97 protein-coding genes, 1 tRNA gene and 7 pseudogenes (2 of these 105 only partly in view) are annotated in these 114308 nt (G+C 61.4%); 44 read left to right on the top strand and 61 right to left on the bottom strand.

Translation table 11 applies throughout. The features are described 5' to 3' along the window. From glgX to AC3WLP_RS02055, 7 genes are all read right to left on the bottom strand, one after another. A protein-coding gene (gene glgX, locus AC3WLP_RS02085) for a glycogen debranching protein GlgX (RefSeq protein ID WP_088512498.1) crosses the window boundary here: on the bottom strand, window positions 1–1221 show its 5' portion. 933 nt of this gene lie to the left of the window's left edge; only the first 1221 of its 2154 coding nucleotides appear in the window; the start codon lies at window positions 1219–1221; the stop codon falls past the left edge of the window. A gap of 134 nt (window positions 1222–1355) precedes the next feature. Next, the gene (locus AC3WLP_RS02080; protein ID WP_012051796.1) at window positions 1356–1622 is read right to left on the bottom strand and encodes a DUF2934 domain-containing protein; all 267 of its coding nucleotides are present in this window, start codon (window positions 1620–1622) and stop codon (window positions 1356–1358) included. 14 nt (window positions 1623–1636) lie between these two features. Beyond that, on the bottom strand, window positions 1637–4411 hold the full coding sequence (locus AC3WLP_RS02075; RefSeq protein ID WP_088512497.1) for a malto-oligosyltrehalose synthase: 2775 nt from the start codon (window positions 4409–4411) through the stop codon (window positions 1637–1639). Beyond that, window positions 4408–6477 (bottom strand): 4-alpha-glucanotransferase, encoded by a 2070-nt coding sequence (gene malQ, locus AC3WLP_RS02070; protein WP_088512496.1) that lies wholly within the window; start codon window positions 6475–6477, stop codon window positions 4408–4410. The genes AC3WLP_RS02075 and malQ overlap by 4 nt, the downstream gene beginning before the upstream one ends. Next, complete coding sequence (treZ, locus tag AC3WLP_RS02065; RefSeq protein WP_088512495.1) at window positions 6474–8216, bottom strand: malto-oligosyltrehalose trehalohydrolase; 1743 nt, start codon at window positions 8214–8216, stop codon at window positions 6474–6476. The genes malQ and treZ overlap by 4 nt, the downstream gene beginning before the upstream one ends. A 14-nt stretch (window positions 8217–8230) precedes the next feature. Then, a complete protein-coding gene (gene glgA / locus AC3WLP_RS02060) occupies window positions 8231–9790 on the bottom strand; it encodes a glycogen synthase GlgA (protein ID WP_088512494.1) in 1560 nt (519 codons plus the stop codon). Window positions 9791–10438: 648 nt separating this feature from the next. Then, window positions 10439–10606 (bottom strand): DUF6026 family protein, encoded by a 168-nt coding sequence (locus AC3WLP_RS02055; RefSeq protein ID WP_014755950.1) that lies wholly within the window; start codon window positions 10604–10606, stop codon window positions 10439–10441. 178 nt (window positions 10607–10784) lie between these two features. On the opposite strand from AC3WLP_RS02055, the gene gnd reads away from it, so the two are divergent. The 5 genes from gnd to AC3WLP_RS02030 all read left to right on the top strand — a co-directional run bounded on the left by gnd (window position 10785) and on the right by AC3WLP_RS02030 (window position 16249). Next, on the top strand, window positions 10785–11792 hold the full coding sequence (gene gnd, locus AC3WLP_RS02050; protein WP_305887920.1) for a phosphogluconate dehydrogenase (NAD(+)-dependent, decarboxylating): 1008 nt from the start codon (window positions 10785–10787) through the stop codon (window positions 11790–11792). After that, window positions 11789–13294, top strand: coding sequence for a glucose-6-phosphate dehydrogenase (gene zwf, locus AC3WLP_RS02045; protein WP_012051802.1), 1506 nt, complete (start codon window positions 11789–11791; stop codon window positions 13292–13294). The genes gnd and zwf overlap by 4 nt, the downstream gene beginning before the upstream one ends. Before the next feature lie 115 nt (window positions 13295–13409). Then, on the top strand, window positions 13410–15206 hold the full coding sequence (locus AC3WLP_RS02040; protein WP_088512492.1) for a glycoside hydrolase family 15 protein: 1797 nt from the start codon (window positions 13410–13412) through the stop codon (window positions 15204–15206). 66 nt (window positions 15207–15272) lie between these two features. Beyond that, entirely contained in the window at window positions 15273–15629 is a 357-nt protein-coding gene (locus tag AC3WLP_RS02035; protein ID WP_003251273.1) for a VOC family protein, read from the top strand. Further along, complete coding sequence (locus AC3WLP_RS02030) at window positions 15629–16249, top strand: TetR/AcrR family transcriptional regulator (RefSeq protein WP_026031824.1); 621 nt, start codon at window positions 15629–15631, stop codon at window positions 16247–16249. The genes AC3WLP_RS02035 and AC3WLP_RS02030 overlap by 1 nt, the downstream gene beginning before the upstream one ends. A gap of 180 nt (window positions 16250–16429) precedes the next feature. Here AC3WLP_RS02030 and preA read toward each other — a convergent pair whose 3' ends face one another. The 3 genes from preA to hydA all read right to left on the bottom strand — a co-directional run bounded on the left by preA (window position 16430) and on the right by hydA (window position 20693). Beyond that, window positions 16430–17704, bottom strand: coding sequence for an NAD-dependent dihydropyrimidine dehydrogenase subunit PreA (gene preA, locus AC3WLP_RS02025; RefSeq protein ID WP_088512490.1), 1275 nt, complete (start codon window positions 17702–17704; stop codon window positions 16430–16432). Next, window positions 17705–19072 (bottom strand): NAD(P)-dependent oxidoreductase, encoded by a 1368-nt coding sequence (locus AC3WLP_RS02020; protein ID WP_014755954.1) that lies wholly within the window; start codon window positions 19070–19072, stop codon window positions 17705–17707. A gap of 181 nt (window positions 19073–19253) precedes the next feature. Beyond that, window positions 19254–20693 carry a dihydropyrimidinase gene (gene hydA / locus AC3WLP_RS02015; RefSeq protein ID WP_017148215.1) on the bottom strand — a complete coding sequence of 480 codons (1440 nt, stop codon included), beginning with the start codon at window positions 20691–20693 and terminating at the stop codon, window positions 19254–19256. A 343-nt stretch (window positions 20694–21036) separates the two neighbouring features. Between hydA and AC3WLP_RS02010 the strand changes: the two genes are divergently transcribed. Together AC3WLP_RS02010 and AC3WLP_RS02005 are read left to right on the top strand one after the other, a co-directional pair. Further along, entirely contained in the window at window positions 21037–22527 is a 1491-nt protein-coding gene (locus AC3WLP_RS02010; RefSeq protein ID WP_047604814.1) for an NCS1 family nucleobase:cation symporter-1, read from the top strand. 49 nt (window positions 22528–22576) lie between these two features. Next, complete coding sequence (locus tag AC3WLP_RS02005) at window positions 22577–23860, top strand: Zn-dependent hydrolase (RefSeq protein WP_014860802.1); 1284 nt, start codon at window positions 22577–22579, stop codon at window positions 23858–23860. Here the strand turns inward: AC3WLP_RS02005 and AC3WLP_RS02000 are convergent. From AC3WLP_RS02000 to nhaB, 3 genes are all read right to left on the bottom strand, one after another. Next, a complete protein-coding gene (locus AC3WLP_RS02000) occupies window positions 23857–24816 on the bottom strand; it encodes a ribonuclease Z (RefSeq protein WP_060537617.1) in 960 nt (319 codons plus the stop codon). The two genes, AC3WLP_RS02005 and AC3WLP_RS02000, sit on opposite strands and share 4 nt — an antisense overlap. 87 nt (window positions 24817–24903) lie before the next feature. Beyond that, window positions 24904–25449 (bottom strand): lipocalin family protein, encoded by a 546-nt coding sequence (locus tag AC3WLP_RS01995; protein ID WP_003251256.1) that lies wholly within the window; start codon window positions 25447–25449, stop codon window positions 24904–24906. Window positions 25450–25595: 146 nt separating this feature from the next. Further along, window positions 25596–27098, bottom strand: coding sequence for a sodium/proton antiporter NhaB (nhaB, locus tag AC3WLP_RS01990; RefSeq protein WP_003251254.1), 1503 nt, complete (start codon window positions 27096–27098; stop codon window positions 25596–25598). 150 nt (window positions 27099–27248) lie between these two features. Here nhaB and AC3WLP_RS01985 point away from each other — a divergent pair, with 150 nt between their 5' ends. Both AC3WLP_RS01985 and nudC read left to right on the top strand, forming a co-directional pair. Then, on the top strand, window positions 27249–28061 hold the full coding sequence (locus AC3WLP_RS01985) for a crotonase/enoyl-CoA hydratase family protein (RefSeq protein ID WP_017148216.1): 813 nt from the start codon (window positions 27249–27251) through the stop codon (window positions 28059–28061). 36 nt (window positions 28062–28097) lie between these two features. Then, complete coding sequence (gene nudC / locus AC3WLP_RS01980) at window positions 28098–28928, top strand: NAD(+) diphosphatase (protein WP_012051813.1); 831 nt, start codon at window positions 28098–28100, stop codon at window positions 28926–28928. Window positions 28929–28996: 68 nt separating this feature from the next. Here the strand turns inward: nudC and AC3WLP_RS01975 are convergent, their stop codons facing one another. The 12 genes from AC3WLP_RS01975 to AC3WLP_RS01920 all read right to left on the bottom strand — a co-directional run bounded on the left by AC3WLP_RS01975 (window position 28997) and on the right by AC3WLP_RS01920 (window position 43666). Then, a complete protein-coding gene (locus AC3WLP_RS01975) occupies window positions 28997–29776 on the bottom strand; it encodes a TSUP family transporter (protein ID WP_012051814.1) in 780 nt (259 codons plus the stop codon). A 145-nt stretch (window positions 29777–29921) separates the two neighbouring features. Beyond that, window positions 29922–30758, bottom strand: a complete 837-nt coding sequence (locus AC3WLP_RS01970; protein WP_235784387.1) for an RHS repeat-associated core domain-containing protein — start codon at window positions 30756–30758, stop codon at window positions 29922–29924. 304 nt (window positions 30759–31062) lie between these two features. Next, window positions 31063–31893 carry an alpha/beta fold hydrolase gene (locus AC3WLP_RS01965; RefSeq protein WP_088512489.1) on the bottom strand — a complete coding sequence of 277 codons (831 nt, stop codon included), beginning with the start codon at window positions 31891–31893 and terminating at the stop codon, window positions 31063–31065. Window positions 31894–32078: 185 nt separating this feature from the next. Then, window positions 32079–33368 (bottom strand): NAD(P)/FAD-dependent oxidoreductase, encoded by a 1290-nt coding sequence (locus AC3WLP_RS01960; RefSeq protein WP_014755958.1) that lies wholly within the window; start codon window positions 33366–33368, stop codon window positions 32079–32081. Window positions 33369–33560: 192 nt separating this feature from the next. Continuing rightward, window positions 33561–35522: a DNA topoisomerase III gene (locus tag AC3WLP_RS01955; RefSeq protein WP_088512488.1), complete on the bottom strand. Its 1962-nt coding sequence runs from the start codon at window positions 35520–35522 to the stop codon at window positions 33561–33563. A gap of 209 nt (window positions 35523–35731) precedes the next feature. Beyond that, window positions 35732–36160: a GNAT family N-acetyltransferase gene (locus AC3WLP_RS01950; RefSeq protein ID WP_003251237.1), complete on the bottom strand. Its 429-nt coding sequence runs from the start codon at window positions 36158–36160 to the stop codon at window positions 35732–35734. Beyond that, window positions 36153–37319 (bottom strand): ribosomal protein uL16 3-hydroxylase, encoded by a 1167-nt coding sequence (locus AC3WLP_RS01945; RefSeq protein WP_088512487.1) that lies wholly within the window; start codon window positions 37317–37319, stop codon window positions 36153–36155. The genes AC3WLP_RS01950 and AC3WLP_RS01945 overlap by 8 nt, the downstream gene beginning before the upstream one ends. An 81-nt stretch (window positions 37320–37400) precedes the next feature. Further along, a complete protein-coding gene (purB, locus tag AC3WLP_RS01940) occupies window positions 37401–38771 on the bottom strand; it encodes an adenylosuccinate lyase (protein WP_003251234.1) in 1371 nt (456 codons plus the stop codon). A gap of 215 nt (window positions 38772–38986) precedes the next feature. Further along, window positions 38987–39613 carry a high frequency lysogenization protein HflD gene (gene hflD / locus AC3WLP_RS01935; RefSeq protein ID WP_003251232.1) on the bottom strand — a complete coding sequence of 209 codons (627 nt, stop codon included), beginning with the start codon at window positions 39611–39613 and terminating at the stop codon, window positions 38987–38989. After that, window positions 39610–40734, bottom strand: a complete 1125-nt coding sequence (mnmA, locus tag AC3WLP_RS01930) for a tRNA 2-thiouridine(34) synthase MnmA (protein WP_012051821.1) — start codon at window positions 40732–40734, stop codon at window positions 39610–39612. The genes hflD and mnmA overlap by 4 nt, the downstream gene beginning before the upstream one ends. Window positions 40735–40793: 59 nt before the next feature. Beyond that, on the bottom strand, window positions 40794–41234 hold the full coding sequence (locus tag AC3WLP_RS01925) for an NUDIX hydrolase (protein ID WP_012051822.1): 441 nt from the start codon (window positions 41232–41234) through the stop codon (window positions 40794–40796). A gap of 206 nt (window positions 41235–41440) precedes the next feature. Then, window positions 41441–43666: an NADP-dependent isocitrate dehydrogenase gene (locus AC3WLP_RS01920; RefSeq protein ID WP_041168392.1), complete on the bottom strand. Its 2226-nt coding sequence runs from the start codon at window positions 43664–43666 to the stop codon at window positions 41441–41443. A gap of 414 nt (window positions 43667–44080) precedes the next feature. Between AC3WLP_RS01920 and icd the strand changes: the two genes are divergently transcribed. Further along, window positions 44081–45337, top strand: coding sequence for an NADP-dependent isocitrate dehydrogenase (gene icd, locus AC3WLP_RS01915; protein ID WP_012051824.1), 1257 nt, complete (start codon window positions 44081–44083; stop codon window positions 45335–45337). A 71-nt stretch (window positions 45338–45408) separates the two neighbouring features. On the opposite strand, the gene cspD is transcribed toward icd, so the two are convergent. Next, on the bottom strand, window positions 45409–45675 hold the full coding sequence (gene cspD, locus AC3WLP_RS01910) for a cold shock domain-containing protein CspD (protein ID WP_012051825.1): 267 nt from the start codon (window positions 45673–45675) through the stop codon (window positions 45409–45411). A gap of 230 nt (window positions 45676–45905) precedes the next feature. Here cspD and clpS point away from each other — a divergent pair, with 230 nt between their 5' ends. Both clpS and clpA read left to right on the top strand, forming a co-directional pair. Next, on the top strand, window positions 45906–46268 hold the full coding sequence (clpS, locus tag AC3WLP_RS01905) for an ATP-dependent Clp protease adapter ClpS (RefSeq protein ID WP_003251220.1): 363 nt from the start codon (window positions 45906–45908) through the stop codon (window positions 46266–46268). A gap of 30 nt (window positions 46269–46298) precedes the next feature. Further along, on the top strand, window positions 46299–48569 hold the full coding sequence (clpA, locus tag AC3WLP_RS01900; protein ID WP_012051826.1) for an ATP-dependent Clp protease ATP-binding subunit ClpA: 2271 nt from the start codon (window positions 46299–46301) through the stop codon (window positions 48567–48569). Between the two features lie 85 nt (window positions 48570–48654). Here the strand turns inward: clpA and infA are convergent, their stop codons facing one another. The 3 genes from infA to aat all read right to left on the bottom strand — a co-directional run bounded on the left by infA (window position 48655) and on the right by aat (window position 50419). After that, on the bottom strand, window positions 48655–48873 hold the full coding sequence (gene infA / locus AC3WLP_RS01895; RefSeq protein ID WP_002553999.1) for a translation initiation factor IF-1: 219 nt from the start codon (window positions 48871–48873) through the stop codon (window positions 48655–48657). A 101-nt stretch (window positions 48874–48974) separates the two neighbouring features. After that, window positions 48975–49682, bottom strand: coding sequence for an arginyltransferase (locus AC3WLP_RS01890; RefSeq protein WP_003251215.1), 708 nt, complete (start codon window positions 49680–49682; stop codon window positions 48975–48977). Window positions 49683–49738: 56 nt separating this feature from the next. Further along, a complete protein-coding gene (gene aat / locus AC3WLP_RS01885) occupies window positions 49739–50419 on the bottom strand; it encodes a leucyl/phenylalanyl-tRNA--protein transferase (RefSeq protein WP_003251213.1) in 681 nt (226 codons plus the stop codon). Between the two features lie 407 nt (window positions 50420–50826). On the opposite strand from aat, the gene AC3WLP_RS01880 reads away from it, so the two are divergent. From AC3WLP_RS01880 to cysG, 6 genes are all read left to right on the top strand, one after another. Continuing rightward, the gene (locus tag AC3WLP_RS01880) at window positions 50827–53328 is read left to right on the top strand and encodes a DNA translocase FtsK (protein WP_014859313.1); all 2502 of its coding nucleotides are present in this window, start codon (window positions 50827–50829) and stop codon (window positions 53326–53328) included. 62 nt (window positions 53329–53390) lie between these two features. Then, a complete protein-coding gene (gene lolA / locus AC3WLP_RS01875) occupies window positions 53391–54014 on the top strand; it encodes an outer membrane lipoprotein periplasmic chaperone LolA (protein ID WP_017148218.1) in 624 nt (207 codons plus the stop codon). 12 nt (window positions 54015–54026) lie between these two features. Continuing rightward, on the top strand, window positions 54027–55352 hold the full coding sequence (locus tag AC3WLP_RS01870) for a replication-associated recombination protein A (RefSeq protein WP_003251207.1): 1326 nt from the start codon (window positions 54027–54029) through the stop codon (window positions 55350–55352). Beyond that, on the top strand, window positions 55349–55723 hold the full coding sequence (gene crcB / locus AC3WLP_RS01865) for a fluoride efflux transporter CrcB (RefSeq protein WP_003251205.1): 375 nt from the start codon (window positions 55349–55351) through the stop codon (window positions 55721–55723). The genes AC3WLP_RS01870 and crcB overlap by 4 nt, the downstream gene beginning before the upstream one ends. A 30-nt stretch (window positions 55724–55753) precedes the next feature. Beyond that, window positions 55754–57034: a serine--tRNA ligase gene (gene serS, locus AC3WLP_RS01860; RefSeq protein WP_012051829.1), complete on the top strand. Its 1281-nt coding sequence runs from the start codon at window positions 55754–55756 to the stop codon at window positions 57032–57034. Continuing rightward, a complete protein-coding gene (gene cysG, locus AC3WLP_RS01855) occupies window positions 57035–58426 on the top strand; it encodes a siroheme synthase CysG (protein WP_088512486.1) in 1392 nt (463 codons plus the stop codon). It abuts the gene before it with no gap. 105 nt (window positions 58427–58531) lie between these two features. On the opposite strand, the gene AC3WLP_RS01850 is transcribed toward cysG, so the two are convergent. The 8 genes from AC3WLP_RS01850 to AC3WLP_RS01815 all read right to left on the bottom strand — a co-directional run bounded on the left by AC3WLP_RS01850 (window position 58532) and on the right by AC3WLP_RS01815 (window position 64426). Next, a complete protein-coding gene (locus AC3WLP_RS01850) occupies window positions 58532–59491 on the bottom strand; it encodes a glutathione S-transferase family protein (RefSeq protein ID WP_004576098.1) in 960 nt (319 codons plus the stop codon). A gap of 94 nt (window positions 59492–59585) precedes the next feature. After that, complete coding sequence (locus tag AC3WLP_RS01845; protein WP_010954805.1) at window positions 59586–60587, bottom strand: glycosyl transferase family protein; 1002 nt, start codon at window positions 60585–60587, stop codon at window positions 59586–59588. Continuing rightward, window positions 60584–60919: a TusE/DsrC/DsvC family sulfur relay protein gene (locus tag AC3WLP_RS01840; protein WP_012051831.1), complete on the bottom strand. Its 336-nt coding sequence runs from the start codon at window positions 60917–60919 to the stop codon at window positions 60584–60586. The genes AC3WLP_RS01845 and AC3WLP_RS01840 overlap by 4 nt, the downstream gene beginning before the upstream one ends. Continuing rightward, the gene (tusB, locus tag AC3WLP_RS01835) at window positions 60916–61212 is read right to left on the bottom strand and encodes a sulfurtransferase complex subunit TusB (protein WP_003251193.1); all 297 of its coding nucleotides are present in this window, start codon (window positions 61210–61212) and stop codon (window positions 60916–60918) included. The genes AC3WLP_RS01840 and tusB overlap by 4 nt, the downstream gene beginning before the upstream one ends. After that, window positions 61212–61571: a sulfurtransferase complex subunit TusC gene (gene tusC, locus AC3WLP_RS01830; RefSeq protein ID WP_012051832.1), complete on the bottom strand. Its 360-nt coding sequence runs from the start codon at window positions 61569–61571 to the stop codon at window positions 61212–61214. The genes tusB and tusC overlap by 1 nt, the downstream gene beginning before the upstream one ends. Window position 61572: 1 nt before the next feature. Continuing rightward, a complete protein-coding gene (gene tusD, locus AC3WLP_RS01825; RefSeq protein WP_003251188.1) occupies window positions 61573–61965 on the bottom strand; it encodes a sulfurtransferase complex subunit TusD in 393 nt (130 codons plus the stop codon). 95 nt (window positions 61966–62060) lie between these two features. Next, window positions 62061–63440, bottom strand: a complete 1380-nt coding sequence (locus tag AC3WLP_RS01820; RefSeq protein ID WP_003251186.1) for a nucleobase:cation symporter-2 family protein — start codon at window positions 63438–63440, stop codon at window positions 62061–62063. A 314-nt stretch (window positions 63441–63754) separates the two neighbouring features. Then, complete coding sequence (locus tag AC3WLP_RS01815; RefSeq protein ID WP_003251184.1) at window positions 63755–64426, bottom strand: Bax inhibitor-1/YccA family protein; 672 nt, start codon at window positions 64424–64426, stop codon at window positions 63755–63757. A gap of 133 nt (window positions 64427–64559) precedes the next feature. Here AC3WLP_RS01815 and AC3WLP_RS01810 point away from each other — a divergent pair. Further along, window positions 64560–64647, top strand: a tRNA-Ser gene (locus AC3WLP_RS01810). Between the two features lie 253 nt (window positions 64648–64900). Here AC3WLP_RS01810 and AC3WLP_RS01805 read toward each other — a convergent pair. After that, a pseudogene (locus tag AC3WLP_RS01805) lies at window positions 64901–65267 on the bottom strand (transposase); the annotation flags it as partial. Between the two features lie 379 nt (window positions 65268–65646). Between AC3WLP_RS01805 and AC3WLP_RS01800 the strand changes: the two are divergent. After that, window positions 65647–66414 (top strand): SDR family NAD(P)-dependent oxidoreductase, encoded by a 768-nt coding sequence (locus tag AC3WLP_RS01800; RefSeq protein ID WP_012051834.1) that lies wholly within the window; start codon window positions 65647–65649, stop codon window positions 66412–66414. A gap of 35 nt (window positions 66415–66449) precedes the next feature. On the opposite strand, the gene AC3WLP_RS01795 is transcribed toward AC3WLP_RS01800, so the two are convergent. Beyond that, window positions 66450–67328, bottom strand: a complete 879-nt coding sequence (locus tag AC3WLP_RS01795; protein WP_012051835.1) for a LysR substrate-binding domain-containing protein — start codon at window positions 67326–67328, stop codon at window positions 66450–66452. 178 nt (window positions 67329–67506) lie between these two features. Between AC3WLP_RS01795 and AC3WLP_RS01790 the strand changes: the two genes are divergently transcribed. From AC3WLP_RS01790 to gpmI, 7 genes are all read left to right on the top strand, one after another. Further along, window positions 67507–68784 (top strand): ribulose-bisphosphate carboxylase large subunit family protein, encoded by a 1278-nt coding sequence (locus tag AC3WLP_RS01790; protein ID WP_088512485.1) that lies wholly within the window; start codon window positions 67507–67509, stop codon window positions 68782–68784. 3 nt (window positions 68785–68787) lie between these two features. Further along, a complete protein-coding gene (locus tag AC3WLP_RS01785; protein WP_088512484.1) occupies window positions 68788–70179 on the top strand; it encodes a four-carbon acid sugar kinase family protein in 1392 nt (463 codons plus the stop codon). A gap of 60 nt (window positions 70180–70239) precedes the next feature. After that, on the top strand, window positions 70240–71583 hold the full coding sequence (locus AC3WLP_RS01780; RefSeq protein ID WP_012051838.1) for an MFS transporter: 1344 nt from the start codon (window positions 70240–70242) through the stop codon (window positions 71581–71583). Between the two features lie 139 nt (window positions 71584–71722). Further along, the gene (pyk, locus tag AC3WLP_RS01775) at window positions 71723–73159 is read left to right on the top strand and encodes a pyruvate kinase (RefSeq protein ID WP_088512483.1); all 1437 of its coding nucleotides are present in this window, start codon (window positions 71723–71725) and stop codon (window positions 73157–73159) included. Between the two features lie 161 nt (window positions 73160–73320). Then, complete coding sequence (locus AC3WLP_RS01770; protein WP_014755978.1) at window positions 73321–73494, top strand: hypothetical protein; 174 nt, start codon at window positions 73321–73323, stop codon at window positions 73492–73494. Next, on the top strand, window positions 73487–74755 hold the full coding sequence (eno, locus tag AC3WLP_RS01765) for a phosphopyruvate hydratase (protein ID WP_088512552.1): 1269 nt from the start codon (window positions 73487–73489) through the stop codon (window positions 74753–74755). Before AC3WLP_RS01770 ends, eno begins: the two co-directional genes overlap by 8 nt. Window positions 74756–74863: 108 nt before the next feature. Further along, window positions 74864–76393 carry a 2,3-bisphosphoglycerate-independent phosphoglycerate mutase gene (gpmI, locus tag AC3WLP_RS01760; RefSeq protein ID WP_088512482.1) on the top strand — a complete coding sequence of 510 codons (1530 nt, stop codon included), beginning with the start codon at window positions 74864–74866 and terminating at the stop codon, window positions 76391–76393. Here gpmI and AC3WLP_RS01755 read toward each other — a convergent pair. The 3 genes and pseudogenes from AC3WLP_RS01755 to AC3WLP_RS01745 all read right to left on the bottom strand — a co-directional run. Further along, window positions 76373–76790: pseudogene (locus AC3WLP_RS01755) on the bottom strand (IS21 family transposase); the annotation flags it as partial. The gene gpmI and the pseudogene AC3WLP_RS01755 sit on opposite strands and share 21 nt — an antisense overlap. 35 nt (window positions 76791–76825) lie before the next feature. Then, window positions 76826–77008 carry a helix-turn-helix transcriptional regulator gene (locus AC3WLP_RS01750; RefSeq protein WP_371919674.1) on the bottom strand — a complete coding sequence of 61 codons (183 nt, stop codon included), beginning with the start codon at window positions 77006–77008 and terminating at the stop codon, window positions 76826–76828. Window positions 77009–77173: 165 nt separating this feature from the next. Then, entirely contained in the window at window positions 77174–77860 is a 687-nt protein-coding gene (locus AC3WLP_RS01745) for a hydrolase (RefSeq protein WP_064491897.1), read from the bottom strand. A 207-nt stretch (window positions 77861–78067) separates the two neighbouring features. Here AC3WLP_RS01745 and AC3WLP_RS01740 point away from each other — a divergent pair, with 207 nt between their 5' ends. Further along, window positions 78068–78529 carry a RidA family protein gene (locus AC3WLP_RS01740; protein WP_012051847.1) on the top strand — a complete coding sequence of 154 codons (462 nt, stop codon included), beginning with the start codon at window positions 78068–78070 and terminating at the stop codon, window positions 78527–78529. Between the two features lie 19 nt (window positions 78530–78548). On the opposite strand, the gene AC3WLP_RS01735 is transcribed toward AC3WLP_RS01740, so the two are convergent. Beyond that, window positions 78549–79535 (bottom strand): LysR family transcriptional regulator, encoded by a 987-nt coding sequence (locus tag AC3WLP_RS01735; protein WP_178085881.1) that lies wholly within the window; start codon window positions 79533–79535, stop codon window positions 78549–78551. Window positions 79536–79825: 290 nt separating this feature from the next. Here AC3WLP_RS01735 and AC3WLP_RS01730 point away from each other — a divergent pair, with 290 nt between their 5' ends. Continuing rightward, a complete protein-coding gene (locus AC3WLP_RS01730; protein ID WP_012051849.1) occupies window positions 79826–80098 on the top strand; it encodes a PepSY domain-containing protein in 273 nt (90 codons plus the stop codon). A gap of 169 nt (window positions 80099–80267) precedes the next feature. Here the strand turns inward: AC3WLP_RS01730 and AC3WLP_RS01725 are convergent, their stop codons facing one another. From AC3WLP_RS01725 to AC3WLP_RS01715, 3 genes and pseudogenes are all read right to left on the bottom strand, one after another. Further along, on the bottom strand, window positions 80268–80594 hold the full coding sequence (locus AC3WLP_RS01725; RefSeq protein ID WP_012051850.1) for a con-10 family general stress protein: 327 nt from the start codon (window positions 80592–80594) through the stop codon (window positions 80268–80270). Window positions 80595–80945: 351 nt separating this feature from the next. Then, on the bottom strand, window positions 80946–81740 hold the full coding sequence (locus AC3WLP_RS01720) for an OBAP family protein (protein ID WP_088512481.1): 795 nt from the start codon (window positions 81738–81740) through the stop codon (window positions 80946–80948). 431 nt (window positions 81741–82171) lie between these two features. Continuing rightward, window positions 82172–82282: pseudogene (locus AC3WLP_RS01715) on the bottom strand (transposase domain-containing protein); the annotation flags it as partial. Window positions 82283–82552: 270 nt separating this feature from the next. Between AC3WLP_RS01715 and AC3WLP_RS01710 the strand changes: the two are divergent. Beyond that, window positions 82553–83761 (top strand): MFS transporter, encoded by a 1209-nt coding sequence (locus AC3WLP_RS01710; protein WP_012051852.1) that lies wholly within the window; start codon window positions 82553–82555, stop codon window positions 83759–83761. Window positions 83762–83917: 156 nt separating this feature from the next. Further along, the gene (locus tag AC3WLP_RS01705) at window positions 83918–84523 is read left to right on the top strand and encodes a TetR/AcrR family transcriptional regulator (RefSeq protein WP_012051853.1); all 606 of its coding nucleotides are present in this window, start codon (window positions 83918–83920) and stop codon (window positions 84521–84523) included. 101 nt (window positions 84524–84624) lie between these two features. Here the strand turns inward: AC3WLP_RS01705 and AC3WLP_RS01700 are convergent, their stop codons facing one another. Both AC3WLP_RS01700 and nhaA read right to left on the bottom strand, forming a co-directional pair. Next, entirely contained in the window at window positions 84625–85986 is a 1362-nt protein-coding gene (locus AC3WLP_RS01700; protein ID WP_012051854.1) for a chloride channel protein, read from the bottom strand. A gap of 136 nt (window positions 85987–86122) precedes the next feature. Beyond that, window positions 86123–87484: a Na+/H+ antiporter NhaA gene (gene nhaA, locus AC3WLP_RS01695; protein ID WP_003251136.1), complete on the bottom strand. Its 1362-nt coding sequence runs from the start codon at window positions 87482–87484 to the stop codon at window positions 86123–86125. A 109-nt stretch (window positions 87485–87593) separates the two neighbouring features. Between nhaA and AC3WLP_RS01690 the strand changes: the two genes are divergently transcribed. Both AC3WLP_RS01690 and AC3WLP_RS01685 read left to right on the top strand, forming a co-directional pair. Beyond that, window positions 87594–87743: a hypothetical protein gene (locus AC3WLP_RS01690; RefSeq protein ID WP_158249195.1), complete on the top strand. Its 150-nt coding sequence runs from the start codon at window positions 87594–87596 to the stop codon at window positions 87741–87743. Beyond that, window positions 87742–87835 (top strand): annotated as a pseudogene (locus AC3WLP_RS01685) (hypothetical protein); the annotation flags it as partial. The gene AC3WLP_RS01690 and the pseudogene AC3WLP_RS01685, both read left to right, overlap by 2 nt. Before the next feature lie 55 nt (window positions 87836–87890). Here the strand turns inward: AC3WLP_RS01685 and AC3WLP_RS01680 are convergent. From AC3WLP_RS01680 to AC3WLP_RS01665, 4 genes and pseudogenes are all read right to left on the bottom strand, one after another. Then, window positions 87891–87983: pseudogene (locus AC3WLP_RS01680) on the bottom strand (DUF1850 domain-containing protein); the annotation flags it as partial. Window positions 87984–88031: 48 nt separating this feature from the next. Then, window positions 88032–89486 carry a TrkH family potassium uptake protein gene (locus AC3WLP_RS01675; RefSeq protein ID WP_003251133.1) on the bottom strand — a complete coding sequence of 485 codons (1455 nt, stop codon included), beginning with the start codon at window positions 89484–89486 and terminating at the stop codon, window positions 88032–88034. A 367-nt stretch (window positions 89487–89853) separates the two neighbouring features. Next, window positions 89854–90495 carry a 3-oxoacid CoA-transferase subunit B gene (locus AC3WLP_RS01670; protein ID WP_003251131.1) on the bottom strand — a complete coding sequence of 214 codons (642 nt, stop codon included), beginning with the start codon at window positions 90493–90495 and terminating at the stop codon, window positions 89854–89856. 8 nt (window positions 90496–90503) lie between these two features. After that, entirely contained in the window at window positions 90504–91199 is a 696-nt protein-coding gene (locus AC3WLP_RS01665) for a 3-oxoacid CoA-transferase subunit A (RefSeq protein WP_003251128.1), read from the bottom strand. 370 nt (window positions 91200–91569) lie between these two features. On the opposite strand from AC3WLP_RS01665, the gene AC3WLP_RS01660 reads away from it, so the two are divergent. Further along, window positions 91570–93756 (top strand): methyl-accepting chemotaxis protein, encoded by a 2187-nt coding sequence (locus tag AC3WLP_RS01660; RefSeq protein WP_370588286.1) that lies wholly within the window; start codon window positions 91570–91572, stop codon window positions 93754–93756. Between the two features lie 213 nt (window positions 93757–93969). On the opposite strand, the gene AC3WLP_RS01655 is transcribed toward AC3WLP_RS01660, so the two are convergent. The 3 genes from AC3WLP_RS01655 to AC3WLP_RS01645 all read right to left on the bottom strand — a co-directional run bounded on the left by AC3WLP_RS01655 (window position 93970) and on the right by AC3WLP_RS01645 (window position 96508). Next, window positions 93970–94863 (bottom strand): SMP-30/gluconolactonase/LRE family protein, encoded by an 894-nt coding sequence (locus AC3WLP_RS01655; protein WP_088512480.1) that lies wholly within the window; start codon window positions 94861–94863, stop codon window positions 93970–93972. A gap of 25 nt (window positions 94864–94888) precedes the next feature. After that, on the bottom strand, window positions 94889–95707 hold the full coding sequence (locus AC3WLP_RS01650) for an NAD-dependent epimerase/dehydratase family protein (protein WP_014756026.1): 819 nt from the start codon (window positions 95705–95707) through the stop codon (window positions 94889–94891). 75 nt (window positions 95708–95782) lie between these two features. Next, complete coding sequence (locus AC3WLP_RS01645) at window positions 95783–96508, bottom strand: oligogalacturonate-specific porin KdgM family protein (protein ID WP_012051859.1); 726 nt, start codon at window positions 96506–96508, stop codon at window positions 95783–95785. Window positions 96509–96839: 331 nt separating this feature from the next. On the opposite strand from AC3WLP_RS01645, the gene AC3WLP_RS01640 reads away from it, so the two are divergent. The 8 genes from AC3WLP_RS01640 (at window position 96840) to AC3WLP_RS01605 (ending at window position 106879) form a co-directional block, all read left to right on the top strand. Beyond that, entirely contained in the window at window positions 96840–97994 is a 1155-nt protein-coding gene (locus tag AC3WLP_RS01640; RefSeq protein WP_088512479.1) for a mandelate racemase family protein, read from the top strand. 69 nt (window positions 97995–98063) lie between these two features. Next, window positions 98064–99674 carry an ABC transporter substrate-binding protein gene (locus AC3WLP_RS01635; RefSeq protein ID WP_088512478.1) on the top strand — a complete coding sequence of 537 codons (1611 nt, stop codon included), beginning with the start codon at window positions 98064–98066 and terminating at the stop codon, window positions 99672–99674. Between the two features lie 68 nt (window positions 99675–99742). Then, window positions 99743–100756 carry an ABC transporter permease gene (locus tag AC3WLP_RS01630; protein WP_017148229.1) on the top strand — a complete coding sequence of 338 codons (1014 nt, stop codon included), beginning with the start codon at window positions 99743–99745 and terminating at the stop codon, window positions 100754–100756. Window positions 100757–100804: 48 nt separating this feature from the next. Further along, a complete protein-coding gene (locus tag AC3WLP_RS01625) occupies window positions 100805–102415 on the top strand; it encodes an ABC transporter substrate-binding protein (RefSeq protein WP_017148230.1) in 1611 nt (536 codons plus the stop codon). Between the two features lie 61 nt (window positions 102416–102476). Continuing rightward, the gene (locus tag AC3WLP_RS01620) at window positions 102477–103391 is read left to right on the top strand and encodes an ABC transporter permease (RefSeq protein ID WP_012051864.1); all 915 of its coding nucleotides are present in this window, start codon (window positions 102477–102479) and stop codon (window positions 103389–103391) included. An 11-nt stretch (window positions 103392–103402) separates the two neighbouring features. Next, on the top strand, window positions 103403–104242 hold the full coding sequence (locus AC3WLP_RS01615) for an ABC transporter ATP-binding protein (protein WP_012051865.1): 840 nt from the start codon (window positions 103403–103405) through the stop codon (window positions 104240–104242). Between the two features lie 11 nt (window positions 104243–104253). After that, on the top strand, window positions 104254–105030 hold the full coding sequence (locus AC3WLP_RS01610; RefSeq protein ID WP_012051866.1) for an ABC transporter ATP-binding protein: 777 nt from the start codon (window positions 104254–104256) through the stop codon (window positions 105028–105030). A 28-nt stretch (window positions 105031–105058) separates the two neighbouring features. After that, entirely contained in the window at window positions 105059–106879 is a 1821-nt protein-coding gene (locus tag AC3WLP_RS01605) for a glycosyl hydrolase family 28 protein (protein WP_088512477.1), read from the top strand. On the opposite strand, the gene AC3WLP_RS01600 is transcribed toward AC3WLP_RS01605, so the two are convergent. Beyond that, window positions 106864–107610, bottom strand: coding sequence for a FadR/GntR family transcriptional regulator (locus AC3WLP_RS01600; RefSeq protein ID WP_012051868.1), 747 nt, complete (start codon window positions 107608–107610; stop codon window positions 106864–106866). The genes AC3WLP_RS01605 and AC3WLP_RS01600 overlap by 16 nt on opposite strands. A 96-nt stretch (window positions 107611–107706) precedes the next feature. Here AC3WLP_RS01600 and AC3WLP_RS01595 point away from each other — a divergent pair, with 96 nt between their 5' ends. Beyond that, a complete protein-coding gene (locus AC3WLP_RS01595) occupies window positions 107707–108435 on the top strand; it encodes a FadR/GntR family transcriptional regulator (RefSeq protein WP_014756033.1) in 729 nt (242 codons plus the stop codon). Here the strand turns inward: AC3WLP_RS01595 and AC3WLP_RS01590 are convergent. Then, a pseudogene (locus tag AC3WLP_RS01590) lies at window positions 108395–108520 on the bottom strand (LysR family transcriptional regulator); the annotation flags it as partial. The gene AC3WLP_RS01595 and the pseudogene AC3WLP_RS01590 sit on opposite strands and share 41 nt — an antisense overlap. A gap of 89 nt (window positions 108521–108609) precedes the next feature. Beyond that, window positions 108610–109017 (bottom strand): annotated as a pseudogene (locus tag AC3WLP_RS01585) (XdhC family protein); the annotation flags it as partial. Between the two features lie 71 nt (window positions 109018–109088). Between AC3WLP_RS01585 and AC3WLP_RS01580 the strand changes: the two are divergent. Continuing rightward, window positions 109089–109727, top strand: coding sequence for a TetR/AcrR family transcriptional regulator (locus AC3WLP_RS01580; protein ID WP_012051871.1), 639 nt, complete (start codon window positions 109089–109091; stop codon window positions 109725–109727). Between the two features lie 3 nt (window positions 109728–109730). Here the strand turns inward: AC3WLP_RS01580 and AC3WLP_RS01575 are convergent, their stop codons facing one another. The 3 genes from AC3WLP_RS01575 to AC3WLP_RS01565 form a co-directional block, all read right to left on the bottom strand. Further along, the gene (locus AC3WLP_RS01575; protein WP_088512476.1) at window positions 109731–113294 is read right to left on the bottom strand and encodes a molybdopterin cofactor-binding domain-containing protein; all 3564 of its coding nucleotides are present in this window, start codon (window positions 113292–113294) and stop codon (window positions 109731–109733) included. Continuing rightward, window positions 113291–113764, bottom strand: a complete 474-nt coding sequence (locus AC3WLP_RS01570; protein ID WP_088512475.1) for a (2Fe-2S)-binding protein — start codon at window positions 113762–113764, stop codon at window positions 113291–113293. Before AC3WLP_RS01570 ends, AC3WLP_RS01575 begins: the two co-directional genes overlap by 4 nt. Window positions 113765–114197: 433 nt before the next feature. Next, on the bottom strand, window positions 114198–114308 hold the 3' end of the coding sequence (locus AC3WLP_RS01565) for a MarR family winged helix-turn-helix transcriptional regulator (protein WP_003251120.1). It continues 366 nt past the right edge of the window; the window shows 111 of its 477 coding nt (coding positions 367–477); the start codon falls outside the window, past its right edge; the stop codon is at window positions 114198–114200.

Genomic DNA, 114308 nt, shown 5'->3' with positions numbered 1-114308 from the left:
GTTGCCCACCTGGTAGCCGCCGGGGCCGCAGTCCCATGGTTCGGCAATCAGCTTGACCTGGCTCAGCATCGGGTCCTGGCGGCAGGCGACCAGGAAGCCATGACGCTCGCTGTAGCCATCGTGGTAACGGCCAAGGATGGTCGCCAGGTCGAAGCGAAAACCGTCCACGTGCATTTCGCCGGCCCAGTAGCGAAGCGAGTCGGTGACCAACTGCAGCACGCAGGGGTGGCTCAGGTCCAGGGTGTTGCCGGTGCCGGAGTCATTGATGTAGTAGCGCTTGTCGTCCGGCATCAGGCGGTAGTACGAGGCGTTGTCGATGCCGCGCATCGACAGGGTCGGGCCGCGCTCGTTGCCTTCGGCGGTGTGGTTGTAGACCACGTCCAGGATCACTTCGAGCCCGGCGTCGTGCAGGTGCGCGACCATCTCCTTGAACTCGGCGATCTTGCCGCTGGCCAGGTAGCGCGGGTGCGGGGCGAAAAAGGCGATGCTGTTGTAGCCCCAGTAGTTGTTCAGGCCCTTGTCCAGCAGGTGCTGGTCGTTGACGAAGGCGTGAATCGGCAGCAGCTCGATGCTCGACACGCCAAGGTCCTTGATGTGTTTGAGCAACTCGTCGTTGGCCAGGCCGGCGAAGGTGCCGCGCAGTTCTTCAGGCACAGCCGGGTGGCGCATGCTGATGCCGCGGGCATGCGCTTCATAAATGATCGTGCGCTCCCATGGGATCTGCACGCGCTGGTCGCGGCCCCAGGTGAACGCCGGGTCGATGACCTTGCATTTGGGCACGAAAGGCGCGCTGTCGCGCTCGTCGAACGACAGGTCACCGTCCGGGTGGCCGATGGTGTAGCCGAACAGTGCCTCGGACCATTTCAGGCTGCCGACCAGTTGCTTGGCATACGGGTCGATCAGCAGTTTGTTGGGGTTGAAGCGGTGGCCGTTTTCCGGCTCGTAGGGGCCGTACACCCGGTAGCCATAGACCAGGCCGGGGTGAGCGTCGGGGAGGTAGCCATGGTAGATCTCATCGGTGTATTCGGGCAGCTCTATGCGCTCGATTTCCTGCTCGCCCGTGGAGTCGAACAGGCACAGCTCGACCTTGGTGGCGTTGGCCGAGAAGAGGGCGAAGTTGACCCCAAGGCCATCCCAGGTGGCGCCGAGGGGGAAGGGCATGCCTTCGCGGATGCGCGATGGTGCGACCGAACGGGTTTTCTTTGGGGTGCGGGGGCTCATGACGATCCTCGAGTGGCCGTGATGGAGGGGGATTTGGGCTGTCCGGCATGGCCTCTTCGCGGGTAAACCCGCTCCTACAGGTCATCACAGGTGCCTGTAGGAGCGGGTTTACCCGCGAAGAGGCCAGGACAGGCTTAACCGGCAGTAGGCTTTTTTACCGCCCGGGGCTTTTTCGCTGCGGCGGGTTTAACCCCCGGCAGGGCAGCCGCCTTGGGTTCTGCAGGCGCCTTCGGCTTGGCCGCTGCTTTCTTGCGCGGGGCTGCCTTGGGCGCCAGTGCTTCGGCCTCGGCCAGCTTGCGGGCCATTTCCCAGTGGCGTTCTTCCTCTCCTACGGGCTTACCTTCGGATTCCCAGATCTGGTAGGCAAATTCGCGAATACGCTTTTCATCGACACTCATCATGACGCTCCTGATGCTCAAGATTGTTGTATCAACACGTTGACCGGAAACTCCGCCAGCACGGCGCTCAACAGCAACTCCTTTGAAGAGCTGACCGCCGCACAGGCGAAAAGTCCCGTCGAGTTGGCAGGTGACAAGGCAAACGGCAATACCAGCCGGGTGTCGTCCCAGTTCTGTGCCGGGATCAACGGTGTAGCGGCACCTCCGAGCAGGCCGCTGGCCAGGCGCGGGGCGACGACGATGGCGTGCTCGCCTTCCCACAGGCGAGCAAAGGCAATGACCTTGTCAGCGTGCCGGCCCTGTACGGTCAGTGGCAGGTAGGCACCGCGGCGGAACAGCTCGGCGTGGGCCTGGCGGCAGTCCAGCACCCGCGCGATCAAGGCCTGTTTGACGCGGCCGTCGCGCCAGTGCGCCAGCAGCTCGGCTGCCGGCGTGGCGTCGTCCAGCGTGCGACGCCTCGACGCGTAGTCCACGGCACGGCGGTTGTCCGGGTCGACCAGGCTGAAGTCCCAGTATTCGTTGCCCTGGTAGACGTCGGGCACACCGGGTGTGGTCATGCGCAACAGGGCCTGGACCAAGCCATTGAGTGCGCCGGGGCAGGCCAGCAGCTGCGCCGCGTCGGCCAGCGACTTGCGCAGTTGCTGGTTCTCGCTGTCCAGCAGCAGGCCGTCGAGGTAATGAGCACAGGCGCCTTCGTAGGCCTCGTTCGGTGCGCTCCAGCTACTGCGCAGCTTGGCCTCGCGCAGGGCCTTCTGCTGCCACTGGCGAACACGCTCGGCGTATTGGCGCAGGGCATTGTCGTCGTTCAGGTCGAGGTCCAAGGGCCAACTGCCGAGCAGGGTTTGTAGCAGCATCAACTCGTCGCCGGGGCTGGGTGCCAGCCCGTCGTCCAACTGCGCGCGCAGGGGGGCGGCCAGCTCACGCCAGTGCTCCACCCGGCTGGCCAGCCACGTGCCGCGCTCGCTGAGTACGGCCAGGCGTGCACGCGTGTCTTCGCCGCGCTTGTGGTCGTGGGTGGCGGTGGTCAGCAGGTTGTCGGGGAAATCGCGCAGGCGCCGCTGGGCCTCGTTGTGGAAATGCATGGGGGGTGCGCTGAAGCGCTCGGCCTCGAAACCCACGTCGTTACGCGACAGCAGCCGCGCGCTGCGGTAGAAGGCGGTGTCTTCCACGGCTTTGGCGGCGCTGGGGGCAGTGAGCTGCTGGAAGCGCACGCAGGCGTGGCGCAGTTGCTTGCGGGCGCGCCCGGGTGGCAGGTGCCGCCAGGCTTGCCCGCCCAGCCACCGTTCAAGTTGGTCCAGTAGCGGCCAGTCGGCTTCGGCAAGGTCTTGCCGGGCGTTGGTCAGGGCCTGCTGGAAGAACGCTTCGTCCTGCGCCGGGCGCCCGCAGGCATTGAAGTAGGTTCGGTAAACCGGGTAATGCGCCACCAACGCCTGCAAGGCCCGGCGAATCGCGCCCAGGGTCAGGTCACGGGTCATCAGGTCGTTGCGCGCCACCTGCAACAGTGCCTGGGCCACCGACTCGCAGTCACCGGCCAGGCTGGCGTTGAGCACCAGGTGACGGGCCTGGCGCACTTCTTCAGGGAAGTCCGGGCGCTCGCTGACGTTGCTCCACAGTTCGCTCAGCGGCACTTCGCCGGCCGGATCATGCTGCAGCAGTGATACCTGGTTCATGAACTCGTAGCCGGTGGTGCCGTCGGTAAGCCAGTCGCGGTGCAGGTGCTCGTCGGCACCCAGGATCTTTTCCACGTACAGGGGGAAGTGCTCCAGCCCTGCATTCAGCGGCCGCCGCGCCAGCAGGCCATCAACCCGCCGGCGCAGTTTGCGGCAGTAGCCACGCGGGTCGGCAAGGCCGTCGATATGGTCGATGCGCAGGCCGTCCACCAGGCCGCGCTCGATGAGTTCGAACAGCTTGGCATGGGTGGCTTCGAACACCACGGCGCGCTCCACGCGCAGGCCGCCCAGCTCGTTGATGTCGAAGAAACGCCGCCAGTTGATGTCGTCGGCGGCGGTGCGCCAGCTGGCCAGGCGGTAGGTCTGGCGCTCCAGCAGCAGGTGCAGGCGCTTGAAACCGGCCTCGCTGCGGCTGTCGAAGGCCACCAGGGCCGATTCGAGGTCGGCACCTTCGCGCACCAGGCGTGCCAGTTCGGCTTGGAGTGGCAGGCTCTCGGCCAGCGGGTTGGCCGAGTCGCCCAAAGCAGTAAAGCGTTCGGCCAGCACCTTGAGCGCAGGCTCTGGGCTGAGCGCGAGAATCCAGCCGTAATCGACCGGGCAGATCGGGAAACGATGCGCGTAATGGGCCACTTGCAGCAGCCCCTGCTGTTTGTCGAACTGCAGCGGTATCTCACCCTTCTTGAGCGCCACGCCGTAGTCGCTGCCGAGGAACGGCAACAGCAGTTGCCCGGCCAGCAGTGGGTCGCTGGAGTGCCACTGGATGTCGAAGAACGCTGCATACGGGCTGCGCCGTCCCCAGGCCAGCAGGCTTTGCCACCAAGGGTTGTCGGCACCGCCCACGGCCATGTGGTTGGACACCGTGTCGAGGATCAGCCCCATGCCATGCTGGCGCAGGGCGGCAACCAGGCGCTCCAGCGCAGCCTCGCCGCCCAGCTCCGGGTTGACGCAGGTAGGATCGACCACGTCGTAGCCATGGCGCGAGCCAGCGCGGGCCTTGAGGATGGGCGAGGCATACAGGTGGCTGATGCCCAGCTGGGCGAAATACGGCACCAGCGGTACAGCGTGATCGAGGGTGAAGTCGCTGTGAAATTGCAGGCGCAGGGTCGCGGTCAGTGGCTTCATCGGTCACGCTCCCACGCCTGTTCGCGGGCCTGGGCCAGCAGCTCCAGGCGCCGTGCGGCGTCCTCATCGTCGAGCAGTTCGCGTACTGGAAGGGCAAAGCGCCGCCGCCAGTTGGGATGGCCATTGGTGGTGCCCGGCAAGTTGGGTTGCTCGTCGCAGCCCAGCAGGTCTTCCAGCGGTACCAGCACCAGCGGCGCACGGGTATGGCCAACGAAGCGGATGGCCGCATCGATCAGCGCGTCGTTGTCCTTCAGTTCGCCGTAGTTGGCCTCCAGGATGCGGCGCAGGCCGTCGCGTTCTTTCTGACGCTCGTGTCGCCAGTGCAATTCGGCAGCAGCATCAATCAGTTGCAAGCGGTGTCTCCAGTCGATGTCGCGGTTTGCCAGCCAGCCGGCCAGTGGCGCCAGGTCGTGGGTGCCGGTTGTGGCCAGGGCATTGTCTGGCCAGTCGAGAATCGGCTTGAACTGGCCCGGCTGGGTCTGCTCGAACGGCAGCACGCGCATGCCCAGCACCGCCTTCTCGGCCAGCTTTTCACGCAGGCTGTCGGGCACGGTGCCCAGGTCTTCGCCGAGGATGATCGCCTGGTGACGCACCGACTCCAGCGCCAGCAGGCGTAACAGGTCGTCTAGCGGGTAATCGAGGTAGGCGCCTTCGCTGGGTTTGGCCCCCTGCGGGATCAGCCATAGCCGGCGCAGGCCCATCACATGGTCGATGCGCAGGCCGCCAGCGTGGGCGAGGTTGGCCCGCAGCATCTCGATGAAGGCGCGATAGCCATTGCGCTTGAGGCCCTCGGGCGAGAAGGCGCAAATGCCCCAGTCTTGCCCGAGGTGGTTGAGGATGTCGGGCGGCGCACCCACGCTCAGGCCGGCCAGCAGTTCGTCCTGGCGGCTCCAGGCCTGGCTGCCGGCACCGTCGGCGCCCACCGCCAGGTCGGCGATCAGGCCCACGGCCATGCCATTGCTGCGGGCCGCTTCGTGGGCACGTTGCAGGCCACGTTCGGTCAGCCACTGGCAGAACGCGTGGAACTCGACCTTGGCCGGGTAGGCATTGGCTAAAGCCTCCACTTCCGGGTGGTAGGGGTCATGCCAGGCTTTGGGCCAGTTGCGCCAGTCGGCACCGAGGCCGTGCTCCACCGCCTGGGCCTGCAGCACCTCGAAGCGGCAGTGGTGCTCCAGCGTCTGGCCGCCGGCTTCGCGGAAGCTGTCAAAATCAGTGCGTAGTGGGTGGTCGCCTTGGCTGAAGCCTTGATAAAGCGCTTCAAGCAAACGCAGCCGGGCGCTGGCGGCGCGTGGCCAGTCGACCAGAGGGCGCTGCTCCAGCTCTTCGAGTTGTTGCTCCAGCCCGCAGGCTTCGATGGCCATGCGCACCTCCCGTTCACCCAGCAGGGCTGCGGGGCTGGTGTACAGGGTGTTGAGCAGCAGGCGACTGGACGGTGAGTAGGGGCTGTAGTGTTCCTGGTCGATGGCCGACAGGGCGTGAATCGGGCTGATAGCCAAGGCATCGGCGCCGCGCTCGGCGGCCGAGCGGGCCAACTGCTCCAGCGCCAGGCAGTCGCCGAAGCCACCATCGCCGGGGCGGCGCAGGCTGTACAGCTGCACTGCCAGGCCCCAGTAGCGTGGTGGCGGCTGTTGCACCTTGTCTTCCAGGCTGTGGCAGCGTGTTGGCGCCACCGCCACGGTGAAGCGGCGGCTGTCGATTTCCACCTGGTGATAGCCGATGGGCAGTTCGCCGGGCAGGCGCGCCTGGTCATCGAGGCTGAGGGTGACCGAGGTGTGATCTTCCAGGGTGCAGTGGGCCACGCTGGCGGCACTGAAGTAGCGCGCCAGCGCCAGCGGCTGGCCTAGGTCGGCGGTCAGCAAAGGCGGCAGGTGTTCGCTGTCTTCGGCGGTTTCCACCGCACGCAGGCTGGCGGCAACGGCCGCGTCATCGCCGGCCGGGTGGCCAAGGCCTTCGAGGACGTTGCGCAGCACGTCGTCGCTGACACGCTGGGGCCTGGCATTGGCGTCAATCCAGTCGCGGTTCAGCCCGACGCTGGTTGCCAGACGGTGCAGGGCGGTTTCGCTCATGGGCGCTCCTGGGCAGGGGGAAGCAGGCTGACCACACAGCTGTAGGCAGCCAGGTGGGTATCCGGGTGGCGGGTGTCGCTGCTGTCGAACAGCCGTGTGGATGGCGCGGGCAGTTCGACCGCCTGCGGGGTGTCGGCCAGGTTCAGGTCGATGCGCAGTGTGTTGCCATTGCCCAGCCGCCAGCGCGCGGTCAGCGCTTTGTCTGCGTGCACCTCGGCGCCCAGCGCACGGCTGCCGGGCAAGTGCGGGATGACGTGGCGGCGGCGCAGGTCGAGCAGTTGCTGGTAAAGGCCGTGCCAGCCGGCGATCACCGCCTTGTTTTGCGGGCGTGAGGACGCGAACGTCTGTTCGGCGTTGGGGTCGGGAATGTGCTCACGCTGCGTGGGGTCGGCGAACGCGGTGAAGTGGGCGAACTCGCCACGACGGCCTTCGCGGACGGCGTCGGCCAACGCGTCATGGAAGTCGGTAAAAAACAGGAACGGCTGGCAGCTGCCGGCTTCGTCGCCCATGAACAGCAGCGGAATCATGGGGGCCAGCAGCAACAGGCCGGTGGCTGCACGCAAAGCTGGCGCGGGGCATAGGCGGGTCAGGCGCTCACCCAGCGCGCGGTTGCCGACCTGGTCGTGGTTCTGCAGGAACAGCACGAAGGCACTGGGCGGCAAATGCCCGCTGGGTTCGCCGCGTGGTTTGCCATGCCGGTTGGCCTGGCCCTGGAACACGAAACCTTCGCCAAGGCACCGGGCCAGTTGGTCGATGGGGCGATGCTGGTAGTCGGCGTAGTAACCTTCGGTTTCACCAGTCAGCAGCACGTGCAGGGCATTGTGGCCGTCGTCGTTCCACTGGGCATCGTAACCCTGTTCCAGCAGGCCTGCCTGGTTGTGCTCGTTCTCCAGCACCAGCCACACGTGCCGGCCCGGTTCTACGGCGGCGCGTACCCGTTGGGCCAGTTCGATCAGGAAATCGGGCTGGTCGATGGCATGCACGGCATCCAGGCGCAGGCCGTCGCAGCGGTAGTCGCACAGCCACATCAGGGCATTCTGGATAAAGTACTCGCGCACCTGCGGGCGGCGAAAGTCGATGGCCGCGCCCCAGGGTGTCTGCCGGTCTTCACGGAAGAAGGGGCTGGCGTACTGGTGCAGGTAATTACCGTCGGGGCCGAAATGGTTGTACACCACATCGACCAGCACCATCAGCCCGTGGCCGTGGGCCTGGTCGACCAGTGCGCACAGCTGCTCGGGGCTGCCGTAAGTGTTCTGTGGGGCGTAAGGCAGTACGCCGTCGTAGCCCCAATTGCGTTCGCCGGGGAACTGCCCCAGCGGCATCAGCTCGATCGCGCTGATGCCCAGTTCGGCCAGGCGCGGCAGTTGCTGGGCAACCCCGGCATAACCCCCGAGCAGGCCGACATGCACCTCCTGGATCACGGCCTCATGCCAAGGCCGGCCCTGCCATGGGTGTTGCCAGGCGTAACCGGCCACATCCACTACTTGGCTTGGCCCGTGTACGCCGTCGGGCTGGTAGCGCGAGGCCGGGTCGGCCACCTGCAGCTCACCGTCGATACGGTAGTGGTAACGGTCACCAGCCTTGCATGGCACCACGCCGCTGTACCAACCCTCATCATCCGGCAGCAGTTCGATGGCCGGCTGCTGCTCCAGTTCCACGCTCACGCTGCGCGCATCCGGCGCCCAGAGGGCGAAGCGCGCCGACGTGGCGTCCAGCAAGTGTGCGCCATGTCTGTGCATCTTCCGACCCCCGCTCAGTAATGGCTCAGTTGTGTCTGCTTGACCAGGTCCTCGTACAGGCGGGCATAGGGTTCAACCGCCTGGCACCAGTTGAACGGCTGGGTCATCGACAGGCAGCGCATGGCGTTCAGCAGGTCCTTCTTGCCGTATACATAGAAGGCGCGGCTGAGTGCCTCGCGGTAGCTCTCGACGGTGGACTCGTTGAACAGGAAGCCCGTTACGCCGCACTCGATGGTGTCGGCCAGGCCACCGGTATTGCGTGCTACCGGCAGCGAGCCGAAGCGTTGCGCGTACATCTGGCTGAGGCCGCACGGCTCATAGCGGGATGGCATCAGCAGGAAATCGCTGCCGGCGAACATGCGCCGGGCATCGGTTTCATTGAAGCCGATACGCACACCGATGCGGCCCGGGTGGCGCAGCGCCAGCTCGCGCATGGCCTGTTCCTCTTCCGGCTCGCCGCGGCCGATGATCGCGATCTGCCCGCCTTGCTCGACGATGTAGTCGGCCACGCCCAAGGTCAGGTCCAGGCCCTTTTGATAGACCAGCCGCGACACCACGGCGAATAGTGGGCCTTCGGAATCTTCCAGGCCGAACAGCTCGCGCACCTCCTGGGTGTTACGCGCTTTGGCCTCCCAGTCATTGATGCTGAAGTTGTGTTGCAGGTGCTTGTCGGTGGCCGAGTCCCAGCTTTCGTCGATGCCGTTGGGGATGCCACCGAGCAGGCCTTGCTGGGCCTTGCTGGCGAGGAAACCGTCCAGGCCGCAGCCGAATTCCGGGGTGGTGATTTCCCGGGCATAGGTGGCGCTGACTGTGGTGATGTGGCTGGAGTAGGCCAGGCCGGCCTTGAGGAACGACAGCTTGCCGTAGAACTCCATGCCTTCTTGCTGCATGGCATGTTCGGGTATCGCCAGCTCCGGGCTGCAACCGCGGCTGTACACACCTTGGTACGCCAGGTTGTGGATGGTGAACAGCGTGGGCGTATTCAGGCCGCGCCAGTGCATGTAGGCGGGGGCCAGGCCGGCGGGCCAGTCATGCGCGTGCACCACTTCCGGCGTCCAGTGGATCTTGCCTTCGCCGGCAGCGATTTCGGCGGCAGCCAGGCCCAGGCGGGCGAAGCGGATGTGGTTGTCGGGCCAGTCGCGGCCATTGTTGGCACCATAGGGTGTGCCGTCGCGCTGGTACAGTTCGGGGCAGATCAACACATAGATGACCAGGCCGTCGGCCATGTCCATGCGCCCGATCTTGCAGGGCGGCAGGGCCGCATGGCCGCCCAGTTCACCCACGATATGTATAGGGTTGTCGCTTTCCATCACCTGGCGGTAGCCGGGGATAAGTACCCGCACATCGTGCAGGTGCGCCAGGGCACGGGGCAGGGCAGCGGACACATCACCCAGGCCACCGGTTTTCACCAGATCAGCGATTTCCGAGGTCACGAACAGAATCTTGCGCATGTTCGGGTTTTGCTGGCGCTGGGCGCCGGGTGCCTTGCCTGTCGTGGCGAAATCCGGGGTGAGCGGCTCGCGGTTATCCGGTTTGAAAGCGTCTACGTGAGGCTCGACAGCGGCACTGATCATACTTCTCTCCGTCCCTATGCTTGGTCGGGTGCTGGCACCCGTGGCGATGTTTCGTGCTGGTTCTCTCTAGTTTGAATCTGCTTAGTGCGTTCCATGCCCCAGGGTCGTGCGCGCAGGCACTACGCGATCAGCATTCCGGCCGAAGGCGCTTGGACTGGTTGGGGTGTGTGGGCCGAGGATCGGGAATAGCCCGATGCGTCTGGCCTACTTATGTTCATGACCTGCCGGGTTTCCTGAAAGTTCGACTTTTTTGGGGTCACTCTTCCATTGAGCAAATGGCGGGCCGAAAACTGAGTGTAGGAGAGAAAGTGCTAAAAAGGTGACCCACTGGTCACTATTGTTATGTGCGCAATAGACGCAAACGTTGGCGTTTGTGACGGGTTGCGAAAAGGGGGGGGCGAGTGTGGGGCAGAGGGGTTTCGAGCTGCGCCAAATTGTGGCTCGTTACGCGCAATGCACCGTTTGGGTGCGTAGGCGTAAGCGTGGCTTTAGGCTGCGAAGAGGTGGGTATGGGCGCAGGATTCTGCTTCAGTGCTGGCCCTTTTTGGGCACAAGGCCGCTTCGGTTGCCCGATAGGGTTCAAAGACGGTGACTGGCTTCAGGATCGGGTGGGAGCTATGCAGCTCCCACAGGCGGCATGGGAATCGATCAGAGGCTGACCGCTTTATCGTCAGTGCGCTGTTGCGCCAACAGCAGGTTCAGTTGGGCAACCTGCTGACGCAGCTGGTCACGTTCGTCCTTCAGTTTACGCAGCTCATCACGGCGCACGGAGACATAGAGGGTCTGGGGTGGGGTTGCTGGCATCAATGTACCCATGAGCACACCTCGCGGTTTTGGCTGGTGACAAGTCAAAGCGTAGACGCTTCACGCGGGGCGCATTCTGAATTCTTTCACCGGGCTTGGGAACTTTTTTGTTTATTGTGGTCTTGCCGTTCGTCGCTGAACCCTCGGGCGGCATGCTGGACTAATCTGAAAAGCTGGACTGTCGTCATCCATTTCGAAAAGGGAGCATTGGCTCATGCAACTGGGAATCATCGGGCTGGGCCGTATGGGCGGCAATATCGCAAGGCGCCTGATGCGCGCCGGTCACCGCACCGTGGTGCACGACCGCAACCGTGAAGCCATCACCGGCCTGGAGGGCGAAGGCGCCCAGGGCGCGCATGACCTCGGTGCACTGGTGCAAAAGCTGAAAGCGCCGCGCGCGGTCTGGGTGATGCTGCCGGCTGGCGACGCCACCGAGCAGACTATCGCCCAGCTGGCCGAATTGCTGGAACCGGGCGATGCGATCATCGACGGTGGCAACACCTTCTACAAGGACGACATGCGCCGCGCCGCCGAACTGGCCAAGCGCGGCCTGCATTATCTGGACGTCGGGACTTCCGGCGGCGTGTGGGGCCTGGACCGCGGCTACTGCATGATGATCGGCGGCGAAAAGGACGTGTTCGAGCGCCTCGAGCCGCTGTTCAAGGCGCTGGCGCCGGGCGTGGGCGACATCCCGCGTACCCATGGCCGCAGCGGCGAGCACCAGCGTGCGGAGCACGGCTATATCCATGCCGGCCCACCGGGCGCCGGGCACTACGTGAAAATGGTGCATAACGGTATCGAGTACGGCCTGATGCAGGCCTATGCCGAAGGCTTCGACCTGCTGCGCAGCAAAGGCGGCAGCGAGCTGCCCGAAGACCAGCGCTTCGACCTGAACGTGGCCGAAATTGCCGAAGTGTGGCGACGCGGCAGCGTGGTGACCTCGTGGCTGCTCGACCTCACCGCTGATGCACTGGTGGCCGACCCTCAGCTGTCGCAATTCAGTGGCTCGGTGTCCGACAGTGGCGAAGGCCGCTGGACCATCGACGCCGCCGTCGAGCAGGCGGTGCCGGTGCCGGTGTTGTCCAGCGCACTGTTCGCGCGCTTCCGTTCGCGCCAGCAACAGGGCACCTACGGTGACAAGATCCTCTCGGCCATGCGCCTGGGCTTCGGTGGCCACGTCGAGAAGAAAGGCGAATGACTAAACAGACCCTTGCGGCCGCCCCTCCTTGTACCCTGTTCCTGTTCGGCGCCAATGGCGACCTGGTCAAGCGCCTGCTGATGCCCGCGCTGTACAACCTCAGCCGCGACGGTTTGCTGGACCGTAACCTGCGCATCGTCGGCGTCGACCATAACCCGGCCAGCGCCGAGGATTTCGCCGCGCGCCTGCACGCGTTCATGGTCGAGCGTGACAAAGGAAGCGAGGGCAGCGCCAAGTGCCTGGACGAGAAGCTATGGGCCCGCCTGGCCAAGCGCCTGGACTATCAGACGGGCGACTTTCTCGATCCGGCCACCTACCAGGCCCTGGCCAGGCGCATCGACAAGACCCGCCACGGCAATGCCATTTTCTATCTGGCCACGTCGCCGCGCTTCTTCCCCGAGGTGGCGCAGCGCCTGGGGCAGGCCGGCCTGCTGGACGAGTCTGCCGGCGGCTTTCGCCGGGTGGTGGTTGAAAAACCGTTCGGCACCGACCTAGCCAGCGCCGAGGCGCTCAACGCCTGCCTGCTGAAGGTGATGGGCGAGCGGCAGATCTACCGCATCGACCATTACCTGGGCAAAGAGACGGTGCAGAATATTCTGGTCAGCCGCTTTTCCAACGGCCTGTTCGAATCGTTCTGGAACAACCACTACATCGACCACGTGCAGATCACCGCAGCGGAAACCGTCGGTGTCGAGACCCGGGGTGCGTTCTATGACAGCACCGGCGCCCTGCGCGACATGGTGCCCAACCACCTGTTCCAGTTGCTGGCGATGGTGGCCATGGAGCCGCCGGCCGCGTTCGGCGCCGATGCGGTGCGCGGTGAAAAGGCCAAGGTGGTCGGTGCTATTCGCCCATGGTCGGCAAAAATGGCCCTGAAGAACTCCGTGCGAGGCCAGTACAGCGCTGGCAAGCAGGGGCGCAAGCCGTTGCCAGGCTACCGGCAGGAGGCCAACGTCGCGCCGGATAGCCAGACCGAGACCTACGTGGCGCTGAAGGTGATGATCGACAACTGGCGCTGGGCCGGCGTGCCATTTTACCTGCGCACCGGCAAGCGCATGAGCGTGCGTGACACCGAGATTGCCATCTGCTTCAAGCCCGCACCGTATGCGCAGTTTCGTGAGTCGGAACTGGAACGGCCCAAGCCCAACTACTTGAAAATCCAGATCCAGCCCAATGAAGGCATGTGGTTCGACCTGCAAGCCAAACGGCCCGGGCCAGAGCTGGTGATGGAGAATGTCGAGTTGGGTTTTGCCTACAAGGACTTCTTCAAGATGACCCCGGCCACTGGCTACGAGACGCTGATCTATGACTGCCTGACCGGTGACCAGACCCTGTTCCAGCGGGCTGACAACATCGAAAACGGCTGGCGAGCGGTGCAGCCGTTTCTCGATGCCTGGGCCCAGGGCGGCGAAGTGCATGAGTACTCGGCTGGCGAAGATGGGCCTGAGGCCGGCAATGAATTGCTGACCCGCGACAAGCGGGAGTGGCACCGGTTGGGGTGAGAGGTTTGCAAGCCTGTGCCGGCCCTTTCGCGGGCAAGCCCGCGCCTGCAGGGCATTCCATTCCCTCAGGCACCTGCGAAGCGGGCAGCACAGGCAACCACACAAAGGAGACTCAATGCCTGCCCACATCGAAGACTACGCCCTGCTGGGCAACTGCCGCAGTGCGGCGCTGGTCAGTCGCGATGGCGCGCTGGACTGGCTGTGCCTGCCACGCTTCGACGCCCCCGCCGTGTTCGCGGCCCTGCTGGGCAACGAAGAAAATGGCCGCTGGCGCCTGGCCCCTTGCGAACCGGTAACGCACAGCAGCCGCCAATACCTGGGCGACACCCTGGTGCTGGAAACCACCTGGGTCACCGCCAGCGGTCGTGCCCGGGTGCTCGACTTCATGCCCTTGGGCGAAGTCAATTCGGTGGTGCGCATCGTCGAAGGCTTGTCTGGCGAAACCCATTTCGAAATGGACCTGGTCATGCGCTTCGACTACGGCCGCAGCGTGCCCTGGGTGGAACGGCTCGACCCACTGACCCTCAGTGCCGTCGCCGGCCCTGACCGTTTGATCCTGTGCAGCACCGTGCCCCCGCAAGCCCGCGACCATCATACCGGCTGCCGCTTTCGCGTCAGCACGGGCCAGCGCCAGGTCTTCAGCCTGCGTCACCAGCCCTCGCACTTGTCGGTGCAGCCTGACTGCAACATCGACCACGCCCTGGCAAACACCTGTGAGCAATGGCAGGCCTTCGCCGACCGCTGCCCGCAGGTAGGGCCATATACCGCCCTGGTGCGTCGTTCGCTGCTCACCCTCAAGGCCATGACCTACGCCCCCACCGGCGGTATTGTCGCTGCCGTCACCACTTCGTTGCCTGAGCGTGTGGGGGGCGAGCGCAATTGGGACTACCGCTTCTGTTGGCTGCGCGACGCGACCATGACCCTGCTGGCCTTCATGAACCTTGGCTACTTCGACGAGGCCCAGGCCTGGCGCGAGTGGCTGCTGCGCTCGGTGGCCGGCAACCCCGAGCAGATGCAGATCATGTATGGCCTGGCTGGCGAGCGTGACCTGCAGGAGTACACCTTGCCGTGGTTGGCCGGTTATGAACATTCACAGCCGGTGCGGGTGGGCAACGCCGCCTCGGCGCAGACACAACTGGACATCTATGGCGAACTGGCCGATGCGATGACTCAGGCGATCAGGGGCGGGTTGCCCCGTCACCCGCGCGGCGCCGCCATTTCGCGCCTGATATTGCCTTATGTCGAACGCATCTGGCGCGAGCCGGACGAGGGCATCTGGGAAGTGCGTGGCGGCCGGCAGCAGTTCGTGCACTCCAAGGTGATGGCCTGGGTCGCCTTCGACCGCGCCGCAGGGCTGGCCGACACCACAGAAGAAGGCCGCGAGCGCGGGCAGCATTATCGCCAGGTGGCGGACGAAATTCACCGCGACGTGTGCGAGCACGGCCTGGACCCCAGCGGCCGGTTCTTCGTCCAGGCCTATGGTTCGACCGAAATGGACGCCAGCCTGTTGCAGATCGCCCTGACCGGCTTCCTGCCGGCGGATGACCCACGCTTCATGCGCACCCTGGAACAGATCGAACAGCGTCTGATGAAGAACGGCCTGTTGCTGCGCTATGACAGTGACAGCTGCAGCGACGGCCTGACGCCGGGAGAGGGCACCTTCCTGGTGTGTTCGTTCTGGCTGGCTGACGTTTATGTATTGCTGGGGCGCCAGGGCAAAGCCGAAGCGCTGTACCAACACCTGACCGGCCTGTGCAACGACCTCGGCCTGCTGGCCGAACAGTACGACTCGGCCGGCCAGCGCATGCTCGGCAACTTCCCCCAGGCCTTCAGCCAGATAGGCATCATCAACACCGCGCTGAATCTGCACCGCGCACAGTGCCCGGCGCGCGACCGGGCGCGTTGTGGGTAGCGAATGAGTAGGGCGACTGCCTTGACCGGAGTAGACTAGGCCAAACCCTTTCGGCACGGAGCATACATGGGCATTCGCGGTACTGACCGGCAGATCGACAACATCGAGTTCAATGTCAGCGACATCTCACGGAGCAAGGCCTTCTATGGCAGTGTGTTTGGCTGGGCGTTCACCGACTACGGGCCGACTTACACCGAGTTCAGCGATGGCCGGTTGACGGGGGGCTTCACCACGGGTGAGCCGGTGCGCCCGGGCGGGCCGCTGGTCATCCTGTACGCTGACGACCTGGAGGCCACGCAGCAGCGGATCGAAGCTGCCGGGGCGAAAATCAGCCGGGCGACCTTTGCCTTCCCCGGCGGGCGGCGCTTTCATTTCATCGACCCGGACGGTTATGAGCTGGCGGTGTGGACGGCCCAAGCCTGATGGCCAATCACAAGATCGAAATCCGCCGACGCAATATCGAAAAAATCCTGCAAGCGGCGGAAAAGGTGTTTGCCGAGAAGGGCTATGGCGCCACCTCCATGGGTGATATCGCCGAGCAGGCTGAGCTGCCACGCTCCAACCTGCATTATTACTTCAGCACCAAGGACGAGCTGTTCCGCGCGGTGCTGCAGGACCTGCTGGATGTGTGGAAGCAGGACGCCCTGTGCTTCGAGAACTTCGACGACCCGCGTGTGGTGCTGACCAGCTACATCCGGGCAAAGATGGGCCATTCGCGCTCGCGGCCGCTGGGCTCGAAAATCTGGGCCGAAGAGATGCTGCACGGGGCGCCGGTGCTGGGGGTGAACCTCGACGAAAGCCTGGTGCCCTGGGCGAAGATGAAAGAAGCCAAGATCCGCTGCTGGGTGGAAGAGGGGCGTATTCTGCCGGTAGAGCCTTCGGCGTTGCTGTACATGATCTGGGCGTCTACCCAGCACTATGCTGACTTTGGTTACCAGGTGCAGTTGCTCAACGGCGGCGAGGTGCTGTCTGACATGGCCTTCGAGAATGCGGTGCAGACGGTGACCAGCGTGATCTTGCGGGGAATAGGGCTGGCGCCGTGATCCGGCATTCCAGGTGGACGTGGTCTTTTTGTGGTAGCGGCCTTGTGTCGCGATCGGGCCGCGAAGCGGCCCCTCGATGTCTGTATCGCTGCAAAGACTGCTGGGGCCGCTGTGCGGCCCAGTCGCGACACAAGGCCGCTCCCACAGGGGCCGCGTCAGCTGTTCAGGCGGTGACCCGCTTCAACTGGCCTCGCGGTAGGGGTTACGCGGATCCTGCGTCCAGTTCAGGTATGGCTTGCCGGTGTCCTGTGCCTCCATTTCGATGCAGTTTTCCACCGGGCAGGTGATCTGGCACAGGTTGCAGCCTACGCACTCCTCTTCGATCACACTGTAGGCATGCGTGCCGTCAGCCTTCAGCGTGCTGGCAATCGCCTGGTGCGAGGTGTCCTCGCACGCAATGTGGCAGCGCCCGCAGCCAATGCACGCCTCCTGGTCAATGTGCGCGACCGACTTGTAGTTGATGTCCAGGTATTTCCAGTCGGTGGTATGCCCCACCGCCTGCCCGCGGAACGCTTCGATAGTGGAATGCCCATGCTGGTCCATCCAGCGTGCCAGGCCGTCCTGCATGTCCTCGACGATACGGAAGCCATGCAGCATCGCTGCCGTGCACACCTGCACGGCGCCACTGCCCAGGGCCATGAATTCGGCGGCGTCACGCCAGTTGCCGATGCCGCCAATGCCACAAATCGGCAAGCCCCGCGTTTCCGGGTCGCGGGCGATTTCCGCCACCATGTTCAAGGCAATCGGCTTCACTGCCGAACCGCAGTAACCGCCATGGGTGCTCTGGTCTCCGACAATCGGGTGGGCCACCATGCGGTCCAGGTCGACGCTGGTGATGGAGTTGATGGTGTTGATCAACGACACCGCATCGGCCCCGCCCCGGTGCGCGGCGCGGGCCGACTGGCGGATATCGGTGATGTTTGGCGTAAGCTTCACGATCACCGGCAGCGCGCAGTACGTCTTGCACCAGCGGGTGACCATTTCCACATATTCCGGCACCTGGCCGACGGCCGCCCCCATGCCGCGCTCCGGCATTCCGTGCGGGCAACCGAAGTTCAGCTCGATGCCATCAGCCCCGGTGGCTTCCACCAGCGGCAGGATGAACTTCCACGATTCCTCTATGCACGGCACCATCAGCGACACAATCAGTGCGCGGTCGGGCCAGTCCTTCTTTACCTGGGTAATTTCACGCAGGTTGATGTCCAGTGAGCGGTCGGTGATCAACTCGATATTGTTGATCCCCTGTACCTGACGGTTGGGGCCATAGTGCGCCGAGTAGCGCGACGACACGTTGACCGCCGCAGGGTCTTCGCCCAGGGTCTTCCAGACCACGCCGCCCCAGCCGGCCTCGAAGGCGCGGACCACGTTGTAGGCCTTGTCGGTTGGCGGTGCGGAGGCCAGCCAGAAGGGGTTGGGTGCCTTGATGCCGGCAAATACGATAGACAAGTCGGCCATTTACGCTGCCTCCACGTTGAGCATGAGTTGGGCATGGATGGCTTCGGCGGCCAGCTTGCCGTGTTGCACGGCCTGCACGGTAAGGTCCTGCCCCAGTGCGGTGCAGTCGCCGCCTGCGTACACGCCCGGCAGGCTGGTCTGCAGGTTTTCGTCCACGCGGATGCGCTCACCCTCGCGGGCCAGTTGCGCAGCCACCGGGTCGCCGAGGCTGGCATCGTCAAAGCGTTGGCCAATGGCCTTGAAGATGGCGTCCGCAGCCAGCTCGAAGGTTTCGCCGGTATCGCGCAGGCGGCCTTCCGCCAGCTCGGTGCGGGCAAAACGCATGCCGCGGACCCTGCCGGCGTCGTCCAGCAGCACGGCATCAGGGCGGGCCCAGGTGTGCAGGCGTACCTGGTTGGCCTTGGCAATGTCCTGCTCGTGGCCGGTAGCGCCCATGTCGGCGTGGCCACGGCGGTACACCAGGTTGACGTCGCGGGCCCCCAGACGGCTCATCTGCACAGCCATGTCGATGGCCGTGTTGCCAGCACCGATCACCAGGCAGCGGTCGGCCAACGGGAGCTGGCTCAGGTCATCGGCCTGGCGTAGCTCGCGGATGTATTCGGTGGCGGCGACCACTCCGGGTGCTTCCTCGTCGGGCAGCCCTAGCTGGCGCACGGCATTCAGGCCGAGGCCCAGGAACACCGCGTCGTACTGATCGCGCAGTTCGCCCAGGCTAAGGTTGCCACCCAGGCGCTGGCCATGGCGGACTTCGATACCGCCAATCCCCAACAAGAAATCCACTTCACGCTGGGCATAGTCGTCTACCAGCTTGTAGCGGGCGATGCCGTACTCGTTGAGGCCACCGGCCTTGTCGCAGGCCTCGAACACCACCACGTCATGGCCGTGCATGGCCAGGCGGTGGGCGCAGGACAGCCCTGCCGGGCCGGCGCCGACCACGGCGATACGCTTGCCGGTGGTTGCCGAGCGCTTGAATGGGTGTGCGCTGAACTGGGCGTTGTCCAAGGCGTAACGCTGCAACTGGCCGATCAGCACCGGCGCGCATTCCTGGGCATTGTTGCGCACGCAGGCTTGCTGACAGAGGATTTCGGTGGGGCACACGCGGGCGCAACTACCGCCCAGAATGTTGGCCGAAAGAATGCGCTCGGCGGCGCCTTGCAGGTTTTCGTCACTGATGCGGTGTATGAACGAGGGGATGTCGATCTCGCTGGGGCAAGCGTTGACGCAGGGGGCGTCGTAGCAGTACAGGCAGCGTGCACTTTCCAGGGCGGCCTGGCGCGCGGTGAGGGGTGGGGCCAGGTCGCTGAAGCGCTCGGCCAACTGGTCGGCGCCGGCCCGTGGGCGCGGCAAGTGGTTCAGGGCGTTGGTCACGGTTGTAGCCTCTCTATTTTTTTTGGTGCAGGCGACAGGTATTGCGGTCGATTCTGGGGCCGCTCCCACAGGCGATCGCGGTCCTTGTGGGAGCAACTGTCTTGCTCAATTTCTAAAAGCTGGCGCGATCCCTGTGGGAGCGGCCTTGCGTCGCGATGGGCTGCACAGCAGCCCAGTGGCTTCAGCGCTGAACAGGCATCGGCCGCTGATGCTCGGCCCGGCGCCCCAGCACCTCATACACCGCCGGGTACGCCGGCCGTTCCACATAGCGCCCCGCGCCCGGCTCGGCGCGCAGGTCGCCATCGGCCCAGAGCACCTTGCCCTGGCTGATGGTGTGGCTTGGGATGCCGCGCACGGTGCGGCCTTCAAAAATGTTGAAGTCCACCTGCTGGTGGTGGGTTTTGGCGGAGATGGTGCGGGTGCCCTGCGGGTCCCACAGCACCAGGTCGGCATCGGCACCCACGCGGATAGCGCCCTTGCGCGGGAACAGGTTGAAGATTTTCGCCGTGTTGGTAGAGGTCAGCGCGACGAATTCGTGCATCGACAAACGCCCGCTGTTGACCCCGGCATCCCACAGTACCGCCATGCGGTCTTCGATGCCGGCGGTGCCGTTGGGGATGCGGCTGAAGTCGTCGCGGCCCATGGCTTTCTGCTCGGCGCAGAAGCAGCAGTGGTCGGTGGCAGTGGTGTGCAGGTTGCCTGACTGCAAGCCGCGCCACAGCGCCTCCTGGTGCTCGCGTGGGCGGAACGGCGGGCTCATCACATAACCGGCGGCGGTGGCCCAGTCCGGGTCACGGTAGACACTGTCGTCCAGCAGCAGGTGGCCGGGCAGCACCTCGCCATACACCGGCTGGCCCTTGCCCCGGGCATAGGCGATTTCATCCAGTGCCTCGCGGCTGGAAATGTGCACCAGGTACAACGGCGTGCCGAGGGTTTCGGCAATGCGGATGGCGCGGCTGGCCGCTTCGCCTTCCACCTGCGAGGGGCGCGACAGCGGGTGGGCTTCCGGCCCGGTCATGCCCTGGGCGAGCAGTTTTTTCTGCAGGTGGTACACCAGCTCGCCGTTTTCGGCATGCACGGTGGGCACCGCGCCCAGTTGCAGGCAACGCTCGAAGCTGGCCACCAGGGTATCGTCGGCGGCCATGATCGCATTTTTGTAGGCCATGAAATGCTTGAAGCTGTTCACCCCGTGCTTGGCCACCAGCTCGCCCATCTCTTCGGCCACCTGCTCGCTCCACCAGGTGATGGCGACGTGGAAGCCATAGTCGCTGGCGCTTTTCTGCGCCCAGCCACGCCAGGTGTGGAAGGCCTCCAGCAACGACTGCTGCGGGTTGGGAATGACGAAGTCGATGATCGAGGTGGTGCCGCCAGCCAGGCCCGCAGCGGTGCCGCTGAAGAAGTCCTCGCTGGCCACAGTGCCCATGAACGGCAACTGCATGTGGGTGTGCGGGTCGATGCCGCCGGGCATCAGGTACTGGCCGCTGCCGTCGAGGATCTCGCAGTCGGTGGGCGGTTCGAGGTTTTGCCCGATGGCACGGATCAGGCCATCGGCACACAGGACATCGGCGGGATAACGCTCTTCGTGGGTAACCACGGTGGCGCCACGGATCAACAGGGACATGCCGTTTTCCTCGCAGGCTGACCGGTCTTGGCCGGTTCTTTGCATTGTCATGGATGCCAGGGCGGGCAGGGCGGTCAATCCTGTCAGACCTGACAAGATTCGAGGCTAGATGCTGATTCTGGATTCAGCAAGAAAATTTTCCCATTAAATCTGTGGTTTTTAAGTTACTGATATTTAAAGGAAAAAATTAACGCGCGAATGGGCGATGGGGTTTTCAGGGTGTTTGACTAACTTGACAAGATGAAAATCTGGTCGAGATTTCTAAGCACAATTCCGCGTGCGAACTCCGGTCATCGAATCAGCCTGATGAGCGAAAAATAGAAGAAAAACTGGAGAAGGGCCTATGCAACAGAGCAGATCGGAAGTGGTCGAGCAAGATGGCCTGTTCGAGCTGTCCGAGGGCAGCGATGTCCTCGACAGCCCGCGCTACAACCCCGACATAGCACCGACCAAGGTGCACCAGCGCACCTGGAACAAATGGCACATCACCGCCCTGTGGGTGGGGATGTCCATCTGCGTACCCACCTACACCCTCGGCGGTGTCCTTACCGCCTACTTCGGCCTCAGTGTTGGCGAAGCGCTGCTGGCGATCCTGCTGGCCAACGTTATCGTGCTGATACCGCTTACCCTCAATGCCTTTCCCGGTACCAAGTACGGCATCCCGTTTCCGGTGCTGCTGCGTTCGTCGTTCGGCATTCTCGGCTCCAACGTACCGTGCCTGATCCGCGCGGTGGTGGCCTGTGGTTGGTTCGGTATCCAGACCATGTTCGGCGGGCTGGCCATTCACCTGTTCCTGGGTTCGGTCTTCGACGGCTGGAAGGCGCTGGGCGGGACAGGCGAGGTGATTGGCTTCATGATCTTCTGGTGCCTGAACCTGTGGGTGGTGCTGCGCGGCGCCGAGTCGATCAAGTGGCTGGAAACGCTGTCGGCACCGCTGCTGGTGGCGGTGGGCGTCGGTCTGCTGTTCTGGGCCTTGCCGCACATGTCGATGACCGAACTGTTGGCACAGCCGCCCAAGCGCCCAGAAGGGGCGAGCGTGGTCAGTTACTTCTGCGCCGGGCTTACGGCCATGGTCGGCTTCTGGGCCACACTGTCGCTGAACATTCCCGACTTCAGCCGCTACGCCCGCAGCCAGAAGGACCAGATTCTCGGGCAGATCTTCGGCCTGCCGCTGACCATGTTCCTGTTTGCTGCGCTGGGTGTGGTGCTGACCGCCGCTTCGGCGTCGCTGGTGGGCGAGACGGTGTCCGACCCGGTCACCCTGATCGGCAAAATTCAAAGCCCGTTCTGGGTGGCCCTGGCCATGGCGCTGATCGTGATTGCCACGCTGTCGACCAACACCGCGGCGAACATTGTGTCGCCCACCAATGACTTCCAGAACATTGCCCCACGCCTGATCGGCCGAAGCCGCGCGGTATGGCTGACCGGCTTTATCGGCCTGGCGTTGATGGGGCATGAACTGCTGAAGAAACTGGGCCTGATTGTCTCCGACCTTAGCCTGGAGAGCGTGTATTCCAACTGGCTGCTGGGCTATTCCAGCTTGTTGGGGCCCATTGCCGGCATCATGGTGGTGGACTACTTCCTGATCCGGCGGCAGAAGCTGGACCTGGCCGGGCTATACCGCGATGACGTGTATCCCGCGTGGAACTGGGCCGGTTTTGCCGCTTTCGCCTTGCCAGTAGGGCTGACGGTAATGGCGATTGGCAACAGCAGTTTCAGCTGGTTCTACGACTATGGCTGGTTCACCGGCTCGTTGCTGGGCGGTGCACTGTACGCCGCGCTTGGCGGTTTGGCGGCACGCAACCCGGTGCGGTTGGTCAAACCCTTGCCTTGAGGCCTCGAAGAGGCCCGTACAAACAATAAGAAGCCTGAAGGAGAAGCCCGTGACCCCCGTCAAAGAGATCCTGAAGACCAACGCCCGTCACGTCGACAGCACCCGCCTGTGGCAGTCGCTGATGGACCTGGCCCGGCTCGGCGCCACCGCCAAGGGGGGTGTCTGCCGCCTGGCCTTGACCGACCTCGACCGCCAGGCCCGCGATCTGTTCGTGCAGTGGTGCGAGGCGGCCGGTTGCTCGGTCAGCATCGACGCTGTCGGCAACATATTCGCCCGCCGTCCGGGCCGTAACCCCAAGCTGCCGCCGGTGATGACCGGTAGCCATATCGACACCCAGCCCACCGGCGGCAAGTTCGATGGCTGCTTCGGGGTGATGGCCGGGCTGGAGGTGATCCGTACCCTCAACGACCTGGGCGTGGAAACCGACGCGCCGCTCGAAGTGGTGGTGTGGACCAACGAAGAAGGTTCGCGTTTTGCGCCGTGCATGATGGGTTCAGGGGTGTTCGCCGGCAAGTTCACCCTGGAAGACACCCTGGCCAAGCGCGATGCCCAGGGTGTCAGCGTTGGCGAAGCGTTGAACACCATTGGCTACGCCGGTCCGCGTGCCGTGTCGGGGCACCCGGTGGGGGCGTATTTCGAAGCGCATATCGAGCAGGGTCCTATCCTTGAGGACCAGGCCAAGACCATCGGCGTGGTCCTCGGCGCGCTGGGCCAGAAGTGGTTCGACCTGACCCTGCGCGGTGTTGAAGCCCATGCCGGCCCTACGCCGATGCACCTGCGCAAGGACGCCCTGGTGGGGGCAGCCGCTGTGGTAGAGGCGGTCAACCGCACGGCGCTTGCCCACCAGCCCCACGCTTGCGGCACGGTGGGTTGCCTTCAGGCGTACCCGGGCTCGCGTAACGTGATCCCGGGCGAAGTGCGCATGACCCTCGACTTCCGCCACCTGGAGGGCGAGCAGTTGAATGCGATGATTGCCGATGTGCGCGGGGTGATCGAGGCGACCTGTACCAAGCATGGCCTGAGCCATGAGCTGGTGCCCACGGCAGACTTCCCGGCGCTTTACTTCGACAAAGGCTGTGTCGACGCCGTACGCGAGTCGGCCAAGGCGTTGGGCCTGCCGCACATGGACATCGTCAGTGGGGCGGGGCATGACGCGATCTTCCTGGCCGAGCTGGGGCCGGCGGGGATGATTTTCGTGCCGTGCGAAAACGGCATCAGCCATAACGAGATCGAGAACGCCACGCCCGATGACCTGGCGGCGGGCTGCGCAGTGTTGTTGCGGGCGATGCTGGCGGCGTCGGAGGCAATTGCCAGCGGGCGGCTGGCGGCCTAGGCACTGGCCTCAAGAAGGCCGTTACGGCCAAGGTGATAGCGCTGCAGGTCCTGCGCCAGGGTCAACTGCCCGCTGTAATGGGCGAGGGCCTCGTCGCGCACGGTGTCGATGTGCGGGCTGCGCCGTGGGTCGTTCTGGTAGCGGGCGCTGAAATGCGTCAGTACCAGGTTGCGCACGCCAGCGGCCTCGGCAAAGCGTGCCACCTCAGCGGCGGTGCTGTGGCCGAACGTGCCCCCGGTGCGTTCGACCACCGCCTGGGTGAAGGTGGCTTCGTGCACCAGTACATCCGCCCCCCTGGCGACGGCTGCCAGCAGCGCTGGTTTGTCGTTGTCCCCGCACACGATCACCCGCTGGGGCGGACGCGAAGGGCGCAGGTAGTCGTTGCCGTTCAGCAGTTGCCCGTTGAACGTCACGGTCAACCCCTTGGCCAGCTCGCCCCACAGCGGACCACGCGGTATGCCCTCGGCGTCCAGGCGCTGGATGTCCAGGCGTGGCTCAGGGTTGATTTCGGTGAATACGAAACCCACGCTGGGCACCCGGTGCGACAGTTGCACGGTGGTCACCTGCAGGGTCTCGCTGCGCCATGCGATCAGCGCTTCCACGGGCAACAGGCGTAGCTCGAACGGCAGGAAGGTGTCGCTGGCAATCAGGCCCTGGCGTACCCAATCGTGCAGTACGGCGGGCAGGATCACTTCCAGCGGCTGGGTGCGTCCGCTCATGCCCGCGCTGGCCAGCAGGCCGGGCAGGCCGAAGCAATGGTCACCATGCACGTGGGTGATGAAGATCGCGCGCAGGTCGCGGATCGAAAGCGGGGTGTGCAGCAGGCGGTGCTGGGTGCCTTCGCCGCAATCGACCAGATACCAGTGGCTGCCACTGGCTTCGATCACGGCAGTGGCGCTGACATTGCGTGCCTTGGTGGGCACCCCGGCGGAGGTGCCGAGGAACAGCAGGTCCATGCTCAGGCTCCTGTTTCAGGCCAGAAGCGGCCAAGGTGATACGGGGCGCACACCTTAGCCGGATTGCCACCCGCCGTCGACGGCCCGCTAGTTATCCTGTCGCCAGATGAGCTTGCTGGTGTCATACCCTTGCTCTCGGGCGATTGTCAGCAGTTGCTCGCGCTGCTGGTCGGTGACCGCTGGCGTGCGCGAAAGCAGCCACAGGTACTCGCGGTTGGGGTGGCCGACCAGTGCCACGCGGTAGTCCTTGTCGTGGTACAGCACCCAGTACTCGCCCTTGGTCAGGCCCGGTGCCAGGCGGCTGAACCAGTTGTCGAAGCGCACCCACAGCTTGTCGGTACTGCCCGGTTGCTGAGCCTCGGCGATGCCCTTGGCTTCATTCCACTGGCCGTCCTTTTCCTGGCAGCGGTTGGTTACATCGATACGGCCGTCCTCGCGCAAGCCATAGCGCGCCTCGGACTTCACGCAGTTACGCTGGAAGAACATCGGCAGTCGCGCCAGTTCATACCAAGTGCCCTGGTAGCGTTGCAAGTCGACCTGCTGGGTGCGCGGCGGTGCCGGGTGATCGTTGCCGGCGCAGCCGAGCAGGGCCAGGGTCATGCAGGAAAGCAGCAGTGTAGTGCGCAGCGCCATGGGTGACCTCCTTGGAGCGGATGGGGCGTACCTGTGTTTCGACGCCTGTGCGGGGAAAAAGTTGTAGACGATATTGCCTGCGGGTAAACCCGTGCAGGAGCGGTTTTACCCGCGAAAGGGCCCGCACAGGTCCGCACAGGCCTGCCTCACAGCCAGTACGTCACCGCCCACCATCCCAACCCGCCCATCACCACGGTATAGGGCAGCGCCATCCACACCATCCGTCCATACGACAGCCGGATCAGCGGCGCAATGGCCGAGGTCAGCAGGAACAGGAACGCCGCCTGCCCGTTCGGCGTCGCCACGCTTGGCAGGTTGGTGCCGGTGTTGATCGCCACCGCCAGTGTTTCGAAATGCTCGCGGCTCATGCTGCCGTTGAGAAATGCCTGCTTCACTTCGGTGATGTAGATGGTGGCAACGAACACATTGTCGCTGATCGCCGACAGCAAACCGTTGGCCAGATACAGCATGCCCGGTTGCTGTTCGGCCGGCAGCGTCAGCACCCAGCTGATCAATGGGCTGAACAATTGTTGCTGATGAATCACCGCGACCACGGCAAAGAACACCACCAACAGCGAAGTGAATGGCATGGCGTCCTGGAAGGCACGGCCCAGGCGGTGCTCGTCGGTGATGCCGGTGAAGGCCGTGATCAGTACGATCACCATCAGGCCGATCAGGCCGACCTCGGCCACATGCAGCCCCAGGCAGATGATCAGGATCAGGGCAGCAAGCCCTTGTACCCACAGCGCGATGCGCTGGGCCTGGGTACGTGCGGCATCGTCCTCGGCGGCATAGGCAGCCAGTACCTGGCGCACTGTCTCAGGCATCAGCGTGCCGTAGCCGAACAGGCGCAGCTTCTCCAGCAACACGCAGGTCAGCAGGCCGGCACCCAGCACCGGTATCGACACGGGCGCCACCTTGAGGAAGAAGTCAGCGAAGTGCCAGCCCATCTCGTGGCCGATCAGCAGGTTCTGCGGCTCGCCCACCAGCGTGCACACGCCACCCAAGGCGGTACCCACTGCGCCGTGCATCAGCAAGCTGCGCAGGAACGCGCGGAACTGGTTCAGGTCGTCACGGTGTAACTGCGCCACTTGCTGGTCGCTGTCCAGTGCGCTGTCTTCACGCGGGTTGGCGCCGGACGCCACGCGATGGTAGACCGCATAAAAGCCGACCGCGGCGCTGATGATCACGGCCGTCACGGTCAGCGCATCGAGAAACGCCGAAAGGAATGCCGACAGTACGCAGAACAGTAGCGACAGCATGGCTTTCGAGCGCACACCCAGCAGAATGCGCGAGAACAGGAACAGCAGCAGTTCCTTCATGAAATGGATACCGGCGACCATGAACATCAGCAGCAGGATTACCGGGAAGTTGTGCTGCAGTTCTTCGTACAGTGCCTGCGGCGTGGTCATCTGCAACAGCAGGGCTTCGATCAGCAACAATCCGCCGGGCATCAGCGGGTAGCACTTCAGCGCCATGCCCAGGGTGAAGATGAACTCGATTACCAGCGCCCACCCGGCTGCAGCCGGGCCAATGGTTGCCAGCAGAAGCGGATTGAGCACCAGGAACAGGCAGATGACCGCTTTGTACCAAAGCGGCGACTGGCCCAGGAAACCGTGAGCGAGGGCGCCGGTCAGGGAGCGCGACATGAATATGTATCCTTATGATTCAGCGATGGCGCACGGTGCCGGATCATTGCGCCTTAGGCAAGGCATACAGTCCCGTTTTTGGCACAAGTACGGTCATCGGCATGAGTTAACATCCGGACCATGAACTTTTCGCCCGCAGGAGTGCCGCCCGTGACCGAGTACAGTGCATTAAAGGTCGAACTGACCGACAGCGTCGCCCATGTTCAGATCAATCGCCCAGAGAAGGTCAACGCGATGAATGCGGCCTTCTGGGAGGAAATCGTCGACATCTTCCAGTGGATCGATGACACCGATGCCGTGCGCGCGGTGGTGATCAGCGGCGCTGGCAAGCACTTTTCCGCCGGTATCGACCTGATGATGCTGGCCTCGCTGGCTGGGCAGATGGGCAAGGACGTGGGCCGCAATGCACGCTTCCTGCGCAAGACCATCCAGCGGCTGCAGGCCTCGTTCAACGCAGTGGACACGTGCCGCAAACCCGTACTGGCGGCCGTGCAAGGTTACTGCATCGGCGGCGCCATCGACCTCATCTCGGCGTGCGACATGCGCTACTGCAGCAGTGACGCGCAGTTCTCGATCAAGGAAATCGACATGGGTATGGCGGCCGATGTTGGCACATTGCAACGTTTGCCACGCATCATTGGCGACGGCATCATGCGGGAGCTGGCGTTTACCGGGCGCAATGTCGAGGCCGACGAGGCGCTGCGCATCGGCCTGGTCAACCGAGTCTATGATGATCAGGCCGCACTGATGGACGGCGTCTTTGCCATCGCCCGCGAGATTGCCGCAAAATCGCCGATCGCTGTGGCCGGCACCAAGGAAATGCTCAGCTACATGCGTGACCATCGCATCGACGATGGCCTGGACTACATTGCCACCTGGAACGCCGCAATGCTGCAGTCCGAAGACCTGCGCGTGGCTGTGGCGGCGCACATGAGCAAACAGAAACCGACGTTCGCCGACTGATCGGGCCGGGGGACGCGCAGTAAAGGAACCCCCGACATGTCAGCACGCTGGACTACTGCAGTACTCGACCCACAGATGACCGGGGGGCTGGCCGTGGCCCGCAGCCCTGAAGGGTTTCTGGTGGACGCCAACGGCGCGCTGTTCCCCCGCGACTGGCTCAAGCGCCAGGACCTCGACGTGCTGTGCGAGCACGGCATCGGCCACTTTGACGGCCAGCCGGTGTTCCTGCTGGAACTGCGCAGCGCCACTGATGTGCCTGGCTGCAGCTGGCGCGGCCTGCGTGCGTTCATGCTCGAAGGCGACTTCGACACCTACAAGGTGCTGGGCTATGCCGCACAAATCGGTACCTGGGCGCGCGAGCATCGCTTCTGCGGCAGTTGCGGCCAGGCGATGACGCAAATTCGCTGGGAGCGGGCGATGTACTGCCAGCCCTGCGACCTGCGCAGCTATCCGCGCATTTCACCCAGCATGATCGTGCTGGTGACCCGCGGTGATGAAATCCTGCTGGCGCGTTCGCCACGCTTCGTTACCGGGGTGTACAGCACCTTGGCAGGTTTTGCCGAGCCGGGTGAATCGGCCGAAGACTGCCTGGTGCGCGAAGTGCGCGAAGAAGTGGCGGTGGAGGTGCGGAACATCCAGTACGTCGGCAGCCAGTGCTGGCCGTTCCCGCATTCGATGATGCTGGGTTTCCATGCCGAGTATGCCGGGGGCGAGATTGTCATGCAGCCGGACGAGATCGAGGACGCCAAGTGGTTCAGTGTCCACGACCTGCCGCCGCTGCCGGCCGGGCGGTCCATCGCCCGGTACCTGATCGACCTGTATGTTGCGCGGCGGCTGGGCTGTGATATCCCTGCTTTCCCGTCCTAGCTGCAGTGAACAATGTGCTCCGACTAGGCGCAGGGCGCAGGCAATGGTCATTCCATTGCCAAAGCCCCTCAGGCCTGCCCGAACCAGTGTTGCCACGCTAAGCGCACGGTCAACGCCAGCACCACGGTGATGAACACTGGGCGGATGAACTTGCTGCCGCCGCTGATCGCAGTGCGTGCGCCGAAAAAGGCGCCGACCATCACCGACAGGCCCATGCACAGGCCGACGATGTAGTCCACCTGCCCGGAAATGATGAACACCGTCAGCGCCGCGATGTTGCTGACGAAGTTCATGCTGCGCGCCACGCCGCTGGCGCGTACCAGGTCGATGGGGTACAGCAGCAGGGTACTGACCGTCCAGAACGCCCCGGTACCCGGGCCGGCTACGCCGTCGTAGAAGCCCAGGGTGAAGCCTTGCGGGACTTGCCACTTTTTCTTGATCGGAGCATCGGCATCCAGCGGCGCCTTGGGCGTGCCGCCGAACAACAGGTAGATGCCACAGGCGAAGACGATCACTGGCAGCATCTTGTTCAGCCATTCGGCTGGCATGTAGTGGGCGATGACGGCGCCGAGCAACGCCCCGGTCAGGGTGGCGAACAATGCCGGGCGCCACTGCGCCGGATGGAACAGTTTGCGTTTGTAGTAAGTGAAACTTGCGGTGGCCGAGCCGAAGGTGGAACTGAGCTTGTTGGTGCCCAGCACCAGGTGCGGTGGCATGCCGGCGGTGAGCAGGGCCGGGGTGGTGAGCAGGCCCCCGCCACCGGCGATGGCGTCGATGAATCCGGCGACGAAGGCGACCAGCGCCAGGATGAGTAGGGTTAGGGGTTCTACGGTGAGTTCGAAGGGCATGGGAGGCTTTCAAGCTGAAGGGCCGGATTGCGGCAAATGGACTGATAATCGGCCATGATAATCTCTCGTCCCTGAGGCTGTCAGTGTTTCAAGCCGTTTACTTGTTTCAAACCCGATGCAGACGTGCTCGTTCAGGTTAGTGTCTTTATGACCCTCGCCTCACTGATCTGAGAGTGGCTGGATGTGATAGATCAGGTGACGTAGCGGGTAATTGAATGCTCGAATGCCTTTTGGCGGTTTGCTGGGACGCGAATGCTAAGTTGTTCAACTGGGCTCTATACTTATGGCTCTTTTCCACTAGTCCTATGTAGGCAAGTTGTCCGTCTATGTCCAAATGCTTGAGATAGTCAAAGTCTTGAATGATGGGGCCTTCAATATTGCCTTTCTTGAAACGCCAGTTAAGGACTGCTGTGTCTCTAAGCTCAGCAAGCATGGCGTCCATCTTCGGAAGCTTGTAGATCATCTGGAGGGTGTCTTGGGTTACGTTTGGACTGTCAACGATAGTGGAGTATTGTTCGAGGTTGGGGAAATTCGTGATTGCTTCCCTTGCTTTGTTGATGTAATGAATCCTGGGCTTCACGAACTTATTCTTTACGCTATTCCACATTGTATTGAGGCGGCGTAACATATGTCCCGAAGGGTCGTGGTAATTTACTGGGTCACCCAGGCAATAGGCATAGGCGTTATGTGTGTGTTTTGTAAACGGGCTGAGGCTGTCTGCTGAATAAAATCGAGCTAATCTCGGACTAAAGGCGCGATAACCGTTACCAAGGAGGTAGCAGTTTGTGACGTCATCGAAGCGTTGTCCGGTGAATCCCATCATATGAGCTGTAACGCTGTACCCGTAAGCGGTGTAGGTCAGGTTGCAAGTGCCGCTGCGATAAGAGCGCCTTGCTATGGAGTTACGTGAGTCTGTTGCCAGTAATAGTGTTTCGGTTGAGTGTTCCGCCAGAGGAATGTTTGAGATGGAAAACACTGTCACGGAACGTCCGCTGTCAATTTTCGAAGACAGGTGGTCATTTTTGTAAAATAAGCATTGCTTCCTGTTTTGTGACATGGTCAACCTGCTGGCGTGGGAATGGTCAATTGAGACTACCCTCGAACAAAATAGGCAGGCGCGCAACTGGTAGATTTGCCAGTTGCATACAGACACCACATAAGTGTGTTGCTTGTACCGGCCCTTTCGCGGGTAAACCCGCTCCTACAGGTACTGCACAGGTCTTGAGGACGGTGGAGGACCTGTAGGAGCGGGTTTACCCGCGAAAGGGCCGGTACAGGCGAAAGCATCAACTACGGATAAACGCCAGCAAATCCGCATTGATCACATCGGCATGGGTGGTGGGCATGCCATGCGGGTAGCCTTTGTAGGTTTTTAGCGTGCCGTTGGGCAGCAGCCTGGCCGACAGTACCCCGGAATTTTCATAGGGCACGATCTGGTCATCGTCGCCGTGCATCACCAGCACCGGCTGCTGGATGCCCTTGAGGTCCTCGGTGAAATCGGTCTGGGAAAACGCCACGATGCCATCGTAATGGGCCTTTGCACTGCCGATCATGCCTTGGCGCCACCAGTTGCCGATGATGCCTTCGCTGGCTTCGGCCCCAGGGCGGTTGTAGCCGTAGAACGGCCCTGTTGGCACATCCCGGTAGAACTGCGCCCGGTTGCTGGCAACCTGGGCCTGGAAACCGTCGAATACCGACTTGGGCAGGCCTCCGGGGTTGCCGGGGGTTTGCACCATCAAAGGGGGTACGGCTGCGATCAGCACGGCCTTGGCCACCTTGTCTTCAGGGTGCCGTGCCATGTAGCGCACCACTTCGCCGCCGCCGGTCGAGTGGCCGACATGCACGGCGCCCTGGGTGCCCAGGTGGGCGACCACGGCGGCTACGTCGTCGGCATAGTGGTCCATGTCGTGGCCGTCCCATACCTGGCTGGAGCGGCCATGGCCCCGCCGGTCGTGGGCGACCACGCGGTAACCCTGGGCGAGGAAGAACAGCATCTGCGCGTCCCAGTCATCGGCACTGAGCGGCCAGCCGTGGTGGAAGTGGATCACCGGCGCATCGCGCGGGCCCCAGTCCTTGTAGAAAATCTGTACGCCGTCCTTCGTGGTTACATAGCTCATGGTCGTGTCTCCTGGGTGCAGGAAGCGAAGGGAGCTATTGAGAATAGGAGGAATTTTGGCGGGTATCAGGAAGTTGTGTTGTGTGTGCGGGCCTCTTCGCGGGTGAACCCGCTCCTACAGGGATCTCATGGATTTTGAATGCGCAGGAGCGGGTTCACCCGCGAAGAGGCCCACACTCATGCCCTTCAGACGCGGTCGCGCATGCGGTACCAGGCCTTTGCCGCAGCTTCCAAAGGTGCAGCCAGCAGGTCGCCACCGGGGAAGCGGCCGTTGTCGATGCCTTGGTACAGCGCCAACAGGTCTTCATCGCCGAGAATGGCATCGCTGACCGCACGCGCCGCCGCCAGGGTCGGCAGAACGCCATGGCCGGAGAAACCCTGCAGCCAGTAGCGCTGGCCCTCGCGGCCGACGTCCGGGGTGCGCTTGATGCTGCAATCGATATGGCCGCCCCAGGCATAGTCGATGGCCACCCCGGCCAGTTGCGGGAATACCCGCTCCAGGTACGGGCGGGTGGCGCTGGCGACGTCCTTGGGAATGCCGCCCAGGTAAGTGCAGCCGCCACCGAACAGCAGGCGGTGGTCCGGGGTGAGGCGAAAGTAGTCGGGTACGAACTGGTTGTCGATCACACAACTGTTGCGAGGTAGTAACGAATGGGCGAAGTCGGCATCCAGAGGCGCAGTGGCGACCTGGTAGGAACCGACTGGTAACAGGCGACGCGACAGGCTGCGGTCAAGGCGGTCGATGTAGGCGTTGCAGGCCAGCACCAATACCTGGCAGCGAACTTCGCCACGGTCGGTACGGGCGACATAGCCGTCGCGAGCCTGCTGGTAGCTGAGCACCTGGCTCTGTTCGTAGATTTGCCCGCCGGCAGCCTCGATGGTATTGGCCAGGCCCTGTGCCAGTTTCAGCGGGTTGAGGTGGGCACCTTTGGCGTCGTACAGCGCGGCCTGGTAGCGCGGGCTGTCGATCCATTGCGGCAACTCGTCACGGCCAATCAGGCGCAGGGCGTCGTAACCCCATTTATGCTCGGCATCATGCAGGGCCTCTTCGAGCATTTTCACCCGGCGTGGCAATACCGCAGTCCACAGGCTGCCCTGCCGGTAGTCGATGTCGAAACCGTGGCGTTGAGGCAATTCGCGCATCTCGTCGGCGGCCCAGCACATGCTGGCCCATAGCCGTTGGGTGCGTTCGATGCCAAGGGCCTGCTCCAGCGGCGGCATGTCGCACGACCAGCCCAACAGGGCCTGGCCACCGTTGCGTCCGGAGGCCGCCCAGGCAACCCGGCTGGCTTCCAGCAGCGTTACGCGCTTGCCGGCCTGGGTCAGCCGCAGGGCAGTGTGCAGGCCGCTGAAACCGGCGCCGATGATCAGCACATCGGTGTCCTGAGTGCCTTGCAGGGTAGGGCGTAATGGGATGTTGGCGGGGTAGGTCTGGGCGTAGTAACTGGCGACGTGCTGGGCGGATTGTTTGAACATGCGGGATTTCCGTGAAAATTATTATGTTTATTTTCATGAAAAGTTAGCAGTTAAATTTCACGCTGCCAATGTGTTGGTCGGGGTTTGTGGTTTGCCTGTGGTTAATGTGTTGCCTGGGCTGGCCTCTTCGCGGGTGAACCCGCTCCTACAGGGGGCACGCGCAGAGAGACCGGACGTGAGAAGGCGTAATTTTCAGGACGTTGCCTTTTTCCGCGGCTGCCGTGGCTTGCTCGGAGTTGCCTTGTTTCCGGCCGCTTTGCTTTTCCCACCTCCACCGCGACGTTTCTTCTTCCAGGGCGGGGCCGCCCCGGCCGCTGGCCCGCTGATGGTCATGCGCATGCCGCTGCAACGCTCGACCAGCTTGCCCATCCACGCTGATTGCCGGGCGACGAACTCTTCCAGGGGCATCTCGCCGCTTTGCACCATGTCCAGCGCCTGCTCCCAGATCGCCGTGGTGCCGGGGTCGGCAATGGCGCGGGGAACGGCGTCGATCAGGCTGAAGGCCGCAGGTGTGGCCGACAGCGCCTTGCCGTTCTTTACCAGGTAACCGCGGTCGAGCAGGCCCTGGATAATGCTGGCGCGGGTGGCTTCGGTGCCGATGCCGGTGGTTTCCTTGAGCTTCTGCTTCAGCCGAGGGTCATCCACCAGCTTGGCCACGTTTTTCATCGCCTTGATCAGGTCGCCTTCGGTAAACGGTTTGGGTGGCTGGGTCCACAGGTCTTTCAGTTGCAGGCTGTGTACGTTGCAGTCCTGGCCTTCGCGAAGCGCCGGCAGCACCTGGGCCGGTGGTGCCTCGCGGCCTTTGGCCGGGGTCAGCGCCTCGGGCAAGGCGCGGCGCCAGCCCGGCTCGACGATCTGCTTGCCTACAGCACGCAGCGCATGACCGGCGCAGTCGAAGTCGGCCTGGGTGCGGTCGTACTCATGGTTGGGCAGGAACTGCGCCAGATAGCGGGCGCGGATCAGGGTATACACGGCCTTGTGCTTGGCCGGCAGGCGCGAGGGGTCACTGGCGGCGGCGGTGGGGATGATGCCATGGTGAGCGCTGACTTTGGCGTCGTTCCACGCCCGCGAGCGGCGTTGCGGCTCCAGGTAGGGCTGCAGCGGTGCCAGGCTGGCATCGGCCCGTTGCAGGGCGGCGAGGATGGCGGGTGCCTCGGCGTGCTGGCTTTGTGGCAAATAGCCGCAATCGCTGCGCGGGTAGGTGATCAGCTTGTGTGTTTCGTACAGTGCCTGGGCAATGTCGAGGGTTTCCTGGGCGCCGAGGCCGAACTTTTTCGAGCACAGCTCCTGCAGGGTGCCAAGGTCGAAGGGCAGCGGTGCTGCTTCGCGCACACGCTCGGTCGCTACCTTTACCGCTCGGGCAGTGCCGGCATGGCCGATGTCGGTGGCGGCCCGCTGTGCCAGGTCTTGCTTCAGGCAGCGGCCTTGGTCATCGCAGACGTCTTCGGGGGCGCGCCATTGGGCATTGAAGCGTTGGCCGGCGTGTTCCAGCTGTACGTCGATGGCCCAGAACGGCACTGGCACGAAGTTGGCGATGCTGCGGTCGCGGTCGACCACCAGGCGCAAGGTCGGCGTTTGCACGCGGCCTACCGGCAGCACACCCTGGTAGCCGGATTGGCGGCCCAGCAAGGTGAACAGCCGGCTCATGTTCATGCCGATCAGCCAGTCGGCGCGCGAGCGGCCCAGCGCCGAGTGGTACAGGTTGAACGTCTCGTGGCCTGGCAGCAGGCGCGCCAGGGCCTTGCGGATGGAGGCGTCATCCAGCGCCGACAGCCACAGGCGCTGCACCGGGCCTCGGTAGCGGCAGTGCTCGACCAGTTCGCGGGCAATCATTTCGCCTTCGCGGTCGGCGTCGGTGGCAATCACCAGCTCCCGCGCTTCACCGAGCAGACGTTTGACCGCCTTGAACTGGCTGGCGGTCTTGGGCTTTACCAGCATCTTCCACTTGTCTGGAATGATCGGCAGGTCGGCCAGGTTCCAGCGCTTGTAACGTTCGTCATAGCTGTCGGGCGGGGCGGTTTCCAGCAGGTGGCCAATGCACCAGGTGACGCAGATATCGGTGCCTTGCCAGCAGCCGTCGCCTTTGCGGTTGGCGCCGAGCACTTTGGCAATGTCTTTTGCCTGGGAGGGTTTTTCACAGAGGAACAGGCGCATGGCCGGGACGCTTCATCGGGGTGGTGGGCCATAGGATGCGCAAGCGGGGGCGCAGAGGCAAGTTTTATCTGGATGGATGTACAGGTTTTTTGTCAGCGGGGATGTATATGGCCTGTGCCGGCCTCTTCGCGGGTAAACCCGCTCCTACAGGGACGCGTGGTGCTTGTAGGAGCGGGTTTACCCGCGAAGAGGACGGCACTGGTGATGGATCAGGCGCGCGAGTCGCGCACCATGTCGACATGCGGGATGCCAGCTTCGAGGAATTCCTCGCTGACTACGCGAAAGCCCAGCCGCTCATAGAACGGCGTGGCGTGTACCTGGGCGCTGAGCATCTGCTGTTTCAGGTCGCGGTTCTGCGCTTCGACGATGACCGCATTGACCAACGCATCGCCCACCTTCAGGCCGCGCCAGTCCTTGAGCACCGAGATGCGCCCGATGGTGCCGTCGGCCAGCAGGCGCGCAGTACCGATCGGATAGTCGCCTTCCAGGGCCAGGAAGTGCAGGGCATCCTGGTCTTCAGAATCGAACTCCAGCTCTGGCGGAATGTGCTGCTCGGCGACGAACACGGCTTCACGGATACGGCGGATGTCGGCGTTGTCTTTGTGCCAATCGGCGAGGCGAACGCTGATCTTATTCATTGGCGAATCCCAGGCTCCCTTGTTTGACCAGCTGCTGTACCAGCATAAGGCCATCTTCGTCCTGCAGCCACTCGGCCAGGTTGTCGATGTGCAGGGCGTCGGCCGCACATACCAGCTTCAGCAGCTCTCGCAGTTTGCCGGGCAGTGGGCAACTACGGCCGCTGGCGAACAGCAGCAGGTCGTCTTCGAATTCCGACCAGGCCAGGCGTGCGCTGGGGTTGCGGATCAGGATGGCGCCCTGCTCAATGGCGTCGATCAGCTCTTCCTCGCTCAGCTCTTCGCCAACGATCTGCTCGGGGTAGCGCGGCTCGGTCATGAACTGGCCGAACCAGGTCAGCAGCAGGTCCTTGTCGCCCATGTGCTTGTCGAGCAGCGCCTTGAGACGGTCGAGGGCATCGTGCTGGATCTGGTGCGGGTCGCTGACCGGCTGGGCGTCGGCGTCGCTGTAGCGCTCTTCGTCGGGCAGGAACTGGCCGAGGAAGTCGGTGAAGTGGGTCAGCACTTCGGCAGCGCTCGGTGCGCGGAAGCCGACCGAGTAGGTCAGGCAGTCATCCACGGCTACGCCGTAGTGAGCCAGGCGCGGTGGCAGGTAGAGCATGTCGCCGGGCTCCAGTGTCCACTCTTCACTCTGCTCGAACTCGGCCAGGATACGCAGGTCGGCGTGCTCCAGCAGCGGGCTGTCACTGCTGCACATCTGGCCGATCTTCCAGTTGCGCTGGCCGTGGCCCTGCAGCAGGAACACGTCGTAGTTGTCGAAGTGCGGGCCGACGCTGCCACCCGGGGCGGCGAAGCTGATCATCACGTCATCGATACGCCAGCTGGGCAGGAAGCGGAAGTTTTCCAGGAGTTCGGCCACTTCCGGAACGAACTGGTCAACGGCCTGTACCAGCAGGGTCCAGTCTTTTTCCGGCAGTTCGGCGAAGGTGTCTTCGCTGAACGGGCCGCGGCGCAGTTCCCACGGGTGCGCGCCGTGCTCCAGCACGATACGCGATTCGACTTCGTCTTCCAGGGCCAGGCCGGCGAGCTCATCGGGGTCGATCGGGCTGATGAAGTCCGGGAAGGCCTGGCGTACCAGCAGCGGCTTCTTCTGCCAGTAGTCGCGCATGAATTCGCGGGCCGAGATGCCGCCGAGCAGCTGCAGTGGAGTATCAGGATTCATGTTCAACCTATTGAAAAAACGTAATTTTCGTACGGGAATAAAAACGCCCGGCCAGGCCGGGCGTTGTACGCGACGCTCAGCTTAGATGCGTTTGGCCTGGGCCGCCGCGTTACCGATGTAGGTAGCGGGGGTCAGCTGCTTGAGCTCGGCCTTGGCTTCGGCTGGCATGTCCAGGCCGTCGATGAAGGTCAGCAGCGCTTCTGGGGTGATGCCCTTGCCACGGGTCAGCTCTTTGAGCTTCTCGTAGGGGTTTTCGATGTTGAAGCGGCGCATCACGGTCTGGATCGGCTCGGCCAGCACTTCCCAGCAAGCGTCCAGGTCGGCGGCGATGCGAGCTTCGTTGACTTCCAGCTTGCCGATGCCTTTCAGGCTGGCCTCGAAGGCGATCACGCTGTGGGCAAAGCCCACGCCCAGGTTGCGCAGCACGGTGGAGTCGGTCAGGTCACGCTGCCAGCGCGAGATCGGCAGCTTGCTGGCCAGGTGCTGGAACAGCGCGTTGGCGATACCCAGGTTGCCTTCGGAGTTTTCGAAGTCGATCGGGTTGACCTTGTGCGGCATGGTCGACGAACCGATTTCGCCGGCAACGGTCTTCTGCTTGAAGTAACCCAGCGAAATGTAGCCCCACACATCACGGTCGAAGTCGATCAGGATGGTGTTGAAGCGGGCGATGGCGTCGAACAGCTCGGCGATGTAGTCGTGCGGCTCGATCTGGGTGGTGTACGGGTTGAACTGCAGGCCCAGTTCGTCTTCGATGAAGGCGCGGGCGTTCTCTTCCCAGTCGATCTGCGAGTAGGCCGACAGGTGGGCGTTGTAGTTGCCCACGGCGCCGTTGATCTTGCCCAGCAGTGGCACGGCGGCAACCTGGGCGATCTGGCGCTCCAGGCGATACACGACGTTGGCCAGTTCTTTACCCAGGGTGGTCGGCGAAGCCGGCTGACCATGGGTACGCGACAGCATTGGCACTTCGGCGTGGGCGTGGGCCAGGGCGCGGATGGCGTCGGCGACCTGGCGCATCAGCGGCAACAGCACTTCGTCACGGCCAGCGCGCAGCATCAGGGCGTGGGACAGGTTGTTGATGTCCTCGCTGGTGCAGGCGAAGTGGATGAACTCGCTGACCTTGGCCAGCTCAGGCAGCTTGGCGGCCTGCTCCTTGAGGAGGTATTCAATGGCCTTGACGTCGTGGTTGGTGGTGCGCTCGATTTCCTTGACGCGCTCGGCGTGCTCCAGCTTGAAATCGTTGGCCAGGCTGTCCAGCAGGGCGTTGGCTTCGGCGGAGAACGCCGGCACTTCGCCGATTTGCGGGTGGGCGGCCAGGCGCTGCAGCCAGCGCACTTCGACCAGGGCGCGGAAACGGATCAGGCCGAATTCGCTGAAAATGGGGCGCAAGGCCTGGGTTTTGCCGGCATAACGGCCGTCTACAGGGGAAACCGCAGTGAGCGAAGAAAGCTGCATGGGGTGTTCTCGGACAGTCAGGCTTTTGGAAGGGCGCATATCATACATGAAAATTGCGCCTGGGTCGGGTGGCTGACCAAAGGTCGGCCCAATTTGGATCTGGTGGCAGCCCCTGTTGGAGCAGGCGTGCCCGCGAACACCGGCGTAGCCGGTGCCATACACCGCGTCGCCTGCTTCGCGGGCACGCCCGCTCCTACAAAGGGCAGCCCAGCCCGTCAGGTGGGGCTGCGCATCATGTCGTACAGTTCGTTCAGCAACTTGCGCCGGCTAAACACCAGCTGCCAGCGGTGCCCGCCCAGCTGCCGCCACAGTCGCGCGGCGCGGATACCGGCCAGCAGCAAGGCGCGGATCTTCGAGGCGTTGTTGGGCTGCTGCAGGAAGCGCATGTCGCCGTGCACCTGAATGCGCTGGCGCAAGGTGCTCAGGGTGTCTTGATACAAGGCTCCACTGGAAGCGATGACGTTTTCGTGAACCAGGCCGAAATGCTCGGCCTGCGACTGGATTTGCGGCAGGCGGTTGCCGATGGTGTCCAGCAGGTCACCACGCTTGTTCAGCTGGCGTTCCAGGCCCAGCATCGACAGGGCGTAGCGCAGTGGCTCGCGCTGCAGGCTGTTGGGGTCGCGCTCGAGGGCGCCGATCAGCGCTCGGTAGCCGTCGCGCAGGTTCAGGTCGTCACCGCCGAACACCTCCAGGGTGTCCTTGGGGTCACGCACCAGCAGGCTGCCCAGCATGCAGCCGATATTGGCTTCACTGGCCTGGCCGGTGCGGGCGATACGGTCGACAAGCACGGCGGCCTGGAACACACCGCCCAGCGCGATCAACTGCTCCTGCAGGTTGCTCATGCGCGCGGGCTCCACGGCTCGGCAGCCTCGATCACGCCGCCGCCCAGGCACACTTCGCCGTCGTAGAACACCACGGACTGGCCCGGCGTCACGGCGCGCTGAGGCTCGTCGAACACGGCGCGGTAGCCGCTGGCGGTGCGTTCCAGGGTGCATCGCTGGTCGCTCTGGCGGTAGCGCACCTTGGCAGTCAGCTGGCGTGGGCTGCCGAGGTCGACCGGGTTGACCCAGAAAATGTCCGAGGCCAGCAGGGCGCGGGAGAACAGCCATGGGTGCTCGTTGCCCTGGCCGACCACCAGCACGTTGCGGGCCAGGTCCTTGTGCAGCACGTACCACGGCTCGTCACTGGCATCTTTCAGGCCGCCAATGCCCAGGCCCTGGCGCTGGCCGATGGTGTGGTACATCAGGCCATGGTGGCGGCCGATCACTTCACCTTCGGTGGTTTCAATGTCGCCCGGCTGGGCCGGCAGGTACTGCTTGAGGAAGTCGCTGAAGCGGCGCTCGCCAATGAAACAGATGCCGGTGGAATCTTTCTTCTTGGCGGTGGCCAGGCCGTGTTTTTCGGCGATGGCGCGTACTTCGGGCTTTTCCAGTTCGCCGACCGGGAACAGTGTGCGGGCGATTTCCTGGCCGCCGACGGCGTGCAGGAAGTAGCTCTGGTCCTTGTTCGGGTCCAGGCCCTTGAGCAGTTCGGTGAGCGCGCCAGTATCGCGGCGGCGCACATAGTGGCCGGTGGCGATCAGGTCGGCACCCAGCGACAGGGCGTAGTCGAGGAACGCCTTGAACTTGATTTCGCGGTTGCAGAGGATGTCGGGGTTGGGTGTGCGGCCGGCCTTGTATTCTTCAAGGAAGTGCTCGAACACGTTGTCCCAGTATTCGGCGGCGAAGTTGGCGGTGTGCAGCTTGATGCCGATACGGTCGCACACGGCCTGGGCGTCGGCCAGGTCTTCACGGGCGGTGCAGTATTCGGTGCCGTCGTCCTCTTCCCAGTTCTTCATGAACAGCCCTTCCACCTGGTAGCCCTGCTCGATGAGCAGAAGGGCTGAGACGGAAGAGTCCACGCCGCCGGACATGCCGACGATGACGCGGGTCTTGGCGGGGTCTTTAAGTACTGGGCTGGTCATGGGTACCGGTGTGTATCAAGGGGGAAAAACGCCGATTCTATCAAAACCGCGGCGCTGCGTCAGTCGCGTAGCAGGTCGAGGCTGTGCAGCGGGCCTTTGAGGTAGTCATCCAGGCAGCGCGGCACCAGCTCGCTGCGCCAGCGAGTGGGGTCGGCCAGCAGTTCGTCGCGGGTCAGCCACACGGCGCGGACGATGTCGCTGTCCAGTGCCAGGTCGTTGTGATGGCGCACGGGGCGGGCGGCGAAGCAGACGCGCTGGTAGGTCACGCCGTTGCTGGGGGCGGTGTACAGGTAGATGCCGACCACGCCGGTCAGCTCGACTTCCCAGGCCGTTTCTTCCAGGGTTTCGCGCAGGGCGGCCTGGGGCAGGGTCTCGTTGGGCTCGAGGTGGCCGGCCGGCTGGTTGAAGACGTGCTGGTTGGCTTTGAACTCCTCGACGAAGAGGAACTTGCCTTCGTGCTCGACGATGGTCGCTACGGTGATGTGGGGTTGCCAGGTCATTTGCCATGTCCTTTCAGATTGCCGGGACCGCCTTGCGGTCCTTCGCGGGCAAGCCCGCTCCCACAAGGTGCAGCGCAGGTCGCACAAACTGCACCTCTCCTGTAGGAGCGGGCTTGCCCGCGAAGGGCCGCAGAGCGGCCCCATTTTCCCAGAAAGCACAAACCCCGGTGCGTGGCCGGGGTTTGTGCTGTTACTTCAAGCGAACCTTACAGGGCAGCGATGGCGCTGTTCAGGGTCTGGCTTGGGCGCATCACCTTGGCGGTCAACTCGGCATCCGGGGCGTAGTAGCCGCCGATGTCGGCTGGCTTGCCCTGAACGGCGTTGAGCTCGGCGACGATGGTCGCTTCGTTCTCGGCCAGGGTTTTTGCCAGTGGTGCGAAGCGTGCCTGCAGGGCAGCGTCGTCCGTCTGAGCAGCCAGGGCTTCGGCCCAGTACAGGGTCAGGTAGAAGTGGCTGCCGCGGTTGTCGATACCGCCGACTTTGCGCGACGGCGACTTGTTGGTGTCGAGGAACTTGCCGGTAGCCTGGTCCAGGGTGTTGGCCAGAACCTTGGCGCGCGGGTTGTCGTAGGTGTTGCCCAGGTGCTCCAGGGAAGCGGCCAGGGCCAGGAATTCACCCAGCGAATCCCAACGCAGGAAGTTCTCTTCAACCAGCTGTTGCACGTGCTTCGGAGCCGAACCGCCGGCGCCGGTTTCGAACAGGCCACCGCCGCTCATCAGCGGTACGATCGACAGCATCTTGGCGCTGGTGCCCAGCTCCATGATCGGGAACAGGTCGGTCAGGTAGTCACGCAGCACGTTGCCGGTCACCGAGATGGTGTCCTTGCCTTCGCGGATGCGGGCCAGGGAGAACTTAATGGCGTCGACCGGTGCCAGGATGCGGATGTCCAGGCCGGTGGTGTCGTGATCTTTCAGGTACTTCTGCACCTTCTCGATCATGACGCCGTCGTGGGCGCGAGCCGGGTCCAGCCAGAACACCGCCGGGGTGTTGCTCAGGCGGGCACGGTTGACGGCCAGCTTGACCCAGTCCTGGATCGGCGCGTCTTTGGTCTGGCACATACGGAAGATGTCACCGGCTTCGACGTTCTGCTCCAGCACCACGTTGCCCTTGCCATCGACTACACGAACCACGCCGTCAGCCTTGACCTGGAAGGTCTTGTCGTGGGAGCCATACTCTTCGGCTTTTTGCGCCATCAGGCCAACGTTCGGCACGCTGCCCATGGTGGTCGGGTCGAAGGCACCGTTGACCTTGCAGTCTTCGATGGTGGCCTGGTAGATGCCGGCGTAGCAGCGGTCCGGGATCACGGCCTTGGCGTCTTGCAGTTCGCCTGCGGTGTTCCACATCTTGCCCGAGTCACGGATCATGGCCGGCATCGAGGCGTCGACGATCACGTCGCTCGGCACGTGCAGGTTGGTGATGCCTTTGTCGGAGTTGACCATGGCCAGGGCCGGTCGCTCGGCGTACAGGGCCTGGATGTCGGCTTCGATCTCGGCCTGCTTGTCAGCTGGCAGGTCCTTGATGCGGGCGTACAGGTCGCCGATACCGTTGTTGGCGTTGAAGCCTACTTCGGCCAGGGCAGCGGCGTGCTTGGTCAGCACGTCGTTGTAGAACTCTTCGACGATGACGCCGAACATGATCGGGTCGGAGACCTTCATCATGGTGGCTTTCAGGTGCACCGACAGCAGCACGCCGGCGGCCTTGGCATCGGCGATCTGCTCGGCGATGAAGGCTTTCAGGGCCTTGCGGCTCATGGTGGCGCAGTCGATGACTTCAGCGGCTTTGACGGCGGTTTTTTCTTTCAGCACGGTGGTGCTGCCGTCTTTGGCGACCAGCTCGATGCGCAGGCTGTCGTCAGCTTCGATCAGCGCGGCTTTTTCGCTGCCGTAAAAGTCGCCTTGAGTCATGTGGGCAACGTGCGACTTGGAGTCGGCGGCCCAGGCGCCCATCTTGTGTGGGTGCTTGCGGGCGTAGTTCTTGACCGACAGTGGCGCGCGGCGGTCGGAGTTGCCTTCGCGCAGCACCGGGTTCACGGCGGAACCTTTGATGCGGTCGTAGCGGGCACGGGATTCTTTTTCTTCCGCGGTGGCCGGCTCGTCGGCGTAGTCAGGGATGTTGAAGCCCTTGCCTTGCAGTTCCTTGATCGCGGCTTTGAGCTGCGGTACCGAGGCGCTGATGTTCGGCAGCTTGATGATGTTGGCTTCAGGGGTGGTAGCCAGCTGGCCCAGTTCCGCCAGGTGATCGCCTACTTGCTTCTCTGCGCCCAGTTGCTCCGGGAAGGCGGCAAGGATACGGCCAGCCAGGGAGATGTCGCGAGTTTCGACAGCGATGTCAGCCGAAGCGGTGAACGCTTCGATGATCGGCAGCAGCGAGTAAGTGGCGAGGGCGGGGGCTTCGTCGGTGAAGGTATAGATGATCTTGGAACGGGTGGGCATGCGGGTTAACTCTCTGTGTGCTGAGCGTGCTCGAGTCTCGTGGTGCGCAGGGTAGGCGCATCGCCCTGGCAGCGCCATGAGCGGAAAGTCGAGAGGCTGCGAGCGGTGATGGTGGATGCATCAGTCGAGCGTCAAGTGCTGAGCTGCGGTAACAACCCAGGCTTTATGGCCATTCATGGCCTAGGGCGGTCCGCATTTTCCTGGGATTCGCCCCGATGACCCTTCGGTCGCGGCGGAGTATACCAAACCATTCGGGCTAATCAGCAAGGCCAAGTGATATCGGCCCATTTATAAGACCAAAGACTAAGCGGCAATGCGGCGGGTTGTCGCATGCCTTGCAGGTCGGCAGATGTGGTTTAGGCTCAGTGGATCGCACGATGTCCAAACCACACCCGACAGCGGAGTAGTGCAAGCATGGGATACCAGAAAATCAAGGTTCCGACCGACGGCACCAAAATTACCGTCAATGCAGACCATTCGCTTAACGTGCCTGATCATCCGATCATTCCTTACATTGAAGGCGACGGGATCGGCGTCGATGTCTCGCCGGTGATGATCAAGGTGGTCGATGCCGCCGTGCACAAGGCCTACGGCGGCAAGCGCAAGATCGCCTGGATGGAGGTATACGCTGGCGAGAAAGCCACCCAGGTGTATGACCAGGATACCTGGTTGCCGCAGGAAACCCTCGATGCCGTGCGTGATTACGTGGTGTCGATCAAGGGCCCGCTGACCACCCCCGTCGGTGGCGGCATCCGCTCACTCAACGTGGCCCTGCGCCAGCAACTGGACCTGTATGTATGCCTGCGGCCGGTGCTGTGGTTCCAGGGTGTACCGAGCCCGGTGAAAAAGCCGGGCGACGTCGACATGGTGATCTTCCGCGAGAATTCCGAAGACATCTATGCCGGCATCGAGTGGAAGGCCGGCTCGCCCGAGGCGAACAAGGTGATCAAGTTTCTCAAGGAGGAAATGGGGGTCACCAAGATCCGCTTCGACCAGGATTGCGGTATCGGCGTCAAACCGGTGTCGAAGGAAGGTACCAAGCGTCTGGTGCGCAAGGCCCTGCAATATGTGGTGGATAACGACCGCGAATCACTGACCCTGGTGCACAAGGGCAACATCATGAAATTCACCGAGGGTGCCTTCAAGGACTGGGGGTACGAGGTGGCGCGTGACGAGTTCGGCGCTGAGCTGCTCGATGGCGGCCCTTGGATGAAGTTCAAGAACCCCAAGACCGGTCGCGAGGTCATCGTCAAGGACGCCATCGCCGACGCCATGCTGCAGCAGATCCTGCTGCGCCCTGCCGAGTACGATGTGATCGCCACCCTCAACCTCAATGGTGACTACCTGTCCGATGCCCTGGCGGCGGAAGTGGGCGGTATCGGCATTGCCCCGGGCGCCAACCTGTCCGACACCGTGGCCATGTTCGAGGCCACTCACGGCACGGCGCCCAAGTATGCCGGGCAGGACAAGGTCAACCCGGGCTCGGTGATCCTCTCGGCAGAGATGATGCTGCGCCACATGGGTTGGACCGAGGCCGCCGACCTGATCATCAAGGGCACCAATGGCGCCATTGCGGCCAAGACCGTGACCTACGATTTCGAGCGGTTGATGGAAGGCGCCAAGCTGGTAAGCAGCTCAGGCTTTGGCGATGAAATGATCAAACACATGTAAGGCAACAGAAAACCGGCCGTCTCCTGTAAAGAGGCGGCCGGTTTTTTCGTCTATCGGCACAGCGCAGGCAGTCAGGCTTTTGCAGTTTCGCTTTGCGGCTCACCCACGGGTCTGGCAGCCTCTGCCGCGGCGGCCGCAGCATCTTTGATTTCAACGGCGTGCAAGCCTTTGGGGCCCTGGACGATGTCGAATACCACGGCCTGGCCAGCCTTCAGGGTCTTGTATCCGTCCATTCGGATGGCGGAATAATGGGCGAACAGGTCATCGGATTTACCTTCCTCATTGATGAATCCATAGCCCTTGGCATTGTTGAACCACTTGACTTTACCGCTTGCCATCCCTATGTCCCTCTGCAAAGGACTCCATCACTGGAGTATCATCCACTTCATCCGCATACGAACCTTGCGAAAAATCTGGTTGACTGCGCGGATCTTTATCGACCACGGTGGGTTCTTATTGGTTGTAACACCGTTTTGCCGATAGTCAAGGTCACGCGGCGCCTGCGCTGGCGGTGGCCTGTGCAGTCAACCTGCAACCTTAACCTGACGCTCATGATGAAATTCTTTCCATGCATGCACCTAGTGAGATTCGACTAACATTCAATCAGGATCGCCCGCAATCGAATGAGGACGACGGCTCAGGTCTTGCAGTTCAGGAAGCCAAGCCGATCCTGCAGGCGCCACCGATGTACAAGGTGGTTTTGTTCAACGATGACTACACACCAATGGATTTCGTCGTCGAAGTGCTCGAGACGTTCTTCAGTCTGAACCGCGAGCTGGCGACCAAGATCATGCTGACCGTCCATACCGAGGGGCGGGCAGTGTGCGGATTGTTTACCCGTGACATCGCCGAAACAAAGGCCATGCAGGTCAACCAATACGCCAGGGAAAGCCAGCATCCGCTACTCTGTGAAATCGAGAAGGACGGTTAATCGCCGACCACTTGGGTATGAGGTGAAGCTATGTTAAACCGCGAGCTCGAAGTCACCCTCAATCTTGCCTTCAAGGAGGCCCGTTCGAAGCGTCATGAGTTCATGACCGTCGAGCATCTGCTGCTGGCACTCCTTGACAATGAGGCTGCCGCGACCGTTCTGCGCGCCTGTGGCGCCAATCTCGACAAGCTCAAGCATGACCTGCAAGAGTTCATCGACTCCACCACGCCGTTGATCCCTGTCAACGACGAAGACCGTGAAACCCAGCCAACCCTGGGCTTCCAGCGCGTGCTGCAGCGTGCCGTGTTCCACGTGCAAAGCTCTGGCAAGCGCGAAGTGACCGGCGCCAACGTGCTGGTGGCGATCTTCAGCGAACAGGAAAGCCAGGCCGTGTTCCTGCTCAAGCAGCAGAGCGTGGCCCGTATCGACGTGGTCAACTACATCGCCCATGGCATCTCCAAGGTGCCAGGGCATGGTGCGCAATCTGAAAGCGACCAGGACATGCAGGACGAAGAGGGCGGCGAAACCTCCTCTTCGAGCAACCCGCTGGACGCCTACGCCAGCAACCTGAACGAGCTGGCCCGTGCCGGCCGTATCGACCCGCTGGTCGGTCGCGAGCAGGAAGTGGAACGCGTGGCGCAAATCCTGGCCCGTCGGCGCAAGAACAACCCGCTGCTGGTGGGTGAGGCTGGCGTGGGCAAGACGGCCATCGCCGAAGGCCTGGCCAAGCGCATCGTCGATGGTCAGGTGCCTGACCTGCTGGCGCAGAGCGTGGTGTACTCCCTCGATCTGGGCGCCTTGCTGGCCGGTACCAAATACCGTGGTGACTTCGAGAAGCGCTTCAAGGCGCTGCTCGGTGAGCTGCGCAAGCGTCCGCAGGCCATCCTGTTCATCGACGAAATTCACACCATCATCGGTGCCGGTGCGGCGTCGGGCGGGGTGATGGATGCCTCCAACCTGCTCAAGCCGCTGCTGTCATCGGGTGAAATCCGCTGCATCGGTTCGACCACGTTCCAGGAGTTTCGCGGCATCTTCGAGAAGGATCGTGCCCTGGCGCGTCGCTTCCAGAAGGTGGACGTCAGCGAGCCATCGGTCGAAGACACCGTGGGCATTCTGCGCGGCCTGAAAGGGCGTTTCGAAAGCCACCACAACATCGAGTACAGCGACGAAGCCTTGCGCGCCGCCGCCGAACTGGCTTCGCGCTACATCAACGACCGGCACATGCCTGACAAGGCCATTGATGTGATCGACGAGGCTGGGGCCTACCAGCGCCTGCAGCCAGAGGCCAATCGCGTCAAGCGCATCGATGTGCCGCAAGTGGAGGATATCGTCGCCAAGATTGCGCGAATTCCGCCGAAGCACGTCACCAGTTCCGACAAGGAGCTGCTGCGTAACCTTGAGCGCGACCTGAAACTGACCGTGTTTGGCCAAGACCAGGCAATCGACTCGCTGGCCACCGCGATCAAGCTGTCCCGTGCAGGCCTCAAGTCGCCAGACAAGCCGGTGGGTTCGTTCCTGTTCGCCGGCCCTACCGGCGTCGGCAAGACCGAAGCGGCGCGGCAACTGGCCAAGGCGCTGGGTGTGGAGTTGGTGCGTTTCGACATGTCTGAGTACATGGAGCGTCACACCGTGTCGCGTTTGATTGGTGCGCCGCCGGGTTATGTTGGTTTTGACCAGGGTGGCTTGTTGACCGAGGCGATCACCAAGCAGCCGCACTGCGTATTGTTGCTCGATGAAATCGAGAAGGCCCACCCGGAAGTCTTCAATCTGCTGCTGCAGGTGATGGACCACGGTACCTTGACCGACAACAACGGGCGCAAGGCCGACTTCCGTAACGTGATCCTGATCATGACCACCAACGCCGGTGCAGAAACCGCGGCGCGGGCGTCGATCGGCTTCACTCATCAGGACCACGCGTCCGATGCCATGGAAGTGATCCGCAAGAGCTTCACGCCAGAGTTCCGCAACCGTCTGGATACCATCATCCAGTTTGGCCGCCTGAGCACGGAGACGATCAAAAGCATCGTCGACAAGTTCCTTATCGAATTGCAGGCGCAACTGGAAGACAAGCGTGTGCTGCTGGAAGTCAGCGATGAAGCGCGCGGTTGGCTGGCGGTTTCGGGCTATGACGTGCAGATGGGTGCGCGGCCAATGGCGCGGCTGATCCAGGACAAGATCAAGCGGCCGCTGGCCGAGGAGATCCTGTTTGGCGAGCTGGCCGAGCATGGTGGCGTGGTGCATGTCGACCTGCGCGATGGCGAACTGGTGTTCGACTTCGAAACCACCGCTGAGGTCGCGTGATGTGCAGGGGCTGCCTTGCAGCCCCTGCAGTTTCAAAAGGCACAAAAAAGCCCGGCACCTGGCCGGGCTTTTTCATGGCTTGAGTTTAGCGCGCACGGTAGGTGATGCGGCCCTTGCTCAGGTCGTACGGCGTCAGTTCGACGCGGACCTTGTCGCCAGTGAGAATACGGATGTAGTTCTTGCGCATCTTTCCGGAGATGTGCGCGGTTACGACGTGCCCGTTTTCCAACTCCACGCGGAACATGGTGTTGGGCAGGGTGTCGACGACAGTACCTTCCATTTCGAAGCTGTCTTCTTTCGACATGCAGTTGAGCCCTCGGATCCAGTGTTAGCCCGACGCATATCCGCACCGGGCAAAAAAGTGGCGTGGATTATGCCGGAAAACTGCGTGTCAAGCCAATGCTTTCAGTTGAGGGTGACCCAGCGCTGGTTTATCAGCAGCTCGATTGGTCGGTACTGCGTCTTGTAGTTCATCTTCTTGCAGTTCTTGATCCAGTAGCCCAGGTAAACCGCCTCCAGGTTCTGGCGCAGCGCTTCGGTGATCTGCCAGAGAATGGCGAAACGGCCAAGGCTGCGGCGCTCCTCGTCCGGCTCGTAGAAGGTGTATACCGCTGACAGGCCATTGGGCAGCAGGTCGCACACTGCCACCGCCATCAACCGGCCTTCCAGGCGAAATTCGTAGAACCAGCAGAACGGCAGGTCGCGTACCAGGAAGGTGGAAAACTGATCGCGGCTGGGCGGGTACATGTCGCCATCGGCGTGGCGCGTTTCGATATAGCGCCGGTACAGCTCGAAGTACTCTTCCTTGAACGCCGGACGCGCTGCGGTTACGGTCAGGTCGGCGTTACGTTTGAGTATGCGACGCTGCTGGCGGTTGGGGATGAAACGCGCCGCCGGGATGCGCGCCGGCACGCAGGCGTTGCAGTTCTGGCAGTGTGGGCGGTACAGGTGGTCGCCACTGCGGCGAAAGCCCATTTCCGACAAATCGGCGTACACGTGCACGTCCATCGGCTGGCTGGGGTCGAGGAACAGCGTGGTCGCCTGCTCCTCCGGCAGGTAGCTGCAGGAGTGGGGCTGAGTGGCATAGAACTTCAACCGCGCCAACTCTGTCATGATCAACCCCTTCGGTGAGACTTTGTTTTAAGTGTAAGCCAGCTACGGGAACTCGCCTAGGCAACCCATGAAGCACTGTTGGGTTGGTCAAGGTGGCGTGCCAGGTAGCTGGCGAACTCGGCACGGCTGATGGCGTGGGCGCCCAGGCTGTGCAGGTGGTTGGTCGGCATCTGGCAGTCGATAAGCACGAAGCCGGCGTCTCTCAGGTGGTTGACCAAGGTCACGAAGCCGACCTTGGAGGCGTTGTCGGCGCGGCTGAACATCGATTCGCCAAAGAACAGCTGGCCCATGGCGAGGCCGTACAGGCCCCCGACCAGTTCGCCGTCCTGGCGAACTTCGACCGAATGGGCGATGCCACGGCGGTGCAGCTCGCAGTAGGCGTTGCGCATGGTGTCGGTGATCCAGGTGCCGTCAGCGTAGTCGCGAGGCGCGGCGCAGGCGGCGATCACGGCCGGGAAGTCGGTGTCGAAGCTGACCTGGTAGCGGCCTTGGCGCATCAGCTTGGCCAGCGAGCGTGACACATGTAGTTGGTCAGGCAACAACACCGTGCGCGGGTCGGGTGACCACCACAGGATCGGTTGGCCGTCCTGGTACCACGGGAAGCAGCCATGGCGATACGCCTGCACCAGGCGCTCGGGGCTCAGGTCACCGCCGGCGGCCAGTAGGCCGTTGGGGTCGTGCAGCGCCTTTTCCAGGGGCGGGAAGGTCAGCGAGTCGCGGGTCAGCCAGGTGAGCATGGTCTATCGTGCGGTGGGGGAGGGGAGAGGGCAGCATGGCTTGGGTCAAAAGCGGGGTCAATCTCTTTGGGTGCCTCAAAGCCTGCGCGGTAACCTGCACAAGCTACCCCCTACAGGGAGGTGAGGCCGTTTTGCGGCAATTCAGGGCAATTTCCTACACATTCATCAAACCGCAGGCACCATCCGCTACATTTGCTGTCACACCTGTGCAAAAACACAGCATAAGCCTTTGTCACAAAAGAAAATGCATGCTCAAATTGCAGCTATATGAATTCGCCCCCGGCCAAACCCCCATACGGCGTGCCGCCATGGCGGCTGGCGGGCAGTAATGTTAAAAGTAGTGGTTCGTTGGTCGCGCAGCGGCCGATCACTATTGGACGCGCACCACGCGCAGGAATAGACGCGTTTTGAAGAAATCCACCGCAACTCCAGCTCCATTGCCTGTGCCACTGTGGCGGCAGCAGCTGCATTATCGCCTCAAGGAAGGTGCGTTGATCGCTGTCGGCGCGCTGTGCCTGTACCTGTGGATGGCGCTGCTGACCTACGATACGTCGGACCCGGGCTTCAGCCACACCAGCAACGTCGACCAGGTGCAGAATGCGGCCGGGCGTGCCGGTGCCTACTTCGCCGACATCCTGTTCATGGTGCTGGGTTACTTCGCCTATATTTTCCCGCTGCTGCTGGCGGTCAAGACCTGGCAGATTTTCCGCGAACGCCACCAGCCGTGGGATTGGAGCGGCTGGCTGTTCTCCTGGCGGCTGATTGGCCTGGTGTTCCTGGTGCTGTCGGGGGCAGCGCTGGCGCATATCCACTTCCACCCGCCCGCCAGCCTGCCGTTCTCCGCCGGTGGTGCACTGGGCGAAAGCCTGGGCGACCTGGCGCGCAACCTGCTGAACGTGCAGGGCAGCACGCTGATGTTCATTGCCCTGTTCCTGTTCGGCCTGACCGTCTTCACCGACCTGTCGTGGTTCAAGGTGATGGACCTGACCGGCAAGATCACCCTCGACCTGTTCGAACTGGTGCAGGGGGCTGCCACCCGCTGGTGGGAAGCGCGCAACGAGCGCAAGCGCCTCGAGGCACAGCTGCGCGAGGATGAACCGGTGTTCAAGGCCGCGCCGATGGCTGCCGAGAAGCGCGAGCCGGCCAAACCGTCACTGCGCGAGCGCATCCTCAAGCGTGAAGAGCCACCCGCTCAGCCGGTCGAGCCACGTGAGCCAACCCTTGCACGCGAACCGATTGTGCCGCCACGTGAAACGGCGCCTGAGGCATTGGCGCCGCGTGAAACCGTGGTGCCCCGTCAGCAGCACGCAGCGCCCACCATTGTGCCGCCGTCAGCCGCCAAGGCGCCGGAGCCGAGCAAGCGGGCGATGAAGGAAAAGCAGGCGCCGCTGTTTGTCGACAGCGCCGTGGAAGGCACCTTGCCCTCGATTTCCATCCTCGACCCGGCCGAACAGAAAAAGATCGAGTATTCGCCAGAATCCCTGGCCGGCGTCGGTCAGCTGCTGGAAATCAAGCTCAAGGAATTCGGTGTGGAAGTGGCGGTGGATTCGATCCACCCCGGCCCGGTAATTACCCGTTACGAAATCCAGCCGGCCGCCGGCGTGAAGGTCAGCCGCATCGCCAACCTGGCCAAGGACCTGGCGCGTTCGCTGGCCGTGACCAGTGTGCGAGTGGTCGAGGTCATCCCTGGCAAGACCACGGTAGGTATCGAGATACCCAACGAAAACCGCCAGATGGTGCGCTTCTCCGAAGTGCTGGCCACGCCGCAGTACGACGAGCAGAAATCGCCCGTCACGCTGGCGCTGGGCCACGACATCGGCGGCAAGCCGGTGATCACTGACCTGGCCAAGATGCCACACCTGTTGGTGGCCGGTACTACCGGCTCCGGTAAGTCGGTGGGTGTGAACGCGATGATTTTGTCGATCCTGTTCAAGTCCAGCCCGGAAGACGCGCGGCTGATCATGATCGACCCGAAAATGCTTGAACTGTCGATCTACGAAGGCATCCCGCACTTACTGTGCCCGGTGGTCACCGACATGAAGGACGCCGCCAACGCCCTGCGCTGGAGCGTGGCGGAGATGGAGCGGCGCTACAAACTGATGGCGGCCATGGGCGTGCGTAACCTGGCCGGTTTCAACCGCAAGATCAAGGACGCCCAGGAAGCGGGCGAAATCATCCATGACCCGCTGTATCGCCGTGAGAGCATGGACGATGAGCCACCTGCGCTGAAAACCTTGCCGACCATCGTGGTGGTGGTGGACGAATTCGCCGACATGATGATGATCGTCGGCAAGAAGGTCGAAGAGCTGATCGCCCGCATCGCGCAGAAGGCACGGGCGGCCGGTATTCACCTGATCCTCGCCACCCAGCGCCCGTCGGTGGACGTGATCACCGGCCTGATCAAGGCCAACATTCCGACCCGTATGGCGTTCCAGGTGTCGAGCAAGATCGACTCGCGTACCATCATCGACCAGGGCGGTGCCGAACAGCTGCTGGGCCATGGCGACATGCTGTACATGCCGCCGGGCACCAGCCTGCCGATCCGGGTGCACGGCGCATTCGTGTCCGACGACGAAGTGCACCGCACGGTCGAGGCGTGGAAGCTGCGTGGCGCCCCGGACTACAACGACGACATCCTCAACGGCGTCGAAGAAGCCGGTAGCGGCTTTGATGGCGGCGGCGGCGGTGGCGAGGGTGACGATGCCGAAACCGACGCCCTGTATGATGAAGCGGTGCAATTCGTGCTTGAGAGCCGTCGCGCCTCCATTTCTGCCGTGCAACGCAAGCTGAAGATCGGCTACAACCGTGCCGCGCGCATGATCGAGTCGATGGAGATGGCCGGCGTTGTCACCCCGATGAACAGCAACGGCTCGCGGGAAGTGATAGCCCCGGGCGGCCCGCGCGACTGATGAACACCCTGCCGGGTGCCAACGGTGGCGCCCGGCCTTTTCAACGCTCAATGAGGATTCCCATGCGCGCGATTCGCATGCTGTTGGTTTCTGCCCTTACCCTGGGCTCGGTTACTGCTTATGCCGGTGAGCAAGACGTACAACGCCTGACCCAGTTACTGGAAAAGTCGCAGACCATCGAGGCCAACTTCTCCCAGCTGACCCTGGGCGCCGATGGCACCAGCCTGCAGGAAACCTCGGGCAAGATGACGGTCAAGCGCCCTGGCCTGTTCTACTGGCACACCGATGCACCGCAGGAGCAGGTGGTGGTGTCGGACGGCAAGAACGTCACCCTGTGGGACCCGGACCTGGAGCAGGTCACCATCAAGAAGCTCGACGTGCGCCTGAACCAGACCCCGGCGCTGCTGCTGTCAGGGGATGTGTCGAAGATCAGCCAGAGCTTCGACATCGCCTCGAAGGAGCAGGGTGAGGTGATGGACTTCACCCTCAAGCCAAAGACCAAGGACACGTTGTTCGACTCGCTGCGCGTGTCGTTCCGCAAAGGCCTGATCAATGACATGCAGCTGATCGACAGCGTCGGCCAGCGCACCAACATCCTGTTCAATGGCGTCAAGGCCAACCAGGCGGTGCCGGACAGCAAGTTCAAGTTCGACATCCCCAAAGGCGCGGACGTGATCAAGGAGTAACCAGAGCTCGCCATGGACCTGTTTCGAAGCGAACCTGTCGCCCAGCCCCTGGCCGCCCGTCTGCGCCCGTCCAGCCTGGATGAGTACGTCGGCCAGGAGCACCTGCTGGCGCGCGGTAAACCGCTGCGCGAAGCGCTGGAACAAGGTGCGCTGCACTCGATGATCTTCTGGGGGCCGCCCGGGGTCGGCAAGACCACGCTGGCGCGGTTGCTGGCGCAGTTCTGCGATGCGCACTTCGAAACGGTGTCGGCGGTGCTGGCCGGGGTGAAAGAGATTCGCCAGGCGGTGGAGGTGGCCAAACAGCAGGCTGGCCAATATGGCCGTCGCACCATCCTGTTCGTTGACGAGGTGCACCGCTTCAACAAGTCGCAGCAGGACGCGTTTTTGCCCTATGTCGAGGACGGCACCCTGCTGTTCATCGGTGCCACCACCGAAAACCCGTCGTTCGAGCTGAACAACGCGCTGCTGTCGCGGGCGCGGGTGTATGTGCTCAAGAGCCTGGACGAAGCGGCCCTGCGCAAGCTGGTCAACCGTGCGCTGACGGAAGCGCGTGGCCTGGGCAAGCGCAACCTGCGGGTGGGCGACGACGCCTTCAAGATGCTGATGGCCGCCGCCGACGGCGATGGCCGGCGCATGCTCAACTTCCTTGAGAACGCCTCGGACCTGGCTGAAGACGGCAGCGAGATCGACGTCGAGATGCTACAGAGCCTGCTGGGTGACAGTCGCCGCCGCTTCGACAAGGGCGGCGAGGCGTTTTACGACCAGATATCCGCGCTGCACAAGTCGGTGCGCGGCTCCAACCCCGATGGCGCCCTGTACTGGTTTGCACGTATGCTCGACGGCGGCTGCGATCCGTTGTACATCGCCCGCCGCGTGGTGCGCATGGCCAGCGAAGACATCGGCAACGCCGACCCGCGTGCGCTTAGCCTGTGCCTGGCAGCCTGGGATGTGCAGGAGCGCCTTGGCAGCCCCGAGGGCGAGTTGGCGGTGGCACAGGCCATCACCTACCTGGCCTGTGCACCCAAGAGCAACGCGGTGTACGTGGGGTTCAAGACCGCCCTGCGCGAAGCGGCCGAGCATGGTTCGCTGGAGGTGCCGTTGCACCTGCGCAATGCCCCGACCAAGCTGATGAAGCAGTTGGGCTATGGCGACGAGTACCGCTATGCCCACGATGAACCTGACGCCTACGCCGCCGGTGAGGATTACTTCCCCGACGAGCTGGAACCGCGCCAGTACTATCAGCCGGTGCCCCGTGGCCTGGAACTGAAAATTGGCGAGAAGCTGCGCCATCTGGCCGACCTCGACCGCAACAGCCCCCGCCAGCGGAGAAAACCGTGATTGCACTCATCGCCGCGGTCAGCGCGGGTGGTATTGCCGGCACCTTGTTGCGCTTTGCTACCACTAACTGGGTAGCGGCCCACTGGCCACGGCACTTCTATGCCGGTACGCTGGCGGTCAACCTGGTTGGCTGTCTGCTGATCGGCTTGCTCTATGGCTTGTTCTTGCACAAGCCGCTGGCGCCGGTCGAACTGCGCGCCGGCCTGATTGTCGGCTTCCTCGGGGGCCTGACGACCTTTTCCTCCTTCTCGCTCGATACCGTGCGCCTGATGGAAAGCGGGCAAGTGCCCCTTGCCTTGGGCTATACCAGTATCAGCGTAGTGGGCGGGCTGCTCGCAACCTGGGCTGGCCTGTCCCTGACCCGATTCTGAACCAACACCTACACATAACGAGAGAACGATATGCTCGATTCCAAACTGTTACGCGGCCAACTTCAGGAAGTGGCGGATCGCCTGGCCTCCCGTGGCTTCAGCCTGGATGTCGCGCGCATCGAATCACTGGAAGAGCGCCGCAAGGCGGTGCAGACCCGCACCGAACAGCTGCAGGCTGAGCGTAACGCCCGTTCCAAGTCCATCGGCCAGGCCAAGGCCAAGGGTGAAGACATCGCCCCGCTGATGGCGGACGTCGAGCGCATGGCCAACGAACTGGCTGCCGGCAAGGCTGAGCTGGACGCCATTCAGGCCGAACTGGATAGCATCTTGCTGACCATTCCCAACCTGCCGGACGCCAGCGTGCCGGTCGGCGCCAGTGAAGACGACAACGTCGAAGTGCGCCGTTGGGGCACGCCGAAGGCGTTCGACTTCGAAATCAAGGACCATGTGGCCCTCGGTGAAATCAGCCGTGGCCTGGACTTCGAAGCGGCTGCCAAGCTGTCCGGTGCCCGTTTTGCTGTGCTGCGTGGTCCGGTTGCCCGTCTGCACCGCGCCCTGGCGCAGTTCATGATCAACCTGCACACCGGCGAACATGGCTACGAGGAACACTACACCCCGTACATGGTGCAGGCGCCCGCGCTGCAGGGCACTGGCCAGTTGCCGAAGTTTGAGGAAGACCTGTTCAAGATCACCCGCGAAGGCGAGGCTGACTTCTACCTGATCCCGACCGCCGAAGTGTCGCTGACCAACCTGGTGGCGGGTGAAATCCTCGACGCCAAGCAGCTGCCGCTCAAACTGGTTGCCCACACCCCTTGCTTCCGCAGCGAAGCCGGCGCTTCTGGCCGTGACACCCGCGGCATGATCCGCCAGCACCAGTTCGACAAAGTCGAGATGGTGCAGGTGGTAGAGCCGTCCAAGTCGATGGAAGCCCTGGAAGGCCTGACCGCCAACGCCGAGCGCGTGCTGCAGTTGCTTGAGTTGCCATACCGCGTGCTGGCCCTGTGCACTGGCGACATGGGCTTTGGTGCGGTGAAAACCTACGACCTGGAAGTGTGGGTGCCAAGCCAGGACAAGTACCGCGAAATCAGCTCGTGCTCCAACTGTGGTGACTTCCAGGCGCGCCGCATGCAGGCTCGCTGGCGTAACCCGGAAACCGGCAAGCCAGAGCTGGTACACACGCTCAACGGCTCCGGTCTGGCCGTAGGCCGTACCCTGGTGGCTGTGCTGGAGAACTACCAGCAGGCCGACGGTTCGATCCTGGTGCCGGAAGTGCTGAAGCCTTACATGGGCGGCGTCGAGGTCATCCGCTAAATGGATTACCTGCCGCTGTTCCACAAGCTGCAGGGCGGCCGCGTGCTGGTCGTCGGTGGCGGTGAGATCGCCTTGCGCAAGGCGCGCCTGCTGGCCGATGCCGGCGGCGTGCTGCGCGTGGTGGCGCCGGACGTCGACGGCCAGTTGGCCGCGTTGGCCCGGGAAGGTAGCGGTGAGGTGCTGGTGCGTGGCTATCAGGCAGCCGACCTGGTCGGTTGCCGGCTGGTGATCGCGGCCACCGACGACCCTGGGCTGAATGCCCAGGTGTCGGCTGATGCGCAGGCCCTTAGCGTCCCGGTCAATGTGGTGGATGCGCCAGCCCTGTGTACGGTGATCTTCCCGGCGATCGTAGACCGCTCGCCGCTGGTAATTGCGGTTTCCAGCGGCGGTGACGCCCCGGTACTGGCGCGCCTGATTCGCGCCAAGCTCGAGGCTTGGATCCCTTCGGCCTATGGTGAACTGGCCGGGCTGGCGGCACGCTTCCGGCACAAGGTCAAATCCCTGTACCCGGACGTCAACCAGCGTCGTGGCTTCTGGGAAACCGTGTTCCAGGGGCCGATCGCCGAGCGTCAGCTGGCCGGGCAGGGTGCTGAAGCCGAACGTCTGTTGCAGGCGATGGTGGACGGCGCACCGGTGCAGCAGGGCGGTGAGGTGTACTTGGTTGGTGCCGGCCCGGGTGATCCGGACTTGCTGACCTTCCGTGCCTTGCGCCTGATGCAGCAGGCCGACGTGGTGCTGTACGACCGCCTGGTCGCACCCGCCATCATCGATATGTGTCGTCGTGATGCCGAGCGCATCTATGTAGGCAAGCGCCGCGCTGATCATTCAGTGCCGCAGGACCAGATCAACCGCCTGTTGGTCGATCTGGCTCGGCAGGGCAAGCGGGTGCTGCGCCTGAAGGGTGGCGACCCGTTCATCTTCGGCCGGGGCGGCGAAGAGATCGAAGAGCTGGCCGAGCATGGCATTCCGTTCCAGGTGGTGCCGGGCATTACCGCGGCCAGCGGCTGCTCGGCGTATGGCGGCATTCCGCTGACTCACCGCGACTATGCCCAGTCGGTGCGCTTCGTTACCGGGCACCTCAAGGACGGCACAAGCAACCTGCCGTGGACTGATCTGGTGGCGCCGGCGCAGACCTTGGTGTTCTACATGGGGTTGGTGGGCTTGCCGACCATCTGTGCCGAGCTGATTCGCCACGGGCGTGCCGCGAGTACCCCGGCGGCGTTGGTGCAGCAGGGGACCACGCGTAATCAGCGCGTGTTCACCGGCACCTTGGCGGACTTGCCAGACCTGGTGGCCCAGCACGAGGTGCATGCGCCGACCCTGGTGATTGTGGGGGAGGTGGTGCAGTTGCGTGACAAGCTGGCCTGGTTCGAAGGTTCGCAGAACAGCTGAAATCGTGGGGGCCGCTTTGTGGCCCATCGCACATGCCCCAGGCATTGCAAGGTCCTTGTGTGTGGGCCTTGTGTCGCGATGGGCTGCAAAGCAGCCCCGGCTTTCTCAAGCCTGCCAAATCCCTTTGCCCACCAACCGCTCTCGATCATGCGGCAAGCCAAAGTCCTGCAAAGGCCCTTTAGGCACAATCCCGTTCGGGTTGATGGTCTTGTGGCTCATGTAATAGTGCTTCTGGATATGCTCCATGTTCACCGTGCCCGCCACCCCAGGCCACTGGTACAGCTCACGCAGCCAGTTCGACAGGTTGTGGTAGTCGCTCAGGCGGCGCAGGTTGCACTTGAAGTGCCCGTGGTACACCGCATCGAAGCGCACCAGTGTAGTGAACAGGCGTACATCAGCCTCGGTCAGGTACTCACCCGCCAGGTAGCGATTGCGGCCTAGCAAGGCTTCCAGGTAATCCAGCTCGTTGAACACGTCGTCGAAGGCAGCCTCATAAGCGTCTTGCGTGGTAGCAAAGCCTGCGCGGTACACGCCGTTGTTCACCGCGGGGTAGATACGTGCGTTCAGTGCTTCGATGGTCGGGCGCAGCGATGCGGGGTAAAGGTCCAGGGTATTGCCGGTCAGCTCGTTGAATGCGCTGTTGAAAATGCGGATGATTTCTGCCGACTCATTGTTGACGATGCGCTTCTCTTTCTTGTCCCACAGTACAGGCACCGTCACGCGTCCTGTGTAGTGCGGGTCATCCTGGGTGTAGCGCTGGTGCAGGTACTGCAGGGCGTCTAGGTGGTCCCCGCTGGAGCCTTGCTGCTGATCGAAGGTCCAGCCATGGTCCTGCATCAGCCAGCTGACCACCGACACGTCGATCAACGGCTCCAGGCCTTTCAGCGCGCGAAAGATCAGGGTGCGGTGGGCCCATGGGCAGGCCAGCGACACGTACAGGTGGTAGCGGCCGGCCTCGGGGGCGGGCAACTGATTGCGGCGCTGGGCATTCTCCCGCTTGAACGTGCCGTCCTTGCCGTTTTCATACCACTGGTCGTGCCAGCGGCCGTCGATCAATAGGCCCATTGTGAGCTCCTGAAACAAAGTTGTTTGTCGTTGGAGCCCAGTCTAGGCCAAATCGTTCGAAGAAATAACGCAAAGATCGCGGTTCTATTATCGGCTAAATCGATCTATTTCGAGTGTCCCAGTAGCCTTGCGCTGTGACGAACGCCTGCTCGCGGTGCTGTCCCAAGCCACGCAGGGCCAGCGCCATGGTCGCAATCAGGGCCTTCTCGCCATAACTGTCTTCCACTTCGCCACGCCAGAACGCCAGCAAGTGTTCTGCCTGCAGGCTGGGCGGCTTGACATGGCGACGTTCGCTCAGCGCTGGCCACTCTTCATCCCACGCCTCACCCGCCGTGGTGCCGTAGAGATGGCTGATGACATCGGGATTGACCTCGATTTCGCCGCCATCACCCTTGATCACCACGGCATGGTCGCCCAGCAAGCGGCTGGCTTCGCGGTGCACGGCCTGGTAACCGGGGTGAAAGATGCTCTGCAATCCACAGCGAGCGCCCAGCGGGTTGAGCACTCGCGCCAGCGAGTGGATGGGCGAGCGCAGGCCCAGGGTGTTGCGCAGGTCGATCATGCGTTGCAGCTGCGGCGCCCAGTCGTGCAGCGGGAAGAATGCCAGCTGGTGCTGGTCCAGCGCGTTGCCGACGGCGGCCCAGTCGCGGCACAGCGGAATCTGCAGCAGGTCGAGCAGTTGTTCTGTATACATACGCCCGGCAGTGTGTGCGCCGCCGCCGTGCATCAGAATGCGCACGCCATTGTTGGCCAGGCACTTGGCGGCCAGCAGGTACCAGGGCAGGTGACGCTTCTTGCCGGCGTACGTGGGCCAGTCCAGGTCAACGGCGATGCGCGGCGCCTGCAGGTGGGCGCGCAAGGCCTCGGTGAAGCCGGCCAGCTCTTCGGCGCTTTCTTCCTTGTGCCGCAGCAGCATGAGAAAGGCACCGAGCTGGGTGTCTTCGACCTTGCCTTCCAGCAGCAGGGTCATGGCTGCACGGGCCTCCTCGCGGGTCAGGCCACGCGCGCCGCGCTTGCCTTTGCCGAGAATGCGCACGAATTCGGCGAACGGGTGTTCGGCGGGGGTTTCCAGAGTGAGCGGACGAGGTTCAGTCATATGCAGTTGGTCGGCTTGGGCAGGCCCGCCAGCTTGGCGGCAAGTTTGGCGGGGGTGCCGTTGAACAGGCGGTTAAGGTGCGGGCTGTTGCCCTTTTCAGGGCCCAGCTTGAGGGCTGTGTACTTGATCAGCGGGCGGGTGGCCGGAGACAGCTGGTATTCCTGGTAGAACTGACGGAGCAGTTCGAGGATTTCCCAGTGGTCCGCCGTCAACGGGATACCCTCGCGCTTGGCCAACGCCTCGGCGGCGTCGTGGGACCAGTCTTGCAGGTTGACCAGGAAGCCATCCTTGTCCAGGGCGATCGCCTGATCGCCAACGGTGAGTGTATTCATAGCCAGCTGTTGACCTTGTCGTATTGCAGCGACAGTTCGACGAACCCGGCGTAGTCCACGGCCTTTGCCAGGTCGTTGCCGACCGCGCGGGCCTGTACATCCTCGTCCAGGGCGAACAGGCGCTGGGCCAGGCCGGCGGCTTGCAGATGGCCATGCGGCTCGCTGCCGCTGCGCAGGGCATACACGGCATCGCCGCACAGCAGCAGGGCATCTTCGGCACCGAGCAGGCGCAGGCAACTGGCCAGGCGCTCGTCGCCAAACGGGGAATGGGCAATTACATGCAGGGTCTTCATCAGAGCGTTATCACCTGGTCGAAACGGGCTATCAGCGCGGTCAGCGCTGCGTCATCGAGCACTTGCACCGGCAGCGCCAGGGTCTCGGCTGCCAGGCCGCGGCGGGCCAGGCTGTGGTTGCAGGCGAACAGTTCTTCGACACCGAACATCGGCAGCGCCTGCAGGTTGGCGGCCAGGTTCTTCTGTTGCACGGCGGTGGGTTGCTGGTCCGGCGCGAGCTGGAACACACCATCGTCGAGGAACAGCATGCCCAACGGCAGGTCGAACGCGCCGCCGGCCAGGGCGATGTCCAGCGCCTCGCGGGCAGAGGGGCCATTCCACGGTGCCTGACGGCTGATGATCAACAAAGACTTGGCCATATCAGTCGCCTCCGAAGCAGACAAGACGATCGGCCACTTGCGCGGCCTCGTGCAGTTGGCCCAGCCCCGACAGTTCCCAGGGCTTGGGCAGGTTCACGGCCGGGCGCTGGTAGCGGTTGGCCTCGGCTTCGTCGAGCACGCCACGGCGCAGGGCGGCGGCGATACACACCACGGCGTCCAGCTGATGGGTCTGTATGAACGTGCGCCACTGGCCAGCCACGTCCAGTTCGTCCTGGGGGGCGACGACGTTGGCCGAGGCACTGTGCACCCCGTCCTGATAGAAGAACAGTCGGGCAATCTCATGCCCGCCGGCCAGCACCGCCTCGGCGAAGCGCAGGGCGCGTCGCGAAGAGGGCGCATGGGCCGGGGAGAACACCGCGATAGCGAATTTCATGGCTAACTCATGCAAAGGAATGGTGCCATGATAAAGCAAAAAAGCCCGCACCCGCTTGTGCAAGCGGGCGCGGGCTTATCATTCAATCTCCAGGTTCAAGCCTGCTCCTTGCCCTCCGGCAAGAACCAGTTCAGCACCAGCGCACAAATCCCCCCGGTAGCCACGCCCGACTCCAGCACGTTGCGAATCGCCGCCGGCATGTGCGCCAGGAATTCCGGCACCTGCGCCACGCCCAGCCCCAGCGCCAACGACACCGCAATAATCAGCAGCGCCCGACGGTCCAGCCGGGTGCTGGCCAGAATATTGATACCCGACGCCGCAACCGCGCCAAACATGACCATCGCCGCGCCGCCCAGCACCGGCTCCGGCACGGCCTGAATCACCCCGGCAACACTCGGGAACAGACCCAGCAACACCAGCATTACGGCAATCCACATACCGATATGACGGCTGGCAATACCGGTCAGCTGAATCACCCCGTTGTTCTGGGCAAAGATCGAGCTAGGGAAGGTGTTGAACAGACCGGCCAGCAGCGAGTTGGCGCCGTTGACCAGCACGCCCCCCTTGATCCGCTGCATCCACACCGGCCCTTCGACCGGCTGGCGCGACACCTTGCTGGTGGCGGTAACGTCACCGATGGCTTCCAGCGAAGTGACCAGGTAGATCACCAGCATGGGAATGAACAGCGCCCACGAGAAGCCCAGGCCAAAGTGCAGCGGTGTCGGCACCTGGAACAGCGCGGCCTCGTGCATGCCGGTAAAGTCCAGGCGGCCCAGGAAACCGGCCAGCGCATAGCCGACCGCGAGGGCGATGACGATGGCGCAGCTGCGCATCCACACCACCGGGATACGGTTGAGAACGACGATGATCGCCAATACCACGCCCGACATCAGCAGGTTTTCGCCATTGGCAAAGGTGCCATTGGCCATGGCACCAAAGCCGCCTCCCATGCTGATCAGGCCGACCTTGATCAGTGTCAGGCCGATCATCAACACCACGATGCCAGTCACCAGCGGGGTGATCAGGCGTTTGACGAAGGGCAGGATGCGCGACACGCCCATCTCGACGAACGAGCCTGCGATTACCACACCAAAAATGGCCGCCATTACGCCCTCAACCGGCGTACCTTGCTTGACCATCAGCGCACCGCCGGCAATCAGCGGGCCGACGAAGTTGAAGCTGGTGCCCTGAACGATCAGCAGCCCCGCGCCAAATGGGCCGAAGCGTTTGCACTGGACGAAGGTGGCGATACCCGAGATCACCAGCGACATCGAAACGATCAAATTGGTATCACGTGCAGATACGCCCAGCGCCTGGCAGATCAGCAGGCCAGGGGTGACGATAGGTACGATGATCGCCAGCAGGTGCTGCAGGGCTGCCAACAGGCCGATCAACAGCCGTGGCTTGTCCTCCAGACCAAGCACCAGTTCATTGGCAGGCGCCGCTGCGCCTGGGCTGTGTTCGTGTGAGCTCATTGCTGAAAGCCGCCCCGGAAGAAAAAAGGAGCGCATTCTACGGGGTGATGAAAGATAGCGGTAGAGAAAAGCAGGATGGCGACATGATCGGCGACCATTTGCCTGGTTATCTGACTTTTTGGTCAGTTATTGCGGTTGCCGGCATAATTGGCTCGAAACTGATGTAGGAGCGAGCTTGCTCGCGATGCGCTGCGCGGGCGCCGCTCGATCTATCAGGCGCTGAACCTCTTCCGACGAACATCCCGCAGCCCGCCCCATTTCCAGCGCCTACAAAAAAGCCCGCCTAAGCGGGCTTGTTGCGGCACAGCAATCAATCAGTCATCACGACCCATGATGCCAAACAACTGCAGCAGGCTGACAAACAGGTTGTAGATCGACACATACAGGCTGATGGTCGCCATGATGTAGTTACGCTCACCACCGTGAATGATCGCGCTGGTCTGGAACAGGATGCAGACCGACGAGAACAGCACGAAGCCAGCGCTGATTGCCAGTTGCAGGCCGCTGATCTGGAAGAAGAAGCTGGCAACGACAGCACCCAGCAGAACGAAGAAACCTGCAGTGATGAAGCCGCTGAGGAAGCTCATGTCCTTGCGGGTGATCAGCACGTAGGCCGACAGACCACCAAATACCAGCGCAGTCATGGCGAACGCGGAGCTCACTACCTCGGCGCCACCGGCCATGCCCAGGTAACGGTTGAGGATCGGGCCGAGGATGAAGCCCATGAAACCGGTGAGCGCGAAGGTGGACACCAGGCCCCAGGCCGAATCACGCAGTTTGTTGGTAAGGAAGAACAGCCCGTAGAAGCCGATCAGCACCACGAACACGTTCGGGTAGCCGACGCGCATCTGCTGGGCAACGAAAGCCATGACACCGCTGAAGGCGAGAGTAAGCGCCAGCAGGCTGTACGTGTTGCGCAGGACCTTGCTGATCTCCTGCTGCTCGACCTGCTGGCCGTGGTGGACGGCATAATCCTGTTCGCGCATGGCGACACTCCTTGGTAAACCTGTGGTTTCGGACGTTCAGATGCTAGGAGTCTACCATTGCTCCTGCAACCCGCGACACAGAGAGTTTGACAGCGTGTTTCATTAAGGTATTATGGCGGCCGCAAAACGAGCTGGAAGCGTGGCCGAGTGGTTTAAGGCAACGGTCTTGAAAACCGTCGATGGGCAACTATCCTAGAGTTCGAATCTCTACGCTTCCGCCATATTCAAAGCCCTGATTAGTCAGGGCTTTTTGCGTTTTTGGGGCTCCGATTTTCTATGTCATACGGATCGCGCCCGCATTTCTTTGATCATTTCCGCATGCTGTGTGCGAGCTGCTGGTAGTGGCCAAGTGATCCTGAGCCCTGCGCAAGGTTTGTCCTCGGCGATCGCAGGCGGTAACCCGTCGTTGAGCTGATGCGGCCGTTTCAAGATGTGCCGTTGATTCAGGAATCAGCCGATATCCTGCTGGGCAGGCGATGCGCTCATGTCAAAAAGCGAGCACAACAGGTCAACCGGCGCTTCGCAGCAGAGTTGATCGATTAACGCGCGCGCTCCTGCTCCTCGGCCATCAAGCGCTCGGTAGCTCTTTAGGATCGATTTCTCCTGCGCCTGCCAAATGATCCGCGCTACCAGTTCCTGGGTTTTTGCTGCTCAGGCGTCAGCGCTTCACTGGTCGGTGTAACACCGCCACGTTCCCGCAGAGGCTGGGCGATCCACCTGGGCAAGGCTGACTCAGCCAGTCCAAGCCACCGCGCCGCCTCGATGTTGTAGCCTGGTCGAGCACCAAGCGGGCGGCTTCGCGCTGAAATGCGGATGTGAAGGTGCGGCGTTGCTTGGTCATCAGGCACCTCTCTGTGGCGGGCAGGTGTCGCTACTCGTAAATATTTATGTGATGGAAGGATGGCGGAAATTTTGACATCACCCATACATTTCACCTCTGTTGTGAATTCAGTGGTTGTCGAGCACCCGGCTATTTCCTCTGGTGGACATATAGAAGTTAAAAGTTTTATGTGTTTAACGTAGTCACTATTTATTTGCTGTGAAGACCCCTCGGTATGCCACCCTAGTATGGGGCTTCAGTTGGTGCAGTTGCTCACGCTGGCTTGTGTGAGGTTTCCTCTCCTAAGCACGAGTTTTTATCCATTGCGCAAAGCCCCCTGGCAGCTCTAGCCTTCAGCCATCCAATAAGCCTTTGGCGATCATAACAAGAGAGGGTTTCGATGAAGTACGCAGACAAGAAAATCGCCGTGGTTACAGGCGGTGCGATGGGTATCGGTGCTGAAGCTGCCGTTTCACTGGCAAAGGACGGGCATCATGTCGTCATTTGTGACATCAACGTCGACGCGGCTGAGCAATTTTCGCGACAGCTCCGTGCGGAGGGCTTCACAGCTGACGCGTGCCAGGTAGATGTAGCCTCGGTGGAGTCTGTAAGAGATGCATTTTCTTGGATCGATAGCGAGTTCGGCAGATGCGATGTGCTGGTGAATTCCGCAGGCATCGCCAAGACCATGCCGTTCCTGGAGTTTGATCTAGACGTTTTCAACAAGACCATGCACATCAACGTCACTGGCACGTTCATGTGCTGCCAACTCGCCGCTCAAATCATGCGGAAAAATGGGTTCGGCAGAATCATCAACATCGCGTCGGTCGCTGGTATGCGTGCCGTGGGTAAGGGGCGAACCGCTTACGGTACCTCTAAAGGTGCAGTCATTGCGTTGACCCGGCAGATGGCTGTGGAACTCAGCGAATACGGGATCACTGCTAACGCTATTGCGCCGGGCCCGGTCGATACCCCGATGACCAAGGAGTTGCACAGCGACACCTTCCGCCAGGCTTATAGCAATGCTATTCCGGCTAAGCGCTACGGAACGACTCAAGAAATTGCCGGCGCAGTTAGCTATCTGGCATCTGACGTAGCCGCTTACGTGAATGGTGTTGTGCTGCCTGTGGATGGCGGGTTCCTGGCCTGGGGCGCAGGCGACCTGTAATCGGCACTATTGCAAGCGCCCAAGCGGGCGCTTGTCTAGCTTTGCGCCATCTCTTTTTTTATCCACTTTTCCAAATCTGCTGTATCGGGGCGTAGCCTTGCATTGGGTGAAACCCACAGAACCAACTTTGCCGCCCCTTGTGCAAAGCCAAACGGGGCCAACAAGGCGCCACTCTCAAGCTCTGCCTCCACCAGCATGCGTGGGACACAGGCGAACCCCAAGCCGAGCTTGGCTGCCTGAATGAGTAAATAGAAGTGCTCGAAAAACTCCATCTCAAGCAGCTCACCAGGTTCTTGCTCAATAGACGCATACCAGTCCTTCCACGCGTGGGGACGGGTTTTTGTGGTTAGCAAGCGTTCCTTGGTTAAATCGCTCACCTCTGTGACGCCGGACGCAGCCAGATAAGCAGGCGAACAGATCGCACCTACCCATTCGTTGGTTAAGGGTATCGGCTCGATCCCTGGAGGTGGTTCGATGCTGTCGAGGCGTATCGCTACGCTGACGCCTTCGTGGGCGAAATCAATGGGGCCGTGACCCGTTTTCAAGCCTAATTCCATGGTGGGAAAGCTGCTGTGGAGCTTGGCGAGTCGAGGTAGCAGCCAATGCATCATGATCGACGCCGAGCAGGAGAGCTCAAGCGGGCGAGGGCGAACTTCATCAATGCTTTCTTGTATCAAGGCAAAAGCCCTGGCCAAGCCTGAGGCGAGGCGTGCTCCCTCTGGAGTGAGTTTGGTGCCATGTGCATTTCGGGTCAGCAAAATTACACCTAGGGCGTCTTCCAGGCTTCGAACATGACGGCTGATAGCCCCGTGAGTCACGCACAGAGCATCCGCTGCATCGCTGAACGATCCTTTGCGCGCGATCATTTCAAACGCTCGTAGGGCATTGAGCGAAGGCCTGACTGGCGACGTCATATACGCACCTCCGTAAGACCGAAGCCTCGGCCATAGCTAGAATTCTAGTGTGAGTTTTTCTCACGATCGAAGGAAATCATATCGGTTGGATTGATACAGGGTCAATGTATATTGATTTGAAACTGCCTTGGGCATTTCGGGCAGATTCACAATAACAAATAGATTTGAGGCACCCATCATGGTCGATCACAAGGCCGGGCGAGAGGAGTTTACTGCCCGATTTTTTGTAGAGAGCAGCTACCCGATTGAACGGGTTAGCGAGGTAATCGCAGGGGAGCAATCCAGCGGTACCTTCCTCTCACTTCCTGGCGAATCGGCGGAGCTTAAAGAACGCTCTCGTGCTCGTGTCGTAGCTATCGAGCCGCTGCCATCCGTTTCCAGCCCTTCTCTGCACAGCGACTACCTGGCTCGCCACAATCCCTCTGAGACCTACCATCGAGGTGAGGTCACAATCGCGTTCCCTACAGCCAATATCGGAACGAATATCCCAGCGTTGCTCACCACCATTGCCGGCAATCTCTTTGAGATTGGCGAGGTGAGCGGGCTGAGGGTGCTGGATCTGGAGCTTCCCGAGCGGTTCGCATCGGGATTCATTGGCCCTCAATTCGGAATTGAAGGCACCAGGGCGCTAGCCGGTGTTCATGACCGACCTATCATTGGAACCATCGTCAAGCCGAGTATCGGCCTTACTCCAGAGCAGACAGCTTCTGTGGTCGATGAGCTCTGCGCCGGAGGTATCGATTTCATCAAGGATGATGAGTTGCTTATCGATCCTACCTACGCTTCGTTCGATGCCCGTCTCGGTGCTGTGATGCCTGTGCTTCACAAGCATGCAGATCGCCTCGGACGCATGCCTATGTACGCTATCAACATCTCGGGCAGCATCGACGAGATGATGCGCCGCCAAGATGCAGTGCTTGAGGCGGGTGGTACCTGCGTGATGCTTTGCCTGAATTGGGTTGGGCATTCGGCGGTTGAGCACATTCGAAAGCATGCCCAGTTGCCTATTCATGGTCATCGTAATGGCTGGGGAGCTCTGACTCGTTATCCCCAGCTAGGTTTCTCATTCGAGGTGTATCAGAAGATCTGGCGGCTGGCCGGGATCGACCATCTGCACGTTAATGGTATTCAAGGCAAGTTCTATGAGGCGGACGACTCCGTAATCTCCTCTGCCAAGAGTTGCCTTGCTCCATTTGCCGGCATGCGCCCCTTGATGCCTGTCTTCTCCTCCGGTCAATGGGCGGGCCAGGCGCCTGAGCTTTTCAACAGGCTTCAATCTGTTGACCTGATGCACCTCGCTGGCGGCGGCATCATCGGTCATCCGATGGGGATCGAAGCAGGCGTTCAAAGCATGCGTGAAGGCTGGGAAGCTGCTGTACAGCATGTGCCTCTTGAGCGTTACGCAGAGGGTAGGCCAGCCCTGTCAGCGGCCCTTCAGAAGTTTGGAGGCAAATAAGTCATGACCTCCCATCACGTTACCAAGCTGCCGTTGGTCTTTTATGGTGATGACTTCACTGGCTCGACCGATGCTCTAGAGGTTCTGACGGCTGCTGGACTTAAATGTGCCCTGTTCCTCGCTCCTCCGACCCCAGAACGCCTGGCGGAACTCGGCGAATTTGACGCCATCGGCATCGCTGGTGATAGCCGTGCTTTGTCCAATGGCGAGATGGATGCGGTGTTGCCCGGGATTTTTGAGGGCATCAAACGTCTATCGCCAGCGTTGATTCACTACAAGGTTTGCTCGACTTTTGACAGTGCCGACTCCGTGGGCAGCATTGGGCACGTCATTGAGCTGGCATCTCGCATCTATGATGTCAAAGGGATCCCGATCATTGCAGGCAATCCCGCATTGGGCCGCTACTGCGTTTTCGGCAACCTCTATGCCTTGTCCAAGACAGATCACAAGGTTCACAGGATTGACCGGCACCCTATCATGAGTGCCCACCCGATTACCCCGATGCATGAAGCGGACTTGAGTATCCATATCGGCAAGCAAAAGAGCTTGTCGATTGGCAAAGTCGATATTCGCCAGCTCGAAAAGACTGCAGAGCTCAGCCGATTAGTCGACGAGATGACACAGCAGCATGATGCAGTGCTGTTTGATGGTACCGACGACTCTCATATGACCACCGCTGGCCAAGTATTGACCGAGCTTTCATCAGGCGCAGCTCCAGTCTTCGTCGTCGGTTCTTCCGGCGTGGAGTACGGCCTCACACAATATTGGCGTACCGCTGGGGTGTTTCCGCCACGAGCGTCGCTGGCCGTACCTCTGAAACCTGCAGACCAGGTACTGGTTATCTCAGGCAGTGCTTCGCCGTTGAGTCAGTCCCAGATTGAAACGGCAATTGATTACGGGTTTGTAGAGCTTGAAGTCGATGCTGCCGCATTGATTACTGAGTCCCGAAAAAGTGCCGCAATACGAGATGTGGTCATGGCCGCTGTATCCCACCTGGAAGAGGGGCGGTCGGTTCTGATTCACACTGCCAAAGGCCCATGCGATTCTCGGATCGAGCAGATGATCGAGGCAATGCTGCAAAAAGGCCTGCCTCGTGATGAGGCGAGGGTTCAGGGTGGGAAGCAGCTAGCAATGGAAGTGGGTCAAGTTGCGCTTGAAATCCTTAAGGCATTCCCGTTGAAAAGATTGGTGGTTTCGGGCGGCGACACATCGAGCCAAGTAACCAAAGTGCTTGCACCCGATGCTCTGGTTATCAAGTCTGATATTTCTCCCGGCGCTCCTTTGTGCCAAATGCACTCTCGCGAGTCGTACCTAAAGGATGTGGAGATTGCTCTCAAAGGTGGGCAGATGGGAGATCGTGATTATTTCGTCAAAGCACTCAGAGGTCTTGAATAATCTCTGAGGGTCTTTCAGCAAGAAAATACTTGCATATCTACAATAACAAAAGGTGAAACCATGCATACCTCTATATCGAGCCCTGTCGAAAGTGACCTCGATCACATGGATCATGACGAGAAGAAATCCATGAAAAATGTTGTGGCCGGAAGCCTGTTCGGAACAGCATTAGAGACCTACGACCTCTACCTTTATGGCACCGCAGCTGCCCTTATTTTTGGGCCTCTGTTTTTTCCAGGGACTGACGAAACAGTTTCCCGACTGGCCTCTCTTGCGTCATTCGCAATTTCTTTCGTGGCGCGTCCACTAGGGTCGCTTGTACTTGGTCATTTCGGGGACAGGATTGGCCGTAAAAAGCTGCTGTACCTCACGCTCATCATTATGGGCTTGAGCACTGTAGGTATTGGTCTTTTGCCTACCTATGCCAGCATTGGCATTTGGGCACCTATCATGCTCTGCGTGCTCCGCTTCATCCAAGGCTTCGCTTTTGCGGGTGAGTACAGTGGCGCTGTGCTGATGCTCTTAGAGCATGCCCCAAGAAGAAGGAGGGGATTCTATGCGGCGATCAATAACATCGGCCCAGTCTTTGGTTTCATCGCGTCAGCTGGCATGCTTTTGATCGTCAGTGCCTTGCTGTCTAAAGAGGATTTCACCGCTTGGGGATGGCGTATTCCTTTCATCGCCAGCCTTGCGTTGCTGATAGTAGGGGTGTTTGTCCGCTCCAAAGTCCCCGAGTCTCCAGTGTTCGAAAAGACTGCTGAGAAGAGGGCTGCCACGCCTGGCGACTCGCAATCACCAGCGCTTCGCTTGTTCACTCGCTATCCTAAGCAACTGATGTTGGTTGCAGGCGCCAACATCTGCCATTTCTCGACTTTCTACCTCTTCACCGTATTTGCCCTGAGCTATGGCCAGCGAGAGCTAGGCCTGTCTAATGCATTCGTGCTGTCAGTCGCAATGGTAGCAATTTGTACTCACCTGGTAGTTGTACCTTTTGCAGGGGCGATGGCAGATCGTATTGGCCGCCGTACCATGATGCTGATTGGTTTTGTCGTGACGGCACTTGCCGCCTTTCCTTTCTGGCACCTCTTTTCAACCGGCGAGTTCTGGCCGATGGTCGCTGGATCATGCCTGTTCATGACCGGATATGGCTTGGTATACGGTGCAGTGCCATCGTTCACTGGCGAAGCTTTCGGGCCTAGCGCTCGCTTCACTGGTTTCGCGATGTCTACTAACGTTGGTGGAATTGTAGGCGGTGGTACTGCTCCAATTGTAGGGGCATTCCTCCTCAGCCATTACGGTACGCCTTACGCGATCTCGATGCTCACGATAGCTCTCGCGGCGTTCTCTGGACTCTGTGTCTACCTGTCTGCTGAGACAAAAGACGTGGACATCGTCGACGAGTGACCCTGGCATTTGCGTGCCTCCCCGGGGGCACGCAGTCTCGGCTGTAAATCCCACCTTGTATTGCTGAGTGCTCAGCCAGCATAACTTTTCGAACTTACTCAGTGAGATGAGAGAATCCTCGTCCCTGGAAGGTATCGGTATGACCATCCGTAGAACCAAAATTGTTGCAACTCTAGGCCCTGCTAGTAATTCGCCGCAAGTCATTGAAGCGCTGATCTTGGCCGGGCTAGATGTAGCGCGTTTGAATTTTTCTCATGGCACTCCAAGTGAGCACATTACTCGCGCTCGCTTGATTCGTGAGATCGCTGCCAAACACGGTAGGCACGTGGCTTTGTTGGGCGATTTGCAGGGCCCTAAAATTCGTATTGCGAAATTCACTAACAAACGGATCGAGTTGAAGGTTGGCGATACCTTTTCGTTCTCCACGAGCCATCCCCTCATGTCAGGCAATGAGCAGGTTGTAGGGATTGATTACCCTGACCTAGTGAAGGACTGTGGTGTCGGTGACGAGCTACTGCTTGATGATGGGCGCTTGGTTATGCGTGTTGAGTCAACTACGCCCGAAGCCTTACATTGCATCGTCACTGTGGGCGGGCCTCTGTCAGATCACAAGGGGATCAACCGCAAGGGGGGCGGGCTCACTGCTCCTGCCCTTACCGAAAAAGACAAAGCTGATATCAAACTCGCTGCCCAAATGGATCTCGACTATTTGGCCGTTTCATTCCCTCGGGATGCCAAGGATATGGAGTACGCCCGCAAGCTGCGTGACGAGTCAGGAGGGACAGCCTGGCTGGTGTCGAAAATCGAACGAGCAGAGGCTGTTGCCGATGATCAGACGCTCGATGAGCTGATCGCAGCGAGTGATGCGGTCATGGTCGCTCGGGGAGATCTTGGTGTGGAGATTGGAGATGCGGAGCTAATCGCTATCCAAAAGAAGATCATTCTGCATGCCCGGCGTAACAATAAAGCGGTGATCGTTGCGACCCAGATGATGGAGTCGATGATCTCCAGTCCGATGCCTACCCGCGCTGAAGTGTCAGATGTGGCCAATGCGGTACTCGACAATACTGACGCCGTAATGCTGTCCGCTGAAAGCGCTGCCGGGGCATACCCCATCGAGGCAGTACGTGCCATGGCTCGTATTTGCAGCGGTGCTGAAAAGCATCCAACCAATGTAAAGTCTAGTCATCGATTGCATACGACCTTTGGGCGTTGTGACGAAAGCATTGCGCTGGCCGCACTCTACACAGCGAACCACTTTCCTGGTGTTAAGGCAATCATCTCGCTCACAGAGAGTGGCTTCACACCCTTGATTATGTCTCGGCTTCGTTCTCATGTGCCGATCTATGCGCTTTCGCCTCATCGCGCTACCCAGGCTCGCTCCTCGCTGTTCCGTGGTGTTTATCCAATAGCGTTTGATCCTGCCTCACTGCCCTCTGAGACAGTAAGCGAGGCCGCCATCGGCGAATTGCTGAAGCGTGATTTGGTACAGCCTGGAGACTGGATCATTCTCACTAAGGGTGACAGTTACAATGTGGTGGGTGGTACGAACGGCATGAAAATCCTCCAAGTCTAACTCTCAGTTAATTTAAATAATTCTAGAGGCGGATGCATCAGCTTTGATGCTTATAAGGATCTGCCTCTAATCCTTGTCGGATATATACGGCGGTGCCACGCAATCGGTACTCACCTAGGTGTAGCTCCGGGGTATGGTCGCTATTGTCAGGGAGCTTCCAAATGGTTGTTCAACAGAAAATTTTTGAGTCTGGTTTGGATCAAGATTTGAAGCCTAATGACTGGCCACGCGATTTTGATATTCGAGCTGAGTTTGCCGAACAACAAGAGTTGCTGGACGCTAATTATCAATATGCTGGATGTGCATCGCAATGGGAGGAAAGTAGTGATGAGTGAGTTCACTCGCATCAAGAAAGTCTTCGCTCGCGAGATCTTGGACTCTCGAGGCAACCCTACCGTAGAGGCTGTGGTTACTTTAGGTTGTGGAGTAACAGGTGAGGCAAGCGTACCGTCAGGCGCTTCCACCGGCTCCCGTGAAGCCCTTGAATTGCGTGATGGCTCATGGCGTTACAAGGGAAAAGGCGTAATGCGTGCCGTCGAAAATGTGAATGTCGCGATTCACGAGCGCATTCTAGGCCTGGACGCACTGGATCAGCGCGTCATTGATCAAGCGATGATCTCTCTTGATGGTACGGACTCGAAATCTATTCTTGGTGCTAACGCAATTCTCGCTGTTTCTTTGGCCACGGCTAAAGCTGCCGCAGCATCCCAAGGTATTCCATTGTACGAACACCTTGCGAAACTATTCAGTGCGAACCCCACTTACTCTATGCCTGTGCCGATGATGAATATCCTCAACGGTGGTGAGCATGCGGATAATAATATCGACATCCAAGAGTTCATGATTCAGCCAGTTTCAGCTCCGAATTTTAGAGAGGGTTTGCGAATTGGCGCTGAAATATTTCATACCTTGAAGGCCGTGCTTTCAGAGCGTGGCCTAAGTACCTCTGTTGGTGATGAGGGTGGCTTCGCCCCCTCCTTGGCCTCGAATGAAGAAGCGCTCGTTGTTATTGCTGAAGCTGTTAGTCGCGCAGGCTACGAGTTAGGGCGAGACGTAACGTTAGCATTAGATTGCGCGGCTTCCGAGTTTTACAACGAGGGTAAATACAAGTTGGCAGGTGAGGGGAGGTCTCTGACTTCCGAGCAGTTTGTTGACTATTTAGCTGATCTCTGTAGCAAATATCCGATTGCTTCTATCGAAGATGGTCTGGATGAGAGTGATTGGGATGGATGGGCATACTTAACCGCTCAGCTGGGCCAGAAGGTTCAACTGGTGGGGGATGATCTTTTCGTCACTAATCCAAAAATTCTGCGCAGGGGTATTGAGCAAGGAGTTGCCAATTCCATTTTGATTAAACTTAATCAAATCGGAACTCTAAGTGAGACGTTTGATGCCATACGTATGGCGCAAGAGGCTGGTTATGCTGCTGTGATTTCCCATCGATCCGGGGAAACGGAGGATACAACGATTGCCGATTTGGCCGTAGCGACTAACGCCGGGCAGATCAAAACCGGCTCGCTGTGTCGTTCAGATCGTGTTGGGAAGTACAACCGCTTGCTTCGTATTGAAGAGGCTCTTGAAGGCCAGGCGTCCTAAGGTGCTGGGACGATCCTCGTAGATGCCGACTGACCATTGCGCACACGGTTTAGCTCTAAGTAGATGTATGAGTCGTGCGCGCCAGGAATATCATTCAGAGGTTCTCATATGACAACCTGCACTCTAATTGTTTTGGATGGAATTGGACTGAGGTCTCAGCAGGAAGCCAATGCAGTAGCTGCTGCCAACACTCCGACCCTGGACTACCTTTTCGAAAATTACCCTTGCAGTGAGATTGCGACGTCCGGTATGGCTGTAGGGCTTCCTGATGGTCAAATGGGAAATTCCGAGGTCGGTCATATGAACCTCGGAGCGGGCCGGATCGTTTATCAAAATTTTTCGCGGATCAACAAAAGTATCGAAGATGGCTCATTCTATGAGAACGATGCTTTTCTAGAGGTTTTGAAACGTACAAGGCAACGAGGTGGTTCAATTCATCTGCTTGGCTTATTGTCACCTGGCGGTGTTCATAGTCACTTGGATCATTTTGTTGCAGCAGCCAGTTTGGTTGCGGCGAATGGTATCGAACAGTGCTATGTTCATGCGTTCCTTGATGGGCGAGATACCCCACCCAAAAGCGCTTCAGAATCTATTTCTGCCCTTGAGCTTGAATTGGCCAACAATGGCGGAGGTAGGATCGCGTCGTTAGTAGGGCGTTACTATGCGATGGATCGCGATAACCGCTGGAGTCGGGTAGAGGCGGCCTACAGGTTAATTGTTCAAGGGCAAAGCAAGTTTCACTATGAAACTGCGCTGGAGGCTCTTCAAGAAGCCTATGCACGTGGCGAAAGCGATGAGTTTGTCCAGGCAACATCGATTGGCAGCCCTGTTATAATTAGTGGAAACGATGCAGTCATACTATTAAATTTTAGGCCTGACCGATCTCGTCAAATGTGTAAAGCGCTCACTGACTATAATTTTTCTGAGTTCAAGAGACCTTTTGTCATAGGCAAAGAGCAGATGCTCACTATGACGCGCTACGCAGAAGAATTTGATGTATTGTGTGCTTTTCCGCCAGAGCCTATTAGGAATAGTCTGGGTGAGTACATGGCCCGGCTGGGAAGGTCTCAACTTAGAATTGCCGAAACAGAAAAGTATGCCCACGTTACGTTTTTCTTTAATGGGGGGCAGGAAGAGCCATTCTCATTGGAAAAAAGGATTCTTGTTAAATCTCCGCTGGTGAAGTCCTACGATCTTCAGCCCGAGATGAGTGCCTTTGAATTGACGGATAATTTAGTCGCAGAAATCTTAAGCGCCAATCATGACTTGATTGTATGTAATTATGCAAATGGGGACATGGTTGGTCATAGTGGTGTTTTTGAAGCTGCTGTAAAAGCTGTGGAGGCCGTCGATCAATGCCTGCGGCGTGTTGTAGACGCAGTGCTTGTGTCGGGTGGCAATTGCCTGATAACTGCAGATCACGGCAACGTTGAGCAGATGTGGGATCCGGAGTCTGGACAAGTTCATACTGCCCATACTCTTAATGCCGTACCTCTCATCTACATTTCCGGTGGGAAGAAATTCGGCCTAAGTAATGGGCGGCTGTGTGATATCGCTCCAACCATTCTAGATATCCTAGATCTTCCGCAGCCCAAAGAGATGACGGGTGTTTCGTTATTAAAGTCCATTAGTCAATAATGCATCCTTTACCTGCTCATCCGTGCTACGCAACCGGTCATAGTGCGCAGTATCGGCAACAGGGTACGTTCAGTTGCAGGTGGGTTTCGACTGAGGATGGTGCTTCACGGCCTGTCAGACGGACCATGACATTCGGGATGGGTTCAGCGCTCAGGCTGCCAGACGCCAAAACTGGCTTTACCGCTGCGAGGACAGCACTCAGGCCTGCGATGGGTCCATGGCTGGCAATCACACCATCATCGGCAATCATGACGATCCGAGAGGGATGGCGCCGACTGCTGACCCCAGTCCAGGACTTCTGCGACGCTGAGACCGTTGTACTGCAGATGGATCACCTCGTGCCATAACGCCGATAGCGCTGGGCAAGCCAGGCATTCAACGCTTCGATGCTATGAAAAGTGCTTGGGGGCAGCATCATTTGGTCCGTTCCTATCATGCCAAAGGCGAAAAATGGCTGCGCGACAGCCCGCATGCTGCAGCAAGCGCGGTGACCGATATGCCGGTATCCAGATGATCCAATATCATCTGCTTGGCCGTTGTGACCTGCCAGGGTTTGAGCCGCCCAGTCGACCGAATCGCGACGGTGGCTATAACGATGCCTTTAGTACTGTTCATGGGATCAATTCACTCTGAAAAATCTGTAGATGGCTTGATCCGGGCAGCACGATTCGCTGAAGCCTCGTCTGGCGCTTCAGAACACTCCGTAACGATTGGTAGCTCGGATCAGCTCGAGCTAGCCCCGCTTGTTGATCAGGAACCAACTTTGGGGCTGATCAGGCATCAGACCGATGCGGGCACGGGGGCCAGGGTTGGGCCGTGCTGAACGCGCTCTGGCGCTTTGTGCACCATGGTGTAGGCGTAGTCGACGCCCATGCCGTAGGCACCCGAATGCTCTTTGACCAGTTCCATGACCGCATCGTAGGTGTCGCGGTTTTTCCAGTCGCGCTGCCACTCCAGTAGCACCTGCTGCCAGGTAACTGGTACCACGCCCGCCTGGATCATGCGCTGCATGGCGTAGTCGTGAGCCTCCTTGGTCGTGCCCCCGGAAGCGTCGGCAACCATATAGATCTCATAGCCTGCATCGTGCATGGCGGATAGCGCGAAGGTGGTGTTGCAGACTTCAGTCCACAGGCCCGAAACGATGATCTTGTTTCGACCATTCTTCTTCAGCGCGTCACGTACCTTCTGGTCGTCCCAGGAGTTCATGGACGTGCGTTCGAGCAGCGGAGCGTCAGGGAAGACCGCGAGCAGCTCGGGGTAGGTATGCCCGGAGAAGCTCTCGGTTTCGACTGTGGTGAAGATGGTGGGAACATTAAAGATCCTGGCTGCTTTGGCCAGGCCCACGGTGTTGTTCTTCAGCGTCTGCCGGTCAATGCTCTGCACGCCAAAAGCCATTTGCGGTTGCTGATCGATGAAGATCAGTTGGCTGTTGAGCGGGGTCAGTACTTCAGTGTATGGCTTGCTCATTGTTCTTCCCTTTTGCTGAACGGTGGCGAGAGTTTTTCGGCGGGATGTCGCCGAGTGCCAGCACAAGATAGCGAAACACTCAGCGAAATGGTGACGCACATTTGCGCTCTTGCAGGCGCATTAATGCACCATAGATGACGTCCAATCCGGTGCTAGGATCTCGGCCAGTCGGATCACGTCGATCCATTTTTCGCCAAGGAGAATCCAATGGCTGCTTCACGACCTTTCAACGACGACACCGCCTACTGGGGCGTTTCATGGGAAGAGGGCTACGGCTATCCGCAAGCGCGGCGAGTTGGCAACGAGATCTTCATCTCGGGGCAGTTCAACCATGACGAAGAGGGCAACCTGGTAGCGCCGGCGCCACTGGATGCTGACGGTCGTCCGAGCGATTTCTCGTCAATGGGCGAACAGATGCGGGTTTCCTACAACAACATCGCCAAGCTGTTGGCCTTGTATGGCGCTACGATGCAGGATGTCGTTGAGGAGACGCTGTATGTGTTGGACATGGACGCAGCCTTTGCCGTAGTCGGCAAGGTGCGCAAGGCGGCCTATGGCACCGAGCGACCGCAGGCGGCCAGTAATATCATCGGTGTATCGCGGCTTGCACAGCGCCCCCAGCTGATCGAGATCGTGTGTCGTGCTGTGATCGGCGCCCAAGCCAAATAAACGGCGCCTCCGATTTCAACTAGGAAGCAGGGATGGCCTGCTGACCTTCGACCAGAGGTTTAAGGTCCGCCACGGCAGCCGCGCAGAACGTCATGAATGCTTTTACCCGCCAGGACTTTCTGATGTCCTGGTGGGTGAGCAGCCATAACTCATCCTGAAGCTCCTGCACCACTGGGCCGGCTCGAACCAAACCTGGGGTGATGTCGCCCAGCATGCAGGGGAGGAAACCAAAACCGAGGCCCGCCGCAATAGCGGCACTTGCTGCCGCCACGGAATCAGTGCGGTAAGCAATATGCTCCGAGGGCACTCGACATTCGACGTAGCTCGTTGCCTTCAAACCGCACAGGCCTCCCGAGTAGGATACCCATGCCTGACCCTCAGCGAAGGGATCGGTAATCGCCGCCTGCTTGACGCTGCCATATGCCGCCCACGCGATGTTGGCGAGCTTGCGGCCCACGAGGGTGTCCGTCGGTTTTTTGGTCGCGCGCACCGCAATATCCGACTCGTCCCTCGCCAAACTCAACGTCTGGTTGCCGACCAACACCTCGATGGTAATCCCCTCATTGAGGGCTTTGAAGTCCGCGATGATCGGCGTGAGAAAGTACAGCAGCAGCGAGTCGCTGGTAGTGATTCGCAGCTTTCCCAGGGGGCCTTGGCCGGCGCGGGACACCCTGCGGGTGACACTGACGATGTCCAGCTCAACGCGCTCGGCCAGTGCACGCAGCTCGACGCCTTCGGCGGTCAGCAGATACCCCGCCTTGCGATGATCGAAAAGCGCGACCCCAAGCGTCTTCTCAACTTGCGCGACCCGGCGCGAGACGGTGGACACATTGATGCCGAGCTTCTTGGCCGTGGCGGAGCGGTTGCTACAGTCACTTAGCGTTTTAATGATCCGCAAGTCGTCCCAGGAAAGTTGGCTGACAGCTTCGCCGACATCCCACTTCGGGCCGTTGGCATTCGCAGGGATGGACTGGGCACTTCCAGGTGACGGCTTCACGACAATCATTCCAGGTGGGGAGGGCTGATGATACGAGAAGGAGCTTGGCCAACCAAGGTGGGGTTAGAAGGCGTGCCTGGTTAATGGGCAGAAGAATGCCGGCTGCTAGGCGGGCAAGCACTATCACGCGGGGATAGCTCGAGTCACTCGATCCAACGATTTATGAAGCCTCACCCGACTGCTTGTCTGCCGGAGCTCCATGAAGAGACCTCAGTTTCGGTGTCGACCCGCACTCAAACTGAACGGCGAGATCAGCGTGAGGGTCGGAACGATAACTGTCACGAAAAAGGATGTTAACGATGAAAGCGATGACTCGACTGTTCACAGGCTTCGCCATGGTCGCCGCAATGGCAAGCACTGCAGCATGGGCGGATCAGCCTGGAGCAGATTGGAAAGTAACCAAGGATCAGGCCGAAGCTACCTTAAAAGGCGCCGGCTACACGCAGATCACCAAGATCGAGGCCGATGATGGTCATTGGGAGGGCGAAGGTATGAAAGCTGACGGCAAGCAGTACGAGTTTCAGGTCGATCCGCACGACGGCAAGATCATCAAGGACGAGCTGGATAACTAATCAGGGCGGTTGTTGCTCTCTGATCGGCCCGCGATTTGTGCGCGGGCTTTTTTTCGCCTATCAACTGGGAAAACTGTACTGTTTCGTTAGCCGGTCATTCCGTCATTCTTGAATGGTGGCTTCGAAGATATTGGGGAAGCCAGGGTTATCCCTCTCCCTGGCTATTTGCTCAGCGGTTGTCTTCCGTCATTCCGCTGTCTTCGTCCTGAATCGCTTGCGACTCATCGTCCATACTTTCCTCCCGGTCAGATTTAATGCCGGTGGAATGGCCTCCTTGGCCACCCCGTTGGGTTGCACCACCGGCACGCTGAGGATCGTCTTCCTGAAGGTTACTGCCGCTGCCATGCCCCGTTTGCTGATTCTCAGGTCTCCCTCCGGACATTTGACCACCTTTCTGGCCGGCTTCAGACGCCCGTTGTGGATCATTGGCAAAATTGCCAGGGTTGTTTTGAGCGGTGCCGCCTTGCTGACCAGCCTTGTCTTGATCGTTAGCCATGATCTCGCACCTCGTGTGTTCACACAGAGAGCCTGTGTTTTCTTCGGATGCCGGGAGAGTGCGGGATGCTTCCTTTACTTTCGTGCGAGCTGACCGGGGGCGCGAAAGATCGTAAAGCGCAACGTATCGTGTGATAAAGATCGTTGCAATGGTATAGGTAGGTGTGGCTATCTGAGCGCGGCTAGATAACTTCCAAGAGTGCCAGACGCTGCCGGATGTCGGCGATGAGCCGTCTGCCTTCTGCCTGCATCAGATCGCCATAATTGGCAATTGCGCCACACCTTCGGCACGTGAGGATGGCCTTTTTGTTCAACTTTATTGGTGTCACAAGGTCTTGCCCATCGCATTTCCCTATTGGCTGGAACGGCTGTTCGCCTTCTCAGATGTCGACGTGGCGGGCCGATGCAGATGAGCACCTGTTGGATCGGTGATCTGAATAACGTTGCCGTGTTGCCAAACATCCGCCTTGGGATCAGCCGCAGGGATTTGAATGTTAGCCCGCTGAGCTTTGATTTTTGCCGCATCTACCCTCAGACGGCGATTGCGCTGCTCGACCATCGCCGGGTCAGCCTGGCCATCCATTGTGAACCCCATCATCAACTGCGGAACGCCCACAGGAAGAGCTTTATCCTGGTCGGTGTGCCACGTGTGCCATGTCTTCCCGTAGGTATGGGCAAGCCGCTCCATCAGCGCATGTTCAGCAGTCGCGGGGATGCCTGGTGCAACCAACTGACCGGACGAGACTTCATAGCCGTGGCTGTGCCACATCGCCTTCTCGTTGGCCGGCAGACCAGCAAACAGCTTTTCGTCGATGATGTACTCGACACCCATGATCTTCGCTTCCTTGGTATTACCGTCGAAGATGACGCACTGGATGACATCCTCATTCAGGATGGAGCAGTAGTGATGCGCTTCCATCTGCACATCAGGATGTCCGTTGTAAAAGTGGAAGCCATCCAGGTAGGCGTTGATGGCCTCAATGGGCGGCTTCGCCTGCAAGGTCGCGGCGCCGGCTTCCAGCAACTGAGTCTTTGCGGATTCGGGCCTGCCAGGCGTCTCCACAGGCGACTTCGTCTCAGGAACAGAGCAAGCCCAAAGAAGACTACAGGCCAGGGGAAGGGCTACGAATTTGATGAGTTGTGGCATGAGAGTGGCTCTAGCTAGTGTCCTCAAGGGACAGCCTGGGCCTGTTGAACGGACAACTCAGAAGACAAACGGCCGAATTCTAGGCAAAAGAAAGCCCGCTGCTAGGCGGGCTAATGGGAGCTTCTATCACACGGGGGATAGGACGAGTGTTGCCTAGGTGTCGTGAAAATGGGGTGAAAGAAAAGTCCCTACAATGTCATCGCAGAGTTCTCCAACGCAGGGCCAGCCTATGCGCGTTATCTGCGACAGAGATATGCGACGGTTCACGTCATTGAATCTTGTGGTCAAATGGCAAGCGCAGCGCGCCGGCCCAATGGGACAAAGGCGTGAGGAAAGCCCTGATTATTCAGGGCTTTTTGCGATTCTTAACCGATGCACGTTCCCCTCCTGCCGCAAGGTCAGGGCTTGGTTTACCGTGGCTTCCCCGACTTTCACTTCCACGGCAATAGCGATTCGTAATCCTCAATCTTCGCGGCATGCGGCAAGTCCTCCAGTACGTGGCGAAGCCATGCATAGGGTTCTTGGCCGTTGGCTTTGGTGGTTCAAGCAAGCTCTACAATTGTGCGCTGACTGCAGCGACGTTCGTGGCAACTGGCCTGCGGGCCTCATCGCTCACACCTTCAACTCTCGCTCGACGGCGAACGAGTGTTCGCCACACGCAAGGCGTCACGGGGCAGGGCGGCTGAATAAGGACGTTCCCCGTCGAGTATTTACATTCAATTCGTATGATAATAAGGTTTTAATCATACGAGCTGTATGTATTTTACCTTGAGCGTGACTGCACAAGGGCCTTTCGATAAGGAGAGTCGAGCGTGTTCAGTACCTACCGCGAGTTGTTCCAGGCCAGAGGCGCCAAGGGCTTCGCCTTGGCCGGCCTGCTGGCCCGGCTGCCGTTGCCGATGACCGGTATCGGGATCATCACCATGTTGTCTCAGATCACCGGCAGTTATGGCCTGGCCGGTGCGGTGGCGGCCACCTTCGTGCTGACCTATGCACTGATGTCGCCGCAGATCTCGCGCCTGGTCGACCGCCATGGCCAGGGCCGCTTATTGCCGGCCGCCGCCGGGCTCAGTGTGCTGGGCATCCTTCTGCTGTTGGCTTGCAGCTATTGGCGGCTGGCGGACTGGACCCTATTCGTCGGGGCCGCGCTCGCCGGCTTCATGCCCAGCATGTCGGCGATGGTGCGCGCGCGCTGGACCGCGATTTACCGCGGCAAGGCGCAACTGAAGACAGCCTACTCGCTGGAAACCGTTCTTGACGAAGTCACCTTCATTGCTGGCCCGCCGATTTCGGTAGGGCTGAGCGTGGCGGTACTTCCGCAGGCCGGTACATTGGCTGCTGCCGTGTTCCTGGCCGTCGGCGTGTTCGCCTTGGCGGTGCAGGTCGGCACCGAGCCGCCAGTAGAGGCCGATGCCGCCACCGGGCAAGACAGCATGTCGGTGTTCAGGCTGGCCGACGTACGCCTGCTGACCTTGCTGATGGTCGCTATGGGCTTGATCGTCGGTACGGTCGACATCGTCAGCGTGGCATTCGCCGAGCAGATGGACATGCCGGCTGCGGCCAGCGTGGTGCTGTCCTGTTATGCCATCGGCTCCTGTGTCGCGGGGCTGGTGTTCGGTGTCCTGAAACTCGATACCCCGCTACACAAGCTGCTACTGCTGGGTGGGTTGGCGACGGCGGCGACAACCTTGCCGCTGCTGGTGGTGGGAGACATCATCGGGCTGGCCATTGCCGTGCTGGTTGCGGGCCTGTTCTTCGCCCCGACCATGATCGTGGCGATGTCGCTGGTAGAGCGCATCGTTCCCGAAAGCAAGCTGACTGAAGGGATGACCTGGTTGCTCGCCGGTCTCAACGTTGGAGTTGCCGGCGGTGCCGCAGCGTCTGGGCAGGTGGTCGATATGTGGGGTGCCCAGGCCGGATTCAACGTGGCCTTGGCCGCCGGGGCCGCAGTGTTGTTGGTCGCGCTTTGGGGCTACCAGCGCATGCGCGCCCGAGCCCGACAGGCGTCGTATTCGCTTTGATCGGCTTCAGGGCTGGCCGCCAGGCTTGGTGGCTCGGTCACCGCGCGACGATACGACAGGCTTGTCAGTGCGCCTCGCGCCCAAGACAATGCGTGCAAGCGGTATGAATACTCGTATACGCCTACCCCATGCCGCCAGAACACAAGGAATAGCTGGATGGTTCGCCGCACCCGCGCCGCAATGCAAGAAACCCGAGCCCTGTTACTGGCCACCGCCCGCCAGATGTTCAGCGAGCAGGGGTTTGCGCACGCCTCGATGGATGATCTGACCGCTCGGGCGGGATTGACGCGGGGGGCGTTGTACCACCACTTTGGCGACAAGAAGGGGTTGCTGGCAGCCGTCGTTGAGCAGCTCGACGCTGAAATGGACGAGCGCCTGCGTGCTATTACCGAGACCGCCGATAACGCTTTGGACGGCTTCCGCCAACGCTGCCACGCCTACCTGGAGATGGCGCTGGAGCCCGAGATCCAGCGCATCGTGCTGCGCGACGCCAGAGCGGTGTTGGGGGGCGGCTCGCCTGAGGCCCAGCGGTATTGCATAGAGTCGCTGCGCCAGTTGATCGACAACCTGGTACTACAGGGCGTTTTCGTCAACGCGCACGCTCAAGCGCTGGCTGCGTTGATCTACGGCAGCTTGGCTGAAGCGGCTGTGTGGATCGCGGAGGCCCAAGACGGCAATGCTCGCTTGGCGCAGGCCGTCAAGGCGTTCGACCTGCTGTTGCTCGGGGTGCTAAAGCGGCCAACAGACTCTACGGAGGCGTGAATGCGCGCGACAGTTCCGCCCTGTTGGGAGCCCCGTACCCCTCAGGGCAGTTCCGCTACCTGACTACCCGTTAACGTCTGGCAGGGCAGGCTTGGTGCTGCTCAAGGTTTTTCGGTAGCGCTCGGTTGGCGAGCGGCGGGTTCTGTGGAAGAAGACGCGGCAGCATGAAGCTTGTCGGTAATCTGCTTGGCCAAGGCATGGTAAAGCGAGACTGGAGACACCCATCCAGAGATCGCCGCCGCCATCAGTGTCGCGGCCAACATGGGAATGGCCAGGTCCGGGCTGTGTGTCAGTTCAAGCACGATGACCGAGGCGGTCAGTGGCGAGCGTGTCACACCGGCCAGGTATGCGCCCATGCCGAGAAGTGCGCCTGCCTGAGGGTCAACATCGGGCAGCAAGCTCAACAGCGGCGCAAAGGCGGCGCCGATGCTCAGTGACGGCGAAAAGAGCCCGCCTGGAATCCCGGAGAGATAGGACGCGACGTTGGCCAGAAACTTCCACAGGAGAAAGCTTGTGTCTGTGATCGGCTGCCCCTCCAGCAACGCACGTGTTTCTTCATACCCGGTGCCGAATACATGATTCCCAGAGACGAGCCCCAAGGTGGCCAGCAGCAACCCACAGGTGGCAGCAAAGCGCACTGGATAGCGTCCGCGTAACGTACAGACCTGGCCGAGTATGCCCTTGTCGGTGGGCAGCACAAGCTTGGCGTAAAAACCACCCAGCAGCCCGCCCAGCACTGCACAGGCAGGAACGACGCTCCAGCCCCAGCCCACCGGCATCCGACCGCTGATCTCTCCAAAGTAGGCGTAATGCCCCATCAGCCCCAGCGTCACGACCCCGCCGATCAGCACCGCAGTGAGCACCAAGCCACTGAAACGTTGCTCGAACGTGCGGCTCAATTCCTCAATGGCAAAGACTACCCCCGCTAACGGTGTGTTGAAGGCTGCCGCAATACCCGCAGCGCCTCCGGCTAGCACCAGGCCAGCGATGGTGCGCCGGCCGTGCAGGCCTAAGCGTCGGCCAAAGGAATAGAGCACTGCGGCGCCGATGTGGACGGTCGGGCCTTCCCGGCCAACCGAACCGCCGACCAGCAGGGCGCCCAGCGTCAGGCTCATGCGTGCTGCAGCCACAGGGAGCGAGAGTAATCGGGCGCGCAGCCGGCGAGAGGGCATTTCCAGGGCGGCGATGACTTGGGGAATGCCGCTACCCTTGGCATTTTCAAACCATCGTTGCGTCAGATAAGCCAGGGCCGCGAAACCCAGCGGAGTGATGAGAAGAGGTGACCAGGGTGCCCATTCCAGCAAGCGCTTGAACGAAGCGAATGCCGCGTCGGCTAGCCAGGCGAATGCCAGCGCAACGAGCCCCACCAGCAATGCCCCGATCCAGAACGCCAGTCGCTGACGCCATTCTCGCCAGCGTGAACGGCGGGGGAGTGAAGGAGCAGGTCGGGTAGGGTCGGACATTGCCCACACATGGCTGACTTGGAATACCGAGAGTATGGCGTGTTTTCCCGCACAGGCCTACCCGACACAGGTTGTAGCCGCGCCGGGAGTGGCGATCCGCTTGCCCAACTGCAAGGGATCGCCAGTCCGGATGTAGCTAGGTGGGCGAACCTGCTTTGGTAGCAGACGCTGCGCTACGCAGGCTCCACACCCCCCAGGTCAACCCCAGCACGGCCGCGATCAACGACGCGGATAGCACGCCGAGTTTCGCTGCCCCAAGTGAGCCAGGGTCGACGAACGCGAGGTTGGCGATGAAGATCGACATGGTGAAACCGATGCCGGCCAGCAGCCCGACCAGGACAATGCTACGCCAGTTGACCTCGGCGGGAAGCACGCACCAGCCCAGGCGGACCATCAGCCAGCTGACGCTGACGATGCCCAACGGCTTTCCTGCTACCAGGGCGACAGCGACGGCGATCATGACCCACTGGGGGCCTTCAACGGACAGGTCGACACCCGAAAGGCTGACCCCGGCGTTGGCCAAGGCAAACACCGGCATGATGCCGAAGGCTACCCAGGGGTGCAGGGTACCTTGCATGCGCACCACCGGCGGCAGCAGTTCGCGCTGGGCCAGGCGCAGTCGTTTCAACGGGTCCATGAGGTCGCTGGCATCTTGCTCAGGCGCCTTGGCGCGCCCCAGCAATTCGCCGGTGAAGCGGGTAATGGCATCCAGTGGGCGCTCACGCATCGGCATTGCGGTGACAGGTGTCATCAGGCCCAGCACGACGCCTGCGAGGGTCGGGTGGGCGCCGGTCAACAAGATGCCCAGCCAGACGATCGCACCGGGAAGGACGTAGGCGTAGGCTGAACCCACACCGATCTTTTGAAGCCCGATCACCATTAGCAGGCCGATCAGTGCAACGCCGAAACCGGTGTAATCAAGGCCGCCTGAGTAGAAGAACGCGATGATCAGGACTGCGATGATGTCATCGATGATTGCCAGGGCGAGGAGGAACACACGTACGTTGGACGGGATCGACTTGCCGAGCAGTGCCAATACGCCCACCGCAAAGGCGATATCCGTCGCCGTTGGCACGGCCCAGCCTTGCTGGTCTGCCGACGCGTGACCAAAACTCAGGTAGAGGAGTGCGGGTACCGCTACGCCGCCGACAGCGGCTGCCATGGGGAGTGTGGCTTGGCGCAGGCTGGACAGTGCACCCTCGTGGATTTCGCGGCGGATCTCCATGCCCACGACCAGGAAAAAGATGGTCATCAAGCCATCATTGATCCAGAAATGCAGAGACTGCGAATAGACATGCGAGCCCACGCCGAATGTCAACGGCGTATGCCAAAGGGCTTCATAACTGTCGGCAGCCGGGGAATTGGCCCAGATCAGGGCAGCGACTGCGGCAATCAACAGAACGATGCCGCTGACCGCTTCAATGTGCAAAAAGCGTTCAAGGTTGGCGAAGGCGCGCTCAGCCAGTTTCTGGGCGCGAGGTAATTCTACTTTATGCATAGGCACAGGTGCTCCCGCATGGCGGCCCGACCTGCGCTGTTCTTTAACCTGCCCCACTGCACCGTGCAGCTGGCACCCGTGCGGTAGTCTACCGAATAACCACTCTCAGATGAACAACAAGCGCCAAACCATTCACTCCCATGGGGCGTCGGTCTGGGATTTTTCCCTGCGGACGTTACGGTTTATGGTGATTACCGAGCACACGGGGCTTGGCGAACGGCAATTTATCCAACTGATCACCGCCACCTGCACATTGTGAAGACAGTGCGCTCGCCTTGTTTGCTTTCCTGGAGCATTTTCCGTTCTTCAGCATCATTGTCGTTGGGCGCGGTACTTAGGGTGGTCGTGTTCTGTCTCAAGGTGCTGTGCACGCTGCGACTTTGGGGTTCGGTAATGCCTTCGCCCAGCGTTCGACACCGTGCTGCCACGCGAGGGTAAAATCGAGCAGTGGCAGGCTGGCCCAGGCTACACCGCCTAGCCCACCGCAAAGGCGGGGCATGCGGGGAGTCCAGAGGTCTTCTGGCTGATTGGTTGTATGACCTCAGGCCTAGAATCGCCAGAAGGCCGGCGAGACCAGTACCAGTACGGTGAGGATCTCGAGCCGTCCAAGTAGCATGCCAACCGTCAGCAACCATTTCGCTGCGTCCGGCAACGAGGCGAAATTACCTACAGGCCCGATAATCGTCCCCAGGCCTGGGCCGACGTTGCACACCGCGGTGGCCGCCCCGCTCAACGCCGTCATCCAGTCGAGCCCTATCAGAGAGAGGCCAAGGGCGATGACTGCGATGGTGACGGAGAAGAAGAAGGAGAACGTCAGCAGTGACCGTACGATCTCTTCATCGATGGGGTGCCCATTGTATTTCTTCGAGATCGTTGCCCGTGGATGGATCAACTGCTTCAGGCTGCTGACAAGCAAGGCAGCGGCCACCTGGAAACGGAATATTTTCAAACCGCCGGCGGTGGAGCCTGAGCACCCGCCGACGAACGTCAGGTAAAAGAACAGCATGATGGCGAAGCTGCCCCAGAGCGTGTAATCACCCAAGGCAACGCCTGTGGTGGTCACCACCGAGGTCACATTGACCGCAACGATACGAAACGCATCCCACCAGGCCAGATCGCTGTGCAGGCAGAGCCAGGTTCCGACGGTGAGCCAGACGAAGACGAGAAAACCAATGAAACCGCGAACTTGATGGTCAGTGAGCAGGATGCGTCGATGGCCGCGCAGCGTGGCGACATAGAGTGTGAAGGGCAGGCTGCCGAGTATCATGATGACCACAGCTACCCAATGCACCGCAGGCTGTGGCCAATGAGCCAGCGAGGCATCCGAGGTCGAGTAACCACCGGTTGAAATCAGCGACATCGAATGATTGATGGCTTCGAACGGGGTCATGCCGGCAGCCCACAACGCCCCTGTTCCCAATGCTGTCAGGGCCAGGTAGACCAGCAGTATCATCTTGGCAGCCACATGCGAACGTGGCGTCACTTTGTCAGACCAATCCGAAGACTCGGTCTGGAACAGGCGCATGCCGCCCACGCGCAGCAGTGGCAGGATCGCCACGGCCATGCCGATAAATCCAATGCCTCCCAGCCAGTGCAGCAGGGAACGCCATATCAGTAGCCCCGGTGATGCACTGTCCAGGCCTGTCAGCACGGTCGAGCCGGTGGTGGTAATTCCCGACATGGTTTCGAAGAACGCGTCCGTGTAACTGATGTCGCGAATTAACACCATCGGCAGCGCCGCAAATGCACACACGATGACCCAGCTTGCCGTCGTGAGGAAATACATGTCCCTGGTCCGCAGTTGCGGTATGTCGGGGACGCCCCGGGCTACCGGAAGCAGGCCGACGCACAGAACGATCAGGCTCGACCAGACGAATGCGCCGAGGTCGTCGCTGCGGTCGTACCACAGCAACGTCAGCATCGGAATCACCATGCTGACGGCCAATGTGATCAGGAATACGCCAATAATGAAGGCAATGAAACGCAATGCAGGCAGCGGCATTGAGGGAGCTCGTTGGGACAGTGCCGGCAGTATTGCTTGCTTTACGGTAATGTCGAGTAAAAAAGGCGTAAAGTCGCGGTCGGGGATTTTGCACGCCGCTTTCTGGCTCTCGCTCGATGGCTTATTGGGCTGATCTCTACGCGTGTTCCCGTCTGTCAGCTCCCAAACGATTGGAAGAGAGGCCTCAACGCCGCGCGCCCCCTTCGCAGGTTGGCGGAAACAGCGCAAGCCTTGTGTCGCGAAAGGGCTGCGGAGCAGCCCCTGGATTTCAGCGTGGATACACGAATTGCCGGGGCTGCCGTGCAGCGCTAGTGCGGCACTGTTGAGAGTGCCGCAGTGGGCATGGAAAGCCCGCGGGCTTTCTGGATTACTTGATTAGCGGCACGCCACTGAGTTTCTGCAGTTCGTCAAAGTCGATGTCCGCGCAGATTTCGACCACTTTCAGCCCTTCCGGTGTCACTTCCAGCACGGCCAGGTCGGTGTAGATGCGGCTGACGCACGCGATACCGGTCAGCGGGTAGGTGCACTCGGGCACCAGCTTGCTTTCGCCGGTCTTGGTCAGGTGGTCCATCATCACGAACACCTGGCGGGCGCCGGTGGCCAGGTCCATTGCGCCGCCTACGGCCGGGATCGAACCTTCGGCACCCGTGTGCCAGTTGGCCAGGTCGCCCTTGACCGACACCTGGAAGGCACCCAGTACGGCGATGTCCAGGTGGCCGCCACGCATCATCGAGAACGAATCGGCATGGTGGAAGAAGGCACCACCGGTCAGCAGGGTGACGTGCTGCTTGCCGGCGTTGATCAGGTCATCGTCTTCCTCGCCCGGTGCAGGGCTTGGGCCCATGCCCAGCAGGCCGTTTTCGCTGTGCAGGAACACTTCCTTGTCGCCCAGGTAGTTGGCCACCAGGGTTGGCGCGCCAATGCCCAGGTTTACGTACGCGCCTTCCTGGATGTCTGCGGCCACGCGTTGGGCCATCTCGGTGCGGGAGAGCTTTTTGGTGATGGTCATGGCAGGCCTCAGACAGCTTTGGCAATCGAAGAAGCGGCAGCACCGGTGACGGCGACCACGCGCTGGACGAAGATACCCGGGGTGATGATGTGTTCCGGGTCCAGTTCACCGAGTTCGACGACCTGGTCGACCTGGGCGATGGCGGTCTTGGCAGCCATGGCCATGATCGGGCCGAAGTTGCGGGCGGCCTTGCGGTAGGTCAGGTTGCCCCAACGGTCACCCTTGTGCGCCTTGATCAGTGCGAAGTCGGCGTGCAGCGGCATTTCCAGCACGTACATGCGGCCGTCGATCTCACGGGTTTCCTTGCCCTCGGCCAACAGGGTGCCGTAGCCGGTCGGTGAGAAGAACGCACCAATGCCGGAGCCTGCGGCGCGGATACGCTCGGCCAGGTTGCCCTGCGGGACCACTTCCAGTTCGATCTTGCCCGCCCGGTACAGTTCGTCGAACACGTAGGAGTCGGACTGGCGCGGGAACGAGCAGATCACCTTGCGCACGCTGCCTGCCATGAGCAGGGCGGCCAGGCCGATCTCGCCGTTGCCGGCGTTGTTGCTGATGATGGTCAGGTCGCGGGCACCGGTGGCAATGAGGCCATCGATCAGCTCGGACGGCATGCCAGCCGTGCCGAAGCCACCGACCATGATGGTCGAACCGTCGGTGATCCCTTCCACCGCGCTGGCGATGGACTCGTACGTTTTATTGATCAAGGCGAGCTCCTGGTTGTTCCTGGAGTTGTGGTTGTCGGGCTGGCCGGAGCGCGTGAAGCGATGGGGCCTGTCAGCACTTGAAATGGCTTGCTGACTTTCGCTATAGCGTGCCGCAAGATAGGGCAACAGTAGAGAGGGTTTGGCTGAATTTGTGCGATTATCGAACTGTTGTGCGATCTGCGAGCAGTTCTGAAGGCTATTTGTCTCATTTCAGTTGAATGCTTAAACCCCTCATTTTTGCCCCTGCCTGGTGCGCTCCGGGGTTTACCTGCCGGCACCTTGCACTGATGAAGTGCATCCACTCCGCGGGACGGCCGATTAATCACGCCTCCCGCCGTTGGCGTGCGACTTGCTATCAGATTGCCATTCGATGTCGCGTATGGTGAAGATAATGTCGCTTTCCAGTGGTTCGATGCAGTTATCGTCGAGTGAAAAGGGTTGGCTGCCGTGGTTTGGCAAAACCGGCAAATTCAGCATGGGCTGGGCGTGCCGCCTTAATCGGGCCAGTTACCCGCAGGTCGAGCAAACGTTCGAAGCCATCGCCCAGACCCGCGTGCAGTTGCTGCATGAGTGGGTGCGCGAGCAGTGGGAACACCTGGCCGACCTGGCCGAGCAGGTGGCGCCCGGGCTCGCTCAAGTCGATAGCGCAATGTTGCGCAACACGCTGGCCCAGGCTGAGGACTTTTCCGAGCTGTTTGTCGTCGATGCCCACGGCATCGTCATCGCTTCGACCTGGCCCCAGCGTGGCACGCCACGCATCGAGCACTTGGCAGCCCTGGCGCAAGGGCTGAAAGCACCGTTTCTGCACGGGCCCTACAGCGACCCGCTGACCTTGCAGGTCGGCCCGTCTTCCTCGCGCTTCCACGATGAAGTCACGTTGATGTTCTACCAGCCCCTGATGCACGAGAGCAAAGTGCTAGGTTGTTTGTGTGGGCGGGTGCCCAACGATGTGCTGGGTGACCTGATCCAGCGCGAGGCAGGGCACATTTACCCCGAGTCGGGCGACAACTACCTGTTCATGGCGCAATCGCGCTTCGACCCTGGCATACAGCCCGGTACCGCGTTGTCCCGTTCGCGCTTCGAGGACGCCACCTTCACCCATGGCGAAAACCTCAAGAACGGTGTGCACACCCCCTGGACCACCGTGCAGGTCCAGCGTCATACCGAGCTGGAGCTTCGTTTCACCGACCCTTCCACGCGGGAACTGCACCCAGGCGTGAGGGAGACGATCAGGCGGGGTGCCAACCTGTTCGTGACCTACCCCGGCTATTCCGACTACCGTCATGTGCCAGTGGTGGGCAAGGGCGTGACCTTCCAGTTGCCAGGCTCACCCGACCGCTGGGGCATGATGTGCGAGGCAGATCTGGAGGAGGTCTATCGCCGGCGTTCGCTGAGCTACGGGTTGATGAAACCCTATGTAGCGATCATGGCGGGGCTGTTCGGCTGCAATTACTGGGTGCAGCACTATGCAGGCCTGCCGCAAGGACTGACTGACGCGATCGAGGCCTTGAGCATGCTGGGCGCCACCTTGTTGTTCGGCGTGCTCGGGCCCAAGCGCCTGGCCGCCAGGTTGAATGGCATGAGCAGTGTGCTGTGCACCATCGCCGAGGGTGAAGGCAACCTGCGCCAGCGCCTGGATACCAGTACCTTGGCCAATGATGAGAGCGGCGACATGGCGCGCTGGATCAACAGCTTCATCGACCGCCTGGACACGGTGGTCGGGCAGGTGGTCAAGGCCAGTCGCACGGTTGGCAGCACCAACCAGATGATGCTCGGGCGCAGCCAGGAGGCCAGCGTAAGCTCCGCCGACGTGGCCGACGCCGTGCACCAGATGATGATCATCATGGAAGAGCAACTCGGCGAACTGCAGCAGGCCTCGGTCAGCGCCGAGCAGATGAAACAGGCCATGGACGAAGTGGTCAGCCGCGCACGCGCGCAGTACCAGGCGGTGCAGGCGGGCACCCAGTCGATCCGCGATGTGGTGGCGCGCTCATCATCCAGCGTGCAACGGCTCGACAGCCGCATGGTCGAGATCGACAACATCACCGGGTTGATCAGCGAAATCACCAACCAGACCAACCTGCTGGCGCTCAATGCCGCTATCGAGGCGGCGCGGGCCGGGGAGCATGGTCGTGGCTTCGCGGTGGTGGCCGACGAGGTGCGCAGCCTGGCCGCACGCACCTCGCGTGCCGCCGACGACATTCGCCATATGGTCGAGAGCCTGCAGGGCGAAACCCGGCAGGCGGTAAGCTTCATGGAGCAGGGCGTGCAGGATGTCGACAACAGCCTGCGCCTGGCGGAGGACGCGTCTTCCGAAAATGTGCAACTGCACCAGGCGGTGGAGGGCATGTTCGCCATCATCCAGCAGCTCAACCGTCGCAGCGTGGAATACGGCAAGACGATCGAGCAGGTCAACCAGTCCTCCAGCGAGATGCGCCAGACCGCCCTGGTGCTGCAAAGCAGTGCGCAGAAGGTGAAGGTGGATGCTGGCAAGTTGCAGAAGCTGGTGGGGCAGTTCGAAGTCAGCGATGATGGCGAACGAGGCGTCGCTGCTTGAGTAACGCACCTGTCCGGTCATCGCCAGTTGATGATCGCCGTGGGGCTGGTGGCGGTGTTCATCCGTCGCCATGCTCGCCGGGCATACCTGCACGCCGATGCAGTTGTGCGTGGCGTTGCTGCTGATCAACGTTGGCTGGGTGCAACTCACGCCGCTGATCAGCATCTCGTCGATGGGCGCATTGCCCCTGAAACAGCCGCTGCCTGGCTTCATTCAGCCCTTGGCGATGGGCTCCGGCAAGCCTTTGACGCCTGGGTTCAATGCGAATACGCCACCGGCCAGGGGCTGGTCGCTCAGGTCGATGCCTTGCGGGCGAATCGACGTCACGAACAACGTTTCCAGTTGCGGGCCACCGAATGCGCACATGGTAGGTTTCTTCACCGGTAGCGGCAGGGCGCGGTCCAGCTTCCCGTCGGGAGTAAAGCGCAGTACCTGGCCGGCATCGATCGCACAGATCCAGTAGCAACCTTCGGCATCTACCGCAGCCCCATCCGGCCGGCCGGGGTGCTGTTTCATGTCGACGAAGACCCGGCGGTTGTGTGGGCTGCCGCTGTCGATGTCGTAGTCGAAAGCCCAGATCATCTGCACGCTCGGGTGTGAGTCGGAGACGTACATGGTTTTGCCGTCCGGGCTGAACGCCATGCCGTTGGGAACGGACAATGTGCCCAGCCGTGCCTGCAATGGCCCTGCCGTGCCATCTGCCATCGCGTCATACCGGTACAAGGCACCCACCGGTTCGGCGGCCATGCTGGTTTGCATCGTACCGGCCCAGAAGCGCCCCTGGCGGTCACAGCGCCCGTCATTGAAGCGCATACCGGGCCTGGCGTGTTCGACACTGGCACGTTTGCCGGCCAGCAGACGGCCGTCTGCCTGGGGGATGAGGTGGAAGATCCCGCTCTCCTGGGCCCCCAGCCAATGGCCTCGGTGGCTGCGGGCAATGCAGCCTAGCATTTCGTCTGCGGTCCAGTGGTGGGTCTGGCCGTCCGGTTGCCAGCGGTGCAGGCGGCCTACCGGAATGTCCACCCAGTACAAGGCATTTTCCTGCGGGTGCCAGACCGGGCTCTCGCCCGTGACATTGCGTGCATCGATAATCAGTTCGGCTGTCATGGAAGCATTCTGCACTCTATCGGGGTCAGTCGCCAAAAGGTCCGGCAGCGGTGAAGGCGCCACCTTGCAGATGAGCAGTCGGGTCATTCGCGGCGGGTTTCGGCTGCTGCTCCAGTGCCGGGCGGAAGCGTTCGGCACTGTCCTTCGGGTTGAAACCCAGGTGCGCGGCGTAGCGGTTGCTCCACCACAGGTCGCGGTTGGCGGAGACGCCATACACAACGGTGTGGCCAACGTTCTCGGCCAGCAATGCGCGCTCCACCAGGTGTGCCAGGTCGCCATAGCTCAGCCAGGTGGACAACATGCGCACATTGCGGGGTTCGGGGAAGGAGGAGCCGATACGCAGGCTGACGGTTTCGATGCCGTAGCGGTGGAAGTAGAACGTTGCCAGGTCTTCGCCGTAGGCCTTCGACAGCCCGTAATAGCAGTCCGGCCGGCGCGGCGAATGCGCATCCACTTGTTCGCCCTGGGGGTAAAAGCCGGTGACGTGGTTGGAACTGGCAAAGACCACACGTTTGATCCCGTGCTTGCGGGCAGCCTCGTAGATGTGGAAGGTGCCGATGATGTTCGCTTGCAGGATTTCTTCGAAAGCGCGTTCGGTAGAGATCCCACCCAGGTGCACGATAGCGTCTACACCGTTGGCCAGGGCCAGTACGCCGGCCTTGTCCGCCAGGTCGCAATGGATAACTTCTTCATGCTCGTCCTCGGCCGGTGTCATTGGGCTGATGTCCGATACGCGCACGATGTCGGCGTGTGCTTGCAGTGCTTCGCGAAGCACGTGTCCGAGCCCGCCGGCAGCACCGGTGAGCAGCAGGCGGTTGAAGGGTTTGCGGGTGGTCGTGGTCATTGTGCTGGGGCCTTTTACGGAAATTGCATGAAGGTGTCGTGCAGGAACGACACCGGCATGGGCGGGCGGTAGCCCTTACAGGAAGTTGTACTGGATACCCAGGCGCCAACGGGCCTGGCGATCGTCCGTGTAACTGTTGACCTTGATGTCGCCCACCTCCATGAACGGTGCCCACTGTTTGTTGAGCTTGTACTTGATGATCAGGTTCTGCTCGTAGTCGCGCTTCTTGTTGTCGTAGCGGATGTAGTCGGTGGTGAAGTGGATGTACTGGTATTCGAATGCCCATGGGCCGCTGGGGGTATAGCCGAGCCAGCCTTCAAGGCGGGTGGTGTTCTGGTTGTCCTTGGCGCGGTCCGGCTTGCTGTGGTCAATCTGGTCGCGGTCGAGGTTGCGTGCGTCGTGGCGCACGCGGGTGGCGACGTACCAGGTGTCGCTGAGCTTGTAGTTGTACTTCAAGCCGAACTTGTAGGTGGTCGCATCCTTGGTGCTGTCCATCTGGAAGGCGGGTGTCCAGGTCGACCGGGGGCTCATCTTGTAGTTGTAGTCCACGGTGAACTCATGGCCGTTGTTGACCATGTTGTCGTAGGCGACGTCTTCGCGGTCGCCGGCAGTCTTGTATTTGATTTCTGCGGCAAACCCCAGGCCGCTGTCCTTGCGGTAACTCAGCTTTATCCGGTCGGAATGAATGCTGTCATCTTCGGTGAACGTGTGCCGGTAGTTGATGCTGGCGGAGTCTGCGCAGGCGTAGAACGACAGGCCGAGCGTACTGGCGGCGATGAGGCGGCGAAGTGTGATGTTCATGCGATCTCTTTTTTTGTTTTTGTTGAGGACGTGATGAGGCGGGTGAGCAAGGTGGTCAGCGCTCCGTGATTTTTAAATAAGTTATCGTACGACTGTGGAGCTGTCTACGAATTATTGAAATGTTGTCTGATCACATTGCTTGATGGCTCTATTAGGCGTGTTTCAAGGGTATGTTTGCTTTTCTTTCGGGGTCTCATGATTGCTGCAGGCATCATGAATCGGAGGTTTTATCGGGTTTTAACTGGCGCTTTTCAAATGTTGTATGATGACGTAGGATGACCCCAGAGCGTGACTCACTCGCCACAAATCCAATAAGAAGGCTCAGACGTCCATGATCATTACTGCTGTAACCGTCCAGGTATTTTCCTACCCCACGCGCCGCGCCGTAGACAGCGCCGGCCATGCCCACCCAGGTGATGTGACCCAGGCCAGGATGGCCCTGCTGCGCATCAGGACCGAGTGCGGCAGCGAAGGCTATGCGCTGGGCGCACCCGAGCTCATTCGCCCTTATGTGCTGGATAATTTCGTTCGCAAGGTGCTGGTTGGCGCCAATGCCTTTGACCGCGAAAAAATCTGGCACGACCTGGCGCACTGGCAGCGCGGTAGCGCCAGCCAGCTGACCGATCGTGCCCTGGCGCTGGTCGAGCAGGCGCTGTGGGATTGGGCCGGTCGCAAGCTGAACCTGCCGGTGCACAAGCTGATCGGCGGCTACCGCGACAAGGTGCCGGCCTATGGCTCGACCATGTGCGGCGATGAGCTGCCCGGCGGTCTGTCCACTCCGGAAGAGTACGGTCGCTTCGCCGAAACCCTGGTCAAGCGTGGCTACAAGGCGATCAAGCTGCACACCTGGATGCCGCCGGTGTCGTTCGCGCCCAGCGTGAGCATGGACATCAAGGCATGCGCCGCCGTGCGCGAGGCCGTGGGGCCGGACATTGCGCTGATGATCGATGGCTATCACTGGTACAGCCGCACCGAGGCCCTCACTATCGGCCGTGCCCTGGAGAAGCTCGACTTTGCCTGGTTCGAAGAGCCGATGATGGAAGACTCCGCCGAGTCCTACGCCTGGCTTTCCGGGCAGCTGGATATCCCGGTGCTAGGCCCGGAAAGCCTCGGCGGCAAGCACCTGAGCCGGGCGAGCTGGGTCAAGAATGATGTGTGCGACATCCTGCGTGCGGGGGTTGCCGGTGTGGGTGGCATTGCACCGTGTCTGAAGGTTGCGCACATGGCCGAATCGTTCGGCATGGATTGCGAGATCCATGGCAACGGCGCCGCCAACCTGGCGGTCGTGGGGGCAATCAAGAACTGCACCTGGTACGAGCGCGGTCTGCTGCACCCCTACCTTGACTACGACGAGGTACCTGCCTATCTCAAACGCCTGGTCGACCCGATGGACGAAGACGGCTATGTGCACCTGTCGAACTTGCCTGGCCTTGGGGAAGATATCGACTTCGACTACGTCGAAACCAATACGCTGCAAAGCTTCTGATTCGTGCATGGCGGCACGCGTCGCTGCGTGCCGCCCGAGCGTCCAATAACTATAAGAAGGCGATCTCACATGAGCGTTATCCCCACACTCTGGGCGGGGGTCTTTGCTGCGTCTCTGGCGCTGACCTCGGTACCTGCTGCTTTAGCGAAAACCCCGGCGGATCAGTTGATCGTCGGTATGAGCATGATCAACCTGCTGTCCCTCGACCCGGCGGCGGCCACCGGGCTGGATGTGTCCGAGGTCAATGCCAACCTCTACGACATGCTGCTGGTGCAGGACGTACGTCAGCCGGACCGGCTGCTACCGGCGCTGGCAGAAAGCTGGCAGGTCAGCGATGACCGCAAGACCCTCACGTTCAACCTGCGCAAGGGCGTAACGTTCCAGTCTGGTAACCCGCTAAGTGCCGAGGATGTCGCTTGGTCGCTGCAGCGCGTACTCAAACTTAACCTGGCCTTGGCGTCGACCTGGAAGGCCTACGGGTTTTCTGCGGGCAATGTCGACCAGCACATGCGCGCTGTTGATGACTCAACCTTCGTCATCGAGCTACCACGGCCGACTGATCCGTTGCTGGTGCTGAATACCCTGGCAACTTCGCCCAGCGCATTCATCCTCGACCGCAAGGTGGTGCAGCAGCACCAGAAGGGCGATGACATGGGCAGTGCCTGGCTGGCCACTCACGCGGCTGGTAGCGGGCCGTTCGTGCTCAAGGAGTGGCGCGCCAACGATGTCATCCTGATGAACCGTTTTGACGGGTACTGGGGTGGCCCAGCCAAGCTCAAGCGCATCGTCATGCGCAACATGACCGAGTCGCAGTCACTGCGGTTGATGGTGGAGCGGGGCGACCTAGACCTGGCCAAGGGCATGTCCGCGCCAGACATCGAGGCGCTGGAGAAGTCTGACAACGTTCGTACCCAGACCGTGCAGCGCGGAACGTTGTACTACGTTGCCCTGAGCGTGAAGAACAAACCCTACGACGATGTGCGCGTACGCCGGGCGGTTCGTTCGCTGATCGACTATCAAGGCATCAACCAGACCGTGATGCCGCACTATGGCCAGCTCAATCAGCGCCCGCTACCGCTTGGCCTGGCAGCAAGGCTGGATGATCCGGGCTATGCCCTGAACGTGGCCGAAGCGAAAAAACTGCTGGCCGAAGCGGGCTACCCCGAGGGCTTCAAGACCACCATCCGCGTGCTCACCGAGCCACCTTTCATCAACATTGCGTCCAGCCTGCAGTCGACCTTGGCCCAGGCCGGTATCAAGGCCACCATCGTCACCGGTACCGGCAACCAGATTTACGGTGCCATGCGTGAGCGCAACTTCGACATCCTGGTCGGGCGCGGCGGCGGTGGTGCTGAACGGCATCCGCATTCAAGCCTGCGCACCCTGGTGTACAACCCGGACAACCGCGACGAAGCCAAGCTGAGCAACTTCCAGGGCTGGCGTACCTCGTTCTACAGCCCCGAGCTGAACAACCTGATCGAGCAGGCGGAAGTCGAGCCCGACAAGGCGCAGCAACTGGCCCAGTACCAGCAAATCCAGAAAACCCTGGACGAGCAGGTGGGGGCCATTCTGCCCGTGTCGCAGATGACCGACACCGTGGTGCTCTACCACGATGTGCAGGACTACCAAGGCCATACCGCGGCCACCACCCGTTACAAAGACGTCTACAAGTCGCGCTGAGGTCAAGCCTGCGTGATTGGTGAATGCTTTTTCAGGAGCCTGTTATGTTTGCTTCGACTGCCTCTGTAATGGGTGCCCGTGTATCGGGTACTGCCCGCCGGGCCAGCACGGTGCTGGTGACCTTGCTTGGCCTGCTGGCGCTGACGTTCTTCATCGGCCGGGTCATGCCGCTGGACCCCGTGCTGGCGGTAGTTGGCCCGGATGCCGACAGCTCCACCTACGACCAGGTATACCGGGCGATGGGCCTGGACAAACCGATCTGGGCCCAGTTCGGGCTGTACTTGAACGACTTGCTGCACGGTGATTTCGGCAATGCACTGCTCACCGGCCACCCAGTACTCGATGACATCAAGCGGGTGTTCCCGGCCACCATCGAGCTGGCAACGCTGGCCATTCTGTTTGGCGTGCTGATCGGTCTGCCACTGGGCGTGGTGGCTGCCAGCAATCAGGGGCGGGTCGGCGACCATGTCGCACGGGTCATTACCTTGTTCGGCTATTCCACGCCTATTTTCTGGGTCGGCATGATGGGCCTGCTGGTGTTCTACGCCTGGCTGGGTTGGGCGGGTGGCGCAGGGCGCATCGACCTGGCCTATGACGGCATGGTCGATGAGGTTACCGGCCTGCTGCTGATCGACACGGCGCTGGCGCGTGACTGGGAGGCCTTCACCAGCGCGTTGCGCCATATCGTTCTGCCGGCGTTGATCCTGGGCCTGAACTCGGTGGCCTACATCAGCCGCATGACCCGTAGCTTCATGCTTGAGCAGCTGTCACAGGAATACATCATCACCGCCAGGGTCAAGGGGTTGTCGCGGCGCCAGGTGGTCTGGAACCACGCGTTCCGCAATATCCTCGTGCAGTTGCTTACGGTGGTCGCCCTGGCCTATGGCTCGTTGCTGGAGGGGGCGGTGCTGATCGAAACCGTGTTTGCCTGGCCTGGCTTCGGCCAATACCTCACCAGCAGCCTGATGCTCGGTGACATGAACGCGGTGATGGGCTGCGTGTTGATCATCGGCCTGATTTTCGTCGCGCTCAACCTGATAAGCGACGCCCTGTACAAGGTGTTCGATCCAAGGACCCGCTAATTCCCGATCAGCGTGAACACATTGAATAACTATAAAAAAGGATGCGCCATGAAGACTGTATTCCCGCCGCTGCGTATGGCTTTGCTGGGCGCAGCGCTGCTGCTTGGCCCGCTCACTGTGGTGCAGGCGAAAACCCCTGGCGACCAGTTGATCGTCGGCATGAGCATGGTCAACCTGTTCTCCATCGACCCGGCCAACGCGCCCGGCCTGGATGCCTCCGGCATCAATGCCAACCTTTACGACACGCTTATCAAGCGCGACCAGGGCAATCCGGACAAGCACTTGCCACAACTGGCTGAACGCTGGGACGTCAGCGAAGACGGCAAGCAGATCACCTTCCACCTGCGCGGTGATGTCCTGTTCCATTCCGGCAACCCGCTCACTGCCGAAGATGTGGCCTGGTCACTGTACCGGGTGATGAAGCTCAACTATGGCCTGGCTACCACCTGGAAGGCCTACGGCTACAGTGTCGAAAACATTCAAAAGCTGATCCGTGCGACCGATAGCCATACCTTGGTGATCGACCTGCCGCAGCCGACCGACCCGTTGCTGGTGATCGACTCGCTGGCTGTGTCCCCCAGCGCTGTCGTGGTCGACCGCCAGCAAGTGCTCAAGCATGAGAAGAACGGTGACCTGGGCGCGGCCTGGCTGGTCACCAATGAGGCAGGCAGCGGGCCGTTCACCCTGACCAAGTGGAGCGCCAACGATGCGCTGGTGATGACCCGTTTCGACGGGTACTGGGCAGGCCCGGCGAAGATGAAGCGAGTGCTGGTCCGCCACATGACCGAGTCGCAGTCACTGCGCCTGATGCTCGAACGCGGTGACCTGGACCTGGCCTACGGTATGGCTGCGCCGGATATCAAGGCCATCGAGAGTTCCGACACACTCCAGGTGCAAGCGTTGCAGCGCGGCACCCTGTACTACGTGGCGATGAGCATGAAGCAGCCGGAGTTTGCCAACCGCAAAGTCCGCGAAGCGGTGCGTAACCTGATCGACTACCAGGGCCTGGACCAGCAGGTGATGCCGCATTACGGCAAGCTCAACCAGCAGCCGATGCAGCTAGGGCTCGAGGCCCGGTTGCCCGACCCTGGCTACAAGCTAGATGTCGCCAAAGCCAAGGCACTGCTGGCAGAGGCGGGCTACCCACAAGGTTTCAATACAACCATTCGCACGCTGTCCGAACCTCCCTTCATTGATATCGCCGCACGTATGCAGTCGACCCTGGCTGAAGGTGGTATCAAGGCCACTATCGTCACCGGTACCGGCAACCAGGTGTATGGCGCCATGCGCGCGCGCAACTTTGAGATGATCGTGGCGCGGGGCGCCGAGCGTTATCCGCACCCGTATTTCAGCCTGCGCACCTTCGTCTACAACCCCGACAACAGTGACAGTGCTGGCCTGCCCAACTTCCAGGGCTGGCGAGCGTCGTTCTTCAGCCCCCCGCTGAATGACCTGATCGACCGGGTGGGGGGCGAGCGCGATGCGGCCAAACGCCTGGCCATGTACCAGCAGGCGCAGAAACTGTACGACGACGAGGTGGGGCCGATCATGATGATTTCGCAGATGACCGACACCGCCGTAAGCGCAGCCGACGTCAAGGGTTTCACTGGCGACGACGCCGAAGCCACCCGCTACCTCGGCGTCTACAAGCAACGTTGAGTACCGTCCGGGGGCTCACGGGTACCCCGAGCGGCCATGACTCCACATCGAGAACTTGCCGATGATTGCCAACATATCTTCTACCGAATCTACCGCCAAGCGGCAGGCCGATGCCCCGGCGTCCAGCCTTGAGGCCCTTGGCAAAAGCAGCCTGCGGGTGTTGCGCCTGCTGGTCCGCAACCCTATGACCCTGGCGGGCTTGCTGGTGGCCTTGCTGCTGGTCGTGGTAGCGGCGTTCGCGCCGTGGATCGCCACCCACGACCCGGTCATCCAGAACCTCGCCAACGCCTTGCAGGCACCCAGTGCCGCGCACTGGTTCGGTACCGACGAATACGGCCGGGATATCTTCAGCCGGCTGGTCTATGGCGCGCGTATCACCCTCTACATCATCGCCCTGGTGACGGTCATCGTCGGCCCGATCGGCCTGTTCATCGGCACGGTATCGGGCTACTTCGGCGGCATTGTCGATACCGTGTTCATGCGCGTCACCGACATTTTCATTTCGTTCCCCAGCCTGGTACTGGCGCTGGCCTTCATTGCCGCATTGGGCCCTGGCCTTGAGCATGCGGTGGTGGCTATTGCGTTAACCTCCTGGCCACCGATCGCACGGCTGGCCCGGGCCGAAACCCTGTCGCTGCGCAAGGCCGACTTCGTGGTGGCGGTCGAACTGCAGGGCGCGTCTTCGACACGCATCATCCTGCGCCATATCGTGCCGATGTGCCTGTCGTCGGTGATCATCCGCCTGACCATGAACATGGCCGGCATCATCCTTACCGCGGCGGCGCTGGGCTTCCTCGGGCTAGGGGCGCAGGCGCCATTGCCGGAGTGGGGGGCGATGATCTCCACGGGGAGGCGCTACATGCTCGAGTGCTGGTGGCTGGTAGCCGTACCCGGTGCGGCAATCATGTTGGTGAGCCTGGCGTTCAACCTGCTGGGCGATGGCCTGCGGGACATTCTCGACCCGCGTAGCGAGTAACCGGAGGCTTTATGTCAGCAGTCAAACTCAATGTTGAATCGCTCAATGTGCGCTTCGTCAACGGCAAGAAAGTGATGCACGCGGTGCGTGATGTGTCCTTCACCCTGGGCCGGGAAAAGCTCGCCATCGTGGGTGAATCCGGTTCGGGCAAGTCCACTGTGGGCCGCAGCTTGCTCAAGCTGCACCCCGGCAGCGCGCAGATCACCGCAAAGGCCCTGCAGTTCGGCGATGTCGACCTGCTCAGTGCCAGCGAAAAGACCATGCAGAAAATTCGCGGCCAGCGCATCTCGATGATCATGCAAGACCCCAAGTATTCGCTCAACCCGGTGGTGCGGGTGGGTGACCAGATTGCCGAGGCGTACCTGGCGCACCACAAGGCCAGCCGCAACGACGCCCGTGAGCGGGTGCTGCAGATGCTCGACAAGGTGCATATCCGCGACCCGAAGCGCGTCTACGATCTTTATCCGCATGAGGTGAGCGGCGGCATGGGCCAGCGCATCATGATCGCGATGATGGTCATCACCAGCCCGGAAGTGATCATCGCTGACGAGCCGACCTCGGCGCTGGATGTTTCGGTGCGCCAGCAGGTGCTCAACGTGCTCGAAGAGCTGGTGGTGGAGCAGCAGATGGGGCTGATCTTCGTTAGCCACGACCTGAACCTGGTGCGCAATTACTGTGACCGGGTGCTGGTGATGTACGCCGGGCGCGTGGTGGAGTCGCTGGCTGCCAGTGACCTGCACCGTGCCGAACACCCCTACACCCGAGGCCTGCTGGCCGCTTTGCCAAGCATGGACAACCGCCGCCCGCGTTTGCCCGTGTTGCAACGCGACCCCCTGTGGCTCTCCTGCTGAGGTAACTGACCATGTCCATGATCCAAGCACACGCATTGAACCTGAGTTTTGGCGTTGGCGCCACGCTCAACCAGGTGCTGCACAATGTCGACCTGAGTGTCGAAGATGGCGAGTCATTTGGCCTGGTGGGGGAGTCTGGTTCTGGCAAGACCACGGTGTTGCGCTGCCTGGCCGGCCAGTACCGGCACTGGAGCGGAGCCCTGAGCATTGACGGCGTGCCGTTGCAACACAAGCTCCCCAAGGAGCACTTTCGCAAGGTGCAGATGGTGTTCCAGGACCCCTATGGTTCGCTGCACCCGCGCCATACCATCGACACTGCACTGCGCGAGCCGCTGGTGATCCACGGCATGGATGAGCGCAACGATCGCATCAACGACATCCTCGTCAAGGTAGGCCTCAACGACAGCTACCGTTACCGCTACCCGCACCAGCTGTCCGGTGGCCAGCGTCAGCGCGTGGCTATCGCCCGGGCGTTGATTCTTGAGCCTAGGGTGCTGTTGCTCGATGAGCCCACGTCGGCGCTGGATGTGTCGGTGCAGGCAGAAATTCTCAACCTGTTGTCCGACCTGCGTCAGCGCGAGAAGCTCACCTACCTGATGGTGACGCACGACCTGGGCGTGGTCAGCCATCTGTGTGACAAGGTCGCGGTGATGCAGCAGGGGCGTATCGTCGAGCAACTGGACTGCCAGGCACTGAGCCAGGACCAGGCCACCCACGATTACACACGAATGCTGGTGCAAGCCAGCCGTGACTTCAGCGCAGATCGTGCCCCGGCCATGTCGGCCTGAACCCGGCAATTACAAGGAAGATAAGAAGATGCTGAATGCCAACCTTGCGCCCGCTTCGCGGGTGCGTGCTGCCGTGGTTGCCCTGGCCATGGGCAGCAGCTTGCCGCTGTGGGCCGTAGAGGCACCTGCAAAGGTCCAGGTGCCGACGCTGGCCTACGACGACCGGCAGATCATCCTGGTATGGGAAAAGCCCGCCAGCCATGCCGAGATCGTCGACTACCACGTGTACGCCAATGGCCGGTTGCTGGGTGCAAGCAACGCCAACAACGAGCAGGTGTCACCGGCCAAACCGTACATCGACCGGTTTTACGAGCAGGACCTGCACAACTTCCACCACCGCATCGCCATTCACAGCTTCACCGCCCAAGGGCTTGCCCCCGATACCGAGTACCACTTCACCGTGCGCTCGGTCGATCGCAATGGCAAGGAGTCTGCTGACAGCCCCGTGGTTGTGCAGCGAACCACGGCCATACCGGCGCTGTTCAACGTGCAGCGCTACGGTGCCAAGGGCGATGGCAAGGCGCTCGACACGGCTGCCATTCAGCGTGCCATCGATGCTTGCAGCAAGGGCTGCAAGGTGTTGCTGCCTGCCGGCACGTACAAGAGCGGGGCGCTCTACCTCAAGAGCGACATGACCCTGGAAATCGCCGAGGGCGCTACCCTGTTAGGTTCCGAGCGTGCCGAGGACTACCCGCGCCAGGGCTATATCCAGTACCCGTATTCCACCACCGTGCGTCCGGCCTCGCTGATCAATGCCTTGCCGCGCGACCCGCGTGCGTATCAAGCCTTCGAGAATATCCGCATCGTCGGCAAGGGCATCATCGACGGCAATGGCTGGAAGCGTAACCCGGATGTGCTCGACGAGCGCGGGCAAGCCTTGCCCTTCTACCTGCCCAGCGACAACAGCCGCTACATGCACGATGGCGTGCTGGCCAAGGCTCAGGTGGAGCGGGCGGTGGCCGAGGGCATGAATGTCAAGGACGCCTACGGTCAGATGCGTTCCTCGCTGATTACCCTGCGCAATGTGAAAAACGTGTTCTATGGTGGCTTCACGGTGGTCAACCCGGCCTACCACGGCATCATGAACCTGGAGACGCAGAATGTGGTGCTGGCTAACACCACGCACCGTACCTACGACGCCAACAACGGCGACGGTATCGAGTTTGCCAACAGCCGCGGTGCCCTGGTGTTCAACAACTTCTTCGACACCGGAGACGACTGCGTCAACTTCGCCGCTGGCACCGGGGCGGATGCGGTCCACCAGAAGGCGCAGGAGGAGGCCTGGATCTTCAACAACTATTTCCGCAAAGGCCATGGCATGGTCGTGGCGGGCAGCCATACCGGCGCGTGGATTCAGCACATCCTGGCCGAGGACAACGTCTCCGATGGCACCGATGCCGGGCTGCGCATGAAAAGCACCAACTTCATGGGCGGCGGCGCACGCCACGTCACTTTCCGTGATTCGGCCATCCGCAATACGGCAAAACAGGCCTTCATCTTCACCCTGGATTACAACGACCCGAATGCCAAGCTCGATTACAAGCGCTCGGCGGTGGCGGGGCAGTTCCGGGATATCACGGTCAGCGACGTAAGCGTGGAAAACGCCCGCACCGCTGCCATCGAGGTGAAGGGCGATAGCAGCCATGGCGCCTGGCATCAGGGCCTGGTGTTTGAACGAGTGCGCTTTCGCGGGCCAGCCCCGGTGAAGATCGATGGCCTGAAGGACTCGCGTTTCGACGGGCTTCGCTTCACTGACACCGGGGGTGCCAACCCTTGGCAGGTGCAGGGCAGCCAAGGGCTTGTCTATACGGACGTAGAGCCCGCGCCGGGGCCTCAGGCCTCGCTGTAGAATGCCTGTAGCCGTTGCGCCTCACGCAGGCGCATACGGCTGTTGCTCAGGTGCAGGTACATGGCGGCGCGCGCCGCATCCACCTGGCGGCTGGCGATGGCGTCGTAGATCTGCTGATGTTCGGCGTTGATACCGGCCAGGTAGGTACTGCGGTTGCTCTGCCCGGTATAGGCAGAGTTCATGCGCGTGCGGGGGATCATCTTGGTGCCCAGGTGCTTCATGATATCGATCAGGTACTGGTTACCCGCGGCCTTGGCAATTTTCAGGTGAAACTGGAAGTCGGCGTTGGTCGTGCTGCCGGATTTTTCCGGGCCTTGCATCAGGGCTTCCAAGGCTTGCTGCAGTTCTTCGAGTGCCTGTGGCGTGGCCCGTTCGGCGGCCATGCCGGCGGCTTGTACTTCAAGGCTTAGGCGATATTCCAGCAGGTCGAGCACATCGGACAGCAGGCTGATGGTTGCCGGCCCCACGTTGAAGCTCTCCGGTGCCGGCATGTCCAGCACGAAGGTGCCCACGCCGTGGCGGGTCTCGACCAGGCCCGCTGCCTGCATGCGCGACAACGCTTCGCGTACTACCGAGCGGCTGACGCCTTCGGTTTCGATCAGTGTGGCTTCGGTCGGCAGCTTGTCACCACGCTTGAGCGTGCCCTCACGCATGCGTTGGGCGAAGCGCTCGACCAGTGCTTCGGCCAGGCGGCGAGGCTGTTGAGGGGGGCTGGCGGTCGGGTTCGGCATTACTGTGCTCTTGTGTTGGCAGCGGGCAGTATAGTGCGTTTTGGCCCCGGGCAGCGGGTATACTCCGGGATCTTCCGCTTAGCAAAGGTTCGCCCAATGGCTTCTGCCACCCCGGAAAAACGCCTGAATCTCGCCCAGCAACTGGTGCATGACCTGTCGCAGCAGATTCTCTCGGGCGAATTGCCAGCGGGAAGCAAATTGCCCACCGAAGAAGCCGTGACCAAAGCGCGTGGCGTAAGCCGTACCGTGGTGCGCGAAGCCATGTCACGGTTGCAGGCCGAAGGCCTGGTAGAAACCCGCCGTGGTATCGGCACCTTCGTTGTAGACGCCATCCCGGCAGGTGACTTCCAGAGTGCCAACCCTGGAATGGGGGGCGCATACAACGAGGTGGCGATCATCGAGCTGCGGCTTTGCCTTGAAGTCGAGGCGGCTGCCATTGCTGCCCAGCGTGCCACCTCAGAGCAACTGGCTGCCATGCGGGCGGCGCTGGATGGGAGTGTCGCTACGCAGTCTGCACCCTGCATGCGTACCGACTTCGAGTTTCACCTGCAGATAGCCCAATGCACGGGCAACAGCTTTTTCATCGACACCATGACCCATCTTGGGCATACCTTGTTGGCTGCGGCCCAGCAAGCAGTGCCGGGGGGCGATACCGAGCAACGGGCACTGGAGGCGCGGGAGCGTGAGCAAGTGCATGCCGCGATTACCCGCAAGGACGCCGGTGCTGCTCGCGCTGCCATGCGGCTGCACTTGGTCAACTGCCTGACACGCGCCCAGCGAGCGGTCAGCGGGTGTCCGAAATCAGATCGAACATCAATTGCCTGAGCCACCGGTTGGCCGGGTCCTTGATGTACCGTCTGTGCCAGAACAGGTTGATCTCGATGTTCGGCAACTCCACGGGTGGTGGCAGTAAGTGATGATTTGCAGGGCGACCTGAACCGGGCCAGTTGTTGGGGGGGCAGGCGCAGGCTGCTTGATGGCTTGGGGCGGTGGCTGGCCTCACAGCGCATCCCGCGCCTTGCCCCGATACACCCGCAGCACATCCGCCATCACCGCCAGCGCGATCTCCGCTGGCGCCTTGCTGCCCAGGTCCAGCCCAATAGGCATGTGCAGCCGTTCTATCTGCTTGTCGGTCAGCCCGCCAATCCGCTGCAGCCGCTCGGCGCGACGGGCTGACGTGGCCGCCGAACCCATGGCGCCTATATAGAACGCTGGGGTATTCACCGCCTCCATCAATGCCAGGTCATCGATCTTCGGATCATGCGTCAGCGCCACAATGGCGGTAGCCGCATGGCAACCACCCGCAGCAATGAACAGCGAAGGCAGCACCCGATGCATCTGTGCGCCCTCGATTTCGACGTGCGCCATCTCCTCGCGCGGGTCGCAGGCGATGACCTCGCAGCCCAGTCGAAAAAGCCGCGCAATGGCTCAATGTCTGTGGCAGTGTTGGGTATCTGGCCAGCCCCACAGGGACCGACATGCAAACTCGCAAAACCGGTGTTCGCGCCCAGCAGGCCGACCGCACCCGGGACAATATTCTCAAGGCCGCAGTGAAGGTCTTCAGCAAGGAAGGCTTCACTGGTGGGCGCATCGAGCAGATCTCCACACTGGCCAAGTCCAACGACCGGATGATCTATTACTACTTCGGCAGCAAGGAAAAGCTGTTCATCAGTGTGCTGGAGCACATCTATGCCAGCTTCAACCAGGCCGAAGCGAAGCTGCGCCTCGACCTCGCCGACCCTGAGCAGGCCCTGCGCGAGCTGGTGGCGTTTATCTGGGACTATTATGTGCGCCACCCCGAATTCGTCACCATCCTCGCCACCGAAAACCTTCACCAGGGCTTGCACGCGCGCAAGTCGCAAAACCTCAGGGCGCTGTCCGGCGAAGCGGTCGGCGTGCTGCGGCCGATCATCGAGGCCGGACAAGCAAAGGGCCTGTTCCGCGACGATATCTGCATTACCCACGCCTACCTGATGATTGCCTCGCTCTGCTACTTCTATAACTCCAACCGCCATACGCTCAGCTCGTTCCTGGCCGTGGACCTGGCCGACAAGCAGGCCAAGGCCGATTGGCTGGCCTTCATCAGTGACCTTGCGCTGCGCGGCTTGCGCCGCTGAGCCTCAGTGGCTGCCAGGGTTGGCGCGTACCTGCGCAGCCTTGGACGCCAGCCCTTGCCAGGCCGGTTTGTCGGCGGCAAAACGATGGCGCAGGTAGGCCGCGAGGTCGGCTACCTGGCGGTCCGACAGGCTGTCCTTGAAACCGGGCATGTAGCCCAGGTCGCGGGTTGCCGGGGTCGGAATGCCGTGCAGCACCACGCGCAGCAGGTTGTCCGGCAGGTCACTATGGACGTTGCTGTTGACCGCCATCGACGGGCTGACGCCAAACAGCTTCGGCCCCAGCCCATCACTGTGGCAGGCCAGGCATGCACCTTTGAATACCCGCTCGCCGTTGCTCAGCGACACTGGCGAGTCCACCTGAGGCGCGGCATTGGCGGCCAGTGCCTGCGGCTCGCCATCCAGGGAGCTGAGGTAGTGGGCGATGGCGCGCACGTCGCTTTTTGGCAGGGTGGCAAGCTCACTGACCACCGGGCCCATGGGGCCGGCCGCCACGCCATGTTTTTCGGAGAAGCCAGTGCTGAGGTAGTTGAACAACTCGTCTTCGCTCCACGGCGTCGATGACTTGGCCAAGGCATTCAAGGCCGGGGCCTCCCAGCCATCGACCATGCCGCCGGCAAGGTAGCTGCTACCGCCTTTTTCTGCGCCCATCAGGTTGCGCGGCGAATGGCAGGCCGTGCAGTGGCCCAGGCCGTCGACCAGGTAGGCACCGCGGTTCCACTGTGCGCTGCGCTGCGGGTCGGGCTGGTATTCGCCGCGTTGCAGAAACAGCGCATTCCAGCCGGCCATCAGCGCCCGCTGGTTGAACGGGAAGCGCATCTGGTTGGCGGGCGCTTCCTGGCGTACCGGGGTCTGCGACATCAGGTAGGCATACAGCGCTTGCATGTCGGCGTCGTTGATGTTGCGAAACGAGGTGTAGGGAAACGCCGGGTACAGGTGCCGGCCATCGCGGCTGATACCTTCGCGCATGGCCCGCTCGAAGGCGGCGAAGGACCAGCGGCCGATACCGGTTTCTGGGTCGGGGGTAATATTGGTGCTGTACAACGTGCCAAAAGGCGTACCCATTGCCAGCCCCCCGGCATTGACCTTGCCGCCGCCGACCGTATGGCACACGGCGCAGTCGCCGGCCGCCGCCACCTGGCGCCCGCGCTCGAGCATGGCGGCGCTCCAGCTGCCGACACCCGGTGGCGTTACCGGGGCGATTTCGGCGCGCCAGGGCAAGGCGGTGGCAAGCATGCCCAATGCGGCGCCGAACACCCCGGCCAGCGAGCCGAACCACCACTTCGAACGCTTGGTTGACGGCTGCGCTGGCGCGGGTGCATCTGGCCCTTGGCCTTCGCCACCGAGCGCAGCGCGCACGCGTTCGGCAGTGATCGGCAGCTCGCGAAAACGAATGCCGGTGGCGTCGAAAATGGCATTGGCGATGGCCGCTGCGCTGGGTACCGAGGCTGACTCGCCACTGCCCATTGGCGACTCGTGCTGGCGCGGCAGCATCATTACGTCGATAGCTGGCACCTCGGGGAAGGTCAGGATCGGATAGCCGCCCCATTCCTTGCTCACCACCGTCGACTCTTCGAAGCTGACCTGCTCCTTGAGCGCCCGGCTGGTGGACTGGATGACGTTGCCGTGGATCTGGTGACGCACACCCTCGGGGTTGACCATCATCCCGGCATCGTGGCCGATCACCACGCGGGTGACGGCCACTTCGCCTGTGCGCCGGTCGACTGCGACATCAGCCACCCAGGCTGCCCAGGCCGCGCCGAAGCCGGGAAACTTACTGTGGATATAGCGCGCATAGGCAAAACCCCGGCCGCGCAGCACATCACCTTCGGCCTGTGTCTGCATGGGCCGGGTATGCGGCTGCCATTGCGCGCGTTCAGCGGTGGCTTTGACCAGGTCGATGGCGCGTGGGTCGGACAGGTGCTTGAGGCGATATTCGACCGGGTCGACGCCAGCGGCGAAGGCCAGCTCATCAATGTACGACTCGTGGGCGAAGCTGTTGGGCATGGCCGACACCCCCCGCATCCACGAGGCGCGCACCAGTGGCGTCATGTCATTGATGGTGACGCGCATGTGTTCGTAATCGTAAGGCGGGATCGACGTGCGATCGCCCATCTCGAACAGCGCCGGCACCGGTTCCACGGCACCGGTCAGCAGCAGGGCCAGGGTGGGCGCGCCATTGGACGGGTAGCTGGTCTGGAAGTCATAGGCGGCCACGCTGCCATCGGCGTTCAGGCCGCCGTCGATTTCCATCAGCTGCGCGGTGCCCTTGGGCTCCCACACGTGTTCCTGTTCGCGGGTCAGCTGCACCCGCACCGGGCGCTGCACCGCACGTGACAGCAGCACCGCGTCGGCGCACACGTCATCGGCGCAGTTGCGGCCATAACAGCCGGCTGCCTCCATGCGAATGATCTCGATGCGTGCTTCGTCGCACGCCAGCAGCCAGGCCAGGTCTGCGCGCAGCAGGTGCGGGTTCTGCGTACCTGACCACACGCGGATCTGCCCTGCGGTGAAGTCGGCCAGCGCACATGATGGGCCGATCGATGCGTGCAGTTGGTACGGCCACAGGTAGCTGCGGCTCAGGCGCTGGCTGGCATTGGCGATGCCGCCGTCGACATCGCCCTGGTCCAGCACGGTGCGCTGCACGCGCGGGTTGTCGCGGATGGCCTGGGCGACATCGCTAAGGTCGGGCAGCTTGCCTGTGAATGGCTTCCAGCTGATTTTCAGCTCATGGGCTGCACGGATGGCTTGCTCTTCGCGCTCTGCCACCACGCCGACGAAGTCGCGGATGACCACCACGGCGACCACGCCGGGTAGATGGGCGATGGAGGATTCATCCACCGCCAGCAGGCTGTTGCCGACAAAGTCGCCGCTGTCATGGCCGGCATAGGGCGGGCGGATGACCCGACCGTGAAGCATGTCGGGCAGGCGCATGTCGTGCACATAGGTCAGCTCGCCGGTGGCCTTGCCTGGGATGTCTACCCGTGCGGCGCTGCGTCCGACCAGGCGGTAGTCCTCGATGGCCTTGAGTCGGGCGTCCTCGGCAATGTGCAGCCGGTGGTTCTCACCTTGCACCAGTTCGGCAAAGCTCAGCGTGCTGCCGTTACTGGCGATAACCGTGCCGTCTTCAATGCGCAGCATTTCGGGCGGGCAGCCAAGGCGTAGGGCGGCCTGTTGCAACAGATAGCGTCGCGCTGTGGCTGCGGCCTTGCGCAGCGGTACCGCGGAAATCTGCAGGGTGGCGCTGGCAATGGTCGCGCCCTGGTTGGGTGCCCGCTCGGTGTCGCCCAGCACCATGTGCACCTGGTCCATGCGCAGGTCCAGCTCTTCGGCGACGATTTGCGCCAGCGAGGTGCGGATGCCAGTGCCCAGGTCGACATGGCCATTGAAGGCGTAGACCATGCCGTCGTCGCTGACCGCGATGAACAACGCCAGCTCACGTTCCTTGGCTGGAGGCGTCACGCCTTTGGCCACAGGGCCTGAGGGTGGGGTGATCTGGTCGACGATCAGCAACACGCCGGTCTTGGCCAACAGTTGGTCGCGGCTGGGCACCTGTTGTGAGTGGTTCATGGCTTTCTCCGGGTCTCGGCAGCGCGGCGCACGGCGCGCAGGATTTCGACGTGGGTGCCACAGCGGCACAGGTTGCCGGACAGCTCATTGCGAATCTGTTCGTCGCTGGGCTCGGGAATGCGGTCGAGCAGGGCCTTGGCGGTCATGATCATGCCGTTCATGCAGTAACCACACTGGGCCGCCTGCTCGTCGATGAACGCCTGTTGCACGGGGTGCGGCGCGGCCTTGCTGCCCAGCCCTTCGAGGGTGGTGATATTGCGGCCGGCGGCGCCGGCCAAGGGGATGACGCAGGAGCGGGCGGCCACGCCATCGATGATCACCGTACACGCCCCACACTCGCCCAGGCCGCAGCCGTACTTGGGGCCGTTCAGGGACAGGTCGTTGCGCAGGATCAGCAGCAGTGGGGTGTCAGGCATGGCGCTGACTTCGACGGGCTGGCCGTTGACCTGCAGGGAGATGGTTGTTTGCATTATTGGCTCATCTCTGAAGGTTGCTTGCGCTACCAAAGGACTCAAATGACGCGAGCGTTTCGGTAAGTACTCACTACATGAAATGAGTGAGCAAGAAGCAGGCCAGGGATGAATTTGCAGAGCGCTGTGGTGGGGGCAGGGAGGAAGATTGTCGGCGTCTGGGAAATCGAGCGCCCGCGCGGCGCATCGCGCTTTGCCGAACCCCCGATGTGTGTGTAGGAGCGGGTTTACCCGCGAATACGGTGGCGGCGGCAACGGTGATCGGCGGGTGGAGATTGGCCAGCAGGGCCGGCCCTTTCGCGGGTGAGCCCGCGCCTACGGCGGCCTGTGTCCAACCACCGATGCGTGTCCAATGTGAGCGAGCTTGCTCGCTATGTGCTCGATCTCTCAGGCCGCGTATCTGTGACGGCCACTGCGGCAGTCACAACAAATTTCAGCCCGCGTTTTCGTCGCTGTCGATCATCTTGCGCAGCAAGTACAAAATGGCTACACGTTCGCCGGCATTCAAGCTGCCCATGCTCAGTTCGCTGATCTGCCGGGCGCA

This window comes from Pseudomonas sp. FW305-E2, from assembly GCF_058782925.1.
This window is presented reverse-complemented; position numbering and strand designations above follow the sequence as displayed.

Coding starts and splice junctions, on each gene's coding strand:
- gpmI (WP_088512482.1), top strand. CDS start 74,864: ATGACAACCTGCACTCTAATTGTTTTGGATGGAATTGGACTGAGGTCT.
- AC3WLP_RS01890 (WP_003251215.1), bottom strand. CDS start 49,682: ATGACAGAGTTGGCGCGGTTGAAGTTCTATGCCACTCAGCCCCACTCC.
- AC3WLP_RS01740 (WP_012051847.1), top strand. CDS start 78,068: ATGGCTGCTTCACGACCTTTCAACGACGACACCGCCTACTGGGGCGTT.
- AC3WLP_RS01630 (WP_017148229.1), top strand. CDS start 99,743: ATGGGTGCCCGTGTATCGGGTACTGCCCGCCGGGCCAGCACGGTGCTG.
- AC3WLP_RS02035 (WP_003251273.1), top strand. CDS start 15,273: ATGGGCATTCGCGGTACTGACCGGCAGATCGACAACATCGAGTTCAAT.
- AC3WLP_RS01770 (WP_014755978.1), top strand. CDS start 73,321: ATGGTTGTTCAACAGAAAATTTTTGAGTCTGGTTTGGATCAAGATTTG.
- AC3WLP_RS01660 (WP_370588286.1), top strand. CDS start 91,570: ATGTCGCGTATGGTGAAGATAATGTCGCTTTCCAGTGGTTCGATGCAG.
- AC3WLP_RS02010 (WP_047604814.1), top strand. CDS start 21,037: ATGCAACAGAGCAGATCGGAAGTGGTCGAGCAAGATGGCCTGTTCGAG.
- AC3WLP_RS01725 (WP_012051850.1), bottom strand. CDS start 80,594: ATGGCTAACGATCAAGACAAGGCTGGTCAGCAAGGCGGCACCGCTCAA.
- pyk (WP_088512483.1), top strand. CDS start 71,723: ATGACCATCCGTAGAACCAAAATTGTTGCAACTCTAGGCCCTGCTAGT.
- clpS (WP_003251220.1), top strand. CDS start 45,906: ATGCATGCACCTAGTGAGATTCGACTAACATTCAATCAGGATCGCCCG.
- AC3WLP_RS01720 (WP_088512481.1), bottom strand. CDS start 81,740: ATGCCACAACTCATCAAATTCGTAGCCCTTCCCCTGGCCTGTAGTCTT.
- AC3WLP_RS02075 (WP_088512497.1), bottom strand. CDS start 4,411: ATGAAGCCACTGACCGCGACCCTGCGCCTGCAATTTCACAGCGACTTC.
- AC3WLP_RS01640 (WP_088512479.1), top strand. CDS start 96,840: ATGATCATTACTGCTGTAACCGTCCAGGTATTTTCCTACCCCACGCGC.
- AC3WLP_RS01955 (WP_088512488.1), bottom strand. CDS start 35,522: ATGCGCCTGTTCCTCTGTGAAAAACCCTCCCAGGCAAAAGACATTGCC.
- AC3WLP_RS01635 (WP_088512478.1), top strand. CDS start 98,064: ATGAGCGTTATCCCCACACTCTGGGCGGGGGTCTTTGCTGCGTCTCTG.
- tusD (WP_003251188.1), bottom strand. CDS start 61,965: ATGAAATTCGCTATCGCGGTGTTCTCCCCGGCCCATGCGCCCTCTTCG.
- AC3WLP_RS01600 (WP_012051868.1), bottom strand. CDS start 107,610: ATGCCGAACCCGACCGCCAGCCCCCCTCAACAGCCTCGCCGCCTGGCC.
- AC3WLP_RS01780 (WP_012051838.1), top strand. CDS start 70,240: ATGCATACCTCTATATCGAGCCCTGTCGAAAGTGACCTCGATCACATG.
- tusC (WP_012051832.1), bottom strand. CDS start 61,571: ATGGCCAAGTCTTTGTTGATCATCAGCCGTCAGGCACCGTGGAATGGC.
- preA (WP_088512490.1), bottom strand. CDS start 17,704: ATGGCCGACTTGTCTATCGTATTTGCCGGCATCAAGGCACCCAACCCC.
- clpA (WP_012051826.1), top strand. CDS start 46,299: ATGTTAAACCGCGAGCTCGAAGTCACCCTCAATCTTGCCTTCAAGGAG.
- AC3WLP_RS01575 (WP_088512476.1), bottom strand. CDS start 113,294: ATGAACCACTCACAACAGGTGCCCAGCCGCGACCAACTGTTGGCCAAG.
- AC3WLP_RS01920 (WP_041168392.1), bottom strand. CDS start 43,666: ATGCCCACCCGTTCCAAGATCATCTATACCTTCACCGACGAAGCCCCC.
- AC3WLP_RS01975 (WP_012051814.1), bottom strand. CDS start 29,776: ATGCCCTTCGAACTCACCGTAGAACCCCTAACCCTACTCATCCTGGCG.
- AC3WLP_RS01655 (WP_088512480.1), bottom strand. CDS start 94,863: ATGACAGCCGAACTGATTATCGATGCACGCAATGTCACGGGCGAGAGC.
- AC3WLP_RS01820 (WP_003251186.1), bottom strand. CDS start 63,440: ATGAGCTCACACGAACACAGCCCAGGCGCAGCGGCGCCTGCCAATGAA.
- nhaA (WP_003251136.1), bottom strand. CDS start 87,484: ATGCATAAAGTAGAATTACCTCGCGCCCAGAAACTGGCTGAGCGCGCC.
- AC3WLP_RS01595 (WP_014756033.1), top strand. CDS start 107,707: ATGGCTTCTGCCACCCCGGAAAAACGCCTGAATCTCGCCCAGCAACTG.
- malQ (WP_088512496.1), bottom strand. CDS start 6,477: ATGAGCGAAACCGCCCTGCACCGTCTGGCAACCAGCGTCGGGCTGAAC.
- icd (WP_012051824.1), top strand. CDS start 44,081: ATGGGATACCAGAAAATCAAGGTTCCGACCGACGGCACCAAAATTACC.
- AC3WLP_RS02040 (WP_088512492.1), top strand. CDS start 13,410: ATGCCTGCCCACATCGAAGACTACGCCCTGCTGGGCAACTGCCGCAGT.
- AC3WLP_RS01625 (WP_017148230.1), top strand. CDS start 100,805: ATGAAGACTGTATTCCCGCCGCTGCGTATGGCTTTGCTGGGCGCAGCG.
- AC3WLP_RS01605 (WP_088512477.1), top strand. CDS start 105,059: ATGCTGAATGCCAACCTTGCGCCCGCTTCGCGGGTGCGTGCTGCCGTG.
- AC3WLP_RS01580 (WP_012051871.1), top strand. CDS start 109,089: ATGCAAACTCGCAAAACCGGTGTTCGCGCCCAGCAGGCCGACCGCACC.
- AC3WLP_RS02055 (WP_014755950.1), bottom strand. CDS start 10,606: ATGGGTACATTGATGCCAGCAACCCCACCCCAGACCCTCTATGTCTCC.
- AC3WLP_RS01795 (WP_012051835.1), bottom strand. CDS start 67,328: ATGACGTCGCCAGTCAGGCCTTCGCTCAATGCCCTACGAGCGTTTGAA.
- AC3WLP_RS02000 (WP_060537617.1), bottom strand. CDS start 24,816: ATGGACCTGCTGTTCCTCGGCACCTCCGCCGGGGTGCCCACCAAGGCA.
- eno (WP_088512552.1), top strand. CDS start 73,487: ATGAGTGAGTTCACTCGCATCAAGAAAGTCTTCGCTCGCGAGATCTTG.
- AC3WLP_RS01615 (WP_012051865.1), top strand. CDS start 103,403: ATGTCAGCAGTCAAACTCAATGTTGAATCGCTCAATGTGCGCTTCGTC.
- AC3WLP_RS01650 (WP_014756026.1), bottom strand. CDS start 95,707: ATGACCACGACCACCCGCAAACCCTTCAACCGCCTGCTGCTCACCGGT.
- AC3WLP_RS02030 (WP_026031824.1), top strand. CDS start 15,629: ATGGCCAATCACAAGATCGAAATCCGCCGACGCAATATCGAAAAAATC.
- AC3WLP_RS01965 (WP_088512489.1), bottom strand. CDS start 31,893: ATGAGCTATGTAACCACGAAGGACGGCGTACAGATTTTCTACAAGGAC.
- AC3WLP_RS01730 (WP_012051849.1), top strand. CDS start 79,826: ATGAAAGCGATGACTCGACTGTTCACAGGCTTCGCCATGGTCGCCGCA.
- AC3WLP_RS01925 (WP_012051822.1), bottom strand. CDS start 41,234: ATGACCTGGCAACCCCACATCACCGTAGCGACCATCGTCGAGCACGAA.
- AC3WLP_RS02080 (WP_012051796.1), bottom strand. CDS start 1,622: ATGATGAGTGTCGATGAAAAGCGTATTCGCGAATTTGCCTACCAGATC.
- AC3WLP_RS01705 (WP_012051853.1), top strand. CDS start 83,918: ATGGTTCGCCGCACCCGCGCCGCAATGCAAGAAACCCGAGCCCTGTTA.
- mnmA (WP_012051821.1), bottom strand. CDS start 40,734: ATGACCAGCCCAGTACTTAAAGACCCCGCCAAGACCCGCGTCATCGTC.
- hflD (WP_003251232.1), bottom strand. CDS start 39,613: ATGAGCAACCTGCAGGAGCAGTTGATCGCGCTGGGCGGTGTGTTCCAG.
- AC3WLP_RS01995 (WP_003251256.1), bottom strand. CDS start 25,449: ATGGCGCTGCGCACTACACTGCTGCTTTCCTGCATGACCCTGGCCCTG.
- AC3WLP_RS01960 (WP_014755958.1), bottom strand. CDS start 33,368: ATGTTCAAACAATCCGCCCAGCACGTCGCCAGTTACTACGCCCAGACC.
- AC3WLP_RS01745 (WP_064491897.1), bottom strand. CDS start 77,860: ATGAGCAAGCCATACACTGAAGTACTGACCCCGCTCAACAGCCAACTG.
- AC3WLP_RS01690 (WP_158249195.1), top strand. CDS start 87,594: ATGAACAACAAGCGCCAAACCATTCACTCCCATGGGGCGTCGGTCTGG.
- treZ (WP_088512495.1), bottom strand. CDS start 8,216: ATGCACAGACATGGCGCACACTTGCTGGACGCCACGTCGGCGCGCTTC.
- infA (WP_002553999.1), bottom strand. CDS start 48,873: ATGTCGAAAGAAGACAGCTTCGAAATGGAAGGTACTGTCGTCGACACC.
- cspD (WP_012051825.1), bottom strand. CDS start 45,675: ATGGCAAGCGGTAAAGTCAAGTGGTTCAACAATGCCAAGGGCTATGGA.
- AC3WLP_RS01750 (WP_371919674.1), bottom strand. CDS start 77,008: ATGAACAGTACTAAAGGCATCGTTATAGCCACCGTCGCGATTCGGTCG.
- AC3WLP_RS01845 (WP_010954805.1), bottom strand. CDS start 60,587: ATGACTGAACCTCGTCCGCTCACTCTGGAAACCCCCGCCGAACACCCG.
- AC3WLP_RS01945 (WP_088512487.1), bottom strand. CDS start 37,319: ATGAATCCTGATACTCCACTGCAGCTGCTCGGCGGCATCTCGGCCCGC.
- AC3WLP_RS01815 (WP_003251184.1), bottom strand. CDS start 64,426: ATGCGCGAACAGGATTATGCCGTCCACCACGGCCAGCAGGTCGAGCAG.
- AC3WLP_RS01840 (WP_012051831.1), bottom strand. CDS start 60,919: ATGAATACACTCACCGTTGGCGATCAGGCGATCGCCCTGGACAAGGAT.
- serS (WP_012051829.1), top strand. CDS start 55,754: ATGCTCGATTCCAAACTGTTACGCGGCCAACTTCAGGAAGTGGCGGAT.
- AC3WLP_RS01800 (WP_012051834.1), top strand. CDS start 65,647: ATGAAGTACGCAGACAAGAAAATCGCCGTGGTTACAGGCGGTGCGATG.
- nhaB (WP_003251254.1), bottom strand. CDS start 27,098: ATGTCGCGCTCCCTGACCGGCGCCCTCGCTCACGGTTTCCTGGGCCAG.
- AC3WLP_RS01570 (WP_088512475.1), bottom strand. CDS start 113,764: ATGCAAACAACCATCTCCCTGCAGGTCAACGGCCAGCCCGTCGAAGTC.
- zwf (WP_012051802.1), top strand. CDS start 11,789: ATGACTAAACAGACCCTTGCGGCCGCCCCTCCTTGTACCCTGTTCCTG.
- AC3WLP_RS01675 (WP_003251133.1), bottom strand. CDS start 89,486: ATGCCGCTGCCTGCATTGCGTTTCATTGCCTTCATTATTGGCGTATTC.
- lolA (WP_017148218.1), top strand. CDS start 53,391: ATGCGCGCGATTCGCATGCTGTTGGTTTCTGCCCTTACCCTGGGCTCG.
- AC3WLP_RS01785 (WP_088512484.1), top strand. CDS start 68,788: ATGACCTCCCATCACGTTACCAAGCTGCCGTTGGTCTTTTATGGTGAT.
- hydA (WP_017148215.1), bottom strand. CDS start 20,693: ATGTCCCTGTTGATCCGTGGCGCCACCGTGGTTACCCACGAAGAGCGT.
- tusB (WP_003251193.1), bottom strand. CDS start 61,212: ATGAAGACCCTGCATGTAATTGCCCATTCCCCGTTTGGCGACGAGCGC.
- AC3WLP_RS01850 (WP_004576098.1), bottom strand. CDS start 59,491: ATGGGCCTATTGATCGACGGCCGCTGGCACGACCAGTGGTATGAAAAC.
- purB (WP_003251234.1), bottom strand. CDS start 38,771: ATGCAGCTTTCTTCGCTCACTGCGGTTTCCCCTGTAGACGGCCGTTAT.
- AC3WLP_RS01790 (WP_088512485.1), top strand. CDS start 67,507: ATGGTCGATCACAAGGCCGGGCGAGAGGAGTTTACTGCCCGATTTTTT.
- AC3WLP_RS01645 (WP_012051859.1), bottom strand. CDS start 96,508: ATGAACATCACACTTCGCCGCCTCATCGCCGCCAGTACGCTCGGCCTG.
- AC3WLP_RS01735 (WP_178085881.1), bottom strand. CDS start 79,535: ATGATTGTCGTGAAGCCGTCACCTGGAAGTGCCCAGTCCATCCCTGCG.
- AC3WLP_RS01950 (WP_003251237.1), bottom strand. CDS start 36,160: ATGAATAAGATCAGCGTTCGCCTCGCCGATTGGCACAAAGACAACGCC.
- AC3WLP_RS01670 (WP_003251131.1), bottom strand. CDS start 90,495: ATGACCATCACCAAAAAGCTCTCCCGCACCGAGATGGCCCAACGCGTG.
- AC3WLP_RS01610 (WP_012051866.1), top strand. CDS start 104,254: ATGTCCATGATCCAAGCACACGCATTGAACCTGAGTTTTGGCGTTGGC.
- AC3WLP_RS01620 (WP_012051864.1), top strand. CDS start 102,477: ATGATTGCCAACATATCTTCTACCGAATCTACCGCCAAGCGGCAGGCC.
- AC3WLP_RS01870 (WP_003251207.1), top strand. CDS start 54,027: ATGGACCTGTTTCGAAGCGAACCTGTCGCCCAGCCCCTGGCCGCCCGT.
- glgA (WP_088512494.1), bottom strand. CDS start 9,790: ATGATCAGTGCCGCTGTCGAGCCTCACGTAGACGCTTTCAAACCGGAT.
- AC3WLP_RS01700 (WP_012051854.1), bottom strand. CDS start 85,986: ATGTCCGACCCTACCCGACCTGCTCCTTCACTCCCCCGCCGTTCACGC.
- cysG (WP_088512486.1), top strand. CDS start 57,035: ATGGATTACCTGCCGCTGTTCCACAAGCTGCAGGGCGGCCGCGTGCTG.
- nudC (WP_012051813.1), top strand. CDS start 28,098: ATGTCAGCACGCTGGACTACTGCAGTACTCGACCCACAGATGACCGGG.
- aat (WP_003251213.1), bottom strand. CDS start 50,419: ATGCTCACCTGGCTGACCCGCGACTCGCTGACCTTCCCGCCCCTGGAA.